General features: G+C 69.8%; 111 protein-coding genes, 3 tRNA genes and 1 riboswitch (1 of these 115 running past the window's edge). Of the genes, 57 read left to right on the top strand and 57 right to left on the bottom strand.

Going from position 1 to position 112505, the window contains the following annotated elements; translation table 11 throughout:
* Together HB662_RS20130 and gmd are read left to right on the top strand one after the other, a co-directional pair.
* A protein-coding gene (locus HB662_RS20130; RefSeq protein WP_245185781.1) for a glycosyltransferase crosses the window boundary here: on the top strand, nt 1-986 show its 3' portion. 202 nt of this gene lie to the left of the window's left edge; 986 of the gene's 1188 nt are visible here — the last part of the coding sequence; its start codon lies off the left edge, out of view; its stop codon occupies nt 984-986.
* Between the two features lie 121 nt (nt 987-1107).
* Nucleotides 1108-2142 carry a GDP-mannose 4,6-dehydratase gene (gene gmd, locus HB662_RS20125; RefSeq protein ID WP_168052100.1) on the top strand — a complete coding sequence of 345 codons (1035 nt, stop codon included), beginning with the start codon at nt 1108-1110 and terminating at the stop codon, nt 2140-2142.
* A gap of 7 nt (nt 2143-2149) precedes the next feature.
* Here gmd and sugE read toward each other — a convergent pair whose 3' ends face one another.
* Nucleotides 2150-2464: a quaternary ammonium compound efflux SMR transporter SugE gene (gene sugE, locus HB662_RS20120; protein WP_168052098.1), complete on the bottom strand. Its 315-nt coding sequence runs from the start codon at nt 2462-2464 to the stop codon at nt 2150-2152.
* Between the two features lie 29 nt (nt 2465-2493).
* Nucleotides 2494-3390 carry a bestrophin-like domain gene (locus HB662_RS20115; protein WP_168052096.1) on the bottom strand — a complete coding sequence of 299 codons (897 nt, stop codon included), beginning with the start codon at nt 3388-3390 and terminating at the stop codon, nt 2494-2496.
* 164 nt (nt 3391-3554) lie between these two features.
* Here HB662_RS20115 and HB662_RS20110 point away from each other — a divergent pair, with 164 nt between their 5' ends.
* A complete protein-coding gene (locus HB662_RS20110; RefSeq protein WP_168052094.1) occupies nt 3555-3881 on the top strand; it encodes an NADH dehydrogenase ubiquinone Fe-S protein 4 in 327 nt (108 codons plus the stop codon).
* A 10-nt stretch (nt 3882-3891) separates the two neighbouring features.
* Nucleotides 3892-3968, top strand: a tRNA-Arg gene (locus HB662_RS20105).
* A 54-nt stretch (nt 3969-4022) separates the two neighbouring features.
* On the opposite strand, the gene HB662_RS20100 is transcribed toward HB662_RS20105, so the two are convergent.
* Nucleotides 4023-4586 carry a GNAT family N-acetyltransferase gene (locus HB662_RS20100; RefSeq protein WP_168052092.1) on the bottom strand — a complete coding sequence of 188 codons (564 nt, stop codon included), beginning with the start codon at nt 4584-4586 and terminating at the stop codon, nt 4023-4025.
* Nucleotides 4587-4835: 249 nt separating this feature from the next.
* Here HB662_RS20100 and HB662_RS20095 point away from each other — a divergent pair, with 249 nt between their 5' ends.
* The 6 genes from HB662_RS20095 to HB662_RS20070 all read left to right on the top strand — a co-directional run bounded on the left by HB662_RS20095 (nt 4836) and on the right by HB662_RS20070 (nt 9937).
* Nucleotides 4836-5189: an H-NS histone family protein gene (locus tag HB662_RS20095; RefSeq protein ID WP_168052090.1), complete on the top strand. Its 354-nt coding sequence runs from the start codon at nt 4836-4838 to the stop codon at nt 5187-5189.
* A gap of 281 nt (nt 5190-5470) precedes the next feature.
* Complete coding sequence (locus tag HB662_RS20090; protein ID WP_168052088.1) at nt 5471-6103, top strand: peroxiredoxin; 633 nt, start codon at nt 5471-5473, stop codon at nt 6101-6103.
* Between the two features lie 5 nt (nt 6104-6108).
* Entirely contained in the window at nt 6109-7110 is a 1002-nt protein-coding gene (locus HB662_RS20085; RefSeq protein ID WP_168052086.1) for a cysteine synthase A, read from the top strand.
* A gap of 7 nt (nt 7111-7117) precedes the next feature.
* On the top strand, nt 7118-7792 hold the full coding sequence (gene cysE / locus HB662_RS20080; RefSeq protein ID WP_168052084.1) for a serine O-acetyltransferase: 675 nt from the start codon (nt 7118-7120) through the stop codon (nt 7790-7792).
* Between the two features lie 67 nt (nt 7793-7859).
* Complete coding sequence (locus tag HB662_RS20075) at nt 7860-8657, top strand: enoyl-CoA hydratase/isomerase family protein (protein ID WP_168052082.1); 798 nt, start codon at nt 7860-7862, stop codon at nt 8655-8657.
* A 113-nt stretch (nt 8658-8770) separates the two neighbouring features.
* On the top strand, nt 8771-9937 hold the full coding sequence (locus tag HB662_RS20070; RefSeq protein WP_168052080.1) for an acetyl-CoA acetyltransferase: 1167 nt from the start codon (nt 8771-8773) through the stop codon (nt 9935-9937).
* 4 nt (nt 9938-9941) lie between these two features.
* Here HB662_RS20070 and HB662_RS20065 read toward each other — a convergent pair whose 3' ends face one another.
* Nucleotides 9942-11087 carry a bifunctional 2-C-methyl-D-erythritol 4-phosphate cytidylyltransferase/2-C-methyl-D-erythritol 2,4-cyclodiphosphate synthase gene (locus HB662_RS20065; RefSeq protein ID WP_168052078.1) on the bottom strand — a complete coding sequence of 382 codons (1146 nt, stop codon included), beginning with the start codon at nt 11085-11087 and terminating at the stop codon, nt 9942-9944.
* Nucleotides 11088-11218: 131 nt separating this feature from the next.
* Between HB662_RS20065 and dusB the strand changes: the two genes are divergently transcribed.
* The 12 genes from dusB to HB662_RS20005 all read left to right on the top strand — a co-directional run bounded on the left by dusB (nt 11219) and on the right by HB662_RS20005 (nt 24517).
* On the top strand, nt 11219-12268 hold the full coding sequence (dusB, locus tag HB662_RS20060) for a tRNA dihydrouridine synthase DusB (protein WP_168052076.1): 1050 nt from the start codon (nt 11219-11221) through the stop codon (nt 12266-12268).
* Nucleotides 12265-13428, top strand: coding sequence for a two-component system sensor histidine kinase NtrB (locus HB662_RS20055; protein WP_168052074.1), 1164 nt, complete (start codon nt 12265-12267; stop codon nt 13426-13428). Before dusB ends, HB662_RS20055 begins: the two co-directional genes overlap by 4 nt.
* On the top strand, nt 13425-14885 hold the full coding sequence (gene ntrC, locus HB662_RS20050) for a nitrogen regulation protein NR(I) (RefSeq protein ID WP_168052072.1): 1461 nt from the start codon (nt 13425-13427) through the stop codon (nt 14883-14885). The genes HB662_RS20055 and ntrC overlap by 4 nt, the downstream gene beginning before the upstream one ends.
* Before the next feature lie 49 nt (nt 14886-14934).
* Nucleotides 14935-17223, top strand: a complete 2289-nt coding sequence (locus HB662_RS20045; protein ID WP_168052070.1) for a sensor histidine kinase NtrY-like — start codon at nt 14935-14937, stop codon at nt 17221-17223.
* A 2-nt stretch (nt 17224-17225) separates the two neighbouring features.
* Nucleotides 17226-18638, top strand: coding sequence for a nitrogen assimilation response regulator NtrX (ntrX, locus tag HB662_RS20040; protein WP_168052068.1), 1413 nt, complete (start codon nt 17226-17228; stop codon nt 18636-18638).
* Nucleotides 18639-18779: 141 nt separating this feature from the next.
* Nucleotides 18780-19652: a D-amino-acid transaminase gene (locus HB662_RS20035; protein WP_168052066.1), complete on the top strand. Its 873-nt coding sequence runs from the start codon at nt 18780-18782 to the stop codon at nt 19650-19652.
* On the top strand, nt 19649-20311 hold the full coding sequence (locus HB662_RS20030; protein ID WP_168052064.1) for an HAD family hydrolase: 663 nt from the start codon (nt 19649-19651) through the stop codon (nt 20309-20311). Before HB662_RS20035 ends, HB662_RS20030 begins: the two co-directional genes overlap by 4 nt.
* A gap of 145 nt (nt 20312-20456) precedes the next feature.
* The gene (gene hfq / locus HB662_RS30090; RefSeq protein ID WP_168053074.1) at nt 20457-20804 is read left to right on the top strand and encodes an RNA chaperone Hfq; all 348 of its coding nucleotides are present in this window, start codon (nt 20457-20459) and stop codon (nt 20802-20804) included.
* Between the two features lie 40 nt (nt 20805-20844).
* Nucleotides 20845-22134: a GTPase HflX gene (hflX, locus tag HB662_RS20020; RefSeq protein WP_342449549.1), complete on the top strand. Its 1290-nt coding sequence runs from the start codon at nt 20845-20847 to the stop codon at nt 22132-22134.
* Nucleotides 22134-22964, top strand: a complete 831-nt coding sequence (locus tag HB662_RS20015) for an inositol monophosphatase family protein (RefSeq protein ID WP_168052062.1) — start codon at nt 22134-22136, stop codon at nt 22962-22964. Before hflX ends, HB662_RS20015 begins: the two co-directional genes overlap by 1 nt.
* Before the next feature lie 58 nt (nt 22965-23022).
* Complete coding sequence (greB, locus tag HB662_RS20010; RefSeq protein WP_209443419.1) at nt 23023-23490, top strand: transcription elongation factor GreB; 468 nt, start codon at nt 23023-23025, stop codon at nt 23488-23490.
* Nucleotides 23491-23572: 82 nt separating this feature from the next.
* On the top strand, nt 23573-24517 hold the full coding sequence (locus HB662_RS20005) for a pirin family protein (protein ID WP_168052058.1): 945 nt from the start codon (nt 23573-23575) through the stop codon (nt 24515-24517).
* Between the two features lie 3 nt (nt 24518-24520).
* Here the strand turns inward: HB662_RS20005 and HB662_RS20000 are convergent, their stop codons facing one another.
* The 7 genes from HB662_RS20000 to tmk form a co-directional block, all read right to left on the bottom strand.
* On the bottom strand, nt 24521-25438 hold the full coding sequence (locus tag HB662_RS20000) for a sugar phosphate isomerase/epimerase family protein (RefSeq protein WP_168052056.1): 918 nt from the start codon (nt 25436-25438) through the stop codon (nt 24521-24523).
* A gap of 177 nt (nt 25439-25615) precedes the next feature.
* Nucleotides 25616-26416, bottom strand: a complete 801-nt coding sequence (gene mazG, locus HB662_RS19995) for a nucleoside triphosphate pyrophosphohydrolase (RefSeq protein WP_168052054.1) — start codon at nt 26414-26416, stop codon at nt 25616-25618.
* 212 nt (nt 26417-26628) lie between these two features.
* Complete coding sequence (locus tag HB662_RS19990) at nt 26629-27423, bottom strand: MBL fold metallo-hydrolase (RefSeq protein WP_168052052.1); 795 nt, start codon at nt 27421-27423, stop codon at nt 26629-26631.
* Complete coding sequence (locus HB662_RS19985; protein WP_456305483.1) at nt 27420-28199, bottom strand: TatD family hydrolase; 780 nt, start codon at nt 28197-28199, stop codon at nt 27420-27422. Before HB662_RS19985 ends, HB662_RS19990 begins: the two co-directional genes overlap by 4 nt.
* Before the next feature lie 2 nt (nt 28200-28201).
* A complete protein-coding gene (metG, locus tag HB662_RS19980; protein WP_342449547.1) occupies nt 28202-29731 on the bottom strand; it encodes a methionine--tRNA ligase in 1530 nt (509 codons plus the stop codon).
* Between the two features lie 40 nt (nt 29732-29771).
* A complete protein-coding gene (locus HB662_RS19975; protein WP_168052048.1) occupies nt 29772-30839 on the bottom strand; it encodes a DNA polymerase III subunit delta' in 1068 nt (355 codons plus the stop codon).
* On the bottom strand, nt 30836-31474 hold the full coding sequence (tmk, locus tag HB662_RS19970; protein WP_168052046.1) for a dTMP kinase: 639 nt from the start codon (nt 31472-31474) through the stop codon (nt 30836-30838). Before tmk ends, HB662_RS19975 begins: the two co-directional genes overlap by 4 nt.
* Before the next feature lie 133 nt (nt 31475-31607).
* On the opposite strand from tmk, the gene HB662_RS19965 reads away from it, so the two are divergent.
* Nucleotides 31608-33311 carry a methyl-accepting chemotaxis protein gene (locus HB662_RS19965; protein WP_168052044.1) on the top strand — a complete coding sequence of 568 codons (1704 nt, stop codon included), beginning with the start codon at nt 31608-31610 and terminating at the stop codon, nt 33309-33311.
* A gap of 71 nt (nt 33312-33382) precedes the next feature.
* Here HB662_RS19965 and HB662_RS19960 read toward each other — a convergent pair whose 3' ends face one another.
* The 11 genes from HB662_RS19960 to HB662_RS19910 all read right to left on the bottom strand — a co-directional run bounded on the left by HB662_RS19960 (nt 33383) and on the right by HB662_RS19910 (nt 48149).
* Nucleotides 33383-34597, bottom strand: coding sequence for a D-alanyl-D-alanine carboxypeptidase family protein (locus HB662_RS19960; protein WP_168052042.1), 1215 nt, complete (start codon nt 34595-34597; stop codon nt 33383-33385).
* 28 nt (nt 34598-34625) lie between these two features.
* A complete protein-coding gene (locus HB662_RS19955; protein WP_168052040.1) occupies nt 34626-35558 on the bottom strand; it encodes an SPOR domain-containing protein in 933 nt (310 codons plus the stop codon).
* Complete coding sequence (locus HB662_RS19950; RefSeq protein WP_168052038.1) at nt 35558-36520, bottom strand: lytic murein transglycosylase; 963 nt, start codon at nt 36518-36520, stop codon at nt 35558-35560. The genes HB662_RS19955 and HB662_RS19950 overlap by 1 nt, the downstream gene beginning before the upstream one ends.
* Nucleotides 36521-36587: 67 nt before the next feature.
* Nucleotides 36588-38045, bottom strand: coding sequence for an amidohydrolase family protein (locus HB662_RS19945; RefSeq protein ID WP_168052036.1), 1458 nt, complete (start codon nt 38043-38045; stop codon nt 36588-36590).
* Between the two features lie 112 nt (nt 38046-38157).
* Nucleotides 38158-39201: a lipid A deacylase LpxR family protein gene (locus tag HB662_RS19940; protein WP_168052034.1), complete on the bottom strand. Its 1044-nt coding sequence runs from the start codon at nt 39199-39201 to the stop codon at nt 38158-38160.
* A gap of 100 nt (nt 39202-39301) precedes the next feature.
* Nucleotides 39302-42346, bottom strand: coding sequence for a methyltransferase domain-containing protein (locus HB662_RS19935; RefSeq protein ID WP_168052032.1), 3045 nt, complete (start codon nt 42344-42346; stop codon nt 39302-39304).
* A complete protein-coding gene (locus HB662_RS19930; protein ID WP_168052031.1) occupies nt 42343-43332 on the bottom strand; it encodes an FkbM family methyltransferase in 990 nt (329 codons plus the stop codon). The genes HB662_RS19935 and HB662_RS19930 overlap by 4 nt, the downstream gene beginning before the upstream one ends.
* The gene (locus HB662_RS19925; RefSeq protein WP_168052029.1) at nt 43329-44525 is read right to left on the bottom strand and encodes a hypothetical protein; all 1197 of its coding nucleotides are present in this window, start codon (nt 44523-44525) and stop codon (nt 43329-43331) included. The genes HB662_RS19930 and HB662_RS19925 overlap by 4 nt, the downstream gene beginning before the upstream one ends.
* Nucleotides 44518-45186 (bottom strand): ABC transporter ATP-binding protein, encoded by a 669-nt coding sequence (locus HB662_RS19920; protein WP_168052027.1) that lies wholly within the window; start codon nt 45184-45186, stop codon nt 44518-44520. Before HB662_RS19920 ends, HB662_RS19925 begins: the two co-directional genes overlap by 8 nt.
* Nucleotides 45186-46811, bottom strand: coding sequence for an ABC transporter permease (locus HB662_RS19915; RefSeq protein ID WP_168052025.1), 1626 nt, complete (start codon nt 46809-46811; stop codon nt 45186-45188). The genes HB662_RS19920 and HB662_RS19915 overlap by 1 nt, the downstream gene beginning before the upstream one ends.
* A 15-nt stretch (nt 46812-46826) precedes the next feature.
* A complete protein-coding gene (locus HB662_RS19910) occupies nt 46827-48149 on the bottom strand; it encodes a glycosyltransferase family protein (protein ID WP_168052023.1) in 1323 nt (440 codons plus the stop codon).
* A gap of 300 nt (nt 48150-48449) precedes the next feature.
* Here HB662_RS19910 and HB662_RS19905 point away from each other — a divergent pair, with 300 nt between their 5' ends.
* The 4 genes from HB662_RS19905 to HB662_RS19890 all read left to right on the top strand — a co-directional run bounded on the left by HB662_RS19905 (nt 48450) and on the right by HB662_RS19890 (nt 52893).
* Complete coding sequence (locus HB662_RS19905) at nt 48450-49745, top strand: glycosyltransferase family 4 protein (protein ID WP_168052021.1); 1296 nt, start codon at nt 48450-48452, stop codon at nt 49743-49745.
* A 99-nt stretch (nt 49746-49844) separates the two neighbouring features.
* Nucleotides 49845-50693 (top strand): DNA-binding transcriptional regulator, encoded by an 849-nt coding sequence (locus HB662_RS19900; protein WP_168052019.1) that lies wholly within the window; start codon nt 49845-49847, stop codon nt 50691-50693.
* Nucleotides 50694-50889: 196 nt separating this feature from the next.
* On the top strand, nt 50890-51831 hold the full coding sequence (locus HB662_RS19895) for a DUF6282 family protein (protein WP_209443394.1): 942 nt from the start codon (nt 50890-50892) through the stop codon (nt 51829-51831).
* Between the two features lie 105 nt (nt 51832-51936).
* Nucleotides 51937-52893, top strand: coding sequence for a Bug family tripartite tricarboxylate transporter substrate binding protein (locus HB662_RS19890; RefSeq protein ID WP_168052015.1), 957 nt, complete (start codon nt 51937-51939; stop codon nt 52891-52893).
* A 20-nt stretch (nt 52894-52913) separates the two neighbouring features.
* Here HB662_RS19890 and HB662_RS19885 read toward each other — a convergent pair whose 3' ends face one another.
* Complete coding sequence (locus tag HB662_RS19885) at nt 52914-53798, bottom strand: LysR family transcriptional regulator (RefSeq protein ID WP_168052013.1); 885 nt, start codon at nt 53796-53798, stop codon at nt 52914-52916.
* Nucleotides 53799-53893: 95 nt separating this feature from the next.
* On the opposite strand from HB662_RS19885, the gene HB662_RS19880 reads away from it, so the two are divergent.
* From HB662_RS19880 to HB662_RS19845, 8 genes are all read left to right on the top strand, one after another.
* Nucleotides 53894-54946 (top strand): NAD(P)H-dependent flavin oxidoreductase, encoded by a 1053-nt coding sequence (locus HB662_RS19880; RefSeq protein ID WP_168052011.1) that lies wholly within the window; start codon nt 53894-53896, stop codon nt 54944-54946.
* An 84-nt stretch (nt 54947-55030) separates the two neighbouring features.
* The gene (locus HB662_RS19875; RefSeq protein ID WP_209443393.1) at nt 55031-56209 is read left to right on the top strand and encodes a thiolase family protein; all 1179 of its coding nucleotides are present in this window, start codon (nt 55031-55033) and stop codon (nt 56207-56209) included.
* Entirely contained in the window at nt 56206-56664 is a 459-nt protein-coding gene (locus HB662_RS19870) for a Zn-ribbon domain-containing OB-fold protein (RefSeq protein ID WP_168052009.1), read from the top strand. Before HB662_RS19875 ends, HB662_RS19870 begins: the two co-directional genes overlap by 4 nt.
* The gene (locus tag HB662_RS19865) at nt 56661-57440 is read left to right on the top strand and encodes an enoyl-CoA hydratase/isomerase family protein (protein ID WP_168052007.1); all 780 of its coding nucleotides are present in this window, start codon (nt 56661-56663) and stop codon (nt 57438-57440) included. The genes HB662_RS19870 and HB662_RS19865 overlap by 4 nt, the downstream gene beginning before the upstream one ends.
* An 80-nt stretch (nt 57441-57520) precedes the next feature.
* The gene (locus HB662_RS19860; protein WP_168052005.1) at nt 57521-58522 is read left to right on the top strand and encodes a CoA transferase; all 1002 of its coding nucleotides are present in this window, start codon (nt 57521-57523) and stop codon (nt 58520-58522) included.
* Complete coding sequence (locus tag HB662_RS19855; RefSeq protein WP_168052003.1) at nt 58515-59570, top strand: CaiB/BaiF CoA transferase family protein; 1056 nt, start codon at nt 58515-58517, stop codon at nt 59568-59570. Before HB662_RS19860 ends, HB662_RS19855 begins: the two co-directional genes overlap by 8 nt.
* 75 nt (nt 59571-59645) lie before the next feature.
* Entirely contained in the window at nt 59646-60590 is a 945-nt protein-coding gene (locus tag HB662_RS19850; RefSeq protein ID WP_168052001.1) for a Bug family tripartite tricarboxylate transporter substrate binding protein, read from the top strand.
* Nucleotides 60591-60971: 381 nt separating this feature from the next.
* A tRNA-Ser gene (locus HB662_RS19845) sits at nt 60972-61061 on the top strand.
* A 722-nt stretch (nt 61062-61783) separates the two neighbouring features.
* Here the strand turns inward: HB662_RS19845 and HB662_RS19840 are convergent.
* The 13 genes from HB662_RS19840 to HB662_RS19780 form a co-directional block, all read right to left on the bottom strand.
* Nucleotides 61784-61957, bottom strand: a complete 174-nt coding sequence (locus HB662_RS19840) for a hypothetical protein (protein WP_168051999.1) — start codon at nt 61955-61957, stop codon at nt 61784-61786.
* A complete protein-coding gene (locus HB662_RS19835) occupies nt 61954-63021 on the bottom strand; it encodes an ATP-dependent Clp protease proteolytic subunit (RefSeq protein ID WP_168051997.1) in 1068 nt (355 codons plus the stop codon). The genes HB662_RS19840 and HB662_RS19835 overlap by 4 nt, the downstream gene beginning before the upstream one ends.
* Entirely contained in the window at nt 63018-63314 is a 297-nt protein-coding gene (locus HB662_RS19830; RefSeq protein WP_168051995.1) for a hypothetical protein, read from the bottom strand. Before HB662_RS19830 ends, HB662_RS19835 begins: the two co-directional genes overlap by 4 nt.
* Nucleotides 63315-63329: 15 nt before the next feature.
* Nucleotides 63330-63737, bottom strand: a complete 408-nt coding sequence (locus HB662_RS19825; RefSeq protein ID WP_168051993.1) for a hypothetical protein — start codon at nt 63735-63737, stop codon at nt 63330-63332.
* The gene (locus HB662_RS19820) at nt 63734-64102 is read right to left on the bottom strand and encodes a hypothetical protein (RefSeq protein ID WP_168051991.1); all 369 of its coding nucleotides are present in this window, start codon (nt 64100-64102) and stop codon (nt 63734-63736) included. The genes HB662_RS19825 and HB662_RS19820 overlap by 4 nt, the downstream gene beginning before the upstream one ends.
* A gap of 102 nt (nt 64103-64204) precedes the next feature.
* Complete coding sequence (locus HB662_RS19815; RefSeq protein ID WP_168051989.1) at nt 64205-67843, bottom strand: tape measure protein; 3639 nt, start codon at nt 67841-67843, stop codon at nt 64205-64207.
* A 32-nt stretch (nt 67844-67875) separates the two neighbouring features.
* Nucleotides 67876-68283 (bottom strand): hypothetical protein, encoded by a 408-nt coding sequence (locus HB662_RS19810; protein ID WP_168051987.1) that lies wholly within the window; start codon nt 68281-68283, stop codon nt 67876-67878.
* A complete protein-coding gene (locus HB662_RS19805; protein ID WP_168051985.1) occupies nt 68276-69040 on the bottom strand; it encodes a hypothetical protein in 765 nt (254 codons plus the stop codon). Before HB662_RS19805 ends, HB662_RS19810 begins: the two co-directional genes overlap by 8 nt.
* Nucleotides 69037-69987: a helix-turn-helix domain-containing protein gene (locus HB662_RS19800; RefSeq protein WP_168051983.1), complete on the bottom strand. Its 951-nt coding sequence runs from the start codon at nt 69985-69987 to the stop codon at nt 69037-69039. Before HB662_RS19800 ends, HB662_RS19805 begins: the two co-directional genes overlap by 4 nt.
* Nucleotides 69988-70018: 31 nt before the next feature.
* On the bottom strand, nt 70019-70297 hold the full coding sequence (locus tag HB662_RS19795; RefSeq protein ID WP_168051981.1) for a hypothetical protein: 279 nt from the start codon (nt 70295-70297) through the stop codon (nt 70019-70021).
* Between the two features lie 44 nt (nt 70298-70341).
* Complete coding sequence (locus HB662_RS19790) at nt 70342-70560, bottom strand: helix-turn-helix transcriptional regulator (RefSeq protein ID WP_168051979.1); 219 nt, start codon at nt 70558-70560, stop codon at nt 70342-70344.
* 139 nt (nt 70561-70699) lie between these two features.
* Nucleotides 70700-70978: a hypothetical protein gene (locus tag HB662_RS19785; RefSeq protein WP_168051977.1), complete on the bottom strand. Its 279-nt coding sequence runs from the start codon at nt 70976-70978 to the stop codon at nt 70700-70702.
* 423 nt (nt 70979-71401) lie between these two features.
* Nucleotides 71402-71608: a hypothetical protein gene (locus HB662_RS19780; RefSeq protein WP_168051975.1), complete on the bottom strand. Its 207-nt coding sequence runs from the start codon at nt 71606-71608 to the stop codon at nt 71402-71404.
* Between the two features lie 85 nt (nt 71609-71693).
* Between HB662_RS19780 and HB662_RS19775 the strand changes: the two genes are divergently transcribed.
* Nucleotides 71694-72089 carry an Arc family DNA-binding protein gene (locus HB662_RS19775; protein WP_168051973.1) on the top strand — a complete coding sequence of 132 codons (396 nt, stop codon included), beginning with the start codon at nt 71694-71696 and terminating at the stop codon, nt 72087-72089.
* 361 nt (nt 72090-72450) lie between these two features.
* Here the strand turns inward: HB662_RS19775 and HB662_RS19770 are convergent, their stop codons facing one another.
* The 5 genes from HB662_RS19770 to HB662_RS19750 form a co-directional block, all read right to left on the bottom strand.
* Nucleotides 72451-72915 carry a PIN-like domain-containing protein gene (locus tag HB662_RS19770; protein WP_168051971.1) on the bottom strand — a complete coding sequence of 155 codons (465 nt, stop codon included), beginning with the start codon at nt 72913-72915 and terminating at the stop codon, nt 72451-72453.
* Nucleotides 72912-73616, bottom strand: coding sequence for a MerR family transcriptional regulator (locus HB662_RS19765; protein ID WP_168051969.1), 705 nt, complete (start codon nt 73614-73616; stop codon nt 72912-72914). The genes HB662_RS19770 and HB662_RS19765 overlap by 4 nt, the downstream gene beginning before the upstream one ends.
* A gap of 137 nt (nt 73617-73753) precedes the next feature.
* The gene (locus tag HB662_RS19760; RefSeq protein WP_168051967.1) at nt 73754-74065 is read right to left on the bottom strand and encodes a hypothetical protein; all 312 of its coding nucleotides are present in this window, start codon (nt 74063-74065) and stop codon (nt 73754-73756) included.
* Nucleotides 74066-74131: 66 nt separating this feature from the next.
* Nucleotides 74132-75490 (bottom strand): tyrosine-type recombinase/integrase, encoded by a 1359-nt coding sequence (locus HB662_RS19755; RefSeq protein ID WP_168051965.1) that lies wholly within the window; start codon nt 75488-75490, stop codon nt 74132-74134.
* A gap of 668 nt (nt 75491-76158) precedes the next feature.
* The gene (locus HB662_RS19750) at nt 76159-76629 is read right to left on the bottom strand and encodes a hypothetical protein (RefSeq protein WP_168051963.1); all 471 of its coding nucleotides are present in this window, start codon (nt 76627-76629) and stop codon (nt 76159-76161) included.
* A 160-nt stretch (nt 76630-76789) separates the two neighbouring features.
* On the opposite strand from HB662_RS19750, the gene HB662_RS29350 reads away from it, so the two are divergent.
* A complete protein-coding gene (locus HB662_RS29350) occupies nt 76790-77008 on the top strand; it encodes a transcriptional regulator (RefSeq protein WP_245185778.1) in 219 nt (72 codons plus the stop codon).
* A 692-nt stretch (nt 77009-77700) separates the two neighbouring features.
* Here HB662_RS29350 and HB662_RS19745 read toward each other — a convergent pair.
* The 5 genes from HB662_RS19745 to HB662_RS19725 all read right to left on the bottom strand — a co-directional run bounded on the left by HB662_RS19745 (nt 77701) and on the right by HB662_RS19725 (nt 80649).
* Nucleotides 77701-77907, bottom strand: a complete 207-nt coding sequence (locus HB662_RS19745; RefSeq protein ID WP_168051961.1) for a hypothetical protein — start codon at nt 77905-77907, stop codon at nt 77701-77703.
* Between the two features lie 436 nt (nt 77908-78343).
* Nucleotides 78344-78417, bottom strand: a tRNA-Pro gene (locus HB662_RS19740).
* Between the two features lie 41 nt (nt 78418-78458).
* Nucleotides 78459-78941: a DUF192 domain-containing protein gene (locus HB662_RS19735; RefSeq protein ID WP_168051959.1), complete on the bottom strand. Its 483-nt coding sequence runs from the start codon at nt 78939-78941 to the stop codon at nt 78459-78461.
* Nucleotides 78938-80065, bottom strand: a complete 1128-nt coding sequence (locus tag HB662_RS19730; protein ID WP_168051957.1) for an acetoin utilization protein AcuC — start codon at nt 80063-80065, stop codon at nt 78938-78940. Before HB662_RS19730 ends, HB662_RS19735 begins: the two co-directional genes overlap by 4 nt.
* A gap of 26 nt (nt 80066-80091) precedes the next feature.
* Nucleotides 80092-80649 carry a manganese efflux pump MntP gene (locus tag HB662_RS19725; RefSeq protein ID WP_168051955.1) on the bottom strand — a complete coding sequence of 186 codons (558 nt, stop codon included), beginning with the start codon at nt 80647-80649 and terminating at the stop codon, nt 80092-80094.
* Nucleotides 80650-80831: 182 nt separating this feature from the next.
* Nucleotides 80832-80939, top strand: a riboswitch (TPP riboswitch).
* Here HB662_RS19725 and HB662_RS19720 point away from each other — a divergent pair.
* The 5 genes from HB662_RS19720 to HB662_RS19700 all read left to right on the top strand — a co-directional run bounded on the left by HB662_RS19720 (nt 80930) and on the right by HB662_RS19700 (nt 84920).
* On the top strand, nt 80930-81676 hold the full coding sequence (locus tag HB662_RS19720; protein ID WP_168051953.1) for an ABC transporter ATP-binding protein: 747 nt from the start codon (nt 80930-80932) through the stop codon (nt 81674-81676). Its footprint overlaps the riboswitch before it by 10 nt.
* Nucleotides 81673-82431 (top strand): ABC transporter permease, encoded by a 759-nt coding sequence (locus HB662_RS19715; protein ID WP_168051951.1) that lies wholly within the window; start codon nt 81673-81675, stop codon nt 82429-82431. Before HB662_RS19720 ends, HB662_RS19715 begins: the two co-directional genes overlap by 4 nt.
* Nucleotides 82428-83390, top strand: a complete 963-nt coding sequence (locus HB662_RS19710; RefSeq protein WP_168051948.1) for an ABC transporter substrate-binding protein — start codon at nt 82428-82430, stop codon at nt 83388-83390. Before HB662_RS19715 ends, HB662_RS19710 begins: the two co-directional genes overlap by 4 nt.
* Before the next feature lie 54 nt (nt 83391-83444).
* Nucleotides 83445-83948, top strand: a complete 504-nt coding sequence (locus tag HB662_RS19705) for a YaiI/YqxD family protein (RefSeq protein WP_168051946.1) — start codon at nt 83445-83447, stop codon at nt 83946-83948.
* A 36-nt stretch (nt 83949-83984) separates the two neighbouring features.
* Entirely contained in the window at nt 83985-84920 is a 936-nt protein-coding gene (locus HB662_RS19700; protein WP_168051944.1) for an NAD(P)/FAD-dependent oxidoreductase, read from the top strand.
* A gap of 42 nt (nt 84921-84962) precedes the next feature.
* Here the strand turns inward: HB662_RS19700 and HB662_RS19695 are convergent, their stop codons facing one another.
* Nucleotides 84963-86093, bottom strand: coding sequence for an alpha-D-ribose 1-methylphosphonate 5-triphosphate diphosphatase (locus tag HB662_RS19695; protein WP_168051942.1), 1131 nt, complete (start codon nt 86091-86093; stop codon nt 84963-84965).
* 26 nt (nt 86094-86119) lie between these two features.
* Nucleotides 86120-86884, bottom strand: a complete 765-nt coding sequence (gene phnF, locus HB662_RS19690; RefSeq protein WP_168051940.1) for a phosphonate metabolism transcriptional regulator PhnF — start codon at nt 86882-86884, stop codon at nt 86120-86122.
* Between the two features lie 127 nt (nt 86885-87011).
* Here phnF and phnG point away from each other — a divergent pair, with 127 nt between their 5' ends.
* From phnG to HB662_RS19650, 8 genes are all read left to right on the top strand, one after another.
* A complete protein-coding gene (phnG, locus tag HB662_RS19685; RefSeq protein ID WP_280865053.1) occupies nt 87012-87479 on the top strand; it encodes a phosphonate C-P lyase system protein PhnG in 468 nt (155 codons plus the stop codon).
* Nucleotides 87476-88114 carry a phosphonate C-P lyase system protein PhnH gene (gene phnH, locus HB662_RS19680; protein ID WP_168051936.1) on the top strand — a complete coding sequence of 213 codons (639 nt, stop codon included), beginning with the start codon at nt 87476-87478 and terminating at the stop codon, nt 88112-88114. The genes phnG and phnH overlap by 4 nt, the downstream gene beginning before the upstream one ends.
* A 3-nt stretch (nt 88115-88117) precedes the next feature.
* Nucleotides 88118-89188, top strand: a complete 1071-nt coding sequence (locus HB662_RS19675) for a carbon-phosphorus lyase complex subunit PhnI (protein ID WP_168051934.1) — start codon at nt 88118-88120, stop codon at nt 89186-89188.
* Nucleotides 89185-90036, top strand: coding sequence for an alpha-D-ribose 1-methylphosphonate 5-phosphate C-P-lyase PhnJ (locus tag HB662_RS19670; protein ID WP_168051932.1), 852 nt, complete (start codon nt 89185-89187; stop codon nt 90034-90036). The genes HB662_RS19675 and HB662_RS19670 overlap by 4 nt, the downstream gene beginning before the upstream one ends.
* Entirely contained in the window at nt 90033-90806 is a 774-nt protein-coding gene (gene phnK, locus HB662_RS19665; RefSeq protein WP_168051930.1) for a phosphonate C-P lyase system protein PhnK, read from the top strand. Before HB662_RS19670 ends, phnK begins: the two co-directional genes overlap by 4 nt.
* Entirely contained in the window at nt 90803-91501 is a 699-nt protein-coding gene (gene phnL / locus HB662_RS19660) for a phosphonate C-P lyase system protein PhnL (protein ID WP_168051928.1), read from the top strand. The genes phnK and phnL overlap by 4 nt, the downstream gene beginning before the upstream one ends.
* Entirely contained in the window at nt 91498-92637 is a 1140-nt protein-coding gene (locus HB662_RS19655; RefSeq protein ID WP_168051926.1) for an alpha-D-ribose 1-methylphosphonate 5-triphosphate diphosphatase, read from the top strand. Before phnL ends, HB662_RS19655 begins: the two co-directional genes overlap by 4 nt.
* Nucleotides 92638-92848: 211 nt before the next feature.
* Nucleotides 92849-93523: a DUF1045 domain-containing protein gene (locus HB662_RS19650; protein ID WP_168051924.1), complete on the top strand. Its 675-nt coding sequence runs from the start codon at nt 92849-92851 to the stop codon at nt 93521-93523.
* Here HB662_RS19650 and phnN read toward each other — a convergent pair.
* Complete coding sequence (phnN, locus tag HB662_RS19645; protein WP_245185777.1) at nt 93462-93992, bottom strand: phosphonate metabolism protein/1,5-bisphosphokinase (PRPP-forming) PhnN; 531 nt, start codon at nt 93990-93992, stop codon at nt 93462-93464. The genes HB662_RS19650 and phnN overlap by 62 nt on opposite strands.
* Before the next feature lie 133 nt (nt 93993-94125).
* Between phnN and HB662_RS19640 the strand changes: the two genes are divergently transcribed.
* The 3 genes from HB662_RS19640 to HB662_RS19630 all read left to right on the top strand — a co-directional run bounded on the left by HB662_RS19640 (nt 94126) and on the right by HB662_RS19630 (nt 97759).
* Nucleotides 94126-95913: a gamma-glutamyltransferase family protein gene (locus HB662_RS19640; RefSeq protein ID WP_168051920.1), complete on the top strand. Its 1788-nt coding sequence runs from the start codon at nt 94126-94128 to the stop codon at nt 95911-95913.
* Nucleotides 95914-95990: 77 nt separating this feature from the next.
* Nucleotides 95991-96959, top strand: coding sequence for a Bug family tripartite tricarboxylate transporter substrate binding protein (locus tag HB662_RS19635; protein WP_168051918.1), 969 nt, complete (start codon nt 95991-95993; stop codon nt 96957-96959).
* 104 nt (nt 96960-97063) lie between these two features.
* On the top strand, nt 97064-97759 hold the full coding sequence (locus HB662_RS19630) for a calcium-binding protein (protein WP_168051916.1): 696 nt from the start codon (nt 97064-97066) through the stop codon (nt 97757-97759).
* A 21-nt stretch (nt 97760-97780) separates the two neighbouring features.
* Here HB662_RS19630 and HB662_RS19625 read toward each other — a convergent pair whose 3' ends face one another.
* From HB662_RS19625 to HB662_RS19610, 4 genes are all read right to left on the bottom strand, one after another.
* Entirely contained in the window at nt 97781-98995 is a 1215-nt protein-coding gene (locus HB662_RS19625) for a glycosyltransferase 61 family protein (RefSeq protein ID WP_168051914.1), read from the bottom strand.
* Nucleotides 98996-99002: 7 nt separating this feature from the next.
* Nucleotides 99003-100700, bottom strand: a complete 1698-nt coding sequence (locus tag HB662_RS19620; protein ID WP_168051912.1) for a thiamine pyrophosphate-dependent enzyme — start codon at nt 100698-100700, stop codon at nt 99003-99005.
* Nucleotides 100701-100778: 78 nt separating this feature from the next.
* Nucleotides 100779-103940 carry an efflux RND transporter permease subunit gene (locus tag HB662_RS19615; RefSeq protein WP_168051910.1) on the bottom strand — a complete coding sequence of 1054 codons (3162 nt, stop codon included), beginning with the start codon at nt 103938-103940 and terminating at the stop codon, nt 100779-100781.
* A 96-nt stretch (nt 103941-104036) separates the two neighbouring features.
* Nucleotides 104037-105152, bottom strand: a complete 1116-nt coding sequence (locus tag HB662_RS19610; RefSeq protein ID WP_168051908.1) for an efflux RND transporter periplasmic adaptor subunit — start codon at nt 105150-105152, stop codon at nt 104037-104039.
* Nucleotides 105153-105436: 284 nt separating this feature from the next.
* Between HB662_RS19610 and HB662_RS19605 the strand changes: the two genes are divergently transcribed.
* Nucleotides 105437-105691 (top strand): Lrp/AsnC ligand binding domain-containing protein, encoded by a 255-nt coding sequence (locus tag HB662_RS19605; RefSeq protein WP_168051906.1) that lies wholly within the window; start codon nt 105437-105439, stop codon nt 105689-105691.
* 97 nt (nt 105692-105788) lie between these two features.
* Here HB662_RS19605 and HB662_RS19600 read toward each other — a convergent pair whose 3' ends face one another.
* The gene (locus tag HB662_RS19600; protein WP_168051904.1) at nt 105789-106760 is read right to left on the bottom strand and encodes a Bug family tripartite tricarboxylate transporter substrate binding protein; all 972 of its coding nucleotides are present in this window, start codon (nt 106758-106760) and stop codon (nt 105789-105791) included.
* Between the two features lie 210 nt (nt 106761-106970).
* Here HB662_RS19600 and HB662_RS19595 point away from each other — a divergent pair, with 210 nt between their 5' ends.
* Nucleotides 106971-107222: a hypothetical protein gene (locus HB662_RS19595; protein WP_168051902.1), complete on the top strand. Its 252-nt coding sequence runs from the start codon at nt 106971-106973 to the stop codon at nt 107220-107222.
* A 1-nt stretch (nt 107223) separates the two neighbouring features.
* Here HB662_RS19595 and HB662_RS19590 read toward each other — a convergent pair whose 3' ends face one another.
* From HB662_RS19590 to HB662_RS19580, 3 genes are all read right to left on the bottom strand, one after another.
* A complete protein-coding gene (locus tag HB662_RS19590) occupies nt 107224-108720 on the bottom strand; it encodes an amidase (protein ID WP_168051900.1) in 1497 nt (498 codons plus the stop codon).
* 38 nt (nt 108721-108758) lie between these two features.
* A complete protein-coding gene (gene ggt, locus HB662_RS19585; RefSeq protein ID WP_245185776.1) occupies nt 108759-110366 on the bottom strand; it encodes a gamma-glutamyltransferase in 1608 nt (535 codons plus the stop codon).
* A gap of 88 nt (nt 110367-110454) precedes the next feature.
* Nucleotides 110455-111216 carry an SDR family NAD(P)-dependent oxidoreductase gene (locus HB662_RS19580; protein ID WP_168051898.1) on the bottom strand — a complete coding sequence of 254 codons (762 nt, stop codon included), beginning with the start codon at nt 111214-111216 and terminating at the stop codon, nt 110455-110457.
* A 102-nt stretch (nt 111217-111318) separates the two neighbouring features.
* On the opposite strand from HB662_RS19580, the gene HB662_RS19575 reads away from it, so the two are divergent.
* Nucleotides 111319-111657, top strand: a complete 339-nt coding sequence (locus HB662_RS19575; RefSeq protein ID WP_168051896.1) for a tRNA-binding protein — start codon at nt 111319-111321, stop codon at nt 111655-111657.
* Nucleotides 111658-111726: 69 nt separating this feature from the next.
* Nucleotides 111727-112215, top strand: coding sequence for a xanthine phosphoribosyltransferase (gpt, locus tag HB662_RS19570; protein ID WP_168051894.1), 489 nt, complete (start codon nt 111727-111729; stop codon nt 112213-112215).
* The last annotated feature ends 290 nt before the right edge of the window (nt 112216-112505 follow it).

Raw genomic sequence — 112505 nt, 5'->3', positions numbered from 1 at the left:
GCGGGCTCGATGCCGCCATGGCCGATCTCACCCAGCCACTGCGCCAGGGGCCCGTCAGCCAGGGTTCGGCAGGCCAGGATATCGGGGCCGCGCCGCCGGAGGCTGCGCCGGGCCCGGGCACGCTGCTGGTCCATGTGAATGGGCCGATGTTGCCCTGGGCGTTGGCGGTGCTCGGCCGGCAGGCGGTGGCCGGCAAGCGCGTGATCGCAGTGTGGAACTGGGAATTGCCGGTGCTGCCGGCGGATTGGGCGCGCGGCTTCGAATGCTGCCACGAGATCTGGGCCGGATCCCATTTCACCGCGGCAGCCTTTGGAAACCGCGTGCCGGTGCGTGTCGTGCCCTATCCGGTGCAGCCCGCCAGCCCCGCCGCGCTGGACCGGGCCGGGCTGGGGCTGCCGGAACACGCCTTCATCACGCTGCAGATCTTCGATGCCGCCTCCTCCATCGCGCGGAAGAACCCCGCAGCCAGCATCGCCGCGCACCACCAGGCCTTCGGTGACGACCCGAACCACCTGCTGCTGCTGAAGGTGCACAACACCGCCCGCGCCGGGGAGGCCTGGCGCGAGGTGGCGGCGCTGGCGGCGGCGCGTCCCAATGTGCGGGTGCTGGATGCGGCGATGGCGGAAGCCGAGCTCTCCGCGCTGATGCTGGCCAGCGACGTGCTGCTGTCCCTGCACCGGGCGGAAGGTTTCGGCTTCACCCTGGCGGAGGCCCTGGCACTTGGCCGGCCCGTGGTGGCCACCGGCTGGTCGGGCAACCTCGACTTCATGGATGCGCCCGGCGCGCATGCGGTGCCGTTCCGCCTGTGCCCGGCGGCCGACCTGCAGGATACCTACGACGTGCCGGGTGCCGAATGGGCGGAGCCGGACATCGCCGCCGCCGCCGCCCTGCTGCGGCGCATCGCGGCCGACCCGGCGCTGCGGCGACCACCGCCACGCGCCTTCCCGCCGCCGGATTACGGGGCGCTGCTGCGGCCATCAGGCTGAAACGGCAGTCTGCCCTCCCGCACATCCACCATGCATCTCGTGGCGCCTTCGGGCGTTGTCGCCACTGGGATTGCAACTCACCCGATTCGAGACCTGGCCCGATGGGCCTTGGAGACATGCTATGACGAAGACCGCCTTGGTAACGGGCATCACCGGACAGGACGGCGCCTATCTGGCCCGGCTGCTGCTTGCGAAGGGCTACAAGGTGGCCGGCACCTTCCGCCGGTCCTCATCCTCCAATGACGGGAGGCTGCGCGAGCTCGGCATCGAGGATCAGGTCGAGCGGGTCGACCTCGACCTGTATGAGCTGACCAACATCCTGCGCGCCATCGACAAGGTGAAGCCGGACGAGATCTACAACCTCGCGGCCCAGAGCTTCGTCGGCCTGTCCTTCGAACAGCCGATCTACACGGCCGAGATCGACGCGCTGGGCCCGGCACGGCTGCTGGAGGCGGTCCGCAAGGCGGGCAATGGCATGCGCTTCTACCAGGCCAGCACCTCCGAGATGTTCGGCAAGGTGCAGGCGGTGCCGCAGGATGAACGCACGCCCTTCTATCCGCGCAGCCCCTATGGCGTGGCGAAGCTCTACGCGCATTGGCTTACGGTGAACTACCGCGAGAGCTACGGCATGCATGCCAGCAGCGGCATCCTGTTCAACCACGAATCGCCGCTGCGCGGGATCGACTTCGTCACCCGCAAGATCACCTACAGCCTGGCGCTGCTGAAGCACGGCAAGCTGGATGTGCTGCGGCTCGGCAACCTCGATGCACGGCGCGACTGGGGCTATGCGGACGACTACGTGCGCGGCATGTGGCAGATGCTGCAGCGGGACGAGCCGGATGATTTCGTGCTGGCCACCGGCGAGACGCGCACCGTGCGCGAATTCGTCGAGCGCGCGGCGGAACCGCTAGGCTTCGACATCGAATGGAGCGGGGTGGGGGAGGCCGAGTGCGGCCGCGACCGCCACAGCGGCCGCACCATCGTCGCCGTCGACCCGGTCTTCTACCGCCCGGCGGAGGTGGAACTGCTGGTCGGTTCCGCCGCCAAGGCGCGGGATGTGCTGGGCTGGACCCCGCGCACCAGCTTCGCCGAGATGGTGGCGATGATGGCCGAGGCGGATGAGCGGCGCGTGGTGGAGAACCGCGCGCCGATCTGAGGGCGCCTCAACCCGCCAGTTTCAGCGTGACGATCCCCGACAGGATCAGCGCGATGCCGGCCAGCCTTCCCGGGCTGGCCGGTTCCCCGAGCAGCCAGATGCCGAGGATGGCGGTGCCGACGGCACCGATGCCGGTCCAGATCGCATAGGCGGTGCCGATCGGCAGCGCCTTCAGCGCCAACGCCAGCAGCCAGAAGCTGCCGGCCATCGCGCCCACGGTCAGCACGGATGGCCAGAGCCGGGTGAAGCCCTGCGTCTGCTTCAGCCCCATCGCCCAGCCGATCTCCAGCAGGCCGGCGGCGACCAGGTAGACCCACGCCATGGTATCCCTCCGCATTTCGGAGGCTGGGTTTAGGGGACCGGGGGATGCGGGTCATCCCTCGCCAGTCGCGCCGCTTCCGCCGGCACCGCGGGCGGCTCGGCCACCAGCAGCCCGCGCCGCACGGTGGACGCCACCTCCGCACGGTGGGTCATGTTGATGAGCATGCTCTGGTACGGCGCGGCGGAGACCGCGAGGTGCCCGCGGAAGGGCCGGTCCATCAGGAACACGAAGGCCACCAGGGCGGCGACGCCGGCCGCCTGGATCGCCAGCATCAGCAGCACATGCGGCTTCGGCGGGTACAGCGTGCCGGTGGCCAGCAGCAGCAGCATCAGCAGGCGGATCAGCGTCCAGAAGGCGCCGGGCAGCGAATCCCCGGCGTGGCGCAGGCGTTCCTCCCGCGCCGTGCCGACCTCGTCCAACTCCTGCAGCAGGTCCTGGGCCAGCGCGTCGGCCAGGCCGGCGGCGGCGACGTAGGTGGCATGTTCCAGTCCCTCCGCCAGGCGCTGCGTCTCGCTGTCGCGGCCGGCGACGGCCATCTGGGGAAATTCGGCGTCGATGATGCTGCGGAGATAGGTGGTCAGCCCCGCATGCAGGGCCACGCCCTGCTGGCCGAGCCGCACCGCCTGCCGGCCCATGCCGCCGATCGCGGCCACCTCCACCGCCACGACGCGTTGGGCCTCGGTCTGCTGGGTGCGGGCCTGGATGGCACAGAAGGCGAGGGTGAGGGTGAGGGCGGAGACCACGGCGGCGGTGGTCCGCAGCGCCATGTCCACATGGGTCTTGCTGTCCGGCAGGTTGAGGAAGGGCGAGATGACCCGGCAGACGAGTGCGGCCAGGGCGGCGGCACTCAGCATGTAGACGGCGTAGACCGCCACTTCCGGCGCGTCGTACAGCATCAGGGGCGGGGTGATGAGGGGCGTGGTCAAGACGGCCTCCGGACGCGGGGCCGCACAATGGGCAGGCGGGGCTTGACCGTTCGTTAACAGCAAAGGTTCAAGCTGCGGCGCCGCCACCCTGGCGACAGCGGCCTTCATCTTGTGTATGTGAAAGCCCAGGACGCCCGTAGCCTTCCGAGGAAGATCGCAGCCGCATGTCGCGCGACAGCCAGATTGCCCGCATTCACCGCCAGCCGAAATCCGCCATGCAGTCCGGCCGCGCCGGCGCGGGGGATTGGCTGCTCGAATTCGCACCGGGGGAGCCGAAGCGGCTGGACCCGCTGACCGGCTGGCCGGGCTCCGGCGACACCAACGGCCAGGTGAGATTGCGATTCGCGACGGCGGAGGCCGCGATTGCCTATGCCGAGGCGCAGGGCTGGCGCTATGAAGTGGCAAAGCCGCCGGTCGTGCGCGCCGATATCAAGCCAAAGGCCTATGCCGACAATTTCAAGTTCGGCCGGGGCGAGAACTGGTCCCACTGACGCCGGCTTCGCACCCGTAGCTCAGCTGGATAGAGCATCGGATTTCTACTCCGTTGGTCGGGGGTTCGAATCCCTCCGGGTGCGCCAACATCACTCTCCGCAGCCTCGTGCGGCGCCGATTCCGCGAAGACCGCGATTCCCTTATGGCGCCCAGAGCGATGGCGCGAGCCAGGCGCCGGGTGGGCGAAGGGTGCCGGACAATGGCGCCGCATTACCTTCGAGCAATGCGGACTGCCAGGCCCCGGCCCAATCGGCCGGCAGTTCATAGGGCGGCCGAATGCGTTTCTCGGGGCGAAAGCCCAGGCGCCCATAGTAGGCGGGGTCACCGAGAACGAGCACCTGCTGGATGCCACTTTGGCAAAGCCGGGCAGAACCCTCCCGGATCAGCGTTGCGCCAAGTCCCTGCCTTTGCCGGAATGGCGCGACGGCAATCGGGCCGAGAAGTGCGACCTGCCGATCTGTCCCTTCCACGGCGCACGGCGTGAACAACGCATGACCCACACATTCCTCGCTTGAGTTTTCTGCGCCCGAGGCGTTTGCGCCACCGACGGCCACCAGGGACAGCAGGTCCGGCACCTCCGCATGCAGGCGCCGCAGCAATGGCACGAGATCCTCGGTTGGGAACGCCGCTTCGTAGAGGCGCGCCAGCGATGCCTCATCCTGTGCCCGTATTTTCCGGATCATGGTGTCCGCGATGGTGCTCAACCCGATTTAACCTTTCCCTTAGTTCCGCCGCCGCGCTGCTGGCGGTCGATTGTATTCCGTAATCGTTTCGGCGGGCCGGGTCGAAAAGGCGGCCCATTAGCCCGTGGCGCCACCCCCAATCAGCCAGTTACAATTCCTGACGACCGGGCCTCACCCAAATGGGCGTGAAATCGATAATGTCCCTCTTGCGGAATGCCTGCCAGAAGAATAACCCGCATTGGCTGAGACTCCAGACCAGGATGCATGACCATGGCCAACAAATTCTCCTTCGATCTTGATGCGATGAGCGTGCCCGATCTGACCGCGCTGATTGGCGCGGCGGAGGAAAAGCGCAAGGAGAAGCTGGAGGACGCGAAAAGCGCGCTGATGGCCGAATTCGAGCAGAAGGCCGCCGCGCTCGGTGTGACGGTGAATGAGCTTTACAGCCGCACGGCGGAACCGGCCTCGCCGCGTACCCGCAAGCCCCGCAAGGACGCCGGCCAGCCGGCCGGGGTGAAGTATCGTGGCCCGCATGGCGAAACCTGGTCCGGTCGCGGCCGCCGCCCCGGCTGGCTGAACGAGGCGCTGGCCCAGGGCAAGGGCGTGGCGGATTTCCTGGCCTGAGCCAGCCTGCCCGCCCCCTTCAGGGGGCGGGACCTTCGGCTGGTCCGGCCCGTGAGACCGCGTAGCACCGCGTTTTTTTCTTGCCCCGCGCGGAAGCAGATCCTTTTCCGTTCCCGCGCGCAGGGAACACACAAGCGCCGCGGCCATGTGCGTCGCGCATGCACGATGCCGTGGCGGGCCGTAACACCGCCCGGCCATGGCTGGAATCGCCCTTCCGAATAGCCTTATCCTGATGTCGAGGGTGCCCTCGCGCGCCCCGCGACAAGCAGGAAGGTGACGCCATGACAATCCAGCTCGGACAGGTAGCTCCGGATTTCGAGGCCGAAACAACCCAAGGCACGATTCACTTCCATGAATGGCTCGGCGATTCCTGGGGTGTACTGTTCAGCCATCCGAAGGACTTCACGCCGGTCTGCACCACCGAACTCGGCGAAACGGCGCGGCTGAAGCCGGAATTCGACAAGCGCGGCGTGAAGGTCATCGGTCTCTCGGTGGACGACCTGGATCGCCATGCGGGGTGGGAGGCGGATATCGCCGAGACCCAGGGCCATGCGGTGAACTTCCCGATGATCGCCGACCCGGAAAAGAAGGTCGCCGCGCTTTACGGCATGGTGCATCCGGAGGCCGATCCCTCGATCACCGTGCGGACCGTCTTCGTCATCGACCCGGCGAAGAAGGTGCGGCTGTTCATGGTCTATCCGCCCAGCACCGGCCGCAATTTCGATGAGATCATCCGGGTCATCGACAGCCTGCAGATGACCGACGGCCGCAAGGTGGCGACGCCGGTGAACTGGCAGCCCGGCGACCGCGCCATCATCCCGCCCTCGATCTCGGACGAGCAGGCCAAGACGCTGTTCCCGCAGGGGTGGGAGGCGGAGCGGCCCTATCTACGCTGGGTCGAGGTGAAGGCCTGACGCCGGTGGCGCGGGTCGCGGATGGGTTCTGGGGCGCGGTCGGCGAAACGCCGCTAATCCGCCTGAGGCGCGCCTCCGAGGCGACGGGGTGCGAGATCCTCGGCAAGGCGGAATTCATGAACCCCGGCGGCAGCGTGAAGGACCGCGCCGCCATCGGCATCCTGAAGGCCGCCATGGCGGAGGGCCGCCTGGTGCCCGGCCAGCCCGGCACCATTGTCGAGGGCACCGCCGGCAATACCGGCATCGGCATCGCGCTCGCCGCCAATGCGATGGGCTGGCGCAGCGTGATCGTGGTGCCGGAAACGCAGAGCCGGGAGAAGCTGGACTATCTGCGGATGATCGGCGCCGATCTGCGCGCGATTCCGGCCAAGCCCTACAGCGACCCCGGCAACTACGTGCACTACTCGAAGCGGCTGGCGGAGGAGCTGGGCGCCGTCTGGGCCAACCAGTTCGACAACCTGGCCAATGCCCGCGCGCATGAGGACACGACCGGCCCCGAGATCTGGAACCAGACCGGCGGCCGGATCGATGCCTTCACCTGCGCCTGCGGCACCGGCGGCACGCTGGCCGGCGTGGCCCGCGCTCTGAAGGCGAAGAAGCCGGGCGTGCGGATCGTGCTGGCCGATCCCGGCGGCTCCGGCCTGTTGGACTGGGTGAAGACCGGAACGCCCAAGGCTGAGGGCAACTCCATCACGGAGGGCATCGGCCAGGCCGCCCGCGCCCCGGGCAACCTCGCCCAGGCGCGCGAGCTGATCGACGACGCGATCCGCATCGAGGACCCGGAGATGCTGGAACAGGTCTTCGACCTGCAGGCGCATGAGGGCATCTCGGTCGGCGGCAGCGCCGGGCTGAACGTGGCGGCGGCCATCCGCGTGGCGCGCGACCTCGGCCCGGGGCACACCATCGTGACCATCCTCTGCGATGGCGCGGCCCGCTACCAGTCCAAGCTGTTCAACCCCGCCTTCCTGCGCGAGCGTGGCCTGCCCACGCCGCCCTGGCTGGAGTGACACATCCATGGCGCTCGAAATCACCGAACTTGCCCGCACCATCCGCGCCCGTGATCCGGCGCGACCGAGCTGGGTGGAGGCGATGCTGTGCTATGCCGGGCTGCATGCGGTGCTGTGGCACCGGCTCTCGCATGGGCTGTGGCGGCTCGGCCTGCCTGCGGCGGCAAGGTTCTCCTCCCATTTGGCGCGCTGGCTGACGGGCATCGAAATCCACCCCGGGGCGAAGATCGGCCGGCGGCTGTTCATCGACCACGGCATGGGGGTGGTGATCGGGGAGACGGCTGAGATCGGCGACGATGTGCTGATCTATCACGGCGTCACCCTCGGTGGCCTGTCCGGCCAGCCCGGCAAGCGCCACCCGACGCTGGAGAACCAGGTGACGATCGGCGCCGGCGCCCAGGTGCTGGGCCCGATCCGCATCGGCCGCGGGGCCCGTGTGGGCGCCAATGCCGTGGTGGTGGGGCCGGTTGCCCCCGGCTGCACCGTGGTCGGCATTCCCGCCCGGCCGCCACGCGGCCAGCCCTGCCAGGATCCCTCCATCGGCTATGGCCTGGGTGCGGCGGTGGATGAGGACCCGGTCGGCGAGCAACTGGCCTCGCTGCGGGCGGAACTGGCCGCGCTGCGTACCGAAGTGGCGGCATTGCGCGCCGCGGAACGCGAAGGCGAATGCGAGGGTGTCTGAGCCGATCTTGACGCATCTGGCCGCTGGGCAGAGTTTCCCTCGGGAAAATGCAAGGGAGCAGACGCGCATGACCGAGGAAAACCCCGTTCTCGTGACCAGGGACGGCCCGGTGGTGCGTGCCGTGCTCAACCGCCCGCATCGCCGCAATGCGATGAGCCAGGCGCTGGTCGAGGCGCTGGATGTGCTGCTGGCGGAGCTGAAGACGGATACCACCGCCCGCGTGCTGGTGCTGTCCGGCGCAGGCGGCCATTTTTGCGCCGGGCTGGACCTGACCGAGGTCGGCGCGGTGGAGACGCCGGAGGAGAAGCTGGCGCGCCAGCACGCCCGCAACCAGAAGACCGGCGCCCGCTTCGCCGCCATTGCGGAACTGCCGCAGGTGGTGATCGCGGCGGTGCAGGGCTCGGCCTATGCCGGGGGCCTTGGCTTCGTCACCTCCGCCGATATCTGCCTGGCCTCCGCCGATGCGCGCTTCTCGGCGCCCGAGGTGCGGCGCGGCCTGGTGCCGGCGCAGATCCTGCCCTGGCTGGTGCGCCGCATGGGGCGGTCCGAGGCGGCGCGGCTTTGCCTGCAGGGCCATGTGATGGACGCCGAGGAAGCCGCCCGCACCGGGCTGATCCACCAGGTGCTGCCGGATGCGGCCGGGCTGGAAGCGGCGGTGCAGGCGACCATCGCGGATATCGTTCAGGGCGCCCCCGGCGCGCTGGCGGAGACGAAGGCGCTGCTGGCAGCGCTCGGCCCCGTCTCGCCGCCCGCCTATGCCGAGGCTGGCGCCCAGAGCTTCGCCCGCCGCGCCGCGAGCCCAGAGGCCGAGGAAGGCATCGCCAGCTTCAAGCAGCGCCGCAAGCCCAGCTGGATGCTGACGTGACCTTGCCCGCAAACGCCGGGCGTCGGCATCCGCCGACTGGGCTTCGCGGCGCTGGCCGCGGCGGCCATTCGGCCGCCTATAACCGGCCAACCTGACAACCGGAGGATCCCGCCATGACCGCCTGCATCGTCGGCTGGGCGCATACGCCCTTCGGCAAGCTCGATGACCCGGATATCGAGAGCCTGTTCGGCCGCGTCGCCCGCGCGGCGATCGAGGATGCAGGCATCGGCGCGGCGGAGGTGGATGGCGCCTTCGTCGGCGTCTTCAATGGCGGCTTCTCGAAGCAGGATTTCTTCGCCTCCCTGCTGCTGCAGACCATCCCGGAGCTGCGCTTCAAGCCCACCACGCGCTACGAGAACGCCTGCGCCACCGGCAGCGCCGCGATCCATGGCGCGCTGGATTTCCTGGCGGCGAAACGCGGCCGCTTCGCCCTGGTGGTGGGGGCGGAGAAAATGACGGCGACCCCCGGCCCGCAGATCGGCGACATCCTGCTGGGCGCCAGCTACCGGAAGGATGAGGGCGACATCCCCGCAGGCTTCGCCGGCGTCTTCGGCCGCATCGCCGAAAGCTACTTCCAGCGCCATGGCGACCAATCCGACGCGCTGGCCGCCATCGCGGCGAAGAACCACAAGAACGGCGTCGCCAACCCCTATGCCCAGATGCGCAAGGATCTCGGCTTCGCCTTCTGCCGCGCTGAATCTGAAAGAAATCCCTTCGTCGCGCCGCCGCTGAAGCGCACCGACTGCTCCCTGGTCTCCGACGGCGCCGCCGCGCTGATCCTGACGGATGAGGAAACCGCGCGCAGCATGGGCAAGGCGGTGCGCTTCCGCGCCGCGGCGCAGGCAACGGACATCATGCCGATCGCGCAGCGCGACGTGATCCGCTTCGAGGGTGCGCGCGCCGCCTGGGGCCAGGCGCTGGACCGCGCGGGTCTGGCGCTGTCCGATCTCAGCTTCGTCGAGACGCATGACTGCTTCACCGTGGCCGAGCTCATCGAATACGAGGCGATGGGCCTGGTGCCGGAAGGGCAGGGCGCGCGCGCGGCGCTGGAGGGCTGGACGGCCAAGGATGGCCGCCTGCCGGTGAATCCCTCCGGCGGGCTGAAATCCAAGGGCCACCCCATTGGTGCCACCGGCGTTTCGATGCATGTGCTGGCGGCCATGCAGCTCACCGGCACGGCCGGCGAGATGCAATTGCCAAAGGCGGACCGCGCCGGCGTGTTCAACATGGGCGGCGCGGCGGTGGCAAATTACTGCTCGATCCTGGAGCGGGTGGGCTAGCCGCTCAGCCCGGCACCAGCAGGCAGACCGCAGCCTGGGCGGCAATGCCCTCGCCGCGGCCCGGAAAGCCCAGGCGCTCCGTGGTGGTGGCCTTCACGGAGATGCGGTCCACCGGCACCTCCAGCAGCGCCGCCAGCCTCTCGCGCATGGCGGTGGCGTGGGGCGTGATCTTCGGGCGCTCGCAGATCAGGGTCACATCCGCATTGGCCAGCACCCCGCCGCGGGCGGCGATGCGGCCGGCGGCGTGGCGCAGGAAGCGGGCGCTGTCGGCATCCTTCCACTGCGCCTCGCTGGGCGGGAACCAGCGGCCGATATCGCCTTCCGCCAGCGCGCCATAGATCGCATCGCACAGCGCGTGCAGGCCGACATCGGCATCCGAATGGCCGTCCAGCCCCATCGGACCTGGGATGGTGATGCCGCACAGCACCATCGGGCGGCCTTCCACCAGGCGATGCACGTCGAAGCCGGTGCCGACGCGCGGGATCAGATGCGGGGACAGGGTGGCCTCCATGCGGGCCAGGTCTTCCGGCCAGGTGATCTTGATGTTCGCCTCATGCCCAGGGATCAGCGCCACCGCCATCCCGGCGGCTTCCAGAAGCTGTGCGTCGTCGGTCGCCTCCGCCGTCGCGGCACGATGCGCGGCGAGGAGGTCGGCAAAGCGGAAGGCCTGCGGGGTCTGGGCGCGGAACAGGCCGGCGCGCGGCACCGTGGCCTCGATCAGCCCCCCGGCGCCACGCTTCAGCGTATCCGTCACCGGCTGGGCCGGGATGGCGCCGGGATGCGCCGCGAGCGCGGCGCGCAGAGCGGCCACGGTGCCGGGCGGCACCACAGGGCGGGCCGCGTCGTGCACCAGGACCAGGGCGGGGGGGTTGGCCGCCAGCGCCTCCAGCCCGGCGCGCACACTCGCCTGGCGCGTGGCGCCGCCGGGGATCGGGGGCAGGCAGGGCAGGCCTTCCAGCATCCCGGCCACCAGCGCCTGCGAATCGGCGGCGCAGACCGGCAGGATGGCATCCACCCCACCCTCCCGCAGCAGTGCCTCCGCCGCATGGCGTAGCACCGGCTTACCGGCCAGGGTGAGAAACTGCTTGGGCCGGTCGGCGCCAAAGCGGCTGCCGCTGCCGGCCGCCATCAGAAGGGCGATGCATTGCATGCCGCGAAACTAGCGGAGGGCACGGCTTCGGCCCAGGGGCGCCGGCCATTGCCGGAATAAGTGGCAGCGGCCCGTCACACCCCATGCTTCGCATTGCCGAAAGGCGAGCAGCCCCTTATCTTGCCCAAATCATGAGCATCACCACCCATCCCACCGACCCGCATGGCGGGCCGAACCGGCTGCGCCCGATCGATCTCGGCGGCGCGGTGATCCAGACACCGGTGATCCTCGCGCCGATGTCCGGCGTGACGGACCTGCCCTTCCGCCGGCTTGCCCGCGCCCAGGGCACCGGCCTGGTGGTCAGCGAGATGATCGCCTCCAACGCCATGGTGCGGGAGAACCGGACCACGCTGAAGATGGTCGAGGTCGATGGCGCCGGCTCCTCCACCCAGCTCGCCGGCTGCGACCCGGCGGTGATGGCGGAGGCGGCGAAGCTGGTGGTGCAGCATGGCGCCAGCATCGTGGACATCAATTTCGGCTGCCCGGTGAAGAAGGTGGCGCTGGGCCAATCCGCCGGCTCCGCGCTGATGCGCGACGAGATCGGCGCGGCGCGCATCCTGGAAGCCGTGGTGAAGGCGGTGACGGTGCCGGTCACGCTGAAGATGCGGATGGGCTGGGATCACCAGTCCCTGAACGCACCGAAGCTGGCCCGCATCGCCCAGGAGTGCGGCATCCGCATGGTCACCGTGCATGGCCGCACCCGGCAGATGTTCTACAACGGCACCGCCGACTGGGCCTTCGTGGCGCAGGTGAAGGCGGCGGTGGAAATTCCCGTCATCGTCAATGGCGACATCCTCACCCCGCAGGATGCCGCCGAGGCGCTGCGGCAATCCGGCGCGGATGGGGTGATGATCGGCCGCGGCTGCTATGGCCGGCCCTGGCTGCCGAAGCAGGTGGCGGATTACCTGGCCACCGGCATCCTGCCGCCGGACCCGGACCTGCCGACCCAGTACCAGACGCTGCTGGCGCATTACCACGCCATGCTGGATCACCATGGCCGCGACCCGGGCATGCGCCTGGCTCGTAAGCATATTTCCTGGTATTCCAAGGGCCTGCATGGCTCGGCTGAGTTCCGGTCTGAGGTCAACCGCACGGATTCGGTGGAAGCCGTGCTGGCGCTGATCGACCGCTTCTACTTGCCCCTGATCGAGCGCGGCACCGAGGAGCGGCTGGCCGCATGAGGTCCACCGCCCTGAGCCGCGCCGCCCGCGCGCTGCGCCTGCCGGTGCCGCCGGTGCCGGTGCCGCCGGTCGGCCTGCCGGATTCGGTCGCCGTGCTGGGCGCGCTGCCGATCGCCGCGGTGGTGCTGGATGCGGAGGATCGCTTCCGCTTCGCCAATCCGGCGGCGGAGCTGTTCTTCCAGCATTCCGCAGCCTCGCTCCGCAGCTATTCGCTGCGCGACCTGCTGCCGGGCGACCACCGGCTGTTCGCCATGCTGGCGCAGGTGCGCCTGCATGATGCGCCGGTTTCCGACCATGACCTGGCGCTGGAGAGCCCGCGGCTGCGGCGGCTGGGCGTCGCCGCGCATGGCGCGCCGCTGCCGGAGATGCCGGGCGGGGTAGTGCTGACGCTGCAGGATGGCTCCACGGCGCAGATGCTGGACCGACAGCTGAATTTCCGCGGCGCCGCGCGCAGTGCCTCCGCCATGGCGGCGATGCTTGCCCATGAAGTGAAGAACCCGCTCTCCGGCATTCGCGGCGCCGCGCAGCTTCTGGAACAGGGCGCCAGCGAGGGCGACCGGGAGCTGTGCCAGCTGATCCAGGACGAGGTGGACCGCATCCGCAACCTGGTGGAGCGGATGGACATGTTCTCCGAACGCCCGGTGGAGCAGGCCGAGGTCAATATCCATGAGGTGCTGGACCATGTCCGCCGCATCGCGCTGTCCGGCTTTGCCGCGCATCTGAAGATCCACCAGGAATATGATCCGTCCCTGCCGCCGGTCTGGGGCAACCGCGATTTGCTGATCCAGATCCTGCTGAACCTAGTGAAGAACGCGGCCGAAGCCGTTGATTCCCGTGATGGCGAGATCTGGCTCGGCACTGGCTACCATCATGGCGTCCGCATCGCAGTGCCGGGCAGCCGGGAAAGGGTGGACCTGCCGCTGCAGGTGGTGGTGCGGGACAATGGCCCGGGCATCCCGGACCAGGTTCGTGCCACGCTGTTCGAGCCCTTCGTCACCACCAAGCGGGGCGGGCAGGGGCTCGGCCTCGCGCTCGTCGCCAAGCTGGTCGCCGACCAGGGCGCGCTGATCGAATGCGATACGCGCCCCGGCCGCACATCCTTCCGCCTGTCCCTGCCGGTCCCCCCGCCCAATCCCCGCCGATCCGGAGTTGCCGCATGAGTGACGCTGCCGCGGTCTCCGCCACCACCCGCACCATCCTGATCGCGGATGACGACCGGGCGATCCGAACCGTGCTTTCCCAGGCGCTTGGCCGGTCCGGCTACCATGTCCGCGCAACATCTTCCGCCGCCACCCTGTGGCGCTGGGTGGAGGATGGGGAAGGCGACCTGGTGATCACCGACGTGATCATGCCGGATGAGAACGGGCTGGACCTGGTGCCGCGCATCCGCCGGGTGCGGCCGGACCTCCGCGTGGTGGTGATGTCGGCGCAGTCCACCTTCTCCACCGCGCTGAAGGCAACCCAACGTGGCGCCTTCGACTACCTGCCGAAGCCCTTCGATCTGAAGGAACTTCTGGCGGTCGTCGGGCGTGCGCTGGCAGCCCCTTCACAGCCTGCCACGGCCGAGGCCGAGGAGCCGGAGGAGCGCCTGCCGCTGGTCGGCCGCTCCGCCGCCATGCAGGAAATCTACCGGACCGTCGCCCGCCTCACGACCACCGACCTGACGGTGATGATCACGGGCGAATCCGGTACGGGCAAGGAGCTGGTGGCCCGCGCGCTGCACGATTACGGCCGCCGCCGCAGCGGCCCCTTCGTCGCCATCAACATGGCCGCCATCCCGCGCGAGCTGATCGAATCGGAGCTGTTCGGCCATGAGCGCGGCGCCTTCACCGGCGCACTGAACCGCGGCGTCGGCCGCTTCGAACAGGCGGCCGGCGGCACGCTGTTCCTGGACGAGATCGGCGACATGCCCTCCGAGGCGCAGACCCGGCTGCTGCGCGTACTGCAGGAGGGTGAGTTCACCACCGTCGGCGGCCGCCAGCCGATCAAGGCCAATGTCCGCATCGTCGCGGCGACGCATCGCGACCTGCGGCAATCGATCCGCGGCGGCATGTTCCGGGAAGATCTGTTCTACCGCCTCAATGTCGTGCCGATCCGCCTGCCGCCGCTGCGGGAGCGGCTGGAGGATATTCCCCTGCTGGCGCGCCACTTCCTGGAACGCGCCCGCGCCGCCGGCCTACCGCATAAGCAGCTCGACCAGGGGGCGATGGAACGGCTGAAGCAGCATGCCTGGCCGGGCAATGCGCGGGAGCTTGAGAACCTGATGCGCCGCATGGCGGCGCTGTACCCGCAGGAGATCATCGGCGCCGATGCCGTGGGCGCCGAACTGGCCGAGGCCGCCGCCCCACCGGAGGAAGGCCCGCGCGCGCCGGAGACGCTTGAACAGGCGGTGGAGCGGCATCTGGCCGGCTTCATGTCCGCGCATAAAGACGGCATGCCGATTCGCGACCTTTATGACCGGGTGCTGGCGGAGGTGGAGCGGCCCCTGCTGCGCCTGGCGCTTTCCGCCACCCGCGGCAACCAGATCAAGGCCGCCGCCATGCTCGGCCTGAACCGCAACACCCTGCGCAAGAAGCTGCGGGAGCTGGACCTGCCGGTGGTGCGGGGCCTGCCCTGACCTTTTGCCGCGGAGCACGCTATAAGCGGCGCCTCGTATCCGAACGGGCATGATGGCAGTGGGCTGGCGGCGTATCGGCGACATCTTCTTCGGCCGGGCCACGACGCTTGGCCTGGCGATGACGGCCGTTCTGCTGGGCATCGCCACCTTCGTGCTGCTGGCCGGCGGCAGCCCCTTCGGGCCGACCAGCCCGGGGCAGATCGTCGCCGTGGTGCTGTGCAATGCCGGCGTGCTGCTGCTGCTGGCCGCCTCGCTCGCCTCCCGCCTCGTGCGGGTCTGGGCGGAACGGCGGCGGGGCAGCGCGGGCGCCCGGCTGCATGTGCGGCTGGTGATGCTGTTCGGTGGCGTCGCCGTGGTGCCGGCGCTGATCGTCGCCGCCTTCGCCGCCGTGTTCTTCAATCTCGGCATCCAGGCCTGGTTCAGCGACCGGGTGCGATCGACGCTGGAAGCCTCGCTGGTGGCGTCCCGCGCCTGGATGGACCAGCACCGGGACGAGATCCGGGTCGATGCCCTGGCGATGGCCGCCGACCTCAACCGCGCCGCCCAGGTCTTCCTGCCGGACAACATGCCGGCCTTCGAGCGACTGCTGGCCACCCAGACCTCGATCCGCGGCCTGACGGAGGCGGTGGTGTTCGAGCCGACGCTGGGTCGCGTCATGGCCGCCGCCGGCTTCACCCCCGGCGCGATGATCGAGCCGCCGCCCGGCTGGGCGCTGGAACAGGTCCGGCAGGGGGAAGTGGCTGTGGTGCCGGGCGAATCGGATGCGCGGGTGCGCGCCGTGACCAGCCTCGACATCCCGCCAGGCCTGCTGCTGCTGATCGGCCGGCCGCTGGATGGCAGCGTGCTGGACCATATGCGGACCACAGAGCTGGCCTTCCAGGAATATGACCAGCTGGACCGCAACCGCGGCAGCCTGCAGATCACCTTCGCGCTGATCTTCGCCTGCGCCGCCCTGCTGGTGCTGCTGGCCGCCGTGCTGGTGGGGCTGGTCTTTGCCAACCAGATGGCCCGCCCGATCTCCCGCCTGATCACCGCCGCAGAACGGGTGCGGGCCGGCGATCTGGGCACACGGGTGGAGGAAGGCACGCAGGACGACGAACTCGCCAGCCTGTCGCGCGCCTTCAACCGCATGACCAGCCAGTTGTCGGCGCAGCGGGGCGAGCTGATGGAAGCCTACCGGCAGATCGATGAGCGCCGGCGCTTTACCGAAACCGTTTTATCCGGCGTTTCCGCCGGCGTGGTGGGGCTGGATGCGGAAGGCCGCATCAACCTGCCGAATCGCACCGCCAGTGAGCTGCTCGGCGTGGATCTGGATGCGGCCATCGGCCTGCCACTGGCCGGAATCGCCCCGGAATTCGCCGCCCTGGTGGCTGAGGCGCGGGACCAGCCGGAGCGCGTGCGCACGGCCGAAATCCCGATCGGCCCGCCCGCCAACCGCCGCATGCTGATCGCGCGCATCGGCAGCGAGGGCCAGCCCGGCCGCGTCGCCGGCTTCGTGCTCACCTTCGACGACATAACCGAGTTGCAATCCGCCCAGCGCAAGGCCGCCTGGGCCGATGTGGCCCGGCGCATCGCACATGAGATCAAGAACCCCCTGACGCCCATCATGCTGTCCGCCGAGCGGCTGAAACGGAAATACCTGAAGGAAATCGCCAGCGACCCCGAGACCTTCCGCACGCTGACCGACACGATCGTGCGGCAGGTGGGCGATATCGGCCGGATGGTCGATGAATTCTCGGCCTTTGCCCGCATGCCGCAGCCCGTCATCAGGCCGGACCGGCTCGACCAGGTGGTGCGGGAGGCGCTGGTGCTGCAGCAGGGCGCGCATCCCGAGATCCACTACGAGACGAAGATCCCCGCGGAACTGCCGCTGCTGCCGATGGATCGCCGGCTGATCGGCCAGGCATTGACCAACCTGCTGCAGAACGCCGCCGATGCCGTCGCCGCCGTGCCGCGCGAGCCCGGCGAGAAGGGGCATATCGGCCTGCGGGTCGAGCCCGTGGCGGAAGGTTTCGCGGTGGTGGTGGAGGATGACGGCGTCGGCCTGCCGGATGGCGAGGAACGGGCGCGGCTCACGGAACCTTATGTGACACACAAGGCCAAAGGCACCGGCCTTGGCCTTGCCATTGTCAAGAAGATCATGGAGGACCATGGCGGGCGCCTGGACCTGATGGACCGGCCCGACGGGCCCGGCGCGCGCGCCCTGCTGATTCTTCCGCTGGTAGCGCCGAGGGATGGCAGGGACTCGGGCCCGCATCAGATAAGAGCGGCAGATGAAACGCCGATCATGGGGCACCACCCCATGGGCATCACTGGGCGCGGCGATGGGGCAGGCTGACCATGGCGCATGAAATCCTGATCGTCGACGATGAGCCGGACATCCGGGCCCTCATCGAGGGCATCCTGTCGGATGAGGGCTATGAGACGCGCCAGGCGGCGAATTCCGACCAGGCGATCGCCGCCTTCAAGGCGCGGCGGCCGTCGCTGGTGGTGCTCGACATCTGGCTGCAGAATTCGCGGCTGGATGGGTTGGGCATCCTGGCGGCGCTGCATGGCGAGGAGCCGCGGGTTCCCTGCGTGATGATCTCCGGCCACGGCACCATCGAGACCGCCGTGCAGGCAATCCAGAACGGCGCCTACGACTTCATCGAGAAGCCGTTCAAATCCGACCGGCTGCTGCTGGTCATCGCCCGCGCGCTCGAAGCCTCCCGCCTGCAGCGGGAGAATAGCGAGCTGCGGCTGCGGGCGGGGGCGGAGGCGGAGCTGGTGGGGGTTTCGGCCCCGGTGACGCAGCTTCGCCAGGCGATCGACCGGGTGGCGCCGACCGGGTCCCGCGTGCTGATCAGCGGGCCGGCGGGCGCGGGCAAGGAGGTGACGGCGCGCATGCTGCACAGCCGGTCCCGCCGCGCCGATGGCCCCTTCGTCGCGCTGAACTGCGCGACCCTGGCGCCGTCCCGTTTCGAGGAGGAGCTGTTCGGCGTCGAGGCCGGGCTCGACCCCTCCGCACAGCCGCGCCGGGCCGGCGTGCTGGAACGCGCCCATGGCGGCACGCTGCTGCTGGACGAGGTGGCGGACATGCCGCTGGAGACCCAGGGCAAGATCGTGCGCGCCCTGCAGGAACAGGGTTTCGTCCGTATCGGCGGGGCGCAGCGGGTGACGGTGGATGTTCGCGTCATCGCGACGACGAACCGCGACCTGCAGGCCGAGATCGCCGGCGGACGGTTCCGGGAGGATCTGTATTACCGCCTGGCCGTGGTGCCGTTGAGGATCCCGCCGCTGCGGGAAAGGCGGGAGGATATTCCGGCGCTGGCCCGGCATTTCATGAAGCGCTCGGGCGAAACCTCCGGCATGGCGCCGCGCGAATTGTCCGAGGATTCGCTGGCGGCGATGCAGGCCTATGAATGGCCGGGCAATGTCCGCGAATTGCGCAACCTGATCGACTGGCTGCTGATCATGGCCCCGGGCGATGCGCGGGAGCCGATCCGCCCGGACATGCTGCCGCCGCAGGTCGGCGCCTCCGCCCCTGCCGTGCTGAAGCTGGACCGGTCCTCGGAGATCATGACGCTGCCGCTGCGCGAGGCGCGGGAATTGTTCGAGCGGCAATATCTGGAGGCGCAGCTTCTGCGCTTCGGCGGCAACATCAGCCGCACGGCGGCCTTCGTGGGGATGGAGCGCAGCGCATTGCACCGGAAGCTGAAGTTCCTGAACGTGCATGCGGATGATCGCACGCCGGCCGCCGCGGCAGGGGGCTAGCCAGACCGGCCACGAGACGAAGATCATCGCAACCTGCAGCCTGGGCCACTTCGCCCAGGCTGAGCGGCCGAACGGCCGCCGCGGCCACTGCCGCGAAAGCCAAGCGGCCGGAGGCTGCGCCGGCGTCTGAGGAAAGCAAAGATGTCCAAGATTGCCTATGTGAACGGTCGCTACCTGCCGCAGTCGGAAGCCTCGGTGAACATCGAGGATCGTGGCTACCAGTTCGGCGACGGCATCTATGAGGTCGTGCACCTGCATGACGGCCGCTACGTGGATGAGGGCCTGCACCTGGCCCGGCTGGAACGCTCCCTCGGCGAGATCCAGCTTCCCATGCCGATGTCCCGTGCCGCGCTGTCGATGGTGCTGCGGGAAGTGGCGCAGCGGAACCGGGTGCGGGAGGGGCTGCTCTACATGCAGGTGACGCGCGGCGTCTCCCGCCGCGACCATGCCTTCCCGGCGAAGCCGGTGCCGCCGGCGCTGGTCGTCACCATCCGCCGCGTGCCGGCCTACCCCACCGATGTCGACAAGTGGCAGGCCGCCTGCATCACCCTGCCGGATCTGCGCTGGGCGCGGCGTGACATCAAGTCGGTCAACCTGCTGCCCAATTGCCTCGCCCGGCAGAAGGCGCGGGAGCAGGGCGCCATCGAGGCGATCCTGTACGACGAGGCGACCGGCATGGTCACCGAAGGGGCCGCGACCACCTTCTGGATCGTGGATGAGAACGGCGCCATCCGCACCCGCTTCCTCGACCACGTCATCCTGCCCGGCTGCACCCGCGCCGCCCTGATGGCGGAACTCCGCACGCTGGGCATCGAATATGACGAGCGGGAATTCTCGCTGGAGGAGATGCGGCGGGCGCGCGAGGCGTTCATCACCTCCGCCACCTCCTTCGTGAAGCCCATCACGAAGATCGATGGCCAGCCTGTCGGCGATGGCAAGGTCGGGCCGGTGGTGCGGCGGCTGTTCGACATCTTCGCCCGCCATGTGAAGGGCGATGTGAAGAACGCGGCATGACCCCGCCCGCCTGCATCCTCTGGGACTGGGACAACACGCTGGTGGATGGCTGGGCCGCCATCCAGCATGGGCTGAACGCGACCTTCGCCGAATTTGCCATGCCGGCATGGAATCGGGAGACGGTGCTGGCCAATGTCCGCGGATCGCTGCGGGATACCTTCCCAGGCATGTTCGGCGCGGAATGGGAAAGGGCGCGGGACATCTTCTACGGCGCCGTGCGGTCCTGTCACCTGGATGTGTTGAACCCGATGCCGGGGGCCGAATCGGCGATCCTGGCGGCGGGTGCGCTCGGGCCGCAGGGCGTCGTCTCCAACAAGCAGGGGCCGCTGTTGCGGGCGGAAGCGGCGCATCTCGGCTGGGCCGGTCATTTCGCCACGCTGGTCGGCGCCGGCGATGCCAGCGCCGACAAGCCCAGCGCCGCGCCCATTCTCATGGCGCTGGCTGCCTGCGGCGTGCAGCCGGGCCCGGCGGTCTGGTACATCGGCGACACGGTGCTGGACATGGATGCCGCCCGCGCCGCCGGCTGCACCGCGGTGCTGCTGGGTCCGGCGCTGCATGATGGAGGCGTCGCGGCAGCCCGGCCGGATCTGGTTTTCGATGACGGCCATGCGCTCGCGGCAGGGTTGCAACACCTTGCCAGGGCAGGGGTCGCCGAGTGATGTTGGCGGCGTCCGCGCCGCTGGTTCACGCCATGGGCCGGATGACGTCGCCTGGTGGCTGATGGTGGTCCAATGCCACCTGTCACCCGGCGCGCCGCCTGCATCCGGCCGATCAACGGCCAAGAAGAAGAAGGATCTCCTCCCCATGGCCGCCGAGAAATCCCAGAACGTGCAGGACGTGTTCCTGAACCATGTTCGAAAATCCAAGACTCCGGTGACGATCTTCCTGGTGAACGGCGTGAAGCTGCAGGGCATCATCACCTGGTTCGACAACTTCTCCGTCCTGCTCCGCCGCGATGGGCACACGCAGCTTGTGTACAAGCACGCCATCAGCACCGTGATGCCGGGCGCGCCGATCATGCTGTTCGATGCCACCGCCGCCGGTGCGGGCGCTGCGCCGCCGGCCCAGGCCACCGAGGGCGCTGCCGGGGCCGTACGTGAAAGCCGGCTGACGCTGGGCCGCGAGGTGAATCCTGTCGGATCGCGCGACTAGGCCGGGTGTGACCGGGCCGCAGGAGACGGCCGGCGGCCCCGTGAAGGCCGCCGTGATCCTGCCCTTCGACCGCTTCGGGTTGCGCGGCGTCTCGGCGCATGGCGAATCCAGCGCCAACCGGGCGGCCGATGCCAAGCTGGCGGAGGCGGTGGGGCTTACCGCCTCCATCGGCCTGACGATCGTGCATTCCGCCATCTTCCCGCTGCGCGCGACGCGGCCCTCGACCCTGCTGGGCGAGGGGCAGGTCGAGATGGTGCATGAGGAATGCGAGCGCCACGGCGTGACGGTGGTGGTGGTCGATGCCGCGCTGTCGCCGGTGCAGCAGCGCAACCTGGAGCGCGCCTGGGGCGCCAAGGTGATCGACCGGACCGGCCTGATCCTGGAGATCTTCGGCGAACGCGCTCGAACCCGCGAAGGCGCGCTGCAGGTCGAACTCGCGCATCTCTCCTACCAGCGCACCCGCCTGGTGCGGTCCTGGACCCACCTGGAGCGGCAGCGCGGTGGCTTCGGCTTCCTCGGTGGCCCGGGCGAATCGCAGATCGAGATCGACCGGCGGCTGATCGACGAGCGCATCGTCCGCCTCAAGAAGGAACTGGAGCAGGTGCGCCGCACACGCGGCCTGCACCGGTCCGCCCGTGCGCGCGTGCCCTACCCGGTGGTGGCGCTGGTCGGCTACACCAATGCGGGCAAGTCCACGCTGTTCAATGCGCTGACCGGCGCCGGCGTCTTCGCCCAGGACCAGTTGTTCGCGACGCTGGACCCCACCATGCGGGCGATCAAGCTGCCGTCGGGCCGCACCGTCATCCTGTCCGATACCGTGGGCTTCATCTCCGACCTGCCGACGCAGCTGGTCGAGGCCTTCCGGGCGACGCTGGAGGAGGTGGCGGCGGCCGACATCATCCTGCATGTCCGCGATGCCGCGCATCCCGACAGCGCCGCGCAGCGCGCCGATGTGCTGGGCGTGCTGGCCGAGATGGCGCAGGGCGAGGACGCCACCATGGATGAAGCCTGGCCCAGCCGCGTCATCGAGGTGCTGAACAAGGCGGACCTGATGGGCGGCGTCGATTCGGTGCCGGAGATCCCCGGCGCCATCGCCGTCTCGGCGCTGACTGGCGACGGGCTGGACGCGCTGCGGGAGGCGCTGGATGCGCGGATGACGGCGGGGATGGAAACCGCCGACTACCGCATCGCCCTGGCCGATGGCGCCAGCCTCGCCTGGCTGTATGAGCATGGCGAGGTGCTTTCGCGCGAGGATACGGAGGACACGATCCGCGTCTCCGTGCGCCTGACCCCCGCCGACCGGGCACGATTCGAACAGCGGGGACACTGATGCGCTTCGATACCAAGGCGGCACGCGACGTTGCCGCGCTGCTGCGCGACGCGACCAAGGCGGAGATCCTGCCGCGCTTCCGGCGCCTGGCTGCCGGCGATGTCCGCACCAAATCCAGCCCGCTCGACCTGGTGACGGAGGCCGATGAGGCGGCCGAACGCATGATCGAGGCGGCCTTGCGCGCGCGCTTTCCCGGCTGCGTGGTGGTGGGGGAGGAAGCAACGGCGGCCGATGCCTCGCTGCTGTCGAAGCTGAAGGATGCGGACCTCGCCTTCGTGGTGGACCCGGTGGACGGCACCGCGAATTTCGCCGCCGGCATGCCGCTGTTCGGCTGCATGGCCGCGGCCTTCATCAAGGGTGAGGTGGTCGGCGGCTGGATCCACGACCCGCTGGGCGACGACACCGCGGTGGCGCTGCGCGGGGAGGGGGCCTGGTTCGAGGATGCCGAGGGCCACCGCTTCGCCGACCTCCGCGTGGCGGAGCCGGTGCCGGTCGGCCGCATGGTCGGCGCGGTGTCCTGGGGCTGGCTGCCGGAGCCGCAGAAATCGCTGGTGGCGGGGCGCCTGCCGCGGCTGGCGGCGACGCTGAACTACCGCTGCGCCGCGCATGAATACCGGCTGGCGGCCAGCGGCCACGCGCATCTGCTGTTCTACAACAAGCTGATGCCCTGGGACCACGCGCCCGGCTGGCTGCTGCACCGGGAGGCCGGCGGCTACTCGGCCCGCTTCGACGGCAGTGAATACCTGGCCGGGGAGCATGTGACCGGCGGCCTGATCTGCGCGCCGGACAAGGCCTCCTGGCAGGAAGCGCGGAACGCATTGCTTGGCTGAGGAGGAGGATGAGGGGGAGGACGGCCCGCCCGGCCTGCCCCCCGGCACGCCCTTCTACATGACCCCCGCGGGCCATGACGCGCTGCGCGCCGAGTTGCGGAAGCTCTGGGACGACGAACGGCCGCAGGTGGTCGAAATCGTCTCCTGGGCCGCCGGCCTCGGCGACCGGTCCGAGAACGCCGACTACCAGTATGGCAAGCGCCGACTGCGGCAGATCGACGGCCGGGTGCGATTCCTCCGCAAGCGGCTGGAACGGGTGCAGGTGGTGGACCCGGCGGCGCAGACCCGGCGGGACCAGGTGTTCTTCGGCGCGACCGTCACCTATGCCCGCGCCTCCGACGATGCCGAAGTGACCATCACCATCGTTGGCGTCGATGAGGCCGACAGCGCCGCCGGCCGCATCTCCTGGGTCGCGCCGGTGGCGCGCGCGCTGCTCGGCGCGCGGGTCGGCGATACGCGGAAGCTGCGGACGCCGGCGGGGGCGGAGGAGATCGAGGTGGTGGCGATCGCCTATACGGCAGGCTGATGGGCTTCATACCATGTGATGATTCCTCCGGACGGCCGTGCTGGTCCATCTGATGGCCTGACCCGCAGGGAGAACGCGCACCATGTCCACCCTCATTGACCCGACCAACCCGCTGCCGCCCGGCCTCGAGACCGTCATCCTGCCGCGCACCCACGACATTGGCGGCTTCGAGGTGCGGCGCGCCTTGCCGGCCAAGGAACGCCAGATGGTCGGCCCCTTCATCTTCTTCGACCAGATGGGCCCAGGCGAGTTCCTGACCGGCACAGGCGTGGATGTCCGGCCGCACCCGCATATCGGCCTGTCCACCGTGACCTATCTGTTCGAGGGCGAGATCCTGCACCGCGACAGCCTGGGCACCGAGCTGCCGATCGCGCCCGGCGACGTGAACTGGATGACGGCCGGGCAGGGCATCGTTCATTCCGAGCGCACCGCCACGCAGCGCCGTGCCGCGCCGCATCGCCTGTCGGGCATCCAGTCCTGGGTGGCGCTGCCGAAACCGCATGAGGAGACGGCGCCCGCCTTCGTCCACCATGGCGCGGCGCAGCTGCCGACCCTGGATGCGGAGGGGGTGAAGCTGCGGCTGGTGGCGGGCAATGCCTGGGGCCTCGCTTCCCCCGTCAGCACGCCGATGGAGCTGTTCTACGCCGATGCCGTGCTGGCGCCTGGCGCGCAGGTGCCGCTGCCGGACCAGCAGGAGGAACGCGGCGCCTACGTCTTCTCCGGCAGCGTCGAAGTGGCCGGCCAGGTGTTCGACGCCGGGCGGATGCTGGTGTTCCGCGCCGGGGATCGCATGTCCCTGAAGGCCGGGCCGCTGGGCGCGCGTCTGCTGCTGCTGGGCGGCGCCGTCATGGACGGCCCGCGCTACCTGTTCTGGAATTTTGTGAGTTCCTCCCGCGAAAGGATCGAACAGGCCAAGGCGGATTGGGCGCGGGACCGCTTCGGCACGCCTGTCCCCGGCGAGACGGAATGGATTCCGCTTCCGGAGAAGAAGGTCGTGCGGGCCGGCGAGGGGTCGCCGACCAGCTGAGCGCTATTCCGCGGCCAGCGCGAAGGGCGCGGGCGCCAGTTGCAGCCGCGCCGCCCAGGCGCGGCTGGCCGCGATCGCCTCGGGGAAGGCGCTGCGGTAGCGGTGATTCACCTCGACATCGGCCACCAGATCGTCCGGCCAGGTGCAGGCTTCGGCCAGCGAATCCCAGGGGATGCTGCCCCAGCCCATCGGCAGATGCAGGTCGCCGATGCCGAAGGCCAGCGCCTCGGTCACGCTGTAGGTCCAGAAATCATTCGGCCGGCCGAAGCTGTCATGCAGGTGCAGGTGGCGCGACAGCGGCGCCAGGGCGCGGGCTTCCTCCAGGAAATCCACGCCCCACTGGCCGCAATGCAGCCAGCCATGGCTGATGTCGAAGGTCGCCATGACGTTGGGGTGCGCGATGGCGCGCAGCTCCTTTGCCAGGCGGCCGGGCAGGGCGGTGGCCTTGATCCCGGTGAATTCGAAGATGTTCTCGACGCAGAGCGTCACCCCATGGTCCCGCGCCACATCGCCCATGCGGGAGAGATGCTCGCGCTGCCGGTCGAAGGCGGCCTCGATGCCGGCGGACTGGACGGTGGGGACGAAGCCGGAATGGATCACCAGGTTGCGGCACTCCAGCGCCGCGGCGGCGGCGATGTTGGCGCGCAGCACCTCCAGGTGCAGGGGCACCCGGAACGGGTCCTCCATCAGGTTGATGCCGAGATGGCCGTGCAGCACGTAGCCCAGGCCGCGCCCGGCGCAGATCCGCCGCACATCGGCCAGGCGCCGGTCCTGGATGCGGCCACCAACGATCACATCAAGCGCGTGCAGCGGCAGTTCCGCGATCTCCACCCCCAGCGCGGCCGCATCGTCCAGCGCCGCGGGCAGGTCGGCCCAGTCGGGGTCCTTCACCTGGATGGTGAGCGAGAGCGGCGGGGCCATGGGCGAAACCTTCCTTGGGGAGGGTTCGCAACCTAGCCGGGGCGAGGCGGCGCGTGGCGGAAGGCTGCGTGAAGCCTGGATGAAACTCGTGTTCACCCTCTGTTCGAGTGGTCGACTGGCCCGATGCCTCAATGTAGCGCTGTGTAGCGAGACAGATATTGATGTAGTTTTACTACATCAATCTTTCTCCACCGCCTTCACCGCCTGCCACTCGGCCTCCATCGCAGCCAGCCCGGCATCCGCGGGCGCCAGGCCGCGCGCCGCCAGCCGCGCCTCCATCTGGTTGAATCGCCGCGTGAACTTCGCATTGGCGCCGGCCAGGCAGGTCTCGGGGTCCAGGTCCAGCTTGCGGGCCAGATTGACCATGACGAAGAACAGGTCGCCGAGCTCATCGGCCTGCCGCGCCTTGTCCATCGCGGGCAGCTCCGCCCGCAGCTCCGCCGCTTCCTCCTCCAGCTTGTCGAGAACCTCGCCAGGCTCCGGCCAGTCGAAGCCGACCCGTGCGGCGCGGCGGGAGATTTTCAGCGCGCGGGTTAGCGCGGGCAGGCCCACGGGGATCCCGGCCAAGGTGCCGGTCTCAGCGCGGTCGGCGCGCTCGGCTTCCTTCTGCGCCTCCCAGGCCCGGTTCTGCATGCCGGCGTCGCGTGCGGCGGCCTCGCCGAAGACGTGCGGATGGCGGCGGATCATCTTGCTGCAGATCGCCTCGGCGACCTCGGCGAAGCCGAAATGCCCAGCCTCGCTGGCCATCTGCGCGTGGTAGACGACCTGCAGCAGCAGGTCGCCCAGCTCGTCCTGCAGCTGCGGGAAGTCCGGACCGCGGGCGATCGCATCCGCCACCTCATAGGCTTCCTCAACCGTGTAGGGCGCGATGGAGGCGAAATCCTGCACCTGGTCCCACGGGCAACCATCCGGCGCGCGCAGGCGAACCATGATGGCGAGCAACCGCGTCAGGGCGGCGGCAGGATCAGCATGCGACATGGGCGGCGAATCTCCGGGGCGAGGGCGGCGGCATCCTGGCGCAGCGGCCGCAATCCCCAAACCCTCCCGGATTTATCCCCAAATCTGTTTGCCGCATAATATATATTATGGAAAATACTGGATTGGGGATAAGCCTGGGAGGAAAGCGGGGATTTCCATAATATTCTTGTCTTGGGAGGTTGGTTCTGGGGACCACTGGAACAGAGGGTGAATCAGCCCTCCGGGATCTCCAGCACCATCCCGTCATGGGCCGGCTCGACGCCTGCCGGCAGCATGCGGTGCAATTCGCCGAAATCCATGTCGGTGCCCATGTGGGTCAGCACCGTCCGCCGCGGCTTCAGCCGCGCCACCCAGTCCAACACCTGCGCGACATCGGCATGCACCGGATGCGGTCGGCGCTGGAAGCAGCCGACCACCCAGGTATCCAGCCCCTCCAGCTCCGCCAGGCTTTCCTCCGGCAGCGTCACCACGTCGGTCGAATAGCCGAAGCGGCCGATCCGGAAGCCCAGCGTCTCCATCACCCGATGATCCTGGCGGAACACCTGGACGGACATGCCGGCCATGGTCACCGTCTCCCCGGGCGCGATCGCCCGCGCGGTCAGCGCCGGGCGGTAGAAGCCGGGCGGCGTCGGCGCGCGGAAGGCATAGTCGAAGCGCTGGCCGAGCTGCGACAGCGTGCTGTAGCTGCCGAAGGCATCCAGCGCCGTGCCGGTCAGCCGGTTGACGCTGCGCAGGTCATCGATGCCGAGCACATGGTCGGCATGCGCGTGGGTGAAGGCCACCGCATCGATCGTTGCGATGCCGCATGAAAGGAACTGGTTCCGCAGATCCGGCCCGGCATCGATCAGCAGCCGCCGTCCGGCAGCATCCTCCACCACGGCGGAGGTCCGGCTGCGCCGGTTGCGCGGATCGGCGGGGTCGCAGACGCCCCAGGCGCCGCGGCCATCCGTGCCGCCGATCTGCGGCACCCCGGCCGAGCCGCCACACCCCAGCAGCGTGACCCTCACGCCTTCGCCCGGTTGAACAGGCGGCGGAAATTGCCCGTTGTCAGATCCGCCAGCGCGGAGAGGCTGAGGCCCCTCACCTCCGCCAGCCTGGCCGCAGTATGCACCACATAGGCTGGCTCGCAGCGCTTGCCGCGCAGGGGCACGGGGGCGAGGTAAGGGCTGTCCGTCTCCACCAGCAGCCGGTCGGCCGGCACCTCCGCCGCCACGGCGCGGATCGCATCCGACTTCGGGAAGGTCAGCATGCCGCTGAAGGAGACGTAGCCGCCAAGCCGCACCGCGGTGCGCGCGAGATCCGCGCCGGAGGAGAAGCAATGCAGCAGGAAGGGAAATTTCCCGCGTGCATCCTCATCCTCCAGGATCGCCGCGATATCCGCATCCGCGTCGCGCGCATGGATCACCAGCGGCAGGCCGGATTTGCGGGCGGCACCGATATGCCGGCGAAAGCCTTCCTGCTGCGCCGGCCGCGGCGCCTTGTCGTAGAAATAATCCAGGCCGCTCTCGCCGATGCCCACCACCTTGGGGTGGTCGGCCTCCGCCAGCAGCGTCTCGACGCTCGGCACATCGCCCTCGCCGGCATTGTGCGGGTGGATGCCAACGGTGGCGAAGACGTTCTCGTAGCGGTCCGCGATCTCCCGCACCGTGGCGGCGCCCGGGCCGATGCGGGTGCCGATGGTGACCATGATGCCGACGCCGGCCGCCTTGGCGCGCGCGACGACATCCTCCTGCTCCGCCCCCTGGAAATGGTCCAGGTGGCAATGGCTGTCCACGATCAGCATGGTCAGGCGGCCTGCTCGATCTTGCGGAACAGCGGCTCCGGCGGCGGCAGGGCCAGCCCGGCGGGCAGCGGGGTTGTCAGGGCATCGAGCCCCCTCGCCGCCTCCGGCACGCCGAGCTGGTCCAGCAGCTTGGCCATGGTCCCGGGCATGAAGGGCTGCAGCACGGTGGCGAAGGCGCGCAGCGCATCATGCAGGTGGCGCAGCACGGCAAGCCCGCGCGCCGGGTCTGTCTTCTTCAGTGCCCAGGGCGCGGCCACCGTGATGTAGCCATTGGCGTCGCGCACCGCGGCCATGATGGCCTCCAGCGCCAGGTGGAATTCCTGGCGGTCGATATGCGCGCCCACCACGCCGGGCAGCGCCGCCACCTGGGCGGCCAGCGCGGCATCGGCCTCGGTCGGCGCGGTGGCCTCCGGCAGTACGGCATCGGCGTTGCGCTGGATCAGCGACAGGGTGCGGTTCGCCAGGTTGCCCAGCGCATTCGCCAGCTCGCCATTCAACCGGTTGACCAAAGCGGAGCGGGAAAAATCGCCGTCCTGGCCGAACGGCACTTCGCGCAGCAGGAAGTAGCGCAGCGGGTCCAGCCCGAATTCCTCGACCAGCGCCACCGGATCAATGACGTTGCCGAGGCTCTTCGAGATCTTCTGCCCCTCATTGGTCCACCAGCCATGCGCGAAGACGCGCTGCGGCGCCGGCAGCCCGGCCGCCAGCAGGAAGGCCGGCCAGTAGATGGCGTGGAACCGCAAAATGTCCTTGCCGACGAAATGCACCTCGGCCGGCCACAGCTTCCACTCGGGCGCCGTCTCATCCGGGTAGCCGAGCGCGGTGATGTAGTTGGTCAGCGCGTCGATCCAGACATACATCACATGGCTGTCGTCGCCCGGCACCTTCACCCCCCAGGTGAAGGAGGTGCGGGAGATTGAAAGGTCGGACAGCCCCGATTTCACGAAGGCCACCACCTCGTTCCGCCGGCTGGCCGGCAGGATGAAGTCGGGGTTGGCGTCGAAATAGGCCAGCAGCTTGTCGGCCCAGTTGGACAGGCGGAAGAAGTAGGACGGCTCCTTCACCCATTCCACCGGCGCGCCGGAGGGGGCGTATTTCACGCCGTCCCGCTCCACCAGCTCATCCGGTCCGTAGAAGGCCTCGTCGCGCACCGCGTACCAGCCCTCATAGGCGCCGAGGTAGATCTCGTCATTCTCGACCAGCTTCGTCCACAGCGCCTGGCAGGCGCGCTTGTGGCGCTCCTCCGTCGTCCGGATGAAGCCGTCGTTGGAGAACCCCATGGTGGCGGTGAGGTCCCGAAAACTCTGGCTCACCTTGTCGGTGAAGGCCTGCGGGTCCATCCCCGCGTCCTGCGCGGCCTTCTCCACCTTCTGGCCATGCTCATCCGTGCCGGTCAGGAAGAACACCTCCCGCCCCTGCAGCCGCCGCCAGCGCGCCATGACGTCGGCGGCGAGCGTGGAATAGGCGTGACCGACATGTGGCTTGTCGTTCACGTAATAGATGGGCGTGGTGATGTAGGAGCCTGAGGTCACAGCATTTGCTTCCGGTTTCTCGCCCATCAGCGCCCATCCACTACCGACGGGACGGCGAGAGCCAGAGTAGCGCCGTCAGCACCGCCTGCTTGCGGTCCAGGCTGAGCACATCCGTCTCGGCTGCGAGCCGTCCAAGGCTATCCCACAGGGTCGACCACTCGGCAAGCGGACGGTCCTCCAGCCAGGCCGGTGCCCCCTGGCCGCGCGCCGCCTGCCGCACCCCGGCGGAGATCGCCCGGCGCAGCAGCGCCATGAAGGTGGCGAAGCTGCTGCCATCCCGCTTCGCCGCCACCGCATCCGCCACCTTATGCCAGTGCCGCCGGTTGCCGAGGTCGCCCAGCACCTGGTCGACCAGCGCCTGCAGAGCCAGCCCCTCACCTTCCGCCAGCGCCACCGCCTGCCCGGCCGAACCCTCCGCGATCTGCCCGAGCGTCGCGCGTTCCGTTGCCGAAAGCTGCGGCAGCAGGCGCATCAGCAGCGGGTCCAGCGCAGCGTGATCCAGCGGCGCCAGGTCCAGCCGCCGCACCCGGCTGCGGATCGTCGGCAGCAGCCGGTCCGGCGCCGCGGTGGTCAGCACGATGACGGCGCGCGGTGGCGGCTCCTCCAGCGTCTTCAGCAGGGCATTGGCCGCCTGCGGCTGCATCTGCTCCGCCCCATCCACCAGCACGAAGCGCCAGCCACCCTCGGCCGGGGTCATCGCCAGGAAGCGGATGGCGGCGCGCACATCCTCCACCCGGATCACCATCTTCACGCCGCCCTTCTCGCCGGTATTGGGCCGCAGCGCCCGCAGATCGGCATGGGCGCCAGCCAGGATGCGTCGGAAGGTCGCGTGCTGCGGGTCGAGATGCAGCGGCGTTTCGCCCGGCGGCACCTGCCCCTCCGCGCCGCCGGCCAGCAGCCAGCGGCCGAAGCGGTAGGCGAGCGTCGCCTTGCCGATGCCGGGTGGGCCCGCCAGCATCCAGGCATGCGGCAGCCGGCCGGATTGCGCGGCGCGTTGCAGCGTCTCCGCCGCCGCGTGATGGCCGAACAGTTCCGCCATGGCGCGGACGGGCAGGTCGGCGTCTTCCTCGAAGACCTGTTCCTTCAACGCCCTCGGTGCGCGGCTCATGCCGGAACTCCCGCCGGCAGGCGTTCATCGACCAGCGCCGCGATGCGGGCCGCGACGGCATCCGCATCCGGCGTCGCATCCACCGTGGCGCAGCGGCCCGGCTCCGCCGCCGCGATCGCCCGGAAGCCGTCGCGGATGCGTTGGTGGAAGGCGGTATCCAGCTTCTCGTAGCGGTCGGCCGCCACGCCGCGGCGGCGCGCGCGCGCCATGCCGATATCCACCGGCAGGTCCAGCAGCAGCGTCAGGTCCGGCGCCTGGCCCTCCAGCGCGATGTCCGCCAGCGCCGCGATGACCGCCTGCGGCACGCCCTGCCCGTGGCCCTGATAGGCGCGTGTGCTGTCCGCGAATCGGTCGGAGATCACCCACATCCCGGCCGCCAGCGCCGGGCGGATGGTGCTGACCAGATGCTCGCGCCTTGCGGCGAAGACCAGCATCGCCTCCGCCACCGGATCCAGCCCGGCCCCGCCCAGCAGCAGCCGGCGCATCGCCTCCGCCCCTGGCGCGCCGCCGGGTTCGCGGGTCAGCAGCACCGGCAGGCCGCGCTCGGCCAGGTGCCGGGCCAGCCGCAGGGCCTGGGTGGACTTCCCCGCCCCCTCGCCGCCTTCCAGGGTGATGAACCGGCCATGATGCTGCATGGCCCTATCTCGCCGCTTCCCGCTCATCACTCAAGCGGCACGCCGCGGGAAACAAGCCCGCAACGACCCTCTGCAAATTGATGCTCACCGCGGGCCCCATCCTGGCCGTGGCAATACAGGGAGCGGTTTGGCGATGGCATGGCTTTCCGAGGCGAGCTTGCGCGTGAAAATTCTTCTGGTCGTCGGCGTTCTGGGCGTCCTCAACCTCGGGGCCGCCGGATTCCTGGTCTGGCACTGGGTCGACGACAGCGCCGAGTATGAGCAGATGCTGGGCCGTGAGGTCGAGGTGATGGGCCATGCCCTCTCGATCCGCGGCGACATCCAGAACATCGCGCGCAACATCAACAATATCCGCCTGCTCGAGGACGCGCCGGAGGGGCTGCCGCCACTCGAGACCACGATCGACGGGTTGCTCGCCGAGATCGAGCGCCGCGCCGGGTTGATGGAGCGGAGCGGCGAAGGGATCGCGACCCGGATCGTCGCCGAGACGCGGCAGACCACGACCCGGATCCGCCGCCTCGCCAGCCGGATCTACGCCGTGAAGCGCGCCGCCGCGCCGGGCCATTCGGAGGCCATCGAGGCGCTCTGGGCGAGCCCCGAAGGCCGCGCGGCCGTGCAGGGGCTGTATGACCGCATCGCCGAATTCGCCCAGACACTGCGCGACCAGGTCCGCAGGGATTCCCGCGCCATGGCGGATAGCGGCGAAAGAACCGCGATGTTCGTGCTGGGCGGTATCGCCCTGCTGCTGCTGGCCGTGGCGCTCGGCGTGGTCGCCTTCGTCCAGCGCAGCGTGGTGCGCCCGATCACGGAGCTGGAGGCCGCCATGGCCCGCATCCGCGACGGCGACGATACCTCCCCGGTCCAGGGTGCGGAGCGGCGGGATGAGGTGGGCCGCATGGCCGCCAGCCTGCTGCGCCTGCGCGACGGGCTTGCCGCCGGGCGCCGGGCGCGTGAAGCGCAGGAAGCGGCGGCGAAGGTTCAGGTCGAACGCGCCGGCCGCATCGATGCGCTGGTCCGGGGCTTCGAGGCGGAGGCGACGGAAGTGCTGGTCCAGGTCAGCGCCGCGGCGACGCAACTCGACGCCACGGCCGGCGAAATGGGCCGGACGGCCGAGCAGGGCGCGACCCAGGCCACCGGCGTGGCGGCGGCGGCCGAACAGGCCAGCGCCAATGTCCAGACGGTGGCCGCCTCCGCCGAGGAAATGGCATCCTCCATTGCCGAGGTCGCCCGCCAGGTGGCCGAGAGCGCCCGTGTCGCCAACCAGGCGGCGGAAGAAGCCCGCGCGACCGATCATGCGGTGGCGAGCTTGGCGACCGGCGCACAGAAGATCGGCGACGTGGTCCGGCTGATCGGCGACATCGCCAGCCAGACCAACCTGCTCGCCCTCAACGCGACCATCGAGGCGGCGCGTGCCGGGGAAGCCGGCAAGGGGTTCGCCGTGGTGGCGAGCGAAGTGAAGACCCTGGCCGCGCAGACCGCCAAGGCGACCGAGGAAATCGCCGGGCAGATCGGCCAGATGCAGGCCGAGACCCAGGCCGCCGTCGCCGCCATCCAGGGCATCGCCCGCACCGTGCAATCCCTGAACGGCATCGCCGCCCAGGTGGCCGCGGCGGCGGAGGAACAGGCCGCGACGACGCAGGAGATCGGTCGTTCGGTGGCGGAAGCGGCCAGCGGCACGCAGAATGCCAGCCGCAACGCCGCCGGCCTTGCCGCGGGCGCCGAACGCACCAGCCAGGCGGCGAACGACGTGCGCTCCGCCTCCGGCGTGCTGTCGCGGCAGTCGGAAGGGCTGCGCAGCCAGGTGGACAGCTTCCTATCCGGCATCCGCGCGGCCTGAGGCCACGCGCCGGTGCGGGGGCGCCAGCGCCCCCGCACCGGTCAGCCCCGCACCGGTCAGCCCCCGCACCGTCAGCCCGCGAACCAGCGCCCGATCACGGCGGGGATGCGCGGGAAAAGCCCGAGACGGTCCACATCCGCACCCGCGATCAGCGGCACATTCATCTCGGGAACCCCCTGCCCGCCGATCAGCAACGTGCCGATGCCTTGGCCCTTGCTGACCGGCGCCGGCACCGGCTGCTCGTAGCGCACACGCACATCCAGGTTGCGGCGCCATTGCCGCGGCAGGGTCAGCACCAGGTCGCGGCCGGCCACCAGCGGCACGGTGGCGCGTTCGCCAAGATAGACCGGCACTTCCTCCACCGTATCGGCGGCGCGGAACACCACCACATTCTCGAATTCGCGGAAGGCCCATTCGAACAGGCGCTCGCTTTCCTCCGCCCGGGCGCGCATCGAGGGCAGGCCGTTCACCACCAGTATCAGGCGGCGCCCGCCACGGATGGCGGAGGCGGTCAGGCCATAGCCGGCTTCCTCGGTATGGCCCGTCTTCAGCCCGTCGGCGCCCGCCACGCGGCTGAGTGCCGGGTTGCGGTTCTCCTGGCTGATGTCGTTCCAGCGGAAGCTGCGTTCGTTGTACAGGCTGTAGTATTCGGGGAAGTCGCGGATGATGCGCCGCGCCAGCGTCGCCAGGTCACGCGCTGTCATCCGGTGTTCCGGATCAGGCCAGCCGGTCGCGTTGCGGAAGGTGCTGTCGCGCAGGCCAATGCGGCGCGCGGTCTCGTTCATCAGCTCGGCGAACTGCGTCTCGGACCCGCTGATGCCCTCGGCCAGCACGATGCAGGCATCGTTGCCGGACTGCACGATGACGCCGCGGGAGAGGTTCTCCACGCTGATCGAGCTGCCGACCTCGACGAACATCTTGCTGCCGCCCATGCGCCAGGCGCGTTCGCTGACCGGAAGCTGCTGGTCCATCCGCAGCCGGCCGTTCTTCAGCAGCTCGAACACCACATACATCGTCATCAGCTTGGACATCGACGACGGCGGCATGCGTTCATCCGCCACCTTCTCCAGCAGCACGGCGCCGGTGTCGTAGTCGATGATCAGCGCGTGCCGGGCGGTGGTATCCAGCGGCCCCAGCGGCGTATTGGCCGGGCTGGTCGGCGGCGGCGCGGGACGCGCGGCACGCTGCGGCGCCTGGCGCTGCGCCAGGGCCTCGGTTCCAACCAGGCCCGTGGCGAGGCCGGTGGTGAGGCCGGCAGCGGCCCCCATCATGTCACGGCGGCGCATCGGCAGCCTCCCCCTGTCGCGGCGTTGATCAGTCAACGCGAATCCTGGCCTCGGATACGCCGGCCCGCAGAGTCCCCTCAAGCGCCCTGTCGGCCTCGGGCACCGAGTTGAAGGGGCCGAGCCGCACCCGGTAGCTCGGCTGCACCCCCCGGCCGCGCCCGCCCAGCACATCCACTCGCGCCCGCAGCCCGGCCAGCCGCGCCGCCTGCCGGTCCGCGAGATCGCGGCGGGAGAAGGTGGCAAGCTCCACCCAGAGCTGCCCGGGACGCGCCGGCACGCGCGTCACCCGTTCCGGCAGCCGCAGCGGTGGCGCCGTGCCACTGGAAGCGGCGGTCGCGGCGCCCGCCTGGCCGGCGCCAGGGAATTGCCGCGCCTGGCGCAGCCGCGTCGCCTGGGTGGCGCCCGGCGGCGGAGCCAGATCCTCGCGTCCCACCGCACCGACCGGCGCGGCGGCGATCTCAAGCGGCGGTGCCTCGGTGTTCGGCAGGCCGGCGGCGAAGGCGCGAGACTGGTCTCCCACCACCTCGATCCGCACCTGCGCCACGCTGCCCGGCCGCAGCCCGATCAGCTCCGCCGCGCGGCGGGACAGGGCGACCACCCGGCCCGGGTTCTCCGGCCCGCGGTCGTTCACCCGGACCTCGACGCGCAGGCCGGTTTCCAGGTTGGTCACCGCCAGCACGGCGGGCAGCTGCAGAGTGCGATGCGCCGCGGTCAGCGCGGTGGGGTCGTGCACCTCTCCATTCGTGGTGCGACGGCCGGCGCGGGTATCGGCGGCGGCGACGGCAAGGCCCGTCTCGTCCAGCCCGAAATCCTCGCGCGGGTAGGACCAAAGCCCGCCCATCTGGTAGGGCGCGCCGATCATGTAGCGCGGCTGCGCCACCGGCCCGGCATCTCGCCGCGCGCAACCCGCGACTCCGGCGAGGAGCAGCGCCGCCGCCAGCCCATACCAGGCACGCCGCATCAGGCGACGCGGTCCGACAGCATCCCGACCGCCAGGGCGTAGTAGTTGGAGGGGTTGTAGCGGCGGATGACGTTGAAGTTGTGGTAGACGAGGAAGGCCTGCCCGCTCGGCCCCGGAATCAACACCGCGGCCTGCATGTCGAGCGGCGGCAACGGCACCCCATCCGGCCGCTGCACGCCCATCCGGACCCAGTCGCGCAGCGGTCGCATGTTGTCGCGGCGCGCCTGGTCCGGGTTGAAGCCCGCCGGCAGCACCACTTCCCGCCCCCAAAGCTCATCGTCCCGCCAGCCGGAGCGAGACAGGTAATGGCCGATGGAGCCCAGCGCATCCGCCCGGTTGTCCCAGATGTCGCGGCGGCCATCGCCATCCATGTCCACCGCCAGCCGCTCGAAATTGCTCGGCATGAATTGCGGGTGGCCCATGGCGCCGGCCCAGCTGCCGCGCATCCGCGCCGGCGCCACATGCCCGGCATCCAGGATCTTCAGCGCGGCCATCAGCTCGTTGCGGAAATAGCTGGCGCGACGGCCGTCCCAGGCCAGCGTCGCCAGCGACTGGATGACGTTCATGTTGCCGGTGAAGCCGCCGTAATTCGTCTCCAGCCCCCAGATGGCGGTGACGATCCGGGGCGAGACGTTGAAGCGGGCCTGCACCGCCTCCAGCGTCGCACGGTTGTCGGCGAAGGCGCGGCGGCCGGCATCGATGCGCTGCTGCGACAGCCGCGCATCGCGGTACTGTTCCCAGGTCTGGGTGAATTCCGGCTGCCGCCGGTCCAGCTCCAGCACCCGGTCATTCGGACGCAGCCCATCCAGCGCCCCGTTGAGCGTGGATTGGGATACCCCGGCGCGTCGCGCATCCGCGCGCACGCCATCGAGGAAGGCATCAAAGCCTTGGCTGGCCGCCTGCGCGCGCGAGGCGAGCAGGAGGGCAGCGGCGGAGAGGAGGATGCGCCGGGTCGGGACCATGCCGCTGGATGCCACAGCCAGGGGGGGTGGAGCAACGCACGGTTGCGCCGGCAACGAACAGTGATGACTATCGCGCCGCGGCAGCGGCCATCTCCTCGGCCCGCGCCTGAAGCCGGGCGAAGACGGCCGGCGCCCCCGGATCTACCAGCCGCCCGTCGCGCTTGCGGAAGCGGCCATCCACCAGCACCGTCTCGATCTCCCCGGCCCCGGCCTGCAGCAGCACCAGGCCGGCCGGGTCGCTCAGCGGCGCGGTCAGCGGCTGGTCGGTGCGCACCAGCAGCAGGTCGGCACGCTTGCCAGGCGTCAGGCTGCCGGTCACGCGGTCCAGCCCCAGGCCGCGGGCGCCGCCGATGGTCGCGAATTCCAGCATCTGCCGCGCGGTGACCGGCGGCGTGGCAGGCACCCCCTGCCCGGCCGCCAGCGCCACCTGGTTGATCCGGTGCAGCTCCGCCGCCATCGCCACCCGCAATTGCGGCAGCAGCCCGCCACCGACCATCGAGGGGATGTCCGTGCCGACCGACACCTTCATCCCCGCCGCGGCGGCCTGGAACATCGCCGGGTGGCCGTGGCCCATCCGCATCTCGACCTCCGGCGTCGAGCACAGCATCACCCCGCGCTCCGCCGCCAGCCGGTATTCCTCGGCGCCATGCAGGTTGGCGTGGACGATCTGCAGCCGTTCGTTCAGCAGGCCCTGCGCATCCAGCAGCGCCAGCAGGCCGGGCTTGCGGTTGGGATAGATGGCGGCGCCGGTATGGATGGCGATCGGCACGCCGAGCTCCGCCAGGCGCTTCATATCCGCCAGTGCCGGCGCCAGCGGCGTGAAATCCGGCCCCTGCAGGCAGGTCCAGATCCGTACCAGCCCATTGGCCCGGGCCGCCAGCAGGCTGCGCGCATGGGCGATCATCCGGCCGTGGATCGCAGGCGCGTCGCCGCCCTGCGGAATGGGCGGCGCGGTATAGGCCAGCACGGCGCGGATACCCGCCGCGTCCAGCCCGGCCAGCGCGGCATCGGCATGGTCGGGCGACATCGTCTCCCGCGACCAGTCCATCACGGTGGTGACGCCGGCCGCGATCTGCTCCAGCCCGCCGGCATGGTCGGCCAGCTGCACATCGGCGGGCGTCATGCGATTGGAGTGTCGCAGCACGATGGTCTGGAAATAGCCGCCGAAGGAATGCTCGGTGGACCGGCCGCGCTGCATGGTCTGCGCCAGGTGGATATGGCCGTTGACCATGCCAGGCAGTGCGATGCGCCCCGCGGCCTCGATCACCAGCGCGCCGTCCGGCGGCGGAATGCTGGCGGCGATGGCGCGGATCTCGCCGTCCTGCACCAGGATGTCGCCGCGCGGCAGGTCGCCGATCGCCGGGTCCATGGACAGGATATGCGCGCCGCGCAGCAGGATGGGTTGGCCCACCGCATGGGGCTGGGCGGCGGCCGGGCGCGGCCCCGTCGCGACGAGGGCTGAGCCGGCCGCGGCCGCGGCGAACAATGCGCGCCGGCCAAGGCCGGAGGCTTCCATCTGGTTCATTGAGGGCCCGTTTCTTCCCGCCGCCCCGCCATGGGAGCCAGCCGGGAAACTCTGCCCGCAATCGATTGCAGATGCAATCGGTAAGGGGTTGCGGTACGCCGCAACCCGTCTTTCAGAAGCGGGCGGTGAAGCCCACCGAGCCGAAGCTCTGCAGCCCGCCGCGCTGGCCGTAGAACTCCTCGGTCCGCCAGACATGGCTGTAGGCCAGCCGCAGGCCCCGCCAATGCACCACGACACCCGCCGTCACATCGGCCACCAGCGGCCGCCGGTCGACGGAGGGGCCGCCATCCTGCCAGGTGTTGCCGTCGAGGAAGATGTCGCGCGCCACGGCGCGGCCCTGGCCGCCGATGAAGCCGTACCAGCCGAATTCCTCGCGCGGCTGGAAGAAGGCGGAGCCGACCAGCGCCGGGCGGATGCGCGGCGCGCCGTAATCCGCCTCCAGCCCCTGCCCCAGCCGGAAGGACAGGCCGGCGCCGGCATAGGTCGAGACATTGCCGAGCGCGACGGTGAAGGAGGGCAGCATGTCCGCCTGCAGCCCGCCCAGCTCCAGCGGCGCGGTCCGCAGCGTGCGCTCGAACACCAGGTTCAGCGCCAGCTCGTCCTTCAACTGGCTGTCCCAGCCCTTCGTCGTGTCGACGCGGATCGCCTCATGCACCGAATTCTGCACGAATTCACCCAGCGCGGCCGGGCCGACGACGCCGGCCTGGAATTCCAGCGTGCTGAGGGCGGAGCCGGTGTCGCGCTGCAACACCAGTGCGCCATACAGATGACCGGCATAGGGCCGGTCCCGCGGGTCCGGGGTGCGGAGCTGCGTGTCCTGCGGCGTATAGATCGCCTGCACCAGCCCGGCGCCCCAGCGGACCTGGCCGGGGCCAAGCAGCCGGGTGGCCTGCTCGTTCAGCCACCGCAGCGGGCTCGGCAGATCGGCGGAGGGGGAGCGCCAGGCGATCTGCAAACCACTGGAATAGTTCTGGTCCGTGCCGCCGAGCGTGTCGTTCTCGTAGTTGAAGGTCCAGCCCCCCAAGGGGTCGGGCGGCGGCGGCGTCACCTCGCCCACGGTCGGTGTCAGCGCGTCGGGCAAGGAGGGGAGAACACTCTGGCCCAGCGTTGGCAGGGGCGCGAGGAGCAGCGTCAGCAGCAGGGTGGCTTTGTGCATGCCGCGGTCTATCCATTACGGGTGGCGCAGGCAACGCCGCCACCCGCAACGAAGGCGCAACAGCTTCGGGATGAGGCTGTCACGAGATCGGCATCGCGCGTCAGACCATGTGCAGCGAGGCCGGGCTGCTCGTGGTCGCGGTCACGGTCACCCAGTCATGCCCGCCGACGAAGGCACCGACCTGGCGCTGGTTCAGGCCGATCACGCTGAACCCGGCGGCTTCCGCCAGGGCGGAGAAGCCGCGGGCGTTGAAGGCCCAGATGTGCTGTTCCGCCGGGAAGATCGCCTGCTGTTCGGCCAGTGGAGACCCGATCACCAGCATGCCGGGGTTCATCGCCCGGTAATCCGTCAGCACCGCCAGCGGATCGGGGCAATGTTCCAGCACCTCGAAGGCGGTGATCAGGTGGATCCGCCGCCCGGCTGCCAGGCTTTGCGCCTCCGCCACATCCCCCACCTCGAACCGGCAATGGGCATTGCCGAGATTGCCGGCGACGATGCGGGCGATGTCGATGGCCGGCGGGTTGAAGTCGAAGCCGAGGAAGCTGCACCGCCCGGCGATGTTCTGCGGCGGCTGCACGGCGTTCATGATGACGCCATAGGAACAGCCGGCATCCACCCAGAGAATCTCCTCCCCCGGATGCCGGTCGCCGAGCAGCCGCAACGCAAGCTCGATCTCCCGTGCCGCCTGGTTCAGCCGCGTCACATGGTCCAGCCCGCCGCGCATGGCGTCGAGCCGGGTGACCAGGTCGGGCGCCGGCTTCTGCGCCGCCATGGCACGGGCCTCACCGCGGTAGAAGTCGATATATTCGCGGAACGGCTTGGCCGGCTTGGGATAAAGCGGCGGCCGCGGCGCCTCCGGCCGCAGCCGCATCGCCAGCCCGGCGGTGCGGTTGGCCGCGAGGTCGAAGCGGACCCAGCCGGCGATCAGGGAGGTGATGCGGAAGGCGCATTCATGGGCGACCACCGCCGCCTGCCATTGCGCCGGAGCCCCCTCGGCCGCGCCAAGCTGCTGGGCCAGCGCCAGCAGCCGGCCGGTCAGCGCCGGATCCACCAGGCTGAGAGGGGTATCCTGCCGTTCGAGCATTCGCCGGACCCGGGCTTCCATGCCACCGGCCAGGGGCGGCGGTGGTGCCGCTTCCAGCATCAGCGTCGCCAGCTTCTGCCGTGGGCTGGCACTGCCCTCCAGCAGCGCCTCAAGGCCGCTCAAGGTCGCGTCGAGCTGCTGCAGAACATAGGCCGGGCCGAAATCGGGAAGCTGCGTCGCCAGATTCTCCGGCATCGTGGTGGCGATGCGCTCCAGCACCAGCATGAAGGTTTCCACCCGTTCTGCCCCACCCTCAAGGCGCATCGCCGCGAGATTGGCGACGAGAATGCCGTTGGTGCAGCCGATCAGGTGCAGATGCGGCGCCAGCAGCGGGTTGGCCAGCACCTCCCGCAGCCGGAAATCCTCGGCGCAGTGCAGCAGCAGCACCGCCTGCGGGAAGCGCCGGGCCAGCGCCGCCATCGGCGCGCCGCGGCCCGGAATCTCGAACAGGGTGGCGACCATGGCGAGCCGCCCGCCCGGCGCCGGCAGTGCCAGCGGCTGGCCGCGCCCCAGCTCCTCGAGGAAGCTGCGTCCGGCTGCGGCCCAGACATGGTCCGGGCGCACCAGCTCCAGCAGACCACGCAGGATCGGCAGGTCGAGCGTCAGGTTGCGGTGGGCCGGCGGCAGGGATGGCTCCGGCGGGTGGTGTGGCACATGATCCATCAGCGCCACCGGCGGCACATCGGCCCAGCTTTCGCCCGGCCAGAACAGCGCACCCAGCGTCGCCGGGCCGCTCGCGGCCTCGGGCAGCGCGGACAGGGTGATCTCACCGATCGCCAGCCCCTTCTGGCGCTTGTCGTTGATCTCGGGGTCCACATCATGGTGCGAACGGGTGAAGGGTACCTCCACCACCAGGTCGCGCAGCCCGTCGCCGGCATCCGGCAGGTCGAAGCGCGCGCGCAGCAGCGGCTGACCCTGGCCGTGATCCACCATCGGCGGGGCGCTGGGCTTCACGCCATCCAGCGTCAGCGCCACCTGGTCGACCATCGCCCAATCCAGCACCGAGACCAGGCTTATGCCGAGTTCCAGCTGCCGGAGCTGCGGCGCCCGCAGGCGGATGGTGGCGCGGCGGCCAGGGCCGGTCCAGCGGGACAGCGTCGCCCCCGCCCCTTCCCGCACATGCCAGCCCACCCCATCCAGCGCGGCCTCCATGCCGAAGCGGGTGCGGCCGCCTTCCAGCAGGGTGGCGACCAGCGCGGGGGATGGGCCGTAGTAGCTGCGTCCGGCGCGCGGCACCGGCGGCGCGGCCATGATCTCCTGTGCCGCCTCCCACAGCTTCCGGTCAACGCGGATATGGTCCTCGATCAGCGCCTCCACCTCCGGCGCCAGCGTGGCGAGCGGTTCGCCGGGGGCGACGTTCAGCGGACGGACGGAATCCGGCGGCGACCAGCCGAAGGCCTCGGCGATGCGGGCCATCCCGTCATCCAGGGTCTCCGTCGTGGCGACCACGTCGTAGCTTGCCAGGTTGGCCAGCGCCGTCTGCAGCAGCGTCGCCTCATCCATCATCTCGCTGCTGCCATGGCCGCACAGCATGCGGGCCTGGGCGTTGCGGAAATGCGGTTCGGCGAAGGGGATCGCCGCCTCCAGGAACTCACCGAGCGTAAGGCTGCGGGCGGCGAGGAAGGCGTCGCGGTGCGCCTGCGGCAGGTCCGCCATGCTGGAATCCAGGCTGCGGCGCCAATGGCGGTACTGGCTGATCAGCCTTTCCCGCGGTTCCCGCAGCACGGTGACAGTGAACAGCCGCTGGCCGGGCGGCAGGGCGGCGGCGATGGCATCGAGCTTGTCCTGGTCGAGATGGCTGCCGATACCCAGCGCGCGATAGGCCGGCACCACCTGCGTCAGCAGCGGGTCCGCCGCACCGCTGGTCAATGCCATGCGAAGCGTACTGGCGATCTCATGTTCCGCGAAACGCTGCGCCAATGCCGCGCCGAAGGCGGTGCCGGCGGTCTTCGGAATGTGCAGGAACGCCAGCCGCATCCCGGCGGCCCATCCGGGCGCGCGCAGGGAGGTTTCGCTGGTCAGCCCGTCCTGGGCACGCAGCGTGGTGATCGGGGCGTTCATCGGAAGGGGTCCTCCTCGGTCTTGATCCAGACGTAGTCGCCGTGCGGCGCGGTCTCGGTCATCGTGTCGTGGCTCAGCCGCGGCGAGACATGGATGCCGCCATCGGAGGCGAGCATCGGCTGCACCAGCCGCACGCCGTAGCCGAGCGCCGCCAGATGCCCCCACACCGCATCGAAGGCGGCACGCAGCTTTGGCGAACCCAGGCGGTAATGCCCGAACGACCATTCGGTGATCAGCTTCAGCCGTGGCGAGGCCCGCAGCGTCTCCAGCGCACCGAGCAGCGCGAAGGGCTCGGACCCCTCGATGTCCAGGTGCAGCAGGTCCAGCTTCGGCAGCGCCAGATGCGCCAGCACAGTGTCGATGGTGGTGGTGCGCGCGGTGAAGGGCAGCATCAGCCCCATGCCCTTGATCCAGCGCCCCTCCCCGTCCTGCAACTGCATGACGCTGGCGGGCGACCACAGCGCATCCGCGAAGCCGCCGCGCGCACCTTCGGAGGGCGGCACGCCTTGCGGCATGCTGCGCACCGCGCCGCCGCCGAGATATTGCGGGTCGAAGTGGAACTCGATGTCCTCGCCCGGCACCTCCGCCAGCGCGCGGGCGACGATCTCGGTATTGCCGATGCTGCCGTTCCAGTAGAGCGACTTCATCAGGAAGGGCAGGATATGCGGGTTCGGCTCGACGCCGATGACATGCCCTTCCGCCCCCACCAGCCGTCCGGCGAGGCAGACAAAATAGCCGAAATTGGCGCCGGCATTCAGGTAGGTATCGCCCGGCCGGAGCAATTCCTGCACCAGCCGCGTGGTCCAGGCCTCATGCACCCCATCGCGCGTCACGCCGATGGCGACGTCGAGGTTGAAGGCCGGCACCACCATGAAGCCGCCCCAGGCGGCCTCCACCAGCAATTCGCCCGGCCCCAGCGGCAGCACGCGCCGCCCCCTGTGGCCCAGTTCGGCGAAGGCCGGACTGCTTCGATCGAGGTAGCTCATGCCAGATGTTCCCTGAGTGCCCGCAAGGCGATGAGGCCGACGAACCACGCCAGCAATGCGCCGGCGAAGACGGTCAGCGTATTGGTGACCCGCATCGGGTAGATCGCGCGCTCCGGCGCCACCGGCCGCACCACGGGCGCGAGGTAGACCTGCTGGCGCGAGGCTTCGGTACGGGCGCGTTCCAGCGCGCCCATCGCGGCCTCATAGGCGCGCTGGGCGAAGATCGCCTCCGTCTCCACCGCCTCGAAGCCGCCGATGCTGTGGCTGAGCGTGCGCGTGCCCGGGTTGTGCTCGGTCAGCCGCGCCTGCACCGCGGCCACCTGCTGCTCCGTGCTGCGGATATTGCCGAGCAGTTGCAGCACCGGCGTCGCCGTGTCGCTCATCACCGTGCGCAGCGTGGCGAGCTGCCCGTTCATGGCGATCAGCTCCGAGCGCAGCCGCACCAGATGTTCCGAATAGGCCTGCGCGTCGCGCCGCGGATCGACTTCCTGGCTGCGGTCACGGAAGGCCTGCACGGCGCTGCGCGCGGCGGAAAAGCGGCGCTCTGCCAACGCCACATCACGCTCCGCCGCGGCCATCATCTCCCCCCGGCTGCGTTCGGACATGCCGTTCACCAGCGCCTCCGACGCCGCCTCCACCGCCTGCGCCAGCGCCAGCGCATCGGCCGCCGTGAAGGCGCGCACCTCGACCGTGACGATGCCGCTGGCGCGGTCGTAATAGGGCTGCACCTGGCGTCGCCAGGCGCGCAGCGCCGCCTCGATCGGCGCCGCCGGGTCGAGCCGCGCGAAGGGGTCCGCCTCCGCCCGGCCGAGGATGCCGCGCACATCGGCATGCAGCGCCACGGCCAGGATGGCGGCGCGGCTCTGCAGATGCTGCACCACCGCATAGGCATCCGTGCTGCCGGCCGCCGCGCCCGCCAGCATGCCAGCCGGCAGCGCCGCACGTGACGGGTCCGCCGGCCGCACGGCGAAGCGGATATCCACCGCGAACTGGTCCGCCGCGCCATGCACCTGCCAGGTGCCGAAGCCGATGGTCGGCAGCAGCACCATCAGCACGAAGCCGAGCCACAGACCCGGCCGCGCGGGCTTTCGCGCTAGCTTCGGCTGCGGACGCGGCGGCGTTGAGGGGCGCTCCCGCTCCGCCGCGCGCACCATCTCGGCCACCGGCGCCGATCGCCGCACCGTCTCAAGCATCGGCCACCCCCATCAGTTCGGAATATCGCTCCAGCGCCTCATCCACCGTGTCGAAGGCGATCAGCTCGCCGCCCGACAGGATCGCGCAGCAGTCGCACAGGCTGCGGATGGTGTGGCTGTTGTGGGAGACGAGGATCAGCGAGGCATGACGCAGCCGGTCGCGGAACGCGGCGACGGACCGGGCGCGGAAACGCGCATCGCCAACCTCCGTGATCTCATCCACCAGGTACACGTCGAAATCGATGGCGAGCGAGGCGCCAAAGGCGAACTTCGCCGCCATGCCGGAGGAATAGTGCTCCAGCGGTGCGTCCAGCTCCGCCGCCATCTCGGTGAAATCGGCGACGGCGCGCACCATTGCCGCCGCATCCAGCCCGTAGATGCGCGCCAGGAAGTGCAGGTTCTCCCGCCCGCTGAGCTGCGGGTGGAAGGTGCCGGCGAAGCCCATCGGGAAGCTGACGCGGCCGTGCCGGTGGATGCGCCCGGCATCCGGCGGCTCCGTCCCCGCGATCAGCCGCAGCAGGGTGGATTTGCCGGCGCCGTTCGGGCCCAGCACGCCGACCTTCAGCCCGGCCGGAAAGGCGATGGTCGCATCGCGCAGGATCGCGCGCCGGCCACCATCCGCCGTCCGGTAGAATTTGCTGACGCCGTCGAGCAGCACCATCAGGCGGGCCGCCGCATCTGGCGCGCTGTCGCCGCGAACAGCGCGGTGCCGGCCAGCAGGCTGCCGATGGTCCACTGGAACAGGTAGGGAATGTCGAGGAACGGGCTCTCGTAGCCGTGGAAATAACCCTGACGCATCCATTCGGTGACATGCACCAGCGGGTTCAGCAGGATCAGGTTGCGGATGTCCTCCGGCATGTCGAGCGGGTGGTAGAAGACGCCGCAGGTGAAGTACTGCACGCGCAGCATGGTGGGCCACAGCTTGTCCCAGGCCGAGGTGAAGCTGGAGACGACCATGTTCACGCAGGCGATGCCGAAGGACAGCAGGAACAGCACCAGGTAGCAGGCGACCATCGCCGCCGGATCATCCGGCAGCTTGCCCACGCCCATTGCGATCAGCAGCAGGAAGGTGATGGCGGCGACGACCAGGTCCGTCACCGCCGACAGCACCGATTTCGCCGCGAGTATGTCGAACAGCCCGACCGCCGGCACCAGCAGCAGCGTCCGGCTGGTCGCCGGCAGGTCCATCGCGCGTTCCGTCATATGCGCGAAGAACAGGAAGGACAGCACGCCGGTCATGTAGAAGGTCAGCATGGTGTCGCCGATCGGCGGCTGGCTGTCATGGCCGAGGAACAGGAACACCGCGCTCAGCAGCAGCACATGCGACAGCGGCTCGACCAGCGCCCAGGCGTAGCCGAGGCGGCTGTGGCTGAACATCGTCCGCGTCTCGCGCAGCAGCAGCGCATCGACGATGCGGGCGCGGGAGGCCAAGGCTCGTCCGAGCGGCGGTGGCGGTGGTGGTACGATATGCTCGGGCAGCCGCGCCCAGCCAGCCGGCACCGCAGGGCGGGCGACGGCCGCATCGCCGGGCCGCGCCGCCGGAAGCTCCGCCGCATGCGCGGTGCGGATCTGTTCGGCATGCGGCGCGTGCAGCGCGGAAAGCCGCGCCGCCCGGTTCGCCGCAGTGATCGCCTCCGCCGTCTGGCCGAGGTCGAGCAGCCCGGTGGAGGCCAGTCGCCAGCCCTGGTGCGATTGCGGCTCCGCGCCGATGGCGCGCCCGGCGGCGAGCAGCGCGGCGCCCGGCTGGCCGGCGCGCAGCAACAGGCCGGAGAGATGCTCCATCGGCTCCGGCGCCTGCGGTGCGGCCTCGGCGGCGATGCGCGCGGCCTCCAGCGCCTGCGCCTCCCGCCCCAGCAACATCCAGGTGCCGGACAGCGCGCGGGCGACCATGGCGCTGCTGGCCTGGCCCTGCCAGGCGGGCAGCAGCAGCGCCTCCGCCAGCCGGTGCCGGCCGGCGACCAGCACGAGAGAGGCGAAATGCACGCGTGGCACCTCATCCGCCGGGTCGTGCGCGGCACCGAGCAATGCGGCCACCAGATCCGGCCCCGGCCCGCCGACCGGCAGCCCGAGCTCGCGCAGCGCAGCCTCCAGCCCAGGCTGGTCGGCGGCCGGCAACATCTCGGCCAGCGCCGCGCGACGGTCCAGCAGCAGCAGCGCAAGCAAGGCCGCGGCCGGCTCCGGCGTCTCCCAGGCCTCGTACAGCCGCGCCGCCTGTTCTGGCACTCCGGCCTCGATCGCGGCGCCAATCGCCGCGAGAGGCCGCCGAGCATTTTGCTCCGCCGCCATGCCTGCTCCTCCCCGCTAGAAGTGGACCGCGGCGGGTGGCGCCGCTTGGGTGAGCGGCTGAGTCGCGCAATCCCGGCCTACCGGGGCTTCGGCCGGTGGTGCCATGGGTGGCGCCATGCCGGGCGGCAGGCTGACGCGCAGATACAGCGCGGCATTCGTCGCGGTGTCATGCGTCAGCCGCCGATCGGCGGGTGCCGGGGGCGAGCCGGCCTCGATCCGTCGCGCCAGCTCGGCGAAATTGCCGATATCGAAGAACTCGACGCGGTCGGGGTGGTAGCGGGCGAATTGCAGAAAGGCGCGGGTGCGGGAGGCGATGACCCGGCAGCCCATCTCCAGCGCCATCGCAATCGGCCCGCTGCTGGATTGGCCGACCTCGAGATAAGGCAGCACTACCGTGTCGCACAGCGCCATCGCGGTCATGAACTGCGCGTCGTCCAGCACGCCCATGAAGTGCAGCCGGTCGTGCAGATCCTGCGGGTGGCGCGCCAGCAACTGTGCGGCGGAGCCATCCAGCGCCAGGCTGGTATTGCCGCCATCGCCGCGCAGCGTGTCGATCACGCTCTGGCCGATGCGGCCTTCGGCAAGCAGCTTGGTGATGTAGGCATCGCGCGGCTGGTTGCGGGCGATGGCCTGCGGGTGGATGCCGCCGAAGACCAGCAGATGGTGGTCCTCCGGCAGGTAGCGCAGCGCCTCCACCGCCGTCTCGAAGCCCTTGTAGGGCGACAGGAAGCCGAAGGTGCCGATCAGCTTCGCGCCGGGCGGCAGGCGCTTCATCATGGGAAACGCATCGCGCGTCGCGCTTTCACGGATCGCGGCCGCGGTTTCCGGCGCCACGAAGGACAGCGGGTGGTGGTGGACATCCGCCAGCCGGTGCACATCCCGCAGCAGGCGCATGTCCCGCCGCGTGTGGGTGATGACATGCACGGGCTTGCGGCGCTGCTGGCGACGCAACTCCGCATAGATGCCCTGCGACAGCCGCCTGCTGCGGATGCTGTCGAGCAGCGCCAGCGTCGCGGCACCGAGCCGCAGGCGCCGGGCCTGCTGCCAGATCTGGGCAAAGGGAACCGCCGCCTCGTCCAGGATGGTGTGGAAGGTGACGGACAGGCTTGGCGCCGCACGTGTCAGGATACGGAAACGTCGCGCAATCTGGGATGATGTCCGGCCGAGCGTGCCGTGCTCGAGCTGGATATTGACGCTATCGAATTTTGCGATCTTTCGAGCGATATTTTGGATATGCGCATCGGCCAGCGCCTGTACGCGCCGATGCGTGCTCCGCAGCAGGTACTGGTCCAGGTCGAAGACCTGAACCTCCATAGTGCCACACAGCTGCTGCTCCAAGGCCCTGGTATATCCTGCGATTCCGCAAAGCTCGTCATAGGTGCTGACGATCGCCAGGCGCGGCCGATGCCCCATGCGATGACCCGAGGGACCGGTTTTTGATCCGATATGCACAGCCGGTGCGTTCCTGTTTGCGTTTGTTCAGCAACTCAGGGTAGATCGATACACCTTTGCGTCAACGCTTTGCAAGAGTGTGGACACGGTCATGTACAACCAGAGCGCGGCTTCATTCGTCTTCCACAACCTGCATCGTACCTTTTTTGATGTGGATCGTCCGCGGATGGGATGCGGGGAAGCGGCATGACCGTCCCGGCGCTGCAACTTCTGGATACACCGGCTCGGCCGCGCGGAAGCCTTGTCCTGCGCGTCCCGCCCCGCCCGCGGCCGCGGGCAGATGGCGCGGCGCCGATCTGGCTGGATCTGTCGCGCCTGCTCTGGCGCGTGTTCCGCGGCACCCTGACCGGTGTGGATCGGGTCGAGCTTGCCTATGCCGAGCATCTGCTGATGGAGGCCGGGGACCGGCTCCGCTTCATCGCCTTCGACTATCGTGGCGGCTTCGGCCTGCTACCGCATGCGCGCACCTCGGCGCTGGTGCGCGCCGTTGGGCCGGCATGGCAGGCCGGCACCCTGCCCCGCCTGGCGCCGCAGGCGCTGGCCCTGTTCGCCGGCAGCCTGGCGCATTGGCGCGCGCCACCGGCGCTGGCACAAGGCGCGCCCGCGCCGGTCTATCTCAATGTCTCACACCATCCCATGGCGCATACCGAGGCGGTGGCCTGCCTGCTGCGGCGCAGCGGCGCGCGGCTGGTTCCGCTGGTGCATGATCTGATTCCGCTGGACTGGCCGGAATATGTGGCTACCGCCGAGACGGTGCGGCATCGGCGGCGGATGCGGACCATCAGCCGGCATGCCAGCGCCGTGATTGCCAATTCCACGGCCACCGCGGCGCTGCTGCGACCCCTGCTGCCGCCCGGCCTGCCGCTGCTGGCCGCCCCCCTCGGCGTTGCGCCCCGCCGCGCCGCGCCGCTGCCAACCGGCCTGGGCGACACGCCATTCTTCCTCTGCCTAGGCACCATCGAGCCGCGCAAGAACCACCTGATGCTGCTGCATCTGTGGCGCAGGCTGGCGGAGGCTACGCCAGGGCCGGTGCCGAAGCTGGTCATCGTCGGCAATCGCGGCTGGGACAATGAACAGGTGCTGGACCTGCTGGACCGCTGCGACCGCCTGCGCCCGCATGTGCTGGAGATGGGCCGGGTTTCGGATGGCGTGGTGGCCGGGCTGATGGACCATGCGCGCGCCCTGCTCATGCCCTCCTTCATCGAGGGTTTCGGCCTGCCCGTTGCCGAGGCCCTGGCGCGCGGCACGCCGGTGCTCTGCAGCGACATCGCCGCGCACCGGGAGATCGGCGGCCAGGCGCCTGAGTTCCTCGACCCGCTGGACCTGCTGGCGTGGCAGCGGGCGGTCGAGGACTATGCCAGCCCCACGGCGCCCCGGCGCGCGGCACAGCTGCGGCGGATTACGGGATGGGAAGCGCCGGACTGGCCCAGCCACATCGACGCGGTGCTGGGCCTGGTGGATGGCCTGTCGCCGGTCGAGTGATTTGGCGCAGCGGTCGGCGCGCCGGGCCGGCCTGCTCCGCCACATCGGACGCCCCGGCGCATCTTGCGGAGGATTGATGGCGGATCGAGCATGCCGGCCATGCCCTCCTACAAAGCCGTGCAATCCGTGCTGCGCGCCCTCAATGTGCTGGAGGAGGTGAATCGCCGGCGCAGTGTCAGCATCGCCGAATTGCACCGCGCCACCGGGCTGCCAAAGCCGACCCTGGTCCGGCTGCTCGAGACGCTGGTCGCCGCCGGATACGTCGCCAGCGGTGCGCGGCTGGACGGCTATCAGGTCACCTCCCTGGTGACCAATCTCAGTGCCGGCTTCCATGGCGGGCCGCTGGTCGTCGAGGCCGCGCGGCCCTCCGCGATCCGCCTGACGCAGCAGCTGAAATGGCCGGCCGCCGTGGCGGTGCCCGAGCAGGACGCCGTGGTGATCTGCTTCAGCACCATTCCCGACAGCCACATGGCCCCCATCCACTCCACGGTCGGGCTGCGCCTGAGCCTGCTGGGACGCGGGCTTGGCCGCGCCTACCTCGCCTTCTGTCCGGCGCAGGAGCGCCAGGCCCTGCTGCGCATGGTGGCCGCGCGGCCGCCCGGCGAGGATCATCCACCCGACCTGATGGCAACAGCCCGATCGATCATCGCGACGGTGCGTCGGGAGGGCTTCGCGGAACGCGACCCGCAGGTCGAGCCGCGCAACTCCAATACCGTCGCCATGCCGATCCGGGAGCGGGGTCGCGTCGTCGCAACGATCGGGATCGGCTTCTACCGTTCGGCAGTGCCGGAGGCGACGTTGCGGGACGAGATCCTGCCCGCGTTGCGGGCGGCCGTGCGGGCGACGGAACGGCAGCTTGCCATCCTGCGCGCCGGCCCCGGCGCCGACTGCGTTTCACCTGATGAAATGGCGCAGTTCATTCCGCCCCGCTCCCGGACGTCGCGATAATCTCCTCCGGCATCGCCAGCTCGGGCGCTGCGAAGGGAGAGGTACGCTCAATGCAGCGCGCGCGGATGCTCGGCGAAGCACGCGACGGCCACGGCCCGCGGTCAAGCCCGCGCAGCATCGACGGCGCGCTTAGCGCCTGCGGATGCCCGGATGGCGCGGCGGCACCGCTACCGAGAACCCTGAAAGGAACAGCATGATGAGCACGCCCTCCGTCGAACGCGACGCCGAGATCGCGGAGTTGCTGGTCGGCGCCGTCGACCTGCACTGCCACAGCGGCCCGGCCGCCATGCCGCGCATCCTGGATCATCATGAGGCGCTGCTGGATTGCGCTGCGGCCGGATTTCGCGCGCTGCTGTACAAGGACCACTTCTATCTCGGCGTCGCCCATGCGGCGATCCTCGAGAAGCTGTTTCCCGAACTGGGCGTGAAGCTGTTCTCCGGCATCGCGCTCAACAACGCCTCGGGCGGCATCAACCCGCATGCGGTGGACCATGCACTGGCGATCGGCGCCAGGATCGTCTGGTTGCCGACGCTCTCGGCGGCCAATCACATCGACCAGATGCTCGGCCATGCCAGCACCTTTCCGAAGACCGCGCGCAAGATGCTCGATGCCATCCCGCTGCGCGCCACCGACGCGAATGGCCAGGTGAGCGATGCGACCAAGCAGGTGCTGGATCTCGTGGCGGAAGCCGATGCGATCCTGGCGGGTGGTCACCTGGATGCGGCCGAGCTGATCAAGGTCTTCGAGGAGGCGAAGCGCCGTGGCGTGAACCGCCTGCTGGTCAACCATCCGGGCTACCTCATCGGCTGCACCGATGATGACATCCGGGCGCTGGTCGGGATCGGCGCCTATATCGAGCACTCGATCTGCATGTGGATCGGCGGCAAGGCGCGGTTCACCGCCGCGGACATGCTGCACATGATCGAGGTCGCGGGCGTCGATCGCACGATCCTGTCGTCCGATCTGGGCCAGCAGAACGCGCCGCGACCGTTGGAAGGATTCCGCGGCATGGTCCGGATGCTGCTCGACCAGCAGGTGTCCAAGCCGGATCTTCGCAAGCTCGTCGCGACCAACGCCGCGACGCTGCTCGGCCTTGAGCCGGCCGCTGGATCCGGCGGGCAGACCGCAACGGCCTGACCGGTACGGCCTGACCCAGCAAGCGGCGATCAATGCCCCAGCTTGGATAACACAACAGGATAATCGGCCGCTGAAGGCCGGAACCCCGAGGAAGGAACCGTCGAAATGTACAGGCGTCGAATGGCGAGCCTTGCGGCTGGGCTCATGCTGGCCCCGGCGATGCGCGCGAATGCCCAGGCACGGGACACCGCCTGGCCCAGCCGGCCCATCAGGATCATCGTCGGCTTCGCGGCCGGCGGCGTCGCGGACATCATGGCGCGGCTCATGGCACCGAAGCTTTCCGAGGCGCTGGGCCAGCCTGTCGTGGTGGAGAACAGGCCGGGTGCGGGCAGCATCGTCGCCGCCGCGGCCACCGCACAGGCGGCGCCCGACGGCCACACCATCATGCTGTCGGCGGAGACGCTCGCCATCTCGCCTTTCGTGGCGCCGAACCTTCCCTATCGCCCGCTGACTGATTTCGCCTTCATCACCCAGTGCGGCTATTTCGACCATGTCATCGTGGTCGGGCCGAACTCGCCGTTCCAGACCATCGAGGACATGGTCGCGGCCGACCGCGCGCGGCCGGGCTTCCTCACCGTGGGCGGGGTCGGCACGCCGCGGGTGGACAAGCTGCGCGTCCAGGGCCCGATGTCGATCGAGCCGGTTTCCTTCCGCACCACGCCCGACCTGCTGGCCGCCGTGTTCAACGGCACGGTCGATGCCGGCATCGATGTCATCGGCCCGACGCTGCCGCTCATCCAGTCCGGCACCGTGCGGCCGCTGGTCACGACCGGGCGGCACCGATCATCCATCCTGCCGCATCTGCGCAGCGCGACCGAGGCCGGGCTTGGCTATGTGCACACCAGCTTCAACGGCATCATCGGGCCGCGGCAATTGCCACCCGTGATCGTCGATCGCCTCAACCGCGAGTTCCACGCCATTCTTCGCGACCCGGCGGTCATCGAACGCTTCGTCAGCCTTGGTGTCACGGCACAATTCGGCACGCCGGCCGAATTTGCCGAGATGATGAGAGCCGAGGTGGAGGTCTGGAAATCCGTCATGCCGCAGCAGTCGCCGGTCTGATCGCCGCGCCGCCATCCGGCTCAGGCGCCTGGGCTGGCCGCTGCCTGCAGGCTCATCTCGTGCAGCAGCCAGCCGGAGAACATCACCGCCTCCGGCCTGACCCGCCCGGGCGGCAGCAGCAGCCAGTAGTAATCCTCGGTCGCCACCGGCGTGTCGGCCAGGGCCACCAGCCGGCCCTCGCGCACATCCTCCTCGACCAGCATGGGGGCCGCGATGACCAGGCCGATGCCCTCGATCGCGGCCTGGATCGCCAGGCTCGTACTCTCGAAGGCGACGGTGCGGCTGGGCAGCGCGGTGCCACTGGCGGCGCCCCAGCTTGCCCAGTCGCGTGGCCGCGCCAGGCTGAGCAGCAGGGTCGCCTCCCCGAACCGCCCGCCCAGCGCCGCCGCCACCGCGGGCGAACCGAAGGGCGAAACGGTGTAGCGCTGCAGCCGCGTCGCCCCGGGCACCGGGCTGGAGGCCGCGCCCATGCGCACCGCGACATCCACCGGGTCGCTGGCGAAATCGACCGGCAGGAGGGAGGTGGTGACCTCCACCGAATGGTCGGATTGCAGCCGGTAGTAGTTCGGCAGGCGCGGGATCAGCCAGCGCAGCGCCCAGGTGGTGTAGGCGCGCACCCTTAGCGACCCGGCGGGCGGCCGCAGCAGGGCCTCCGTCGCGCCCTGCAGCAGCGAGAACCCCTCCGCCAGGGCGCTGGCATAGCGGGCGCCGGCTTCGGTCAGCACGATGCGGTTGGCACGGCGCGCCACCAGCGCAACGCCGAGGCGCGCCTCCAGCGACTGGATGCGCTTGCTGATGGCAGGCTGGCTGACATTCAGCCGGGCCGCCGCCCGCGTCAGGCTCACCGTCTCCGCGACCAGCGAAAAGGCGTGCAGGTCGTCCAGCGGCGGCAGCCGGCTTGTCATGCCGCAGCCTAATCCTGGCTTGGCCTAGCCGTCAAACTGCGCGCCTGTCGGCCGCGCGGCGGCGGGCCCATGCTGCCGGGCGGAGGAAACCAGCCATGCATGACGGGCCCGCCAGGCCGCCGGGGCAGCGCGCGCCGCTGTTCAGCACCGCGATCACCGAGCTGTTCGGCATCCGCCACCCGGTCCTGGCCGGCGGGCTGATGTGGCTGGCCGATGCGCCCTATGTCGCGGCCGTGGTCCGGGCCGGGGGCATGGGCTTCATCACCTCCCGCTCCTCCGCCGACCTGCCGGCCTTCCGGGGGCAGTTGCAACGCTGCCGGGAGTTGGCTGGCGGCCTGCCCTTCGGCGTCAACCTCTCCACCTCCCGCCATACCGCCGTGCCACTGATGGACTACCTGGACGCCGCGCTGGCGGCGGGCGTGCGGCATTTCGAGACCGCGGGCCGGGCGCCGGCGGATGATCTGATCCGCAGGATCCGCGATGCCGGTGGCATCGTCATCCACAAGGTGCCGACCATCCGACATGCGCTGAGCGCGGAACGGCTGGGCGTGCATGCGGTGGCGCTGGTGGGCATGGAATGCGGCGGCCACCCCGGCATCAACACGGACATGCCGGCGACGCTCGGCGGCGCCATCGCCGCCGGCCGCCTGCGCATCCCCTTCGCCATCGGCGGCGGCATCGGCACCGGCGGCCAGGTGTTGGCGGCGCTGGCGGTCGGTGCCGATGCGGTGGTGATCGGCACCCGCTTCCTGGCCGGCACAGAGGTCAGCGCCCACCCCGCCTACAAGGCGCGGCTGGTCGCGGCCGGGGAGGCGGACAGCGCCGTCGCCTTCGCCGGCAAGCCCGCGCTCGGCGGCGCCTGGCGGGTCCTGGACAATGCCACGCTGCGCGAGGTGCGGCGGCGAGAGGCGGCGGGGCTGACGGAACACGCGGATTTCGCCGACCTGCTGGCCGGCAGCCTAAGCCGCGACGCCTGCTACCGCGACGGCGATGTGGAGCGCGGGATGCTCTCGATGGGTGCAGCCGCCTGCTTCATCGATCGCGTGGAGCCGATCGGCGCGATCATGGACCGCCTGATGGACGAGGCCGCCGCGGCGCGCGACCGGCTCGGCCGGCTGGCGCCTGAGCCAAACCAGGGGTTGGTCTAGGCTGAGACATTAGGCTCTGTCGGCGCGGCACCGCGCCGGCGCAGCATCATGGACGGGAGAAACGACAGATCATGAGGAAACACCATGCCGGCTGATTTTGCGCCGAGCACCGACACGCCGGGCCTCAAGGCGCCCGGCCTGCAGCAGCCCTGGGCGATGCGCGACACCGTGGCCTTCGCCGGCATAGGCACCACGCGCTACGGCAACTTCCCCGAGACCGATTCCTACGGCCTGGGCTGCGAGGCGCTGAACGCTGCGCTCGACGATGCCGGGCTGAAGCCGGGCGATATCGATGGCCTGATCGTCAATCGCATGCCGTCCTACGAACGCTTCGCCGAGATGATGGGCATCAACCCGCAATACTGCCTGCTGACGGAGGCGCCCGGCCGGTTCTCCGGAGTGTCGCTGGCGCTGGCGGCGCAGGCCATCGCCACGGGCGCGGCGAAGACCATCGCGCTGGTCTACGGCAACAATGGCCGCTCCGTCCGCATGATGTATGGCGGCGGCGACAGCCAGTGGAGCCCCTGGGGCATGACCAGCCCGGGTGCGATCCACGCCATGATGTGGCAGCGCCACATGCACCAGTACGGCACCACGCATGCCGATCTCGGCTGGGTGGCGGAGGCCTTCCGCCACCATGCCTGCCTGAACCCGGATGCGGTGATGCATGGCCGGCCGATCACGCGCGACGACCACGCCCGCGCGCGGCCGATCTGCGAGCCGCTGAAGCTGCTCGACTATTGCCTGATCAACGATGGCGCCGTCGCCTGGATCCTGACCAGCGCGGAGCGCGCGCGGGACATGAAGCGACCGCCCGTGCTGCTGTCCGGCTATGCGCGGCAGGACGCCTTCCATTACGGCAGCGCGCCGCCGGATGATTTCTGGCAGCCGACGCTGGGCGCTTGCCAGAGCGTCTACGACCGCGCCGGCATCGGGCGGGAGGATATCCAGGGTCTCGGCATCTACGACAATTTCTCGCCCACCGTGCTGTTCAGCCTGGAGGGGCTCGGCTTCTGCAAACCTGGCGAGGGCGGCGATTTCGTCCGGGATGGCACGCTGCAACTCGGAACCGGGCGCTGGCCGACCAATACCTCCGGCGGACATCTGTCCGACAGCTACATGCAGGGCTGGGGCATCATCGCCGAATGCGTGCGCCAGCTGCGCGACGATTGCGGCGACCGGCAGATCCCGAATGCCCAGGCGATGCAATACATCTGCGCCACCAACATCGCGCAGAGCCTGATCCTGAGGAGGGATGCATGAGCCTCGCGACCCGCCCCGCACCGGTCGTCGACAACTGGAACCGGCCGTTCTGGCAAGCCTGCGGCGAGCGCCGGCTGATCCTGCAGCGCTGCACCGCGACCGGCCGCTGCTTCTTCCCCCCTGCCCCCGTCTCGCCCTTCACCGGCCGGCCGGAATGGGAATGGACCGAGGCATCCGGCCAGGGCGAGCTGTGGTCCTTCGTCGTGTTCCACCAGAACTACTTCGCCGGGATGAAGGACGAGATGCCCTACCCGGTCGTCATGGTGAAGCTGGATGAGGGTCCGTTCCTGCTGACCAACCTGGACGGCATGACGGCCGCCGACGCGCGCATCGGCATGCGCCTGGAAGTGCGCTTCCCCGGTGGGCCGGAGGGTTTCCTGCTGCCGCAATTCGGTCCCGTGGAAGCGCCCCCCATGGAAGCGTCCGTGGAAGCCCCCGTGGGTGCCGCCGCATGAGCGGCCCGATCCTGGTCACCCGGCATGATGGCTGGGCGGAGATCCGCATCGATCGCGCGGCCAAGCGCAACGCCATGGACCGCGCCAGCCGGCAGGGCCTGCTGGCCGCCTTCGCGGCGTTGCGCGGCGAGGTGCGCGCCATCGTGCTCACCGGCACCGGCACCGCCTTCTGCGCCGGCATGGACCTGAAGGAACGCGAGGCCGACCGCGCCGCCGGCATCGAGGGCGCGGGCGATGAATGGATCGCCGTGAACATGGCGATCCGCGCGCATCCGGCGATCTTCATCGCCGCGGTGAACGGCCTGGCGCTGGGCGGCGGCGCCACGCTGCTGAATGTCTGCGACATCGCCATCGCCAGCACGGAGGCCAGCATCGGCTGCCCGGAGATGGGCTTCGCCACCTATCCCGGCATGGCCGGCCCGGCGATCCAGCTTTCCGGCGTCAGCCGCAAGCGTGCCGCCTGGCTGGTGCTGACCACCAACCGCATCGACGGCGCCACGGCGGAACGCTGGGGCATGGTGACGGAGGTGGTGGCGCCGGAGGCGCTGCTGCCGCGCGCGGCGGAGATCGCGGCGCAGGTCGCCCGCTTCGACGGCGTGGCGCTGGCCGAAAGCAAGAAGGCGCTGGACCGCATCCCCGCCTTCATCACCGACTGGCAGGAAGCCATGGACCACGGCCAGATGGTGAACCTTACCATCCGGGCGCAGACCACGGCGCAGGCCGAGGGCAATGCGCGCTTCGCGGCCGGGATCAAGAACCCCGGCCAGGGCGCCTGAACACGCCGGGCCGCCCGCCGGCGGCCCGCCACGCCACCCTGCCGCGGATAGCCGGCGGGTGGCGCATCCGGGAGGATCACATGGACAAGCCAGGACCCTTCGCCGGCCGCCGCGTGCTGGACCTGTCGGCCCGGGCCGCGCAATTGCCGCACGCGCTGGCGGTGGCGATGGCCGCGCGGCTGGCCGCGGATTTCGGCGCGGAGGTGGTGCGTGCGCCGGCCGAGGGCGCGGACCCTCTGGCGATGCTGCCGCCGCTGCTGCCGGATGGCAGCAGCGGCCTGGCGCGCTTCCTTCTGGCCGGGCGCAGCGCCGCGGCGCCGTGCGAGATGCGCTTCGACGCCGCGATCGGCGACAGCCTGGCGCTCGAAGGCGTCGCAGCGCCCTTGAAGGTGCGGCTCAGCGTCTTCGGCGCCGGCGACGACCCGCCGATGAGCGAGCTTGGCCTGCTCGGGCTGTCCGGCATCCTGGCGGCGGTGCAGCCGCGGCAGGGCGTGCCGGTGCGCCTCGGCGGGCATCAGGGCGCCTATGCGGCGGGGCTTTCGGCCTTCACCGCGCTGGCCGCCGGGCTGCGAGCCGGGCGGCCGGACACCGTCGATGTCTCGCTGTTCGACGTGGCCTGCTGGCTGAACTGGAAGGCCGCAGCCTCCGTGCTGCTGCTGGGCGATGCCGCGGCGTCGCGGGAGCAGCGTGGCGGCTGGCATACGCTGCCGGCCGCCGATGGCCATGTCTGCCTGGTCTATATGGCGAAGGATTGGCCGGCGCTGCGCGACATGGTCGGCGATCCGCGCCTGTCCCATGCCGACTTCGCCACGCAGAAGACGCGCGGCCAGAACCTGGATGCGCTGGACGACATCCTGCGCCCCTGGTTCGTCGCCCGCAGCCGCGCCGAGATCACCGCTGCCGCGCAGGCGCGCCGCATCCCGATCGGCCCGGTGCTGTCGCCCACCGAATTGCTGGCGGACCGGCAATATGCCGCACGACACTTCCTGGCCCGCGACGGCGCCCCCCGACTGCCCCTGCTGGTGGATGGCGCACGGCCGGATTGGCGCCGCGCCGAACAGGAGCTTCCGGCCGATGCATGACGCGATGCATGATCCGCTACCCCTCGCCGGCATCCGGGTGGTCGATCTCGGCTGGCTCACGGCCGGCGCGGCCAGCTCGACTTTGCTGCTCGACCTCGGCGCCGAGGTGGTGAAGGTCGAGGGCCCGAATGCGCTGGATCCCTTCCGCGACTGGGTGGGCGCGGAGGCCGCCACCGATTGGTGGAACCGCTCGCCCTTCTACAATTTCACCAATCGCGGCAAGCGGTCCGTCTGCCTCGACCTGAAGGACCCGCGCGGCGCGGCGGTGCTGCTGCGTATCCTGGAAGGCGCGGATGTGCTGGTGGAGAACTTCCGGCGCGGCATTCTGGCCGGCTTCGAATTGGCGCCGGCCCTGCTGCGGCAGCGCTTCCCGCGCCTGGTCATCGTCAGCATTTCCTCGCAGGGCGAGGATGGGCCGGATCGCGACCTGGTGTCCTTCGGCTCGACGCTGGAAGGGACCAGCGGCCTCGCCGCCCTGACCGGGGATGCGGCGGGCGAGCCGGTGATCACCGGGCGCAACATCAACTATCCCGACCAGGTGGTCTGCCTGTTCGCCGCCGGCGCCGTCGTCGCCGCGCTGATGCAGCGCGACGCCACCGGCGAAGGCGCGCATCTGGACCTGTCGCAGCGCGAGCTGACCTCCTTCCTGCTGGGCGAGGAACTGGTCGCCGCCGCGGCCGGCGCGGCCAGCACGCGCCGGGGCAATCACGACCCGCGGGACCCGGCGCAACAGGTGGTGGCGCGGCAGGATGGGCTGCGGGCCGAGTGGTCGGGCGGCAGCGTGCCGGTGCGCGATGCCAGCGCCCTCGCCCATGCCGCCGACTTCACCGCCGGCACCGCCATCCTGCGCGACCCGCAGGGCGTGCCGGCCAAGGGGCTGCCCTTCCGCTTCGCCAGCAACCCACCGCGCATCACTGCCGGCACCAGCGGACTTGGTGCCGACAACCACGCGGTGCTGGCCGAAGCCGGATTGCAGGAGGCGGAGATCGCCGCGCTGGAGCAGGCCGGCGTCGTCGCGACCAAGCCAAGGCGAGGGCCCGCCGCCTGACAGGCGGTGCTCGCCGACCACCAATCGCCGGAACGGGACCAACCCGTCCGGATCACCTTCGGGAGGAACCGAGACATGATCCAGAGAAGAGCCCTTTTCGCCGCCACCGCGGGCCTGGCGCTGGCCGCCCCGGCCATCGCCGAGACCTGGCCGTCGCGGCCGGTCCGGCTGGTGATCCCCTACCCGCCCGGCGGCGGCACCGACATCGCGGGCCGCATCCTCGGCAACAAGTTCGCGCAGATCCTCGGCCAGGCCGTCGTCATCGAGAACCGGGGCGGCGCCGGCGGCATGATCGGCACCCGCGCGGTCGGGCAGGCGCCGCCGGATGGCTATACGCTGCTGTTCAACGGCACCGTGTCGATCCTGCGCGACAATTTCGACCCTCGCAGCGTGGTGGACCACGTCGTCCGCGTCGCGGCGACGCACAACATCCTGGTGGTCAACCAGACCATCCCCGCGCGCACGGTCCCGGAGTTCATCGCCTATGTGAAGGCGAATCCGGGCAAGGTGAACCACGGCACCTCCGGCCCGCTGGCGTCCCAGCATCTGGCGGCGGTGATGTTCGACCTGATGGCGGGGACGCGGATCGAGAACGTCCATTACCGCGGCACCGGGCCTTCCGTGGTCGGCATCCTCGGCAACGAGGTACAGATGATGTTCGGCTCGATGAGCGCGGTGCTGCCGCTGATCCAGGACGGCAAGCTGCGCGCCCTGGCGACGGCCTCGGCACAGCGGTCGCGGATGCTGCCCGACCTGCCGACGGTCGGTGAATTCCTGCCCGGCTATGGCGCCGAGCTCACCTATTCGCTGTGCACGCCGATCGGCGCCTCCGCGGAGCTTAAGCGCCGGCTTGAGCAGATGGTGAAGGTGGCGCTGGAGGATGAGGCGCTGGTCGCCGAGATGGGGCTGCGCGGCTTCGAGCCGCAATACGAGATCGGCGACAGCCTGAAGCGCTCCATCGAGCTGGACATGGCACGCTGGGTTGACGTGGCGAACCGTGCTGGCCTTACGCTGAGTTGAGCGGATAGCGCGCGGGGCGCGCCGCAAGCGACGCGCCCCGCCGCCAGGCCCGCCGGAGGGCCAGACCAGCGGCGCGACCGGCCCATATTCCGGTGCAGCCTGCTGCTGGGGCCCCGGCCAGGCTTCGCCTTCTGGCTGCCGTGCTGGCCTATCCGCTCAACCGTGACATGCGCCTCGGAAGCCGGCCCTTGGCCCTGGCCATGGGATTGCAGGCTGGGACATTCCTCTGCGACGGCGACAGAGATATAGTGCAGCTGGCTGGCTAGCCTGCCGGACTAGGTTTTCCGCCATGCATGGCGCAGAAACACCCGCCCGGTCTAAAGGTCGGCACAGTGTCGCAAGCGCAGAAGTTCCAGTCTTAAGCGCTTCAAGACACTGGACGGATGGGTGGCAGAGCGGTCGATTGCAGCGGTCTTGAAAACCGCCGTGGGTTTACGCCCACCGTGGGTTCGAATCCCACTCCATCCGCCATGACGCCAGGAAATCCGGGCCTTTCGAGGCATCGCGGCAAACCTACCCCTCCCCCTACCCCCAAGGCATAGAATATCCTTCGGCGCCGAAACCAGTTGCGTTTCGTTTCGGCTGAATCGCGCGAGCCCTGATCCGGCGGAGGCGCGATTCGGCGGCTGGCGGCGCGACTTGGCGGCCGGAGGCATGGCCCTGCGTCTGCGGCGCAGCATCACCCTTCGGCCTGGAGCCGGGGCGCCGGCGGATCGTCAGTGCCAATGGAGGCGGGCGGCGGCGCTGCGGATTGCTGACCAGATGCGGTGGGGCTACCGGCCGTGGCCCCGGGATCCGGCCCCCTTCCGGCGCCTCCGCCGACGGCATCGCCCGCATGAATTCTCCGCTTGGCGCCCATTGCCGGCGCCGCCGGAGCAGCCCGCGCCCAGCCTGTGATTTCGAACTTCCTCGGGCGACCGGCACCCGGACGCGCACCACCGCGTGGCATGACTTCTGTCCTATCCGAAATCAAAGGGTCGCAAATCAAACAGCCCGGAAAATTCTGTGAATGGGAGTGGGTGCGGTCCCGGCGCTGCGGCGTCTCAGGACTTGGACACCCCCCCCGGTGCGTTGCTCGACGCATCTGGACTGGCGGGCAGTCCTGCCGATGTGGCCTGGCCCGCCCGGGCTGCGCCGATGGCTGTCGGCCAGCCTGAGCCGAACGTCCGAGCCGATCATCGCCCCCGAGGCGCTCAGTGTCCGTGGCCGCAGCCACGCGCGCCGGAGTGGGCCGCCTCCTTCGCGTCTGCCCGCTCTTTCCGGATCCGCGCAACGGCGGCGATGTACTCGGCATAAAGCACCCGGATGCGGTCCTCCGCCGCGCGGTCGCTGTCGGCCTCGGCCTGACGGGCTTCAAACTCGGTCATGCAGTTGGCTCCTCGATCGCGTGCGGACGATCCCCAATGCGCTGAACCCAGCCCCAACGCCTCGCTTCCACGGCGCTGAAGCAAAAGTCCTCGCCGCGCCGCTGCCATAGGCGCAGCATCGCCGGAGGCGTCTGGGTTTCGGTCGCGTAGGTGATCAGCGCGTGCGCCTGACCATCGTCAAGGCGCTCCGCCTGCCGTCGTAGCCACGCGGCATCCATGCGCGCGCCTACCAGCGCGGTCTCCGTCGCTGGATGATGGACCATGAACGTGGCCTCTGCAGCGCAGGAGCGCGGATAGCACGCGAGGAGCACGAGCGTGGCGGCGCTTGCGCAGCGTCCCGAAACGTAGGCTTCAACCCTTGCCGGGTGGGCCGCAATGGCGGCGCAGATGCCGTCTTCCTCGGCCACCGAACCGCCCAGTGAATCGATGTCAAGCACGATGGCTCGGCCTGGATGACGATCAAGGATCGCCTCAATCGTCGCGGCGGAGAACGCGGCGGGGCCGATGCCGCCATGCAACCGCACCAGAATGGGCGGCTCGGCTGGGGCTTGGCGGGCGACCAGGCGGCTGTTGAGGCGGCGGCGCAGCAGCGAGCGCGCCGCCTCATCGGCTGCCTCAACCAAGCCGCCGAGAGTGCCCGGCATCGCGGCTTGTGCGGGCAACTGCGGCAGGGCCGTGAAGTAGGCCTGCAACGCCGCTTCGTTTTGCTGCTCGTCTGGCCACGAGGCGGTCTCGGAGCGCCGGCTGCGTCGGCAATCGGCCTCCGCCGCAATGAGGCCAACCGAAGCCGCGGCAAGCGCGCTCGTCTCCGCGTCGATCCGCTGAGCGATTTCAGCTTGAAGGTCGGCCGCATCCAGCAGGCAACCCAGCAGGGAGCGGACCGAGGGGCTTGCGTAGGTGTCGGAAATTCGATCCCCGCTGTATGCCTGCACGACTGTTTGCAGCCCGTTGTGCAGGATGCCTACCGTTGTGGCGCTCCAACGCTGCAGGGCGGGGAGATGATCCAAGGCTGCGGATTTCGACCGCTGCCTGACTTGCGCGATCATTGCCGCCGTATCGGTCATTCGGCTGCGCCGCGCTTGACGGCCAACTGCCAGCCGCCGGACGCCTCGCCGGGCCTCGTGCCTTCGCTGGCGGCGCAGCAGAACCAGAGTCCTCCCTGATGGGTCACCAGGTCGCCACGTCGATACTTCGCGGATGCCTGCCACGTACCCGAGAACCGGAGTTGGTCTTCTTCTAATCTGGTCATGCGTGCCTCGGCGGCGGCCATCTGCTCGCGAAGCGGGCCCATCTGCTTCTCGAGCAGTATCTGACAGCCATTGACCATTTCCGTGGCCAGCCGGTCTACGTCGAGCATCACCTTCTCCTTCGCTCACGTCTTCGCTGAATCGGCACCCACTGCGGAGCAGGTGCGGAGGGTGATCGGCTTGCGCGGAAACCGGCCGTTTACGTAGTCGTGCCAGGACTGCACCTGTTCCGGGCGCGTCATCACGACCAGGACCCGCGGGCGCCGGCGCGCCTGCGCTACAATCAGCGCGCGGTCGGCATCGGTGCCAATGTGCGTCGTCACCACCACCGCGCTGGCCCAGTGCACAAGATCGAGTGCGCCACTGAAGCCGGACGGCCCTACGCAGCGCGTGACGTCATCGGCGACGGTGACCACCTGCCTGGGTCGGCGCAATGCACTCAACTCGCCATGTGGCAACGGCCTGCCGTTCCGCACCACGACCAGGCGCGCAACTGGCCTCTGGTGCTGCGCGGCGGAAATTACCTGCATCACGCGCCGGGCCTCGTTTCCGATATCTCGGACTGGCTGGGGGTTACAGAGGCCGGCACGAGGAAGGGACGGAATGGCAGAACCTGCGCGCCCGATCCGGCTGACTTGCTGGCGGCTGCCGTGCCTGCCGAGCTGAGGGCGGCGGCATGCTGCGCCACGCCCTGCACGATGGTCTCCGCGGCTACGGCGCGAAGCTCCATGAGCATCAGGCGGATGCGCAGGGCGCCCGGGCATTCCTTGTCCGGGATCAGCTCAAGGAGTCGACTCAGCTCGACGCGTGAAGGCTCAAGTTGGGAAAGCGCCCTGACGATAATGCCGCGGATCGCATCGCATTGCGCACCGAGCAAGGCGGCTTCGTCCGGCGTCATCGGGCCAGCTCCTTCCAACACATCACGAGCGCCTTGATCTGCCTCGGCAGCTTCAATGTCCCCTGACGTCGATGTTGCAGCGGGTACGCCACGGCCGCCATGTTATGCGGCTCGCGCGGCAAGCGCGGCGACCTGCGCCGACAAGCGGGTGAAGCCGATCAGCAATTCACTCAGCACCGCCTTGGTCGCGCCGCCGCTGCTCAGGACTGCATCGGCCACGACATTCGCGCCCTGGACCGTGGCGTCGACGACGCTGCCGAGGTTCGCGACGTCAGCGTTCGGCGCCACGGTACGGATGGTGTCGGAAACCAGGCCGGTGAGAGAGCCGAAGCTGCTGGTGGTGCCCTCGATGCCGCGGATCACGCCAAGGGTCGATTGCGCGACCCGGCTGAACTCCGTGACGTTGGCGCTCGACGGATCGGCCATGACTGCCTGCCGCGCGGCCTCCAGAGCCTGCCTTGCTGCGGTGGTCTGAGCCTCCGGGGACAAGCCTCCAAGCCCACCGAAGGTCAGCTGTTCCATGAGCCCTCGGGCGGCGCGGTCGCCCGCTGTGTCCACGGTAGCCCCAGTGGAGGGCGGCGCCGATGCGTCGGCCTGGATCTTCGCGCGCTGGAGGGCCTGCACCTCTTCCAGACGGGCAAGCTGCGTCGCCGTATCCTCGCTGGACGCCGCCATGCTCTCCAGCGCGTCGCGGGTCTGGCGCAGGTTTGCGGCCGCCTGCATGTCGAATTCGAGCAGCGCCGCCTCGACGTCTCGGCCGATGGCACGGAAGAACTCGACCGTGATGTTGTCGTTCAGCGCCTGGTACGCCGCGTTGCGGTCCGCGATCACCTTGGCGACCTGCTCAGCCTGGATCGCCTCCAGCTCGGCCGTGGCCAGCCCATAGTTGCGGGCCTGCTCGATCGCTGGACCAAAGGTGCCCGTGATCTGCTGGACCGCGGCGTCGAACGCCGAGACAGGCTCGCGGAGCCGAAGCATTGCTTCGTATGTGCCGGTGACGAACTCCGCGGACGCGACCGCCGCATCCACGCCGCCTGTGATGGTGTTCAGCGCGGTCTGGACATTCTCGTTCTGCGACGAGAAGCTGAAGCGGTTGATCGCCTCAGCAAAGCTCGCGTCCTGGCTGCCGTCGGTAGGCCGCACGCCGCCGGCCGTGATGGCGCGCCGGTTGTCGTTGACCGAAATGCCGGCCCCGTACAGGCGGGCATTGGCCTGGGCCAGGTACTGCTGCGCCTGGGCATAAGCCTCCTCGCCTTCCAGGCCGTCACCGGTCATGGAAAGCGGGTCGAGACCGAACATGCCGTTCTGGCTCGTCAGCGTGTAGCCATAGGCGTTGGTCTTGGGGCCCGGGCCGATCAGGCCGCCGGCGCCGCCGCCCATCAGGCCGCCGAGGATCGCGCCGAGAACCGGGCCGCCGAGCATGGTCCCGATGGCGAAGCCAGCAATGGACCCGGCGCCGGCGCCGATCTGGGCGTTGGTCTGGCGCGCCTCGCTGTCCCCCGCCAGGTACCCGCCCAGCAGCGAGCCGCCTGCAAATCCCAGGCCGATGCCGCCGAGCGCCGCTGAGGCGGTGGTGGAACCGAACAACCCCGCCTGGGAGACCGCACCGCTCGAGGCAGCTCCGCCGCCGAGTAGCATCCCGTTCGCGCCTGTCGAGACCGCGACGCCGTTACCGAACAGACCGCTGCTGACGCCGAGGCTGTTGATGCCGGCCGCGATTCCAGTCGCGCTTGCGCCCGTGTAGGCGCTGTATGCGCTGCTGCCGAGCGAGTAGAGGTTCGACAGGCTGCCGAGCATGCCGCCTGCGGCGCCACCACCGCCGGCAGAGACGCCGCCCAAGGCGGATAGACCAGCACCGCCACCGCCACCTGCGAACGCGGCCACGATGGGCTGCACGATCGGTCGGATCAGCGCCTCGGCAGCCATCCTCGCAATGGTCCGCCTGAACGTCGCCCACATGCTGTCCATCAGGCCAGCGAAGCCGCGGCCGTTCTGGTCGTACATGTCGGCAAACGCCTCGGCGCCGTACCGCACGATGTCGTCGGTGGTCCGCTTGTTGTCCTGCGCCTGGCGCTCGAGGAACCGCTGCTCGTTCTGGCTGCGCTGCTCCTGCGCCCGCTCATCTGCGGCGCGCCGCGCCGCCGTCATCCGGTCCAGCGAAGGCTGAACCGCGCTGACCGGGAAAACGGTCTGGTTCGGGTCGGAGGATGCCTCGTAGATGGAGCGGTTGACGTCCTGCAGCGCCCTGGCCGCGCCTCGCCCCCGCTCCTCCAGCGACTTCAGCGCATCAGCGCGCTCGCGGTCGGCCGCGGCGGTGAGGCGCTGAGCCTCAGCCTGGTTGATCGCGCCACGCTCCAGCTGCTCGTTGATGGCGGAGACCGCGCGCTCGTGCGTCGCACGGATCGTGCGTTCCTTGTCATAGGACGAACGCAACGCCTCCAGGCCTTGGTCGAGTTGCTGGCGCCTGGAGGCGGTACGCCGCTCCCCGGCCTCGACCGCCTCGTTGAAGGCGCGGAGGTCCCCTTCCTGCTGGATTGCCAGGGCGCGCACCTGCGCCGTGGCCAGCACTTCCAGCTCCTGCTCGAGCTGCGCCTGAAGTTCGGCTCGGCGATCCGATCCGGTCTGCGAAGCGGCGACGCCCACCAGTTCGGACCGGATGCTGCCGCGCTGCTGCTGCGACCTCAGCCCAGGCTCGAACTGCTCAAGCTGGCGGCGGAGTTCCGAGACGCGAGCCTCGGATCCTGCCACATCATTGGTGGCTCGCTCGCCGGCGGTGGGCAGCAGCCCGCGGCGCACCGCGTCGATGGCGCTGGCCGCGCCGGTCAGCGTGCGCGCGATCCCCTGCGATAGGCCCAGGGCCTGGTCGAGGTCGGCCAGGAAACGGGTCGTCGCTGTGCCCAGCGCCTGAAACCCGCGTTCCATGGTCGGCGGCAGCTTGCCGAACTCCTCGTTGATGCCTTCGGCGGAGCGAAGGAGCGCCGGCATGACGCGATCGGCCGTGAGCTGGCCTTCGCTGCCCATCCGGCGCAGTTCGCCCACGCCGACACCCAGTTCGCGCGCCAGCGCCACCGCCAGGTTCGGCATGTTCTCCAGGATGGAGCGCAACTCGTCGCCCTGCAGAACTCCGGAAGCCAGCGCCTGGCCCAGCTGCTGCGTCGCGGACTGTGTCTCCTGGGTGGATGCGCCGGCGATGCGGCCGGCCTGCTGGATGGTCTGGACCAGCTTGAGGACCTGCTCGTTCGTCGCCCCGATCTCGCGCCCTGCGATGGCGAAGCGCTGGAACGCCCCCGCGCTGTCGCCGATGCTGACGCCGGTCTGCAGGCTGATCCGATAGAGCTTGTCGTAGACATCGGCCGCTGCCGATACGGATCCGGTCGCGCTGGCCAACCGACCCAGCGTCGCCTCCATCTGGTCGCCGGCGCGGGCCACCGCTGTCCCGGCAACACCGATGCCGGCCAACGCCGCCGCCGCCGCGGCGCCACCAACGCCGATGGACGACAGGATCCCGCCGATTGGACCAAGCCGGCTGCCCATGCCTTCCAGCGCCCGGGTGGCCTCGGTCGCCGCGGCAGATACCGTGCTGAGCCCAGTCTGGCCGCCCCGTCCGGCCGCCTTCTGCGCCGCATCCTCCAGCCGCTTCAGAACCCCCTCGCCGGCCGGCCCGAGCTCGCGCAGCTTGCGGAGCGTTTCTTCCGCCCCGGCCACGCTGAGACTCAAGGTGATGTTGCGACTGCCGCTCATGGTTACAGTTTCGGCGCCATCTGTTGCAATTTCTACGGGAGATTATTGCAACGCGGTGTGCGGTTCGCAGCCGCGATGTTCAGAAGCTGGCGCCAAGCCAGCGGGCGGCCGGCGTTGAGATCGAGGATCTCAGCTACAAGTTTTCGACGCGCATCACCTTGGCCTGGCGAAGCCACCGTGCACGCGCGCCTGAGCTCGGCCTCCAGGGCCTTCGCCGCCACCGATCGTGGGAGGTGGCCAGAAAGCGCGTCGCGGATCGCCGCATCGCGTCGATCCAGGCGTGCGCCGCGCGATACCCACTTCGGGAGCATCGCCTCCACCGCTGCCCGCTGCGCGTCGTCACCACCGGCCAGTGCGGCCGCCAGCGCCGCCAGCGCTCGCGCCAGGGCCGATCCCGGCGGTGGCGCCACGTCGCCGGCGGCTGCCGCTTCGTCACTCATCTTTGCCGAGTTGTCGGCGCAAATGCTGCACGCGGAACGCCGCGATTTTGGCGAACGGGCCACCACCGGAAGCGGTGCGCTGATAGTGGGCCAAAAGAGCTTCCGGAGAATAATGCAGCGGCCGATCGCCACCGGGCCGCGCCCTGTCTTCGCGCGAGCTGGCCAGCAGCTCCGCCACGCGCGCGCGTGCCGCGGCTGCCATCGCCTCCCGCTCTGCCGGCGTGGCGGGCGGCTCGGCCGGGCCGGCGCGGAAGGTGTTCATGGCGGCATGCAGCCTGGCGCGCTCGCGGCGCAGGTCATCGGTTTCGGGCGTCAGGATGGCGAGCATCTCGTGAAGGCCCGGAAACCATTTATGGGCTGCGGCGACCGCCTTGGCGGATCGAAGCGTGAAGCACCGCCGGGGGAGCTCGCGCAGCGCGGCGCGTAGCGCGGTGAAGCGTATCCGCATTTCGTCCGGGTCGCGCGGGTGGCCAATCATCCCGGCGCAAATCATCAGCCACGAATTGATGGTCGGATCGTCGCAGCCGCCGGAGAGGGCTCGCTCGAGCGCCGCCAGGCGTTTCGAGATCTCCTCCTGGACCACCGCGACCTGGCCAGCAGCGAGGCGCGGCGCATCGTTGTCGGGCCTGGCCTCGCGCGCTGATACAGCTAGCGAAACGGCTTCCTCCGCTGCCTGCGACATGGGAGCAATCCGCGGCGGCGCCTCCGGTAGCGGTTCGGTACTGGCGCCCGGGCGGATGGGTGCGATCTGGTTCATCTGGCCTCGAAGTCCCCATCGATCTCGTGCCGCGGCCGCTCGCCACCGCCGGCCGGAGAACTGGCCTCGGCCATTTCCCTCATGGCGGTGAAGGCGCTCGCCGGCGTTGCCTGTTTGTTCCGGTAACGTGATTGGTTAAGCCCCGATGCGCCGCTGCCTGCCGCTGCAGCGCGGCGGTTGGGGGCGAAGAGGCCGCGGTACCCGCTGGCGATTGAGTGGGCGATCACGTCGGCTGGGTCGTGGCCGTCTTCGCGATGCTTGCCCAACTCGCGGATGGAAAGCACCGCGGCTTCCTGGGTCCAGTGCTTGCCTCGACGGTGCCGGCACCAGGCGTCCCAGTGCTCGGGAGACAGCCAGGCCGGCAGGTCCACCACCACCGCAGCGCGCGCCTCGCGCGCCTTTGGGTTAGATGAGGGTTCAGTAAGGGTTCTAGAGGGTTTATGGGAACCCGGTTCCGATCTCAGGGAACGTGGTTCCGATTTCACGGAATCCGGTTCCGGTTCAAAAGGAATGCTGTTCCGATTTTGGTTCGGAACGAGGTTCCGATCCTCGTCCGGAACCGGGTTCCGATCTTCGGTCGACGGCAGGGGCCGATTTGCCGGCCTGTGGCTGCGCTTCTGAACCGGAACCCCGTTCCGCTTTTTCGCGAACGTCGTGCCTTTGTTCTCCACCACGAGGGTCCAGCGCGGGTGCACGCCCCTGCTCATGACGCCGCGAATCGCGCCGGCCTCGATCAAGTCGTGCAGCGCATCGCGGACCCCCCGGTCGGAAAGGCCGGTCTCCTCCGCGATGGCGGCAGCGGCAATCCAACAGGTGTAGTCGTCCTCCCGGCCCGCGCCGTCCTTCGACGGCTCCCGCGCTGCATCGGCCAAGACGAGGAGAACGAATTTTTGTGCAGGCGTGAGGCCGCGCGACGCGCGCGCCCACCGGAGCGCCGAATTGCTCATAGGGTGGCGCTCCGCCCTGTCCGCAGCACCTTCACCCCAGCACCCCGCGTTCAGCCATCCAGGACGCCACGCACGCGGCCGCATCGGCTTCGCTGGTGCTTCGCAGCACCGCCAACAGGCTCACGGCCCCCTCGCCTTCCTGGCAGGTGTGGCGGTGCCACCACCGCCCCGTGATGAGGCACAAGCGAACATCTGCGCCGGCCTCGCCGCGCGATCCGGCTCGGAGTTCCGCGCCGCGCCGGCGGGCGCCTGGCAGCAGCTCCATCGCAATCGCCTCGAGGTAGGGCAGCGCCGCGGCGTTCAGCGGCACCGGCGCCGCACCGAGTGCAGGGCCAGCCGCCATGCTTCGTGCGCTCACGCCGCCCGCCTACGGCGCTGCCGGACATCGACGGTTGGCGCTGCGGCAAGGAAGGCGCGCACGCTGGCGGCGTCCACCAGCGTCGCGCGCCCTACCTTCAGGAGCCGCACCTTCCCCTCCGCAGCCAGCCGGTAAAGGGTCGAGCGGGACAACCCGAATAGCGCGGGCGCCTTCGGCAACGGCACCGCTTCGGGCTGCGGCGAATTCACCTTCATCGGGATTCCTTCACGGTGTGCCGGGCACGGCGGCGCGGCGCGGATGCGTGTTTCGGGTGCCGGAAGCGGTGCCGGATGGCTGGTCGAACAGCCTCCGCGCGCGGCCGGCTCGGCGCCGGTGCGCCTTGAGTGTTCGTCGTCATGTTGAGCGTCGCGCCGACGGCGGGCCGGCCAGGCGCAGCAGCGCCTTCAGGATGTTGAGCGCATGGCCGCCCCATTCTGCGGGCACGTCGTGCCCACTTTCGGCGTGACGTGGATCCTGCTGCGCCTCGGCCACAACGGATTGCGCCAGCGCCAGGATGCCGGCGATGCTCTGCGGCTCCACCGCATGGCGCACCGCCGCGAGCGCCTTCAGATAGCGCTGCGTCAGCGGGCAGTCTTCGGGCTCAAGGTCGCCGCCATCGCGGTTGACTTCCACCAGCGCCGCCTGGTGCTCGGCACATGCCACAAGGATGCCTGCGTCGGCGTGGTCTGCAGCCAGCGCCGGCACCCCAGCAGCGGAAGCGGCCCGTGCGGCGCGGGCCGTTGTGCCGCACCTGCTGGCGGGAGCGCGAACCCGGGGCCCCGGCGCACGGGTTCGGGGATCTGCGACGGCCCGGCGTGCGCGCGGAGGCGCAGCCTTGGCGATCGTGGTTTCCGCCGCGGTGACGAGCGGCGGAGACACGGGTTGCGCTCCGGCCTCGCATATCGCGGCATCGTCGCCAGGATGCGGCGCCGATCCGTCTGGACATTCGGTGGCGGGCGAATACGTTGCTGCACGAGACATGACCGACTCCTTCGGTGGTGTCAGGCCGGGCTGCCCGTTGCAGCGGGCGCCGGCCGGTGTTCGGCGGCGGCGCTGCTACGCGTGCTGCGCGGGCGTCGCCGCCGACAGCGATTCATCGGCGCTCGGCGCGAAGCTCTCGTTTTTTTCGCAAGCGACAGCGGCTTCGATGATGTGCAGAATTTGGCCTGTCAGGCTGCGTCGTTCACGCCTCGCGATCGACTTCAGGCGGGCGTGCACGCCGGGCGCAACGCGCAGGGTGAGACCGACGGTCGGGTTTGCCATAGAGTTTGTCTCCACACGGTGTGGAGTGACATTCCCCACGGTGCGGGTATCATGTCAACATATTTCGTGTGGAAATTGTGCGGAAATGGCTCGCGACGATCCTGAGATCAGGTTCAGGGCGCCTCCGGCCCTGAAGGAAGAGCTGGAAGCCGCCGCCAAGGCGAACGGACGTTCATTGAACGCGGAGGTCGTTGGGCGGCTCCAAATGTCGTTCAGCGCGACTCGTCGCGAGCGACTGCAGGCCCAATTGCAGGCACAGATGGAGCGAGCCCAATTGCAGGCGGAGGCGGAGCGAGCCCTGTTGCAGGCACAGATAGAGGCGGAGGCTGGTGGACGTGTGAGCCCGAGTAGCGTCCTGCCAGCTTTCACGGCCGTGGATGGCCGCCGACTTACGGCATCCATGAATCTGATCGCGAAGCAACTCGATGAGCTGAAAGAACTATTGAAAAGCCGACCATCTCGCGATGATTTAAACGATTAGTTGAGCGGCCGAGCGGCGCCCATTGCGAGTGGGGTACCGGCCGGGTCTTGATGTGGTCGGCCAGGCTTTCGCCGAGAGTGCCAACCGGCCCGGGCCCGTCGCGCCCCGGCGCCTTCTGCGCCAGAACTGCGTGGGGGATGCGGAGGGAATTGGGGCGATCGCTGGATAGCTGAAGCGCGCGTGCAATTCACAAGCTGGCAACGGTCATGCGCCTCGACCCGAAGCCTTCATTTTTCGGCGGTAGGTGGCAAGGGCTTCGGTGCCAGATGGAGGCATGCGGCGGCGCGCGAGGCAGAACTTGTTCGCTTCCTCCACCGTCCACCGCGGCAGTGGAAGACTGACGGCCTTGATGTCAGACCAGCTACTCTTTTGGGTGAGGGCCCCGGGGGCGATGTTGAGTCAGTCGGCCCGCGATCTTGTCCCAGCCGCGCCAGTTTCGCGGCGGCTTCATTTTCAAAGACCATCCCAGCTCGCGCAGCTGCGGCGGCGTCTCCTTTGCCGCCTCAAGGATCAACGGCCAATGAAGCAGGAGGCGAGCCACGAGCACGTGGTCATCATCGTCCTGCCAGCCGGGCGCCAGCACGATTCCGACGCAGGACGACGCCAGGAGCGCCTGGATCTCTAGAGGCCTGCGGCGCATCTGGCGGTCGTGGGTGATGAAAAGCGCCCCGCCTTCGCTGGTCAGCCGGCCAATCCAGTCCGGGTCCTTACATCCCTGCCCATAAAGGCGCGTCACGTGCTCGACACGACAGCCGCAGGGTTCAGCGATGGGCGTCAAGCATTCCACCAGCCAAGGCGGCAGGCATGCGTCTATGACGATCCTCAAGCCGCCGGCCGAAGGTCGGTCTGGAAGCGGTGCGCTTCTATCACGGCATCCGGTTCGACGTTGTACCGGCGGGCCACCTTGGCTGCGTCTCCGCCGAGCCGGATCAGGTCCTCCGCGAGAATCGCGGCCGGCACACCGGGTTCAACAATAGGCTCTCCAAACTGGCGGTTCGGGTCGATCAGCACGTGCCGGTACTGCGCGCGAGGGCGCCAAGCTTCAATGAAGCCATCCGCGGAGAAGCTAAGCTCCTCCCGGAAGGTTCTTTGCAGGAGGTCCACCATGACATGCTGACGCGATGCGAGCTCGAGGCCCTTCTTCACGCCGTCCGCCGCCACCGCCTGGGCGAGGATCGTCACGCCATCGCTCTCGAAAGTCAGGCGCCCGGTGCGCTGCTCCTGACGCAGCACGCGGCGAAACTCAGGTAGGTGCTTGAGAATACGCGGCCATGAAAATCCAGCCTTACGAAAATGGCCGCAGAATCTCATTTCTATGAGGTCGGCGAACGTCACCAGAGGATCGGCAGTCGCCGACGACAGTCGCGAACCCAGCAGCGGCTTACGGTCCGGCTTTCCGGCATCATTGGCGGGGCGAGCGTAGCCCTTCACCCAGGCGCGCGCTTGGCGCGGGGGCACCTCGGCAAGTCGGGCCGCCTGCGTCACCTCGTAGACGCCTACCCCCAGGAACTGGCTGATGGCATTCACTGCTGCCTTGCCCTCACGGTACTTCTCCCGGTGCCGGCGACGCGGCTTCGTTGAAACACCATACGGGACGAGTCTTTGCACCTCAACGAGAGACGCGCCGATTAAGCCGTCGAAGCCAGGTGCGGGTGGTAGCCCTGCTACAGGCCCTCAGCCCGCCCGCGCTGCGGCGCCTGCAGGTACCGACTGTGCTCCTCCGGCCGAGATGCGCCCCTTCCCTGCCCTGCAGCGGCTGCAACCTCACGGATCGCCTGTTCTCCCGCCTGCGCGAGCTTATTCATCTCGCTGACGCGCCGGCTCGGAATGCCGATCTCGGCGAGGGTTGCGCAAGTGCCCGAGGCGCGGGCACTCGCCTGGACGCCCCTGCCATGTTCGGCCTGCGTGGCGACCGCGCCCCGCGCCTGCGCCGCCGTCAGCTCGGCGCCGATGCGCGCCTCAGCCAGCAGCACCACGAGATGGCACTGGTTCTGCGGCTCGGCTCCGCCAGCGGCGTCCCAGGGATCAAAGGCTGCAGCGCGCTATCCAAGCGCCTGGCGCCTGGCGCGCGCTGCTACAATGCTCCGCAGCTCACCACCCCCGGCGGGGCGGCCGGCCCATTCGCCCCACGCTTCCATCAGCGGCCGGCGCTTCTCGAGTAGGTCCGATCGGGCATAGGCGGCCTCCACCTTGTCCCTCACCGAATGGGCCAGCGCGCGTTCCACCACCTCCCGCCCCTCCGGCCGGATCTCGCCCGCCCAATCGCGAAAGGTGCTGCGGAAGCCATGGGGCACCACCGCCCGGCCCTCCTGGTCGCACCACTCCGGCGGCGCGTCCGGATCTGCGCCGGGCCCCGGTTCGTTCATCCGCCGCACCACCGCGGAGAGCGTCATGTCGGAGATGGCGCGGGTGGCGGTGGCACCGAAGATCAGATCGGCGCGCTTCGGGTCAGCCGGACGGGCCGCGCGAAGCACGTCCACTGCGGCTGCCGACAGCGGAACGCGATGGGTGCGACGGCCCTTCATCCGGGCGCCTGGCACGATCCACAGCGCCGCATCCAGATCAACCTCTCCCCAGGTCGCGCCGCGCACTTCGCCGGTTCGAGCGGCGGTAAGGATGGCGAAGCGGAGCGCTGCGGCCCCCTGCCCCTCCACCTGCGCCAGCGCAGCCATGAAGGCCGGCAGCCGCTGCCACGGCAGGGCCGGGCGGTGCTGCACACGCTTCACGCGCCTCGGCGGCGGGAGTTCTTCGGAAAGTAGGCCGCGCCAGCGGGCCGGGTTGTCGCCGGCGCGCCAGCCGCGCACCCGCGCCAGGTCAAGAATGGCCTCGATGCGCTGGCGCAGGCGCGATGCAGTTTCGGGGATCTGCGACCAGATGGGGCGCAGCACCTGCAACACGTGCGGCGTCCCGACATCGGAAACAGGCATGTCGCCGAGGATCGGATGGGCGTGCTGTTCCAGCGTCGCGAGCCATTGCGCGGCGTGCTTCGGACTGGACCATCCGCCCTGCTTCGCATCCACAGTGGCGCGCGCCGCGTCGCGGAAGGTCACTGCGGCGGCCTTCGCCTCGGCCTCGGCCCGCTGGCGCGCCGCGCGCTCCGCCTCCCGCGCTTCGATCGGATCGGCGCCAGCGCGGAGCGTCCGACGCGCGGCCTCGGCCGCATCCCGCGCATCGGCCAGGCTCAGGCCGCGACGGCCGTCGGGATCGCACGGGCCGAGGCCCATCTCACGCGCCTTGGAGCTTCGGGTGTAGCGGAGGATCCAGCTCTTCGCGCCATCCGGCGTCACCTGCAGGGCGAGCCCGCCACCATCTGGCAGGCGCTCCGGCCGCAGCTTCCCGGTGCTGGTGGGTTTGCCCGAGTGCTTGGCGGCGCGGACCACCGCGACGGTCAATTTCGGCATCGTCGGAAGTGCCTACCGGTGCTGCAGTTGCGCACGCTACCCCTGAACTGATTCCCAAGACCAGCGGCACCGAAGGAATCAGCAGGAAGCGAGCCGAGACGGCTGAGGCATGCAGCGCGGCCCTGAAATGGTGCCTTAGCTGAGGCCTACAGCCGAAATTTGCGCCGGAATAACGCGCCCGGGAACGGCACCCGCGCGCCGCAATGCTGGCGCACCTGGTCGCCTAGTCGCCCTGTGTGCGCGTTGGCGGTGGTGGCTGACCCTCGCCGGCGCGGCGCCGCCGCACGGTCAGGAACGGCTTAAGCGCCACGCGGCGGCTGCCGAGCACAGGACAAGGGACGGCGAGGAACCCGCGCGACATGGCGCGGTCGCACCCCTGCACCAGCGGACAGCCCGCACTTACGCAGGGAATCGGCCGGAAATGCGCGTAGGGATCGGGAGGTGGCGGGGTCCATGGCGCACTATTCATGCGGCACCGCCAGTCAGGCGGGCCCGCCGCACGCTCGCCAAGACGCCGGCCAGGTAGGCGAAGGCGGCGACCAGCCGCGCGGCGTCGGGTGCATTCGCCCGCAAGGGAGCGATGGCTCGCTGCGGCTTGGGGAATTGCAGGATAACGGCGCTGGGGCCGTGCGGCGTGTCCTGTGCGCTCTCTGCGCGCGTCGGGGCGCTCACGCCGCCGCCTCGGCACCATAGAGGCGCAGCAGGTCCAGCGTGAGGGCCTGTGCGAAGTCACCGGCCGGGCGATCAGACCAGCCGCCGTCCTCGCTCCGCTCATGGCTGGCCAGCGCCACCGCCACGCGAGCCAGCGCCACGATACCCGCGAGGCTCCGGGGTGGTGTGGCCTTCACGGCTGCACTCGCTGCCTGAACTGCCTGCCATAGAGGATCTTCCTCCGCTTCGAAGACGTCACCCGGCGCCGTGTTGTAGGTGACGACAGCCGCCAGATAGACCCCCAGCCGCTCGATCAACTGGGCGTCGGCGGCAGTGTCCAGCAGCGCGGCAGGCTGCGCGGGGGCTGCCAGGTTCAGCAGCAAGGCTGGCGGCGGCGCAGTGGCAGCAGCCGGGAGAGCCAGCCCCACCGCGGCCGCGGCAACTGTTCGTCTGCCCATCTTGGGCGTGATATCCTGGGCCTTAGCCATAGCGCGCTCTCCTAGCTCGCGTTGTGGTCAGGCCGGGCGGTGGCGGTGCGAACGCCTCGCTCGGCCGCAATCTCTTGCCCCGTTATCGCAACACGGATACTATTTTAGCGCAATGCAAAATAGTAACCCTGCGGCGATTCTCCTCCCGATCCAGTGCAAGATGGCGCGCGCCGCAACGGGCCTAGGGGTGCGGGAACTGGCTCAGGCCGCCGCCGTGGCGGCCAACACCATCGCCCGGCTAGAGCGCGGCGAGGCTTTGAAAGCATCCACCCTTGCCGCCATCCGCGCAGCCCTGGAGGCTGCTGGCGTCGTGTTCATAGCCGAGAACGGCGGCGGGGCAGGCGTGAGGCTCAGGACGCCACAGGGCGGTGCGGAGTAGCCGCAGACTTCTTCTCGGCGTTCGCAACGCAACCTTGTCGCCCGAGACGATGCGCCATCGCTTCCCGCTCCGTGCCGAGGCCGGCCCCCGCCCCTGGCGCTTCGGGTGCAGGGATAGACCCAGCTCCTGGATCCGGCCGGCGTCACCTACAGGGCGCGCCCGCCACGCTCGGCCGGCACTCCGGCCGCACGCCCCGCATCTGGTAGGGGTGCCACTTTGCCTGGTGGTTTGGCCGGCCGCGGCCTGCATCCCGTCCTTTGGGAAGAGCCTCACCGGCGCTGCCCGCGCTACCCCCAATTCTACCCCCAAGAGCAGCGGCGCCGGAAGGAACCGCTGGGATACGCGCCGGGATTGTTAAGCCGCGTGGCTGTGCCGAAAATCCCGCCTTAACCGTGACATGGAGCCGGAACTTGCTTCGGCATGGAACAGCGTGGGACGCCGCTCATGCTGCGCCCGGGGCGCCATGGCAGACACTCCATCCGCCATGATGACAGGTATCCCGGGCCTTTCGAGGCCTCACGGCAAACCTAATCCGCCGCCCAAACTGCCAGCGGATCGTTTCGCGCGATTCGCGCCTTCGCGGCCCCTTGAGGCCGGTCCTGCAGCCGGACGCGCGACCTGGTGGCCGGCCGTGCCTTGTTGTGCCCGTGCCATGCCCGCCATGTGGCGCGGGTGAGGCCGATACGAAGCGGTCAGCCGCCGGTCGCATTCCCCGCGCTGCCGTCGAGGCCGCTAACCCCGCCATCGTCACCCGTCTCGCCGCCTGCCGCGCCGCCATTCCCCTCCAGGGTGAACATCAGGCCGTCGCCACGGCCGCCGAAGCCTGCGCCATCCGCACCGCCGAAGGGGCCCGCGCCGCCGCCGCCCGTTCCGCCATCGCCTTGGCTGCGCCAGGGCAACGGGCCTCCGGAATGGTCACCCGTCCGACGTCAAGCGCGGCGTCATCCAGCGGTTGCGGCGTCGCAGGCCGGTTCTGCTCCTTGGTCATGGTAGCCCGTCCCTTCATCCTGCGCGCTCGCTACCACGCAACGCCGGCTGCCAGGAACACGCTCTCCCTTCTCCGGCAAGAGGCTGCGCCTTGGCCTGGCGGGTGTCGAACACGAAGGAGGTGGAGCTCTGGCTGGGGCGACGTATCCCGGCCTGTTGATGCGGCGCATGGCCGCTGGCCCTGATGCAATTCACGGCCTCGGTGCGCCACTGCGCCGCCTGGATCGGGCTCGCGCCCGAACGGTGGCAACGAGCGCCGAGGCGGTGATTGGACCGATGCAGGGCATCTTCGCGACCTGCTGCGGCCCCCGGACGGCTCCAGGATTTTCGAATTCAGCGGAACAAGGATCGGGGTGCCCGGAATCGAACCGAGGACCTCCTGTACCCAAAACAGGCGCGCTACCAGGCTGCGCCACACCCCGAATGGCGGATACCTACGGGCCGGGGCGCCGAAGGGCAAGAGTCACGGCGCATTGCCGAAGATGCGGTGCAGCGCGCGGTCGCCGACGCGGATGTCCAGCTTCTCCGTAATGCCGGCCTGCAATTCCAGCGTGGCGCGAACCGGGCCACGGCTGTCGATCGGCGTCAGGCTCTGCGGCACGGTGCGTTCCGCGATGCGGTGGATGCGGCCGTCCGCCGCGATGAACAGCATATCAAGCGAGGCAAGCGTATTCCGCATCCACATGCTGCTCTCGCGCGGCTGGCCCCAGTCGAACAGCATGCCCTCATTCGCGCCGACGGTCGGGCGGAACATCAGGCCGATCATCTGGTGGTCCGGGCTGACCGCCATCTCGACCTGGAAGGTATGGCGGGTGCCGTCGCGGCCGATGATGACCAGCGGCTCCGTCGGCAGCTTCGGCTGGGGGCGGTCCACGCCCGGCTGGGCCCGGGCCTGGGTGGCGGCGAACAGGCCGAGGACGGCGAGCAGGGGGCGGCGTGTGATCATGCGGGCACCTTAGCAGCCTCCGGCAACCCTTCCAGGGTGCGCGCGGCCAGCGCCCGGATTTCCGGCCGCACAGGGCCGGGGCGCGGTGCATCGGCGATGGAGGTGAACCACGCCTCCGGCGGGTTGCGCCCGGCCGCCCGCGTCCAGGCCAGGCCCCGCAGCACGGCCTCGGCGGAGGCGGGAATGCAGGGCGGAATCGGCAGGCGGTTCAGCGTGGCCCAGACGCCGGCCCAGCAGCGCGCCACGGACCAGGGGTTATAGCCGCCGCCGCCAAGCACGATCAGCCGCGGCGCCACACCCATCAGCGCCTGCACCACGCTGCGGTGGGCGGCGTTGGACAGGGCAAGGCGGGAAAGCGGGTCCTCGGCGATCGCATCCGCCCCGCATTGCAGCATCACCGCCTGCGGCCGGCGCTGCCGCAGGATGGGCAGGATGGCGTGGCGCTGGAGAAAATCCATCTCGCTGTCGTTGAAGCCCTCCGGCACCGGCAGGTTGCGGGCGTGGCCCCCTGCCCGGTTCTCCACCGGCCCGGTATTCGGCCAACGCCCGGCCTCGTGCACCGAGACGGTGAAGACGCGCGGATCATCAGCGAAGGCCGCCTCCACGCCATCGCCGTGATGCGCGTCGATATCCAGGTACAGGATGTTGGTCAGGCCCTGGTCGAGCCAGGTCATCAGTCCCAGCACCGCGTCGTTCAGGTAGCAGAAGCCGCTGGCACGGTCCGGCTGGCCGTGATGCGTGCCGCCGCCCGGCACATGCACCACACCGCCCTCCGCCGTCAGCCGCGCCGCCAGCATCACGCCGCCGGCGCCGGTGGCGGGTCGGGAGAAGACCTCGCGATACACCGGGTTGCCATCCGCGCCGATGCGGTGGCGTTCGCGATGCGCCGGGTCCACCGCCTGGGACGCCTCCGCCTGCATCAGCGCCGTCACATAGTCGGACGTATGGAAGCGGGTGAGCTGTTCCGGCGTGGCGCGCGGGCTGTCCACATACTGGCCCGGCGCCACCCATCCCATGGCGTGCACCAGGTCCAGCATGGTGGAGACGCGCGGAATCGCCAGCGGGTGCTTCGGCCCATAGGTGGAGCCGCGGTAGATTTCGGAACCGATCAGGAGGGGTCGCATGCCCCGCCAACATGGGGCCGCCCGGCTTATCCGGCCAGATGCTCCAGCAGGATGGAGGTGCCGAGCGCGATCAGCGCCAGCCCGGCCAGCGCCTCCGCCCCCCGCCCGAATCGGCTGCCGAGTAGCCGCCCGGCCATCATCCCGCCGGTCGCCATGATGAAGGTGGCCAGGCCGATGGCTGGCGCCACCACCCAGATATCCACCTCCAGCACCGCCAGCGACACGCCCACCGCCATCGCGTCGATGCTGGTGCCGATGGCGACCGCCACCAGCATCCAGACGGAGCGGCTGCGCGGCGGCGCATCCGGCGCGCGGCGCAGCGCCGCATAGAGGCAATGCAGCCCGACCAGGCCAAGCAGGGTGAAGGCCACCCAATGGTCGACGGCCGCGATCTGCCCCGCCGCCAGGATGCCGAGGCACCAGCCGAGCACCGGGGTCGCCATCTCCACCGCGCCGAACACCGCCCCGGTCCGCAGCGCATCGCCCATGCGGACGCGCTGTCCGGTGGCACCCCGGCTGAGGGCGGCCGCGAAAGCATCCACGGACATGCCGAGGGCGAGGACGGTGATGGCGACAGGTGACATGCCGGGTTCCTACGCCCCCGGGACGCGTCGCGTCAAATTTTTTCTTTTGAAAACAGACACTTGTAGTGCAAACCCGCTTATGTTCCGCAGGCTACACAAGCGGGAGGAGGACACGTTTCCGGGTCGCGGGCTGCAACCCCGGCGGGGGCTTGTCAGGCTCCGGGCGGCACCGCATACATCCAACCGTCATCGGGGGGAGCCCATAGGGGGCTGAGAGGCGGGGCAGTCCCCGCGACCCCACGAACCTGATCCGGGTCATGCCGGCGAAGGGAACGGTGTCTTGCCCAGCCTCACTACGCCCGGATTCCGTATCGTCTTGCCGCGTGGCCTGTCCCTTGGGGGGCAGCCGGTGCTGGGGGCGCTTGACCTGGCCGTGCCTGGCGGGCGCACGACGGCGCTGCTCGGGCCATCGGGCTCCGGCAAATCCACCCTGCTGCGGCTGGTCGCCGGGCTGCTGCCGGTGCCGGCGGGCGGTTCGGTGCAGGCGGAGGATGGCGCGGCGCTGGCCGGGCGGGTCGCCTACATGGCGCAGCAGGACCTGCTGGCGCCCTGGCGGGACGTGCTCGGCAACATCACCCTGGGCGCGCATCTACGCGGCGAGGCGCCGGATCTGGCGCGGGCGCGGGCCATGCTGGCCGAGGTCGGGCTGGTGCCGGCCGATCAGGGCAAGAGCCCGGCGCAGCTTTCCGGCGGCATGCGCCAGCGCGTGGCGCTGGCCCGCACGCTGATGGAAGACCGCCCTCTGGTGCTGATGGACGAGCCCTTCAGCGCCGTGGATGCCCCGACGCGCCACCGCATGCAGTCCCTATCCGCCCGCCTTCTGGCCGGCCGCACCGTGCTGCTGGTGACACATGACCCGCTGGAGGCGCTGCGCCTGGCGGACCAGATCTTCGTGCTGACCGGCGCCCCCGCCGTGCCGGTGGCGGTGCCCGTCCCTACCGGCGCCCCCCCTCGCCCAGCCGGCGATCCGGCGCTGCTGGAGGCCCAGGCCGCGCTGCTCGAACGCCTGGCGGAGGCAGTGGCATGATCCGCGGGTTTCTCGCTGCCCTCGGCCTGGTGCTGCTGTGGCAGGGCTTAGTCTGGCTGACCGAAGTGCCGCCCTTCCTGCTGCCGGCGCCGAGCCGCGTTGCGCTTGCCCTGGCGGATCGCTGGGAGAGCATCTTCCACCACGCGCTGATCACGGCCTCCGAGATCCTGCTCGGCCTGGCGCTGGGTTCGCTGCTCGGCGTCGCCACCGCGCTGGTGCTGGTGGCGTGGCGGGAGGGGCGGCGCTGGCTGTTGCCGCTGCTGCTGATCAGCCAGGCCATCCCGGTCTTCGCCATCGCGCCGCTGCTGACGCTGTGGCTGGGCTTCGGCATCGCCAGCAAGGTGGCGATGGCCACCCTCATCATCTTCTTCCCCGTCGCCACCGCCTTCTATGACGGGCTGCGGCGGACGGAGCCGGGGATGCTCGACCTGGCAGCCACCATGGGCGCCGGCCGCCTGTCCCTGCTGTGGCGGGTGCGGGTGCCGGCGGCGCTGCCCTCCCTGGCCTCCGGCCTTCGGGTCGCGGCGGCCGTCGCACCGATCGGCGCGGTGGTCGGCGAATGGGTCGGGGCCTCGGCGGGGCTTGGCTACCTGATGCTGCACGCCAATGGGCGCAGCCAGACGGATGTGATGTTCGCCGCGCTGTTCGTGCTGATGCTGATGGCCCTGGCCCTGTGGTTCGCCACCGACTGGCTGCTGCGAAGGGCGATCCCCTGGCAGCCCGATTCCCTTCTCACCGAAAAGGTCACGACATGAAGCGCATCCTGGCCCTTCTGGCCCTGCTGCTGTTCGCCACGCCGCTGCACGCGCAGCCGGCGCCGGCCCCGCTGACGGTGCTGCTGGACTGGTTCATCAACCCGGACCACGCGCCCATCATCATCGCACAGGAGCGCGGCGACTTTGCCCGCGCCGGCCTCGATGTGCGGATCGTCGCGCCGGCCGATCCGAACGACCCGCCGCGGCTGGTTGGCGCGCGGCGGGCCGATATCGGCGTGTTCTACCAGAAGAACCTGTACCTGGCGGTGGAACAGGGACTGCCGCTGATCCGCGTCGGCACGCTGGTCGCCACGCCGCTGTCGACGCTGACCGTGCTGCGGGACGGCCCGGTGCGCAGCCTGGCGGACCTCCGCGGCAAGCGCGTGGGGTATTCCGTGGCCGGGTTCGAGGAAGTGACCATGGGCGCGATGCTGGAAAGCGTCGGCCTCGGCCTGTCCGACATCCGCCTGGTGAACGTGAATTTCGGCCTGTCCTCGGCGCTGATGTCGGGCCAGGTGGACGCCATCCTCGGCGGCTTCCGCAATTTCGAGCTGCATCAGCTCGACCTGGAGAATCGCCCCGGCCGCGCCTTCTTCCCCGAGCAATACGGCATGCCGGCCTATGACGAGCTGATCTACATCGCCCATCGCGACCGCGCGCAGGACCCGCTGCTGCGCCGCTTTATCGATGCGACGGAGGCTGCGACCCACTTCCTGGTGAACAACCCGGAGGAATCCTGGCGCATGTTCATCGCCGGTCCCCGCCGGGAGCTGGACAACGAGCTGAACCGCCGCGCCTTCGCCAGCACCGCGAACCGCTTCTCGCTGAGCCCCGGCGCGCTGGACCGCAACCGCTATGACCGTTTCGCCCGCTTCCTGGTGGAGCGCCGCATGATCCGCAGCGTGCCGCCGATCGAGAGCTATGCGGTGGAGCTGCCGCCCGCTACGCAGGGGCGATGAGCCCATCGATGACCGAAGGGCGCAAGCGTAGCCGAGCACCGGAGGTCTGAATCGATGGGACAAGGCGAACCACGCTTCCTCGTCGATGCCGATGCCTGCCCGGTGCGCGAAGAGATCCTCCGCGTCGCCGGCCGGCTGGGCCTCGAGACCATCTTCATCTCCAACGGGTCCCGCCCCATCCGCCCGCCGGGCGGCCGCACACGGATCGTCATCGTCACCGATGGCGCGGACAAGGCGGATGACTGGATCGCCGATGCCGCGACGCCCACGGATATCTGCATGACAGCGGATATCCCGCTGGCCGCGCGCTGCCTGGCCAAGGGCGCCTTCGCGCTGAACTTCAAGGGCCACCCCTGGACCGAGAACAACATCGGCAGCGCGCTCGCCGGCCGCGCCATGTCGCAGCATCTGCGGGAGCTGGGCATGGGCGGCGGCCCGCCACCGATGGCGGGTGCCGACAAGTCGCGGTTTCTCAACGCGCTGGATGCGATGGCGCAGGCGGCGATCAGGCGGGCACAGGCGGCGCCGCCGATCCGGACGGCCGATCCACCTGCGTAACCAGCACGGATGCGGCCGGCCCGCGTTGCAGGGGGCATGCCCGAAAACCTGCAGGATTGCCTGATCATTGGTGCCGGCCCCGCGGGGATGACGGCCGCGCTTTACCTCGCGCGCTTCAAGCGCCGCGTGCTGCTGGTGGATGCCGGCGCGCCGCGCGCGGCCTGGATCCCCACCAGCCACAACATTCCCTTCTTCGCCGAGGGCATCGGCGGGCCCGACCTGCTGGCACGCCAGCGCGAGCATCTGGCCCGCTACGGCATCGCCATCCGGCAGGGGGAGGTCACCGCCCTGCACCGCACGCCCACCGGCTTCACCGCCCGGATCGAGGGCGCGGAAGCCTCGGGCGAGGTCGTCGCCCGCCGCGTGCTGCTGGCGACCGGCGCGGTGGATGTGGAGCCGGAACTGCCCGACCTGCCGGATGCGGTACGCCGCGGCCTGGTGCGCTACTGCCCGATCTGCGACGGCTACGAGGCGCGCGACCGCAGCATCGCCGTCATCGGCCATGGCGCACATGGCCTGGGCGAGGCCGCCTTCATCGCACGTACCTATTCGGACCGCGTCACCCTGCTCACCCTCGGCAAGCCTCTCGCCCTGGATGAGCAGCAGCGCGCGCTCGCGGCCCGGCTCGACATCCGTCTCGTGGCGGATCCGATCACCGGCCTCGACATCGCCAATGGGCGGGTCGCGGTGCTGCGCGGTGGCGGGCAGGAGCATCGGTTCGACGTGCTCTATTCCGCGCTAGGCCTGCACTACCGCTCCGGCCTCGGCCGTGCCCTGGGCGCCGAGCATGACGAGAAGGGGGCGCTGGTCGTGGACGCGCACAACCAGACCAGCGTGAAGGGCCTCTACGCCGCCGGGGACATCGTGCGCGGGCTCGACCAGATCGTCATTGCCATGGGCCACGCCGCGGTGGCGGCGACGCATATCCACAACCGCTGCGAATTGCCCACCGAGGATGAGGAGGGAGGCTGAAGCTGCCCGAGGCGGAGGACACCGCCGGCCGGCAAGCGCCGGTCAGCCCACCCTCCCCGCCGCCTCCGCCGCCAGCCAGGCCAGCCTGCCCTGGCAGAAGGTTGCCAGCGGCGCGCGCCGTGCCGGGTCCACCACCACCACATCGCCGCGCAGTCCCGGCGCGATGCGGCCCCGATCGGCCAGCCCCGCGGCCTCCGCCGGGTTCGCGGAAACCAGAGCCCAGGCGGCTGGCAGATCCAGCACGCCGCGGCCGGCCATGACGAAGGCCGCCTCCAGCATCGCCGGCCAGTAGTAGTCGGAGGCCAGGATGGTCACGAGGCCCTGTTCCGCCATCGGCGCGGCGCTGCCCCAGCCCATGTGGCTGCCGCCGCGCACTACATTCGGCGCGCCCATCACCACATGCTCGCCCGCATCCCGCGCCGCCTGGGCCACGGCTTCCGACATCGGAAACTCGCACACCTGCGCGCCGAGGCCGCGGAAATGCGCGCGGGCCTCGGGCGTGGCGTCGTCATGGCTCAGCATGGGGATGCCGGCATCCCGCGCCGCGGCGGCGAGCCGCGCATGCGCGGCGGGCACCTCCGCGCGACGCGCCAGGGCGGCCTCCGCCAGCCGGGCGAATTCAAGGACCGGCACGCCGCCACGCTGGGCATAGGCGGCCGCCTTCGCCACATCCGGCAGGCGCTTCACGATGCTCGGGGTGTGGTCGTTGAAGGCCAGCAGCGCGACGCGGCCGGCTGCCATGTCGGCCAGCAATTCCTCCACCACGTCCAGGTTGTCCGCCTCATACCGGCAATGGATGCGGATGTCGCAGCCGCCCAGCGGGCACAGCGCCTCCACCGCCGCCAGCGTGGCCCGCCAGGCGGCGATGCCGCGCAGGCCGGGTTCCCAGGACAGGGTCACGCCGAGGCAGGCGGTGGTGATGCCGGCGGCCAGCAGCTGCGCCGCCGAATCGCGCATGCCGAGGCCATGCGGGAAGCCGATGCCCGGGCGCGGCTGCATCTGTCGCTCATGCGCATCGCCATGGATATCCACCAGGCCGGGCAGCACATACAGCCCGCTGGCGTCGAAGCGCCGGGCCCCCGGCGGGGCGACCGCGGCCACCTTGCCATCCGCCAGCGCCACGGCGGCAGGGCGCAGCGCATCATCCAGCAGCGCGTCGCCGCGCTCGATCAACCAAGGCTGAGAACCGGGGGCCAAGTTCAGGACTCCACGACAAGCTGCGCACGGCCGGCGGCGTAGCGGCCGGTGGAGACATCCACCACCTCCCCGGCCGGATCGATATTCACCGCTTCCGTCACCAGCACCGGGCGGTTGCGCGATTGCTGCAGCAGCTCCGCCTCCTCAGGCGTCGGCAGGCGGGCGGTGATGCGGGTAACGCGGCGGCGGTAATCCGGCACGCCGCAGGCGGTCAGCGCCGCGGTGATGGAGGGATCGGCTCTCAGCAGATCGGGCAGCCGGCCGAATCGCGTCGCCGGGAAATGGTGCGTGCCGAGCACCAGAGGCCTGCCATCGGCCAGCGACAGCCGCTCCACCACGATCACCGGCCGGCCACGGCGGATGCCGAGTTGTTCGGCAAGCCCCGTTTCCGCCGCCATCTCCGACACCCGCAGGATGCGCCCGCCCGGTTCCCGGTTCTGCCGGCGGATGATCTCGGAGAAGCGGGTGCGCGGGCCGAGGCTGTAATCCACCACATCCTCGGCCACGAAGCTGCCGCGGCCCTGTTCGATGCGGACCAGGCCGCGGCCTTCCAGCTCCTCCATCGCGCGGCGCACGGTGTGGCGGTTGACGTTGTACTGGCCGGCGAGCTCGGCCTCGGTCGGCAGGCGGCCGCCGGGGGCATGGACGCCGCTGGCAATGTCGCGTTCCAGCCGCTGCGCGATCTGCCGCCACAACGCCACGCCCTGGCCGCGCGCCAGCAGGCCGCCGGCGGGCAGCGCCTCGGGTCCGTTCGGGTCATCCGTCATGAATAGGGAAGGCCCCTTGCTGTCCGGTTCGTCATCGAAAGTTCAAACCCCTCCCGGTCGCCTTATGCGAGTTTTGCTTGACCTTATCGGGGCGGATGACTAGTTGTCTATACAAATCGAGCACCCCATGAGCAAAGCACAGACAACCCCCCTCCCTGATCCTCCCGCACGACGCCGCTGGATGTCCATCCTGGCGCGGGCCGAAGCCGCCGAGATTGCCGCGCGGCTGGATCCGCTGCCCGGCCTGCCGGCGCATAAGCGCCTGCGCGGGCCGGAGACCGGGCTGGTGATGGTGCGCGGCCGCACCGGCGGGGATGGCGCACCCTTCAACCTCGGCGAGATGACCGTCACCCGCTGCGCCGTGCGCCTGGCGGATGGCACCGTCGGCCATGGCTATGTCGCCGGCCGCGATGCGCGCCAGGCGGAACTTGCCGCGCTGCTCGATGCGCTGATGCAGGACCCGGAGCGCCGCCCGGGGCTGGAGGCGGCGGTGATCGGCCCGCTGGAACGCGCCCAGGCCGATCGGCGGGCGAGCCAGGCCCGAAAGGCGGCAGCAACGCGCGTGGAGTTCTTCACCATGACCCAGATGCGATGAGCACGAACGCCCCCGGCGCCTCCGGCACCATATTCTCCGGTGCCTCCGGCACCACATTCCCCGGCGCCTCCGGCACCACATTCCCCGGCTTCGCCGACCCTGTGCTGGACGCCCAGGCCGGCTTCCGTGCGGTGCTGCAGGCGATGAGCCGCCCCGGCCAGGTGCAGCGCGTGCCGCTTCTGCCGGAACTGCCGCCCGGCCTGTCCGCCGCCGCCGCCGCCGTGCTGCTGACCCTGGTGGATGCCGAGACGCGGATCCGCCTCGCCGCCGGCCCGGAGGCGGAAGCCTGGGTGCGCTTCCATTGCGGCGCGCCGCAGGTGGCCGCCGGCGCGGCGCAATTCGTGCTGGACCCTGCGGCAGGGCTGCTGGCGCTGGACCCCGGGACGGAGGAGGAGCCGGAGCGTGGCGCCACGCTGATCCTGGACGTGACGGCGCTGGAGGAAGGCGCCGGCTGGCGCCTGACCGGCCCGGGCATTCGCGAATCGCACCGCCTGAAGGTCACCGGCGCGCCGGCGGGGTTCCTGGCCGATTGGGCGACGAACCGCGCGCGGACGCCCTGCGGGGTGGATGTGATTCTCTGCGCCGGGGATGCCATCGCCGCCCTGCCGCGCAGCGTCGCGATCGAGGAAGGCTGAGCCATGTATGTCGCGACCAAGGGCGGTGAGCGCGCGATCGGCGCCGCCCATGCCTGGCTGGACGAGACCGGCCGCGGCGACCCGGCCCTGCCGGAACTGACCGCGGACCAGGTGCAGGCGCAGCTTGGGCTCGCCGTGGACCGGGTGATGGCGGAAGGCTCCTGCCACGACCGCGGCTTGGCCGCGCTGGCGGTGAAGCAGTCCCGTGGCGACCTGATCGAGGCCGCCTTCCTGCTGCGCGCCTATCGCACCACCCTGCCCCGCTTCGGCGCCAGCGCCCCGCTGGATACCAACGCCATGGCGATCCAGCGCCGCATCAGCGCCACCTACAAGGACCTGCCGGGCGGCCAGGTGCTGGGCCCGACCTTCGACTACACCCACCGCCTGCTCGATTTTCGCCTGGCTGCCGCGGGCCAGTTGCCCAGCGGGGCGCCTGAAGCGGAAGCGAACAATGAGCCCACCCCGCGCGTGACGGAAATGCTGGCCCGCGAGGGGCTGATGCAGCGGGAAGCGGAAAGTGAGGCGGAGCCGGGCGACCTCACCCGGGAACCGCTCTCCTTCCCCGCCGACCGTGCGCTGCGCCTGCAGGCGCTGGCGCGGGGCGATGAGGGTTTTCTGCTGTCGCTCGGCTATTCGACGCAGCGCGGCTATGGCGGCAACCACCCCTTCGTCGGCGAGATCCGCATGGGCGAGGTGGCGGTGGGCTTCACACCGCCGGAGCTGGGCTTCGAGATCGACCTCGGCGACATCACCGTCACCGAATGCCAGATGGTGAACCAGTTCAAGGGCAGCCGGACGGAGCCGCCGCAATTCACCCGCGGCTATGGCCTGGTCTTCGGCCATGGCGAGCGCAAGGCGATGTCCATGGCGCTGGTCGATCGCGCGCTGCGCGCATCCGAACTGGGTGAAGCGGCGGAGGCGCCGGCGCAGCAGCAGGAATTCGTGCTGTCGCATTGCGACAATGTCGAAGCCACCGGCTTCGTCGAGCATCTGAAGCTGCCGCACTACGTCGATTTCCAGTCGGAACTGGAGAATGTCCGCACCATGAGGGCCAGCGTGGAGGCGGCGAAGTGACGCACGATCCCGGCTACAACTTCGCCTATCTGGATGAGAGCACGAAGCGGATGATCCGCCGGGCCATCCTCAAGGCGGTCGCCATCCCCGGCCACCAGGTGCCCTTCGGATCGCGCGAGATGCCGCTGCCCTATGGCTGGGGCACGGGCGGCATCCAGGTGACGGCGGCGGTGCTTGGACCGGCCGATGTGCTGAAGGTGATCGACCAGGGCAGCGACGACACCACCAATGCGGTGTCCATCCGCGCCTTCTTCCGCCGCACCGCCGGGATCGCGACCACCGAAAGCACGGAAGCCGCCACCATCATCCAGACCCGCCACCGCATCCCGGAACGCAAGCTGCGGGAGGACCAGATCCTGGTCTATCAGGTGCCGATCCCGGAACCGCTCGGAAGGCTGGAGCCGCGCATCGCGGAGACGCGGCGGATGCATGCCATGGCCGATTACGGGCTGATGCATGTGAAGCTGTACGAGGACATCGCCCGCCACGGCCATATCGCAACCAGCTACAGCTACCCGGTGATGGTGAATGGCCGTTACCTGATGTCGCCGTCCCCCATTCCCGCCTTCGATAATCCGAAGATGGACCAGATGCCGGCGCTACAGCTGTTCGGCGCGGGGCGGGAGAAGCGGATCTATGCCGTGCCGCCCTATACGTCGGTGAAAAGCCTGGATTTCGACGACCACCCCTTCCGGCCGATCCGCGCGCCGCATGTCTGCGAGTTGTGCGGGTCGGGCGATACGTATCTGGACGAGGTGCTGACGGATGATGTCGGCGGGCGGATCTTCGTGTGTTCGGACACGGATTTCTGCAGCGAGCGGCAGGCGATGAAGGAAGCGGCGGAATGAACGAGCGCTCCTCGAAGACCCCCCTCCTCACCGCCCGCGACCTCACCCTCCGCTTCGGCCGCATCGCCGCGCTGGATGGCGTGGATCTCGATATCCACCCCGGCGAGGTCGTCGCCATCGTCGGTGAATCCGGCAGCGGCAAGACCACGCTGCTGCGCGTGCTGTCCGGCCTGATGCGCCCGGATGCCGGGGAGGTCTCCTATCTCGGCCAGGACGTGCTCGGCATGAGCGAGGCCGCGCGCCGTCGCCTGATGCGCACGGAATGGGGCTTCGTGCATCAGAACCCGCGCGATGGCCTCCGCATGGCGGTCTCGGCCGGCGGCAATATCGGCGAGCGGCTGATGGCCACCGGCGCCCGCCACTACGGCAATATCCGGGAACAAGCCTCCCACTGGCTGACCCGCGTCGAGATCGACCCGGCGCGCATGGACGAGGTCCCGGCGAAATTCTCGGGCGGCATGCAGCAGCGCCTGCAGATCGCCCGCACGCTGGTGACATTACCAAAACTGGTCTTCATGGATGAGCCGACCGGCGGCCTCGATGTCTCCGTCCAGGCCCGGCTGCTCGACCTGATCCGCGCGCTGGTCGCCGACCTTGGCCTGGCCGTGCTGATCGTGACGCATGACATCGCCGCCGCCCGCCTGCTGGCGCACCGGATGCTGGTGATGCGGCATGGCGTGGTGGTGGAAAGCGGGCTGACCGACCGGGTGCTGGACGACCCGCAGCACCCCTACACGCAACTCCTGGTTTCCTCGGTGCTGGCGGCATGAGCATCTCCCTGGCCACCGAAGGACTGTCCAAGGAATTTCGGCTGCATCTGCAGGGGGATGTCCGCATCCCGGTCCTCGCCGATGTGGATTTCAGCGTCGCGCCGGGCGAGTGCGTGGCGCTGGCCGGTCCTTCGGGCGCCGGCAAATCCACGCTGATGCGTTGCCTCTACGGCAATTACGGCGCCGGTTCGGGCCGCATCCTGATCCGCCATCGCGGCGAACTGGTGGACCTTGCCGCGGCGGACCCCATGCTGGTGCGGGAGATACGGCGGGAGACGCTGGGCTATGTCTCGCAGTTCCTGCGTGTGATCCCCCGCATCGGCGCCCGCGACATCGTGGCGGAGCCGTTGCGCGCCCGTGGCGTTCCGGCCGGGGCGGCGCTGGCCCGTGCCACGGAACTGCTGACCCGCCTGAACCTGCCCGCGCGCCTGCACGACCTGCCGCCGGCCACCTTCTCGGGCGGTGAGCAGCAGCGTATCAACCTGGCGCGTGGCTTTGCCGCGGACTACCCCGTGCTGCTGCTCGATGAGCCCACCGCCAGCCTCGACCCGGTAAACCGCCAGGTGGTCGTCACGCTGATCGCGGAGGCCAAGGCCCGCGGCGCGGCGCTGATCGGCATCTTCCACGACACCCAAATCCGCGACCAGGTGGCTGATCGCCTGTTCGAAGTTTTGCCAATCCAGGACGCCGCATGATTCCCGAAGTCATTCTGACCAACGCGCACCTTGTCCTGGCGGGTGAGGTCCTGCACGGCACGCTGGTGATCCGTGGAGACCGCATTGCGGAGATCCAGCCCGGCCGCAGCCATGCGCCCGGTGCCATCGACCTCGACGGCGACCATTTGATCCCCGGCATCGTCGATGTGCATACGGACAATCTGGAACGCCAGGTGCAGCCCCGCGCCACGGCGCGCTGGCCGTCGCGTTCCGCCATGCTCGCGCATGACAGCCAGACGGCGGCCGCCGGCGTCACCACGGTGCTGGATGCGCTGTGCCTCGGCGATCTCGGCTTCGATGTCGGCCGCACCCAGACCTTCGTGGAGGGCGTGCAGGACCTGGACGCGCTGACCGGGACCGGCCTGCTGAAATCCGACCACTTCCTGCACCTGCGCTGCGAGATCCCCGCCGCCGACATGCGCGAACTGGTGGAAATGGCGGCCGACCACAAGCTGGTCCGCATGGTCAGCTTCATGGACCACTCGCCGGGCGTGGGCCAGTACCGGGACGTGGAACGCTATCGCCAGATGCGCATCCGCAACGGCAAGACGGCGGCGCAGGTGGACCAGCGGATCACCGAATTGCTGGAACAGCGCGCGAAGCTGCTGGAGCCGAACCGCCGCTGGCTGCTGGATCGCATCGCCTACCGCAACCTGCCGCTGGCCAGCCATGACGATGACAGCCCCGAGGGCATCGCCCGCAACGCGGCGGACGGCATCACCATCAGCGAATTCCCGGTGACGCTGGAGGCCGCGCAGGCGGCCAAGAAGCTCGGCGTGCAGGTGATCGCCGGCGCGCCCAACATCATCCGCGGCGGCAGCCACTCGGGCAATGTCGCGGTTTCGGACCTGATGCATGACCAGGCGGTGGATGTGCTGGCCAGTGACTACGTGCCCCCCGCCATGGTGGAGGCCGCCTGGCTCGCCGCCGGCCAGGGCCACACGACGCTGCCGGCCGCGATCGCGATGATCACGGACACCGCCGCGCGGATGGCGGGCTTCACCGATCGCGGCCGCCTGGAAGCCGGGCTGCGCGCCGATCTGGTGCAGATCCGGCCGCATGAGGGACATGCCGTGGTGCGGAAGGTGTGGCGCGCCGGGGAACGCATCGCGTGAGTGGGCTTCTTCTCCCTCCCCCGCATGCTGGGGGTTGCGGCACTGCCGCAACGCCAAAGGCTGGTCGGGGTGGGGGGGGCGTGCCGTTCGGGCGCGGCCTCCCGGCGGGCACTGCGTATCTTACGCCCAGCACCTCGGCTTCTCTCATCCTGCAAAGCCCCCCCCACCCCAACCCTCCCCCCCCTGACGGGTGGAGAGGGAGTCATTTGGCATGATGCGCGCCGGCATCTACTGGGCGCCGCGGCTGGAAGACCCGCTGCACCGGCTCGGCTCGCAATGGCTCGGCCGGGATACCGAAACCGGCGCCACCATCCGGCAGCCCGCCCTGCCCGGCCTCGACATCGCGGAGATCACCAGGGATGCGCGCGGCTACGGCCTGCACGCCACGATGAAACCGCCCTTCCGCATTGCCACCAGCTATGCGGCGCTGCGCGAGGATGCCATGGCGCTGGCGCTGCGGACACGGCCCTTCGCCCTGCCGCCGCTGCACCTGGCCGAGCATCACGGCTTCCTGGCGCTGCTGGAGACGGAGCGATCCGACGACCTGCAGGCGCTTTGTGATGCCTGCGTCGCCGGCCTCGATGCGCATCGCGTGCCGCCGACGGAAGACGAGATCGCCCGCCGCCGTCCCGAACGCATGACCGCGCCGCAGCGGGAAAACCTGCACCGCTGGGGCTACCACTATGTCTTCGAGGAATGGTGGTTCCACGTCACGCTCTCGCGCCGGCTGAATGAGGCCGAGATGGCGGTGGTACGCCCCGCGCTCGCCGCGCATCTTGGCGACGTGCCGGCCCAGCCCCGCCGGGTGACGGAGCTGTGCCTGTTCACCCAGGCGGGGCCGGGTGCGCCTTTTCTGTTGGCCGAGCGTCTGCCGCTGCTCGGCTGAGCGCGGCCAGCACGCGCTCCACCCCCTGTTCCACGCTGCCGTCGTTGAGCACTGTCTCGACCGGCAGCGCGGCGGGCAGCACCGCCTCCCTCGCCAGGCGGGACTCGATATCCGCGGCCGATTCGCGGCCGCGCGCGGCCAGCCTCGCGGCCAGCACGTGGTACGGCGCCGTGATGTTCAGGATACGCATGGGGTAGCGCGAGGCTGCCTCCGCCAGCACGGTGCGGGACAGGTTGGCGACCACGACGCGGCCGCCTTCCAGCGCAACCTCCATGGCGGATGGGATGCCGTAGAGCAGCCCATGCGCCTCCCACCACAGGGCGAAGCCGCCTTCCTGCTGCATCCGGCGGAATTCCGTGACGCTGAGCGGCAGGTGGTCCTCGCCACCCGCCTCGGCGGGGCGGGTGATGTGGCGGCGGGCGAAGACGAAGCGCGGGTCGCGTGCCAGCCGCGCGCGGGCCGCGTCCATCAGCGTATCCTTCCCCGCCCCGGAGGGCCCGACCACAGGCACCAGCATCGTTGTTCTGCACCGCAATATTGACCATGACGCTTCTGCCTGCGCCTATCGGCAGTCTCAAGCCGCAAGACGGAAATACCCGCAAATGTTCACGACGCGCCCCGAAATCGCCGGCACTTTCGGTGTCGTCGCCTCCACCCACTGGATCGCCTCGCAGGTTGGCATGGCGGTGCTGGAACGTGGCGGCAACGCCTTCGACGCGGCCGTCGCCGCGGGCTTCACGCTGCAGGTGGCGGAGCCGCATTTGAACGGCCCGGGCGGCGACTGCCCGATCATCATCCACGACGCCAAGGCTGGCGCGCAGCGCGTGATCTGCGGCCAGGGCGTGGCGCCGGCCGGGCTGACCGTCGCACATGTGAAGAACGAGCTGGGGCTGGACCTGATCCCCGGCACCGGCTTCCTGCCCGCCATGGTGCCTGGCGCCTTCGACGCCTGGGCGCTGATGCTGCGTGACTACGGCACCTGGTCGCTGCGCGACGTGCTGTCCTACGCCATCGGCTACGCCCATCGCGGCATCCACTACGTACCGCGCGTGGTCGCCACCCTGAACACGGTGAAGCCGCTGTTCGAGACGGAATGGCCGACCAGCGCCGAGATCTGGCTGCGGAACGGCGGCCCCGTCGCCGGCGGCCTCTACGCCAACCCCACCCTCGGCCGGACGTGGGAGCGGGTGCTGCGGGAGGCGGAGGCGGCGGGCCATGACCGGGTGGCGCAGATCGATGCGGCGCGCAACGCCTGGTATGGCGGCTTCGTCGCCGAGGCAATCGGCGAGTTCTTCGCGAAGGAGGCGCTGCTCGATGCCTCCGGCCAGCGCCACAAGGGCGTGCTGACGGCGCATGACATGTCCCATTGGCGCGCCAGCCAGGAAGCCCCGCTGCGGCGCGAGTATCGTGGCCACACGGTGCTGAAATGCGGCGTCTGGAGCCAGGGGCCGGCGATGCTGCAGACCCTCGCGCTGCTGGAGGGCTTCGACCTGGCGGGGATGGACCCGATGGGCGAGCAATATGCCCACACCGTGATCGAATGCATGAAGCTGGCCTTCGCGGACCGGGAAGCCTTCTACGGCGACCCCGATTTCGTCGATGTGCCGATCCACCATCTGCTGTCCGACGAATATGCCGCCGAACGCCGCAAGCTGGTGGGCGAGGCCGCGAGCCTGGATCTCCGCCCCGGCAGCCTGCCCGGCATGGCGACCCCCTGGGTGGACCATGACGCGGTCAGCCGGATGGAATTGCTGACCCGCGCGCCGGGTGCCGGCGAGCCCACGGTGGCGCGCCTCGGCGTCTCGGGGGCTGATACCTGCCACATCGACGTCATCGACGCGCAGGGCAACATGGTCTCCGCCACGCCCTCCGGCGGCTGGTTCCAATCCTCGCCGGCGATCCCGGGCCTGGGCTTCTGCCTCGGCACGCGCGGGCAGATGTTCTGGTTGGACGAGAACCTGCCGAACGGGCTCAAGCCGGGCAAGCGGCCGCGCACCACGCTGTCCCCGGCCATGGCGCTGAAGGATGGCCGCCCCTGGATGAGCTTCGGCACGCCGGGCGGGGAACAGCAGGACCAGTGGCAGCCCATCATGTTCACCCGCATGGTGGACCACGCCATGGGCATCCAGCAGGCGATCGACGCGCCCGCCTTCCACACGGAACACTGGCCGAGCAGCTTCTGGCCGCGCGTCGCCCGCCCCGGCAAGGTGGTGCTGGAAGGCCGCTACGCGCCGGAAGTCGCCCGGCTGCTGACCGCGCGCGGGCATCTGGTGGATGTCGGCGGCGACTGGTCCGAGGGCCGGCTGACCGGCGCGCGGCAGGAAGCCGATGGCCAGTTGTTCGCGGGTGCCAATCCGCGCGGCATGCAGGGCTACGCTGTCGGTCGCTGACGGCGGCCGTTAGCACTTGTAGGCGGCCCTGATCTTGCATTGAATTGATCGATTCAATGCCGGTCCGGAGTCCGCCCATGATCAGCCGTCGCCACCTGCCCGTCATCGCGGCAGGTCTGCTTGCAACGCCCGCACTCGCCCAGCCTGCCTGGCCGGCGCGCCAGATCCGCCTGGTAGTCCCCTACCCGCCCGGCGGCGCCAGCGACATCGCCGGGCGCCTGCAGGCGCAGGCGCTGTCGGATGGCCTGGGCGTTCCGGTGGTGGTGGACAACCGCGCCGGCGCGGGCGGCACCATCGGCACAGCGCATGTCGCGCAGTCCGCGCCCGATGGCTACACGGTGATGATGGCGAGCCCTTCTTCCCACCTCGGCGCGCCGCTGCTGTTCAAGACACCGGGCTATGAGGGGGTGGACGACTTTTCCGCAATTGCCACCTTCGCGACCGGCACCGCCATGGTCTGCGTGCATCCAGGCCTGCCCATCAACAACATCCAGGAACTGGTCGCGTATGCGAAGGCCAATCCAAGCAAGCTGAACTATGGCTCGGCCGGTGCCGGTGGCGCCAACCACATGCTCGGCGTGCTGTTCATGCAGCGCACCGGCACGGAACTGACGCATGTGCCGTATCGCGGCGCGGCGCCGGCGCTGGCGGACCTCATCGCCGGCAACATCCAGGTGGTGTTCGACAGCTACTCCGGCATCATCGGCACGGTCCGCGCCGGCCAGGTGAGGGCGCTGGCGGTGACCAACCCGACGCGCTGGCCGCTGGCGCCGGAATACCCGACCGTGCAGGAACAGGGCGTGCCGAATTACGACCTGCCGAGCTTCTCGGCCGTGATGGGGCCGAAGGGCATCCCGGCGCCGATCGTGGCGCGCATGAATGCCGCGATCAATGACGGGCTGAAGAAGCCGCAGATGATCGAGCGCCTGGCCGCCAACGGCAACGCCCCCTACCCCAGCACGCCGGAAGCCTTCGCGACGCTGATGCGGACCCAGCGCGGCCTGTGGCAGGAACTGGTGCGCTCCACCGGGCTGCAGCCGGAGTAGCCGCCGCCACAGGCAACGCCTTTCGCCGCGAAAGGCGTTGCGGGCGTGGCGCGGGGGCGGCGCCATCCTGTACCACCACAGGGAAAGCAGCAGGATCAGCCCCCATGCCGGCACAGCATTTCCGCGGAAGACAGCCGCTGAGCGAGGCGGAGCTGGCACGGGTCACGGGCGGCAAGGGGCAGCCAGCCCCGGTGGAGCCGGAGGCGGGCATGTCCTTCATCGACCATGGCGACGCCGATGCCAGCTTCACCGGCGGGGCCGGCCAGGACACCATCCGCATGGGCCAGGGCGACGACAGCGCGGCCGGCAGCGCCGGCAACGATGTCATCCATGGCGACAACTTCATGGCCGCGAGCCTCGTGAATGGCGACCCGGTCGAGCTGGTCTTCTCCGGCAACGACACGCTCGATGGCGGCGCCGGCCAGGACACCATCTACGGCGACAGCGCCGGCAACCCGGCCATCGGCGGCGATGACGTGATCAGCGGCGGCACCGGCGACGGCGCCGCGGACCGGGCCTTCGGCGGCGCCGGCGACGACAGCTATGTCTGGCGCCCCGGCGATGGCAGCGACCGCTTCGACGGCGGCAGCGGCCTCGACACGCTGCACCTGCCCAACCTGCCCGAGGACATCCTGCGGATGGGCCTGACGGTCGATGGCGGGCTGGAACTCCGCAGCCTGGGCAACGGCCTGTTCGGCTTCTTCGACGCCGCCGGCAACCCGGCGACCGCCAGCGGCCAGGTCACCGTCAAGGGCGAGACGATGAGCTTCGCCGGGTTGGAGCAGATCAGGCTGGGTTAGCGCGCGATCCGGACCCACGGATCAGGCCGCCCCGGCTCCATCGCCCCGGGCGCTGCGCCAGGGCATCCGGGCGGCCGGGATCCAGGCATGGTGCTGCCGGGGCGCCAGCCGGCGCAGCTCCGCCAGATGCGCCGCGATGGCGGCGGCCACCTCCTCTGCCGGCGGCACCTGCCAGTGCCGCGCATCGAGGAATCCCGCCGCTGCCAGATCCTGCCCCAGAAGCGCGAAATCCGGCACGGCCCGCGCCTTCCGCCAGTTCACCCCGACCAGGCTCTCCTCCGGTGAGGGCTGGCCCGGCGAGGCGGAAGCGATGACGCCAGCAATCCGCGTGAACTCCGCTGGTGGCGGCAGCCCCGCCACGCGAAGCTGCCGGAACATCGGCGGGTGCCGGACGCCAAGCCGCCAGAGCATGCCGAGCCGCACATCATCCGGCAGGTGGATGGCCGCGAGATGAATGGCGGAGCCCTCGGCACAGACCAGCGTGGACAGGCCGCGATAGGCCTCCACCTGCTGGGCGATCGACAGCATCTCCGGATGGATCACCCGGTAGCCGGCGCGGGCGAAATTCGCATCCAGCGCACCCTCCAGGATGAAGCTCGGCAGGTCGGAGGGCAGGCGGCTGCGGGACAGGTAGCCGCGCCCGGTCGGCACCCCGGGCGCGGCGGTGCCGCGCAGGAAGCGGCGGTGCAGCCGCGGCGCTTCCGGTTCCCCGGGCGTGTCGAGCAGGGAAAGCTGCTGGGGAACCACCAGCCGCGCGACCCGGACCGGCGCGGTCACCACGTGGATCTCCGGCGGCGGCGCGATGCCGAGCAACGCAAGTATCTCCGGCAGCCACGCCGCATCCGCCGGCCCATGCGCCACTTCCGGCTGGTTCGCGCCCAGGCGCCAGTCGAAGGGCAGGAAGATGAGCCCGCGCGGCGCCTCGTCGAGGCCCGGCCAGGCCCAGAGCCGGCCGAGGGATTCGTTCACGAAGTGTCCGAAATGCCGGCGCAGCCAGCCGCCGAACAGCCAGGTGCCCGGCAGCCACTCCGCCTGCACCGACGGGGCGATGGCGGCCGGGATGTTGGCGGTATTGCCGCCGACATGACGCGCGAGGTCGAGCGGCTCGCCACTCCCGGCATAGACCCCGCCATCATAGACGGTGCGCCCCTGTGCCCCGGGCCGCAGCGGCGGTTCCTGCCAGCGGCCCGAGGCGGGGATCAGCAGCGCATCGTCGAGGACCTCGATGCGCGGCACCGGCCCATCAGGCCTTCTTGGCCTGCGCCCGAAGCTGCTCGATGGTGGCGCGGTTTGTCACCTGTTCCGGGTTCATGCGGATCTCGATGATCGCCGCCTTGCCGCTCGCCTTGGCGCGCTGGAAGGCGGGCACGAGTTCATCGGTCGCCTCCACCACCTCGCCATGGCCGCCGAAGGCCTCGATGAAGCGGGCGAAGTCCGGGTTGGTCAGCTTGGTGCCGGAGACGCGGCCGGGATAGGTGCGCTCCTGATACATGCGGATGGTGCCGTACATGCCGTTGTTGAACACCAGGATGATCGGTGCCGCGCCCTGGTGGAAGCAGGTCGCCATCTCCTGCCCCGTCATCAGCGCGCCGCCATCGCCGACGAAGCAGACCACGGTGCGGTCCGGGTGGGTGATGGCCGCGCCGATGGCGGCCGGGATGCCATAGCCCATCGCGCCATTGGTCGGCCCCAGGAAATCCTGGCCCTCGCGCACATGCATGAAGCGGTTCGGCCAGGTGGCGAAATTGCCGGCGTCGGAGGTGTAGATGGTATCCGCCGGCAGCACCTTTTCCAGTTCCTGCAGCGCCACGGCCAGGTTCAGCGGGCCCTCGTAGCTCGGCGCCTTGGCCTGAGCCTCCCGCGCCGCACGCACGGCCTTGCGCCACTCGCCCCAGCGCGGCGCGTCGATGCGCGGCAGTGCCGCGGCGGCCTTCGCGAAGGCGTTGACGTCGGCGGTGATGCCGAGCGCCACGCGGTGCACCCGGCCGATCTCCGCCTGGTCCTGGTGGACCTGGATGATGGGCTGCTTCCCCGCGAAATCGAACAGCGTGTAGCCCTGGCTCACCGGCTCACCGAGCCGGGTGCCGAAGGCCAGGATCAGGTCGGATTCGCGCGCCTTCGCCACCAGCCCGGCATCGGCACCGACGCCCAGGTCGCCCGCATAATGGGCGGAAGTTCCGTCGAACAGGCCCATGCGACGGAAGGACACGGCGACGGGGATGTCGTTGCCGACCAGGAAGTCGCGGATCGCCGCCTTGCCTTCCGGCGTCCAGCCGCTGCCGCCGAGGATCGCCAGCGGGCGCTCCGCCTTGCCCAGCATCTCCATCATCCGGTCCAGCGCGGCCGGTGCCGGATAGGCGGGCATCACGGCGCCCGGGCCGATATCCGGCACGCTGGCCAGGTCCTTCTGCATCTCCTCGCTCAGCGCTACCACCACGGGCCCGGGGCGGCCGCTAGTCGCGACATCGAAGGCATGGGCCATGAGTTCGGGAATGCGCGCCGCCTCATCGATCTGCGTCACCCACTTCGCGATGGGGCCGAAGAAGCGGCGGTAATCGACCTCCTGGAAGGTTTCGCGATCCGTCTCGTTCATCGGGATCTGGCCGACCAGCAGCACCAGCGGGGTGCTGTCCTGGAACGCCACATGCACGCCGATCGCGGCATGGCAGGCGCCGGGTCCGCGGGTGACGATGGCCACGCCCGCCTTGCCGGTCAGCTTGCCGTGCGCCTCGGCCATGTGGACGGCGCCCGCCTCGAAGCGGCAGGTCACCAGCTCGATCCGGTTGCGCTGGTTGTAGAGGCCATCCAGCAGGTCGAGGTAGCTTTCCCCCGGCACGGCGAAGACATGGGTCGCGCCATTGGCGACCAGCGCATCGGCCAGAAGCTGGCCACCCGTGCGGGCCTCGATGCCGTTGGAACTCTGTGCTGCCGCATGCGCCACGCCGGACTCTCCCGATTTTGCTAAGGGAGGATTTAGCGCGGCACGGCGGCCGCGCCTACTCCGCCAGGCGGGCGCGGGCTACTCCGCCGGCGCCGGGTGATGCACCGGCTGCTGCCGCTCCAGCTCCGACAGCTTCTGCGCGATGGCGCCGATCGGCCGGGTGAAGGGCGCCAGCAGCAGGTACAGCGCGGGCACCGCATACAGCGTCAGGAAGGTGGAGAAGGTGACGCCGCCGACGATCACCACGCCCAGCGCCTGCCGGCTTTCCGCCCCTGCCCCGGTCGCCAGCGCCAGCGGCAGCGCGCCGAAGGCCGTCGCGATGGAGGTCATCAGGATGGGGCGCAGCCGGGTGACCGAGGCCTCCAGCACCGCATCATGGATGGAAAGCCCGCGGTCGCGCAGCTGGTTGGCGAATTCCACCACCAGGATGCCGTTCTTCGCCATCAGCCCGATCAGCAGCACCAGCCCGATCTGGCTGAAGATGTTCAGCGAAAGCCCGGTGAATTGCAGCGCCAGAAGGCCGCCCGTGACCGCCAGGGGCGTCGACATCAGGATGATGAAGGGGTGGATGAAGCTCTCGAACTGCGCCGCCAGCACCAGGAACACCACCAGAAGCGCCATGGCGAAGGTCACGTACAGCGCGCTGGAGCTTTCCTTGAACTCCAGGCTCTGCCCGCGATAGCTGATCCGCGCCTCGGGCGGCAGCACTTCCCGCGCCACGCCTTCCATGAAGGCCAGCGCCTCGCCCAGCGTGTAGCCGGGGGCCAGCGAGGCGCTGATGGTAATAGCGCGCACCCGGTCTTCCCGCGCCAGGGATTGTGGCCGGGCACGCTCGCTCAGCGTCACCACATTGGACAGCGGCACCAGCCCGCCCTGGGAGGAGCCGGAGCCGGCGATCAGGCCGAGCTGCCCGCCATTACTGGTGCGGACGAAGATGTTCTGCAGGTCATAGGGGCTGGCGCGGTCTTCCTCCCGCGCCTGCAGCAGGATCTTGTACTCCTGCCCGCCCTGGACATAGGTGCCGACCTCCCGCGAGCCCAGCATCGTCTCGATGGTGCGGCCCATGGACTGGATGGAGACGCCGAGCTCGGCGGCCTTGCGGCGGTCGATCTCGACGCGGATCTCGGGCTTGGTCTCGCGGTAGTTGCTGTCCAGGTTCAGCAGCCGGGGATTCTCCCGCGCCCGCGCCAGGAAGGCATCGCGCCACTGCACCAGCGTGTCGTAGCTGGTGCCACCGATGACGAACTGCACCGGCGGCTGAAAGCCGCGCTGGCCGAGGGATGGCGGGTTCAGCGCGAAGGCGCGCACGCCGGGGATCGCCAGCAGCCCCGGCATCATCTCCGCCGCCAGCACCTGCTGCTTGCGGTCGCGCTGGTCCCAGGGGGCCAGGCGCATGAAGATGTTCGCCACATTGGCCTGCGCCGGCCGCTGGAAGCCGCCGACGGTGGCGAAGAGCGAGGCGATCTCGCCGCTTTCCACATAGGGCCGCAGCACCCGCTCCACCCGCTCCACATGCTCATTCGTATAGGTGAAGGACGCGCCTTCGGGCCCGGTGGTCGGGATAATGATGACGCCGCGATCCTCGGTCGGCGCGAATTCCTTGGGCAGAATGGCGAATAGCAGCACCGCCAGCCCGGTCAGCGCGGCAACCGCGCCCATGGTCAGCACCGGCGCCGCCAGCGCGCGGCGCAGCGTGGTCCGCAGCAGCCAGTTCATGCCGAGGAAGAAGGGCTCGGTCCAGCGCACCAGCCTGCTCTCGCCCTCATGCGCCTTGAGCAGCTTGGAGCACATCATCGGCGTCAGCGTCAGCGCGATGAGGCCCGAGAACAGCACGGAGGCCGCCAGGGCGAAGCCGAATTCGGTGAACAGCCGCCCGGTATTGCCACCCATGAAGGACAGCGGCACGAAGACCGCGATCAGCACCAGCGTCGTCGCGATCACCGCGAAGGCAATCTCCCGCGCGCCGCGCATGGAGGCGAGCAGCGGCGCCTCGCCTTCCTCGATCCGGCGGTGGATGTTCTCCAGCACCACGATGGCGTCATCCACCACCAGGCCGATCGCCAGCACCAGCCCGAGCAGCGTCAGCACATTGAGCGAGAAGCCCAGCGCCGACAGCGCGATGAAGGACGCGATGATCGAGACCGGGATCGCCACCGCCGGGATGATGGTGGCGCGCCAGGACCGCAGGAAGAAGAAGATCACGACCACCACGAGGATCAGCGCGATCATCAGCGCGTGCTCCACCTCGTAGATCGACTGGGCGATGAAGGTGCTCTCGTCATAGCCGATGACGACTTCCACCCCATCCGGCACCGTCGCGCGGATGCGCTCGACCTCCGCCTTCACGCCTTCAGCGACCGACAACGTATTGGCCGTGGATTGGCGCAGGATGCCGAGGCCGACGCCGGGCTTGCCGTTGATGCGGTAGCCGCCGCGCGTATCCTCCGGCGCCACCTCGATCCGCGCCACGTCGCCGAGCAGCACCTGCCCGCCGGCGGACCGCGCCAGCACCACCTGACGGAACTGCGCCGGCTCGCTGATGCGGGTGTCGGTGCGGACGGTCAGCTCGCGCGCCGTGCCCTCGATACGGCCGCCCGGCAGCTCGATGTTCTCGCGGCGGATCGCGTCCTCCACGTCCTGCACCGTCAGGCCGCGGGCAGCCAGCGCCTGGCGGTCGAGCCAGATCCGCATGGAGGGCTTGCGCTCCCCCAGCACCAGCACCTGCGCCACGCCTTCGACGATCGCAAGCTGGTCGGCGAAGCGGCGACGGGCGATCTCGGTCAGTTCCATGCCGGAGAGCTGGTCAGACACCAGCGCCACCCACAGGATCGGCCGCGCATCACCATCCACCTTCTGCACCACCGGCGTATCCGCCTGGTCCGGCAGCCGGGCCAGCGCGCGTGCCACGCGGTCGCGCACATCGTTGGAGGCGGCATCCACGTTGCGGGAAAGCTGGAACTCGATGGTCACCGCGCTGCGCTCGTCGCGCGACAGGGAGGTCATCACCTTGATGCCCTCGATCCCGGCCACCGCGGCCTCGATGATCTCGGTGATCTGGGTGTCCACCACGCCGGCGGAGGCGCCGAGATAGGTGGTGGTGATGGACACCACCGGGGGGTCGATCGCCGGATATTCGCGGATCGGCAGCTTCATCAGGGACGCGATGCCCAGCACGATGAGCATCAGGCTGATCACGGTCGCGAAGACCGGTCGCTTGATCGAGATGTCCGAGAGCACCATCGTGCGGCTTCCCTGGTCTAGGTCTTCAACGCGAGCAATGGAGGTCTGCCGCAAAGGCCCTCTCCCCCATGAAACATGGTGGAGAGGGCCTTCCTGCTAGGAGGTCGGGCGGGTCATCGTCTCGGTCACGCGCACCGGGGCATCGTTGCGCAGGCGCTGGATGCCGCGCACCACCACCACATCGCCGGCCTCGACGCCGGAAACCACCTCGACCTCGCCGCGCAGGCGCTGGCCGAGCCGGACCTCGATGCGCTTCGCGCGGTTGTCGCGGATGGCATAGACGAAGCTGCGGTCGCCGAGCGGGTCGATCGCCTCCTCCGGGATGAGCAGGGCGTTGGCGCGGGTGGCCAGCACCAGTTCCACCGTCATGAACAGGCCGGGCTTCAGCGCCTCATCCGCATTGTCGAATTCGCTGATGACGCGGACGGTGCGGGTATTGGTATCGATGCGCGTGTCGATCACGGCGACGGTGCCGGTGAAGCGCCGGTCGCCGAAGGCGGCGCTGCGGGCGCTGACCTGGCTGCCGACCTGCACGCGGGCCAGGAACACCTCCGGCACCGAGAATTCCACCCGGACCCGGGCGATGTCGTCCAGCGTGGTCACCACAGTGCCGGGCTGCACCAGCGCGCCGACGCTGACCTGGCGCAGGCCGACGCGGCCTGGGAAAGGCGCGGCGATGCGCAATTCCTCCAGCCGTGCCGCGGTCGCGCGCACGCGGCCCTCGGCCTGGCGGGCCTGCGCTTCCAGCGTCTCCAGCCGCTGGGCGGCGATGGACTGGCCGGGCTGCAACTGCCGGGCACGCTGCGCCTGGCTGCGGGCGTCGTCATACTGCGCGCGGGCCTGGTCCAGCTCGGCACGCAGCGCGGCGGCCTCCATATCCACCAGCATGTCACCGGCGGCGACCTTCTGGCCTTCCTCGAAGCGGATGTTGGTGACGATGCCCGAGACCTTGGCCGTGATCGCAACAGCGTTCCGGGCGCGGACGGTACCGACCGATTCGGTGCGGTCCACCACCGCGCCGGTGCGCACCGGGGCAACGGCGACGCCGACCGGGCCGCCCGGCCCGCCGCGCTGCTGCGCCGTCGGGGCGGCTGCCTCCAGCCCGACCAGCGCCAGGGGGCGCGGCAGGCCGACCTGCTCACCATAGATGTGCCAGGCGGCGCCGGTTCCGACGATCAGGGCCATGACGGCAAGCTGCGAAGATGTACGCATGCGACCCCAATTCTGACAGCGTTGTTCTCGCCCGGCACCACCGGCGCGGGGAAGCCACCGTTACCGTTCGTCACCAGTTGCAGAATACGTCATCACGAGCGCGGGATGGCAGCCGGCAAATGACCCACGATCCGGGATTTTGCAAGCCGCGGGGCGTGAAAGCCACGCAAATCGTCATGCAAGCTTCGTGCCTCTCGGCCCCGCGCCGACCGACCGCGCCCGGCCCCTTCCCGCCGCGCCGCCGCCGCGCCAATCTGCGCCCCCAGAAGGCAGGAGTTGAGGCGATGCGAGCCATCTTCGTCATGGTGAAATGCGAGATGGGCCAAGCCTATCGCGTGGCGCGGGAGATGGCGGACGGCATCCCGGAGCTGTCGGAGATGCATTCCACCAGCGGGCAGTACGACCTGCTTGGCAAGTTCTACCTCGAGCCCGACCAGGATATCGGCCTGTTCGTGGTGGAACGGGTGCAGAGCGTGCCGGGGGTGAAGGACACCTATACGCTGCAGACCTTCAACGCCTTCTCGGGCGGCAAGGCCTGAGCTTTCGGAGGACCGGCCGGGAAGGCCGGCGACAAGGCGCCGCAGGGTCGGAAAGGACCCCGCGGCGCCGCGCCGCCCGGTACTATGGAACGGGCGTTCAGCCGGCCTTCTGGATGCGGCCGTGGCGCAGCGCCTCCGCCCAGCGCGCATCATCGGCAACAAGGAATTCCGCGAAGGCGGCAGGCGGGCGCAGATCCATCTCCAGCCCGAGCGTCTGGAACCGCTGCACCAGCGCGGGGTCGCGATAGGCGGTGGCGACGGCCGCATGGATCTGCTCGGCCAGCGGCAGCGGCAGGGATTTCGGCCCGAACATGCCAACCCAACTGGCGATGTCGTAGCCGGCGACGCCCGCTTCCTGGGCCGTCGGCACATCCGGCATCAGCGGCGTGCGTTGCGCGGTGGAGACGCACAGTACCCGCACCCGGCCGGTGGACAGATGCGGCATCGCGCTGGCGGTGCTGGTCCAGCCGCAGGGCAGATGGCCGGCGACGATGTCGTTCATCATCAGCCCGCCACCGCGATAGGGCACATCCTCCATCTGCACGCCGGCCAGGCGGGCGAATTCGGTGCCGGCAAAGCGCGTCACGGCCTCTGTCTGGCCGAAGCCGATGGCGCCGGGCCTGGCGCGCGCCGCCGCCAGCAATCCGGCCACGTCGTTGAAGGGCTGTGCGGTACCGGAGACCATGACCAGCGTCTGCGTCGTCATCTTCGCGATCGGCCGGAAATCCGCCAGCGGATCGTAGCTGAGGCTGGCCATGACGTACTTGTTCAGCGTGTGAGTGGAGGTGACCATGCCGATGGTGGTGCCATCGCCATCCGCCTTGGACAGCGCATCGCTGCCGATGGCGCCATTCGCGCCGGGCCGGTTCTCCACCAGCACCGGATGACCGAGCGCCGGGCGCATCGCCTCCGCCACCGCCCGGGCCAGGATGTCGGTGCCGCCGCCCGGCGGATAGGGCAGGATCACCCGCACGGGGCGGCCGGGGTTCCAGGCTTGTGCCTGGGCACCGGCTGGCAGGGTCAGCAGGAAGGGCGTGGCCAGCAGGCTGCGGCGCGTGGCACTGATCATGGGACGTCTCCGGTTCGGCACGCCGTGTCCGGAAGGCCGGCGCCCTTGCCGACACCTTAGCGCCCGCCGACGCCAGGCAAATAGACCCCGTCTGCGACACGGAATGAAACGCCCGCCATGCCGCCGCCATGTTAAGGACGCGCCTGCCTTGGCGCTGCCCTCAGCCTGCCGCAGCAGCAAGCGATAAGAAGGGCCTCGGAGGATCAGATCATGCGCGTGCTTCCCGGCCTTGCCCTCGCTGCCAGCCTGCTGCTGGGCGCCTGCCAGAACCCCGATGGCACGCTGAACGTGCCGGCCTCGCTCGCGCTTGGCGCCGGTGCCGCGCTGGGCGTGGCGGCCATCGCCTCGGCGAACGACAACCACCACAGTCACCGCGGCTACTACCGGCAGCCTTCCTATGGCTATTCCCGGCCGTATTACGGCCGGGGCCATGGCTACAACCGCGGCTATCGCCGCTGGTAGGTCACCCCCAGGTGCGGAAGTGCTGCATGCCGGAGATCGGCGGTGCGGCCTTCAGCGCCGTGATATCCGGCACCGGGCGGGCCAGGCTGGCATCGCCCGCGACGGCCGCCTCGATCGCCACCGCGACGGCCATGACCAGCGCATCGCCGCCGCGCGGCCCCACGATCTGCAGGCCGAAAGGCAGGCCGGCCTCGTCCACGCCCAGCGGCAGGCTGATCGCCGGGTGGCCCACCAGCGTCACCGCATAGGCCAGCGACAGCCAGTGGAAATAGGTGCGGGTCGGCTGGCCGTCGATCTCGGCCGGGTACAGTTCGGTCCAGGGCCGCGGGCTGATGGTGATGGCCGGGCTGATGAGGATGTCGTGGTTCTGGAAGAAGCCCTGCCAGCCGCGATAGATGCGGGTCTGCTCGCTGGCCGCGCGGGAATAATCCGCCAGGGAGTAGCGCAGGCCTTCCTCGACATTGGCGATGATGTTCGGCCCGCAATCCTGCGGCCGGGTCCGCACCTTCTCCGCATGGGCGGACAGGAAGCTCGCGGCGCGCAGCACCTCGAACGCCTCATCGGTGCCACGGCAATCGGGGCTGGCTTCCTCGACCCGGCCGAATAGCGGGGTCAGCGCGGCGACGCGGCTGGCGAAGACGCGCCGGATGTGCTGCTCGGTCGGCGAGATGCCGAAATCCGGCGTCGCCGCCACGCGCAGGCTGCCGAGGTCCACGGCCATGGGTGGGAACAGGTCCCGGTCGCCACCGCGCACCCGGCGACCCGGCAGGGTATAGGCCAGCGGGTCCACCGCATCGTCATCCGCCATGGCGTAGAGCAGCAGCGCCGCATCCTCCGCCGTGCGCGCCATCGGGCCGAGCACCGGCAGTGCCGACCAGCCATGGCCGCGCCGCTCCGCCGGCACCAGCCCCGGCGAGGGCCGGTAGCCGACGATGCCGTTGAAGGCCGCCGGGTTGCGCAGCGAACCACCGGTATCGCTGCCCGAGCAGATCGGGAACATGCCGCAGGCCAGCGCCACGGCGGACCCGCCGGAGGAGCCGGCGGCGGAGCGCGTCGGGTCGAAGGGATTGCCCGTCGCGCCATAGACGATGTTGCGGGTATTGGCGCCGGCACCGAATTCCGGCGTGTTGGTCTTGGCCGTGACGATGGCGCCCGCCTTGCGGATATTCGTCACCATCGCCTCATCCTTGGTCGGGATGTGGTTTGCGAAGATCGGGCTGCCCCAGGTGGTCCGCAGCCCCTCCACCTCCTCCAGGTCCTTGATGCCGATCGGCAGGCCGTGCAGCGGGCCGAGCTTGGCACCCGCCATCACGGCGTCTTCCGCCTGCTTCGCCGCCACCCGCGCCCGGTCCTCATCCAGCGCGACCACCGCATTCACCGCATGGTTCACCGCGGCGATGCGGCCGAGGCAGCTTTCCAGCAGTTCCACCGGGGACAGCTTCTTCACGCCGATCAGGCGGCGCGCCTCGACGGCGGAAAGGTCGCAGGGTTCGGTCATCGGGCGGGGTCCTTCTGTCAGGGAAGCGGCGGCGCGGCCTAGTAGCCGAGCGCGCAGCCATCCTTGCGCGGGTCGGAGCCGCCGACCAGACAGCCGCGCTCCCGATCGATCAGGATCGCCTGGCCACCGCCATGCGGCTTGTCGATCAGCGCGCATTCATGGCCGAGGCGGTTCAGCCGGTCGATCACGCTGGCGGGGATGCCGCGCTCCACCTGCACCTTGCCCTGGTAGGGGAACAGCCGCGGCGCATCCAGCGCCTCCTGCACGTCCAGGCCGTATTCGAAGTGGTTGGCCAGGAACATGGACTGGCCCATCGGCTGGTAGTGCCCGCCCATCACGCCATAGGGCATGATCGCCTCGCCGTTCTTCATCACCATGCCGGGGATGATGGTGTGCATCGGCCGCTTGTCTGGGGCGATGCAGTTCGGGTGGCCTTCCTGCAGGCGGAAGCCGAAGCCGCGATTCTGCAGCATCACGCCCGACTTCTCCGCGAAGATGCCGGAACCGAAGCCCTCGAACAGCGAGTTGATGAAGGAACAGGCGTTGCCGTCGCGGTCCACCACGGTCAGGTACACCGTGTCCTTGTGCTTCTGCCAATCGGCCTGGCCGGCCTCCGGCATCTCGGTCATCGCCTTGTCGTCACTGATCAGCTTGGCCAGGTCGGTGATGTAGCCCTCCGACAGCAGCTTCGCCAAAGGCACCTCGACCTGGGACGGGTCGGCCAGGAAGGCGTCGCGGTCGCGATAGGCCAGGCGGGCGGCCTCGATATGGCGGTGGAAGCGCTCGGGGCTGAGGAAGCCCTGCTCCGCCGTACCCAGCTTCTCGATCATGCCGAGGATCATCAGCACCAGCAGGCCGCTGCCATTCGGCGGGCACTGGAACACCTCCATCCCGCGCCAGGCGCGGCTGATCGGGTCGACGAATTCGGCGACGCGGGCGCCGCGGGCGAAATCGGCCTCGGTATGGGTGCCGCCGGCGGCGCGCAGCGTGGCGACCATGTCGGCGGCAATGTCGCCCTCATAGAAGGCCTTGGCGCCATGCTTGCCGATGGCGCGCATGGTGGCGCCCAGCGCCGGGTTGCTGAACTTGTCGCCCAGCTTCGGCGCGGCGCCATCCTTCAGGAAGTACTTCGCCGCCCCGGCATGCTTCGCCAGCTTGCCGACCGAGCTCTCCCAATCCACGGCGACGCGGCCAGACACGAAAAAACCTTCCTCGGCGTAGCGGATGGCGGGCGCCAGAAGCTCATCCAGCCCCTTGGTGCCATGCGCCTTGTTCAGCGTCTCCCATGCCGAGATCGCGCCGGGCACCGTCACCGAATGGGCGGAGGTCGGCACCATGGCGGTCAGGCCCGCGGCACGCAGCGCCTCCGGCGTCGCACCCATGGGCGCGCGGCCGGAACCGTTCAGCGCGATGACCTGGCCCTTGCCGGCCGGTGCGTAGAGGCAGAAGCAATCGCCGCCGATGCCGGTGGAAGCGGGCTCCACCACGCCGAGCACCGCCACCGCCGCGATCGCCGCATCCAGCGCATTGCCGCCGGCGCGCAGGATATCCAACGCCGCCAGCGTCGCCTGCGGCATGGAGGTGGCGGCCATGCCATTGGCGGCATAGACGGCGCTGCGGCCGGGGGCGTGGAAGTCGCGCTTCATGCTGGGAAGACCTTCTGGCAAACTGTCGACACCGCTTTTGACGCCGGACTGCCCCCCCGGCAAGCCGACCAGGGGTCGCGCTTGTCGTTTATTGCGTCAGGAAGCCGCCATCGATCACCAGGCTGGTGCCGGTGACCATGGCGCTGGCCGGGCTGGCCAGGAAGACGATGGCGCCCATGATGTCCTCCACCGTCATGATCCGGCCGAGCGGCATGCGGCGGATCTGGCTGGTGCGGACCTTTTCATCGGCCAGGAAGGCCTGGGTCAGCGGCGTCTCCACGAAGCCGGGCGCCACCGCATTCACCCGGATGCCCTTCGGGCCGAGCTCGAAGGCCATCGCCTTGGTCAGCCCCTCGATCGCGTGCTTGGTAGCCGTGTAGACGGTGCGGTTGGCGCCGGCGACATGGCCATTGACCGAGGACAGGTTGATGATGGCGCCGCCCCTGCCCTGCTCCACCATGCCCTTCGCCACCGCCTGCGCCACGGTGAACATGGCGCGGACATTCAGGTCCAGCAGCCGGTCCACGGAGGCATCGGGCACCTCCAGGAAGGGCTCGCGGATATTGGTGCCGGCATTGTTCAGCAGGATGTCGAAGGGGCCGGAGGCCTCTACCAGCGCCCGCACCGCCTCGCGGTCCGTCACATCGAGCTGTGCGGCGCGGGCGGCGTGGCCGGCCTCGCTCAGAGCGGTCGCCGTCTCCTCCAGTTCCTCCAGGCTGCGGGCGGCCAGCACCACCTCGGCCCCCGCGGTGGCCAGCGCCACGGCGCCGGCGCGGCCGATGCCCTTGCTGGCGCCGGTGACCAGGGCGCGCAGCCCATCGAGGCGGAAGGCGGGGGTGACGGGAAGCATTCTCGGGGATCTCCTGGGATGCAAGCAGGCCCAAGCCCATGCGCCGGAGGGCTGGATCGTGCAAGGCCTTCCCCACCCGTGCGCCACAGGCTAGGGATAGGCATGGACCCCATCTCCTTCGACGATTTCGAGAAGGTCGATATCCGCGTCGGCACGATCATCGACGCGCAGCCCTTCCCGGAAGCCCGCAAGCCCGCGATCCAGCTCTGGGTGGAGTTCGGTGGCGCGCTGGGGGTGAAGAAATCCTCCGCCCAGCTCACCGTCCACTACACGCCGGACCGGCTGATCGGCCGTCAGGTGATGGCGGTGGTCAACTTCCCGCCCCGCCGCATCGCAGGCTTCGAGAGCGAGGTGCTGGTGCTCGGCGTGCCGGATGAGAATGGGGCCGTGGTGCTGCTGAAGCCGGACCTGAAGGTACCGGACGGCGGCAAGCTTTTTTGACGCCGGACTTCAGGTTCACCCACGGCGGCAAGCGTTTCTGACCACCTTCGGCCAACAGGATTCGAGAAAATGGCGCCGCGCTACTACACGGTGACCTGGGACCAGCTGCATCGCGACGCCAAGGCCCTGGCCTGGCGGCTGGTGGAGCGCGGCCCGTGGAAGGGCATGGTCGCCATCACCCGCGGCGGCCTGATCCCCGCCGCGATCATCGCGCGGGAGCTGGATTGCCGGCTGATCGAGACCGTCTCCGTCGTGACCTATGACGAGGAGCACCGCGGCGAGCCCGAGGTGGTGAAGCCGCCCGCCGCCGCGCTGGAAAGCCAGGGCGAGGGCTGGCTGCTGATCGACGACCTGGTCGATACCGGCACCACCGCCCGCCTGGTCCGCAAGATGCTGCCCAAGGCGCATTTCGCAACGGTCTATGCCAAGCCCGCCGGCAAGCCGAATGTGGACACCTTCATCACCGAGGTATCCCAGGACACCTGGATCCTGTTCCCCTGGGACACGGAGCCGCAATTCATCGCGCCCATCGCCAAGGCCCACGCCAACGGCAAGTAGGCGGCCAGGGTCCCGCGCAGCTCCGGCCCGGCCGGCGCCTGAGCAAAAGCAGAGTCCCCCGGCAGGGCAAATCGCAACCTGCGCCCGCCGAAGGCGGGCGAGCGGCCGGACGGCCGCCGCCGCAAATGCGGCGAGCCAAGCCGCCGGAGGCGGCGCCCGGCGCCTGAGGGCTCAGAAAGCCTGAGGGCTTAGGCTCTGCACTCATAAAGCTTGCGGCGCGGCGGCCAGGTTGATTCAAGGCTCCTGATTGGTGGGAGCCTTGGGATGGCGCGGTTTGACCTGGCGGACGG

The sequence above is a fragment of the Falsiroseomonas frigidaquae genome, from assembly GCF_012163145.1.
In the GTDB taxonomy this organism is placed as follows: domain Bacteria; phylum Pseudomonadota; class Alphaproteobacteria; order Acetobacterales; family Acetobacteraceae; genus Falsiroseomonas; species Falsiroseomonas frigidaquae.
This window is presented reverse-complemented; position numbering and strand designations above follow the sequence as displayed.

Coding starts and splice junctions, on each gene's coding strand:
- HB662_RS19895 (WP_209443394.1), top strand. CDS start 50,890: ATGAGCACGCCCTCCGTCGAACGCGACGCCGAGATCGCGGAGTTGCTG.
- HB662_RS19960 (WP_168052042.1), bottom strand. CDS start 34,597: ATGCGCCGCCGTGACATGATGGGGGCCGCTGCCGGCCTCACCACCGGC.
- HB662_RS19700 (WP_168051944.1), top strand. CDS start 83,985: ATGCCCGAAAACCTGCAGGATTGCCTGATCATTGGTGCCGGCCCCGCG.
- HB662_RS19805 (WP_168051985.1), bottom strand. CDS start 69,040: ATGAACCAGATCGCACCCATCCGCCCGGGCGCCAGTACCGAACCGCTA.
- HB662_RS19925 (WP_168052029.1), bottom strand. CDS start 44,525: ATGCTTGAGACGGTGCGGCGATCGGCGCCGGTGGCCGAGATGGTGCGC.
- HB662_RS19780 (WP_168051975.1), bottom strand. CDS start 71,608: ATGGCAAACCCGACCGTCGGTCTCACCCTGCGCGTTGCGCCCGGCGTG.
- HB662_RS19885 (WP_168052013.1), bottom strand. CDS start 53,798: ATGACAAGCCGGCTGCCGCCGCTGGACGACCTGCACGCCTTTTCGCTG.
- HB662_RS19595 (WP_168051902.1), top strand. CDS start 106,971: ATGCGCGTGCTTCCCGGCCTTGCCCTCGCTGCCAGCCTGCTGCTGGGC.
- HB662_RS19605 (WP_168051906.1), top strand. CDS start 105,437: ATGCGAGCCATCTTCGTCATGGTGAAATGCGAGATGGGCCAAGCCTAT.
- HB662_RS19900 (WP_168052019.1), top strand. CDS start 49,845: ATGCCCTCCTACAAAGCCGTGCAATCCGTGCTGCGCGCCCTCAATGTG.
- phnG (WP_280865053.1), top strand. CDS start 87,012: ATGAGCAAAGCACAGACAACCCCCCTCCCTGATCCTCCCGCACGACGC.
- HB662_RS19725 (WP_168051955.1), bottom strand. CDS start 80,649: ATGTCACCTGTCGCCATCACCGTCCTCGCCCTCGGCATGTCCGTGGAT.
- HB662_RS20015 (WP_168052062.1), top strand. CDS start 22,134: ATGCGCTTCGATACCAAGGCGGCACGCGACGTTGCCGCGCTGCTGCGC.
- HB662_RS19600 (WP_168051904.1), bottom strand. CDS start 106,760: ATGATCAGTGCCACGCGCCGCAGCCTGCTGGCCACGCCCTTCCTGCTG.
- HB662_RS19905 (WP_168052021.1), top strand. CDS start 48,450: ATGACCGTCCCGGCGCTGCAACTTCTGGATACACCGGCTCGGCCGCGC.
- HB662_RS20075 (WP_168052082.1), top strand. CDS start 7,860: ATGACCGAGGAAAACCCCGTTCTCGTGACCAGGGACGGCCCGGTGGTG.
- ntrC (WP_168052072.1), top strand. CDS start 13,425: ATGAGTGACGCTGCCGCGGTCTCCGCCACCACCCGCACCATCCTGATC.
- HB662_RS19705 (WP_168051946.1), top strand. CDS start 83,445: ATGGGACAAGGCGAACCACGCTTCCTCGTCGATGCCGATGCCTGCCCG.
- ntrX (WP_168052068.1), top strand. CDS start 17,226: ATGGCGCATGAAATCCTGATCGTCGACGATGAGCCGGACATCCGGGCC.
- HB662_RS19580 (WP_168051898.1), bottom strand. CDS start 111,216: ATGCTTCCCGTCACCCCCGCCTTCCGCCTCGATGGGCTGCGCGCCCTG.
- HB662_RS19735 (WP_168051959.1), bottom strand. CDS start 78,941: ATGATCACACGCCGCCCCCTGCTCGCCGTCCTCGGCCTGTTCGCCGCC.
- HB662_RS19750 (WP_168051963.1), bottom strand. CDS start 76,629: ATGGCTAAGGCCCAGGATATCACGCCCAAGATGGGCAGACGAACAGTT.
- HB662_RS19850 (WP_168052001.1), top strand. CDS start 59,646: ATGATCCAGAGAAGAGCCCTTTTCGCCGCCACCGCGGGCCTGGCGCTG.
- HB662_RS19655 (WP_168051926.1), top strand. CDS start 91,498: ATGATTCCCGAAGTCATTCTGACCAACGCGCACCTTGTCCTGGCGGGT.
- HB662_RS19810 (WP_168051987.1), bottom strand. CDS start 68,283: ATGAGTGACGAAGCGGCAGCCGCCGGCGACGTGGCGCCACCGCCGGGA.
- HB662_RS19940 (WP_168052034.1), bottom strand. CDS start 39,201: ATGCACAAAGCCACCCTGCTGCTGACGCTGCTCCTCGCGCCCCTGCCA.
- HB662_RS20065 (WP_168052078.1), bottom strand. CDS start 11,087: ATGCAATGCATCGCCCTTCTGATGGCGGCCGGCAGCGGCAGCCGCTTT.
- gpt (WP_168051894.1), top strand. CDS start 111,727: ATGGCGCCGCGCTACTACACGGTGACCTGGGACCAGCTGCATCGCGAC.
- dusB (WP_168052076.1), top strand. CDS start 11,219: ATGAGCATCACCACCCATCCCACCGACCCGCATGGCGGGCCGAACCGG.
- HB662_RS20000 (WP_168052056.1), bottom strand. CDS start 25,438: ATGGCCCCGCCGCTCTCGCTCACCATCCAGGTGAAGGACCCCGACTGG.
- HB662_RS20055 (WP_168052074.1), top strand. CDS start 12,265: ATGAGGTCCACCGCCCTGAGCCGCGCCGCCCGCGCGCTGCGCCTGCCG.
- HB662_RS19880 (WP_168052011.1), top strand. CDS start 53,894: ATGCATGACGGGCCCGCCAGGCCGCCGGGGCAGCGCGCGCCGCTGTTC.
- HB662_RS19715 (WP_168051951.1), top strand. CDS start 81,673: ATGATCCGCGGGTTTCTCGCTGCCCTCGGCCTGGTGCTGCTGTGGCAG.
- HB662_RS19640 (WP_168051920.1), top strand. CDS start 94,126: ATGTTCACGACGCGCCCCGAAATCGCCGGCACTTTCGGTGTCGTCGCC.
- mazG (WP_168052054.1), bottom strand. CDS start 26,416: ATGTCGCATGCTGATCCTGCCGCCGCCCTGACGCGGTTGCTCGCCATC.
- HB662_RS19920 (WP_168052027.1), bottom strand. CDS start 45,186: ATGGTGCTGCTCGACGGCGTCAGCAAATTCTACCGGACGGCGGATGGT.
- HB662_RS19650 (WP_168051924.1), top strand. CDS start 92,849: ATGATGCGCGCCGGCATCTACTGGGCGCCGCGGCTGGAAGACCCGCTG.
- HB662_RS19890 (WP_168052015.1), top strand. CDS start 51,937: ATGTACAGGCGTCGAATGGCGAGCCTTGCGGCTGGGCTCATGCTGGCC.
- HB662_RS20005 (WP_168052058.1), top strand. CDS start 23,573: ATGTCCACCCTCATTGACCCGACCAACCCGCTGCCGCCCGGCCTCGAG.
- HB662_RS19790 (WP_168051979.1), bottom strand. CDS start 70,560: ATGAAGGTGAATTCGCCGCAGCCCGAAGCGGTGCCGTTGCCGAAGGCG.
- HB662_RS19985 (WP_456305483.1), bottom strand. CDS start 28,199: ATGCTGATCGTGGACAGCCATTGCCACCTGGACCATTTCCAGGGGGCG.
- HB662_RS19630 (WP_168051916.1), top strand. CDS start 97,064: ATGCCGGCACAGCATTTCCGCGGAAGACAGCCGCTGAGCGAGGCGGAG.
- HB662_RS19955 (WP_168052040.1), bottom strand. CDS start 35,558: ATGCGGCGTGCCTGGTATGGGCTGGCGGCGGCGCTGCTCCTCGCCGGA.
- HB662_RS20095 (WP_168052090.1), top strand. CDS start 4,836: ATGGCCAACAAATTCTCCTTCGATCTTGATGCGATGAGCGTGCCCGAT.
- HB662_RS19840 (WP_168051999.1), bottom strand. CDS start 61,957: ATGACCGAGTTTGAAGCCCGTCAGGCCGAGGCCGACAGCGACCGCGCG.
- cysE (WP_168052084.1), top strand. CDS start 7,118: ATGGCGCTCGAAATCACCGAACTTGCCCGCACCATCCGCGCCCGTGAT.
- HB662_RS19830 (WP_168051995.1), bottom strand. CDS start 63,314: ATGCTCGACGTAGACCGGCTGGCCACGGAAATGGTCAATGGCTGTCAG.
- HB662_RS19975 (WP_168052048.1), bottom strand. CDS start 30,839: ATGAGCCGCGCACCGAGGGCGTTGAAGGAACAGGTCTTCGAGGAAGAC.
- HB662_RS19675 (WP_168051934.1), top strand. CDS start 88,118: ATGTATGTCGCGACCAAGGGCGGTGAGCGCGCGATCGGCGCCGCCCAT.
- phnH (WP_168051936.1), top strand. CDS start 87,476: ATGAGCACGAACGCCCCCGGCGCCTCCGGCACCATATTCTCCGGTGCC.
- HB662_RS19775 (WP_168051973.1), top strand. CDS start 71,694: ATGGCTCGCGACGATCCTGAGATCAGGTTCAGGGCGCCTCCGGCCCTG.
- HB662_RS19945 (WP_168052036.1), bottom strand. CDS start 38,045: ATGAACCAGATGGAAGCCTCCGGCCTTGGCCGGCGCGCATTGTTCGCC.
- hfq (WP_168053074.1), top strand. CDS start 20,457: ATGGCCGCCGAGAAATCCCAGAACGTGCAGGACGTGTTCCTGAACCAT.
- HB662_RS19965 (WP_168052044.1), top strand. CDS start 31,608: ATGGCATGGCTTTCCGAGGCGAGCTTGCGCGTGAAAATTCTTCTGGTC.
- phnN (WP_245185777.1), bottom strand. CDS start 93,992: ATGGACGCGGCCCGCGCGCGGCTGGCACGCGACCCGCGCTTCGTCTTC.
- HB662_RS19820 (WP_168051991.1), bottom strand. CDS start 64,102: ATGACGCCGGACGAAGCCGCCTTGCTCGGTGCGCAATGCGATGCGATC.
- HB662_RS19915 (WP_168052025.1), bottom strand. CDS start 46,811: ATGGCGGCGGAGCAAAATGCTCGGCGGCCTCTCGCGGCGATTGGCGCC.
- HB662_RS20110 (WP_168052094.1), top strand. CDS start 3,555: ATGTCGCGCGACAGCCAGATTGCCCGCATTCACCGCCAGCCGAAATCC.
- HB662_RS19635 (WP_168051918.1), top strand. CDS start 95,991: ATGATCAGCCGTCGCCACCTGCCCGTCATCGCGGCAGGTCTGCTTGCA.
- HB662_RS19865 (WP_168052007.1), top strand. CDS start 56,661: ATGAGCGGCCCGATCCTGGTCACCCGGCATGATGGCTGGGCGGAGATC.
- HB662_RS19860 (WP_168052005.1), top strand. CDS start 57,521: ATGGACAAGCCAGGACCCTTCGCCGGCCGCCGCGTGCTGGACCTGTCG.
- HB662_RS19575 (WP_168051896.1), top strand. CDS start 111,319: ATGGACCCCATCTCCTTCGACGATTTCGAGAAGGTCGATATCCGCGTC.
- HB662_RS19930 (WP_168052031.1), bottom strand. CDS start 43,332: ATGAGCTACCTCGATCGAAGCAGTCCGGCCTTCGCCGAACTGGGCCAC.
- HB662_RS20090 (WP_168052088.1), top strand. CDS start 5,471: ATGACAATCCAGCTCGGACAGGTAGCTCCGGATTTCGAGGCCGAAACA.
- HB662_RS20030 (WP_168052064.1), top strand. CDS start 19,649: ATGACCCCGCCCGCCTGCATCCTCTGGGACTGGGACAACACGCTGGTG.
- tmk (WP_168052046.1), bottom strand. CDS start 31,474: ATGCAGCATCATGGCCGGTTCATCACCCTGGAAGGCGGCGAGGGGGCG.
- HB662_RS20045 (WP_168052070.1), top strand. CDS start 14,935: ATGATGGCAGTGGGCTGGCGGCGTATCGGCGACATCTTCTTCGGCCGG.
- HB662_RS19710 (WP_168051948.1), top strand. CDS start 82,428: ATGAAGCGCATCCTGGCCCTTCTGGCCCTGCTGCTGTTCGCCACGCCG.
- HB662_RS19815 (WP_168051989.1), bottom strand. CDS start 67,843: ATGAGCGGCAGTCGCAACATCACCTTGAGTCTCAGCGTGGCCGGGGCG.
- HB662_RS19835 (WP_168051997.1), bottom strand. CDS start 63,021: ATGACCGATACGGCGGCAATGATCGCGCAAGTCAGGCAGCGGTCGAAA.
- HB662_RS19870 (WP_168052009.1), top strand. CDS start 56,206: ATGAGCCTCGCGACCCGCCCCGCACCGGTCGTCGACAACTGGAACCGG.
- HB662_RS29350 (WP_245185778.1), top strand. CDS start 76,790: ATGGCGCGCGCCGCAACGGGCCTAGGGGTGCGGGAACTGGCTCAGGCC.
- HB662_RS19610 (WP_168051908.1), bottom strand. CDS start 105,152: ATGCGTACATCTTCGCAGCTTGCCGTCATGGCCCTGATCGTCGGAACC.
- HB662_RS19730 (WP_168051957.1), bottom strand. CDS start 80,065: ATGCGACCCCTCCTGATCGGTTCCGAAATCTACCGCGGCTCCACCTAT.
- HB662_RS19875 (WP_209443393.1), top strand. CDS start 55,031: ATGCCGGCTGATTTTGCGCCGAGCACCGACACGCCGGGCCTCAAGGCG.
- HB662_RS20070 (WP_168052080.1), top strand. CDS start 8,771: ATGACCGCCTGCATCGTCGGCTGGGCGCATACGCCCTTCGGCAAGCTC.
- HB662_RS19935 (WP_168052032.1), bottom strand. CDS start 42,346: ATGAACGCCCCGATCACCACGCTGCGTGCCCAGGACGGGCTGACCAGC.
- HB662_RS20035 (WP_168052066.1), top strand. CDS start 18,780: ATGTCCAAGATTGCCTATGTGAACGGTCGCTACCTGCCGCAGTCGGAA.
- ggt (WP_245185776.1), bottom strand. CDS start 110,366: ATGAAGCGCGACTTCCACGCCCCCGGCCGCAGCGCCGTCTATGCCGCC.
- phnL (WP_168051928.1), top strand. CDS start 90,803: ATGAGCATCTCCCTGGCCACCGAAGGACTGTCCAAGGAATTTCGGCTG.
- greB (WP_209443419.1), top strand. CDS start 23,023: ATGACCCCCGCGGGCCATGACGCGCTGCGCGCCGAGTTGCGGAAGCTC.
- HB662_RS19590 (WP_168051900.1), bottom strand. CDS start 108,720: ATGACCGAACCCTGCGACCTTTCCGCCGTCGAGGCGCGCCGCCTGATC.
- gmd (WP_168052100.1), top strand. CDS start 1,108: ATGACGAAGACCGCCTTGGTAACGGGCATCACCGGACAGGACGGCGCC.
- phnF (WP_168051940.1), bottom strand. CDS start 86,884: ATGACGGATGACCCGAACGGACCCGAGGCGCTGCCCGCCGGCGGCCTG.
- HB662_RS19855 (WP_168052003.1), top strand. CDS start 58,515: ATGCATGACGCGATGCATGATCCGCTACCCCTCGCCGGCATCCGGGTG.
- HB662_RS19615 (WP_168051910.1), bottom strand. CDS start 103,940: ATGGTGCTCTCGGACATCTCGATCAAGCGACCGGTCTTCGCGACCGTG.
- sugE (WP_168052098.1), bottom strand. CDS start 2,464: ATGGCGTGGGTCTACCTGGTCGCCGCCGGCCTGCTGGAGATCGGCTGG.
- HB662_RS19800 (WP_168051983.1), bottom strand. CDS start 69,987: ATGAGCAATTCGGCGCTCCGGTGGGCGCGCGCGTCGCGCGGCCTCACG.
- HB662_RS19950 (WP_168052038.1), bottom strand. CDS start 36,520: ATGGTCCCGACCCGGCGCATCCTCCTCTCCGCCGCTGCCCTCCTGCTC.
- phnK (WP_168051930.1), top strand. CDS start 90,033: ATGAACGAGCGCTCCTCGAAGACCCCCCTCCTCACCGCCCGCGACCTC.
- HB662_RS19755 (WP_168051965.1), bottom strand. CDS start 75,490: ATGCCGAAATTGACCGTCGCGGTGGTCCGCGCCGCCAAGCACTCGGGC.